This window comes from Pseudomonas koreensis (assembly GCF_025447595.1).
GTDB lineage: Bacteria > Pseudomonadota > Gammaproteobacteria > Pseudomonadales > Pseudomonadaceae > Aquipseudomonas > Aquipseudomonas koreensis_H.
Window position 1 is genome coordinate 1 of the sequence record NZ_JAOEJU010000009.1, and the last position, 111046, is coordinate 111046.

At 61.1% G+C, this 111046-nt stretch carries 110 protein-coding genes, 2 tRNA genes, 1 pseudogene and 1 riboswitch (1 of these 114 cut by a window edge); of the genes and pseudogenes, 63 read left to right on the plus strand and 50 right to left on the minus strand.

Features of this window, described 5'->3' with window-relative positions; translation table 11 throughout:
* Nucleotides 1-236 precede the first annotated feature (236 nt).
* Entirely contained in the window at nt 237-1712 is a 1476-nt protein-coding gene (locus tag N8H71_RS13170) for an inorganic phosphate transporter (protein ID WP_007957824.1), read from the minus strand.
* Between the two features lie 375 nt (nt 1713-2087).
* Nucleotides 2088-2288 (minus strand): hypothetical protein, encoded by a 201-nt coding sequence (locus N8H71_RS13175; RefSeq protein ID WP_007957826.1) that lies wholly within the window; start codon nt 2286-2288, stop codon nt 2088-2090.
* A gap of 642 nt (nt 2289-2930) precedes the next feature.
* On the opposite strand from N8H71_RS13175, the gene pcaR reads away from it, so the two are divergent.
* The 11 genes from pcaR (at nt 2931) to pcaC (ending at nt 13861) form a co-directional block, all read left to right on the plus strand.
* Nucleotides 2931-3773, plus strand: a complete 843-nt coding sequence (gene pcaR, locus N8H71_RS13180; protein WP_007917109.1) for a pca regulon transcriptional regulator PcaR — start codon at nt 2931-2933, stop codon at nt 3771-3773.
* Nucleotides 3774-4066: 293 nt separating this feature from the next.
* Nucleotides 4067-5413, plus strand: a complete 1347-nt coding sequence (locus N8H71_RS13185; RefSeq protein WP_007957828.1) for an MFS transporter — start codon at nt 4067-4069, stop codon at nt 5411-5413.
* A gap of 194 nt (nt 5414-5607) precedes the next feature.
* Nucleotides 5608-6465 (plus strand): CoA transferase subunit A, encoded by an 858-nt coding sequence (locus tag N8H71_RS13190; protein ID WP_003222404.1) that lies wholly within the window; start codon nt 5608-5610, stop codon nt 6463-6465.
* Nucleotides 6465-7244, plus strand: coding sequence for a CoA-transferase subunit beta (locus N8H71_RS13195; RefSeq protein WP_262194324.1), 780 nt, complete (start codon nt 6465-6467; stop codon nt 7242-7244). The genes N8H71_RS13190 and N8H71_RS13195 overlap by 1 nt, the downstream gene beginning before the upstream one ends.
* A complete protein-coding gene (gene pcaF / locus N8H71_RS13200; RefSeq protein WP_262194325.1) occupies nt 7241-8446 on the plus strand; it encodes a 3-oxoadipyl-CoA thiolase in 1206 nt (401 codons plus the stop codon). Before N8H71_RS13195 ends, pcaF begins: the two co-directional genes overlap by 4 nt.
* A gap of 36 nt (nt 8447-8482) precedes the next feature.
* A complete protein-coding gene (gene pcaH / locus N8H71_RS13205; RefSeq protein ID WP_007957831.1) occupies nt 8483-9187 on the plus strand; it encodes a protocatechuate 3,4-dioxygenase subunit beta in 705 nt (234 codons plus the stop codon).
* Nucleotide 9188: 1 nt separating this feature from the next.
* Nucleotides 9189-9755 (plus strand): protocatechuate 3,4-dioxygenase subunit alpha, encoded by a 567-nt coding sequence (pcaG, locus tag N8H71_RS13210; protein ID WP_007957832.1) that lies wholly within the window; start codon nt 9189-9191, stop codon nt 9753-9755.
* Nucleotides 9756-9947: 192 nt separating this feature from the next.
* Nucleotides 9948-11243: an MFS family transporter gene (locus N8H71_RS13215; RefSeq protein ID WP_085683260.1), complete on the plus strand. Its 1296-nt coding sequence runs from the start codon at nt 9948-9950 to the stop codon at nt 11241-11243.
* Nucleotides 11244-11289: 46 nt separating this feature from the next.
* Complete coding sequence (locus N8H71_RS13220) at nt 11290-12654, plus strand: 3-carboxy-cis,cis-muconate cycloisomerase (RefSeq protein WP_262194326.1); 1365 nt, start codon at nt 11290-11292, stop codon at nt 12652-12654.
* 12 nt (nt 12655-12666) lie between these two features.
* On the plus strand, nt 12667-13458 hold the full coding sequence (gene pcaD, locus N8H71_RS13225) for a 3-oxoadipate enol-lactonase (RefSeq protein WP_085605411.1): 792 nt from the start codon (nt 12667-12669) through the stop codon (nt 13456-13458).
* 10 nt (nt 13459-13468) lie between these two features.
* Nucleotides 13469-13861 carry a 4-carboxymuconolactone decarboxylase gene (gene pcaC / locus N8H71_RS13230; RefSeq protein ID WP_064593983.1) on the plus strand — a complete coding sequence of 131 codons (393 nt, stop codon included), beginning with the start codon at nt 13469-13471 and terminating at the stop codon, nt 13859-13861.
* A gap of 104 nt (nt 13862-13965) precedes the next feature.
* Here pcaC and N8H71_RS13235 read toward each other — a convergent pair whose 3' ends face one another.
* From N8H71_RS13235 to emhA, 5 genes are all read right to left on the minus strand, one after another.
* Nucleotides 13966-14781, minus strand: coding sequence for a methyltransferase domain-containing protein (locus N8H71_RS13235; RefSeq protein ID WP_262194327.1), 816 nt, complete (start codon nt 14779-14781; stop codon nt 13966-13968).
* A 175-nt stretch (nt 14782-14956) separates the two neighbouring features.
* The gene (locus N8H71_RS13240) at nt 14957-16216 is read right to left on the minus strand and encodes an OprD family porin (protein WP_262194328.1); all 1260 of its coding nucleotides are present in this window, start codon (nt 16214-16216) and stop codon (nt 14957-14959) included.
* Between the two features lie 288 nt (nt 16217-16504).
* Entirely contained in the window at nt 16505-17965 is a 1461-nt protein-coding gene (gene emhC / locus N8H71_RS13245) for an efflux RND transporter outer membrane subunit EmhC (protein ID WP_262194329.1), read from the minus strand.
* Complete coding sequence (gene emhB / locus N8H71_RS13250) at nt 17962-21111, minus strand: efflux RND transporter permease subunit EmhB (RefSeq protein WP_262194330.1); 3150 nt, start codon at nt 21109-21111, stop codon at nt 17962-17964. The genes emhC and emhB overlap by 4 nt, the downstream gene beginning before the upstream one ends.
* A gap of 3 nt (nt 21112-21114) precedes the next feature.
* Nucleotides 21115-22269, minus strand: a complete 1155-nt coding sequence (gene emhA, locus N8H71_RS13255) for an efflux RND transporter periplasmic adaptor subunit EmhA (protein WP_115076833.1) — start codon at nt 22267-22269, stop codon at nt 21115-21117.
* A 266-nt stretch (nt 22270-22535) separates the two neighbouring features.
* Here emhA and emhR point away from each other — a divergent pair, with 266 nt between their 5' ends.
* Nucleotides 22536-23168: an efflux system transcriptional repressor EmhR gene (emhR, locus tag N8H71_RS13260; protein ID WP_085683251.1), complete on the plus strand. Its 633-nt coding sequence runs from the start codon at nt 22536-22538 to the stop codon at nt 23166-23168.
* A 248-nt stretch (nt 23169-23416) separates the two neighbouring features.
* On the opposite strand, the gene N8H71_RS13265 is transcribed toward emhR, so the two are convergent.
* The 3 genes from N8H71_RS13265 to N8H71_RS13275 are packed head-to-tail and all read right to left on the minus strand — an operon-like array spanning nt 23417 to nt 25998.
* A complete protein-coding gene (locus tag N8H71_RS13265) occupies nt 23417-24466 on the minus strand; it encodes an alkene reductase (protein WP_007957862.1) in 1050 nt (349 codons plus the stop codon).
* Between the two features lie 32 nt (nt 24467-24498).
* Nucleotides 24499-25662 carry an MFS transporter gene (locus N8H71_RS13270; RefSeq protein ID WP_007957864.1) on the minus strand — a complete coding sequence of 388 codons (1164 nt, stop codon included), beginning with the start codon at nt 25660-25662 and terminating at the stop codon, nt 24499-24501.
* Nucleotides 25663-25695: 33 nt separating this feature from the next.
* Nucleotides 25696-25998, minus strand: a complete 303-nt coding sequence (locus tag N8H71_RS13275; RefSeq protein WP_065257584.1) for an ArsR/SmtB family transcription factor — start codon at nt 25996-25998, stop codon at nt 25696-25698.
* A gap of 171 nt (nt 25999-26169) precedes the next feature.
* Here N8H71_RS13275 and N8H71_RS13280 point away from each other — a divergent pair, with 171 nt between their 5' ends.
* A complete protein-coding gene (locus N8H71_RS13280) occupies nt 26170-26742 on the plus strand; it encodes an ACP phosphodiesterase (protein WP_085683249.1) in 573 nt (190 codons plus the stop codon).
* A gap of 14 nt (nt 26743-26756) precedes the next feature.
* On the opposite strand, the gene N8H71_RS13285 is transcribed toward N8H71_RS13280, so the two are convergent.
* Together N8H71_RS13285 and olsB are read right to left on the minus strand one after the other, a co-directional pair.
* Nucleotides 26757-27551, minus strand: coding sequence for a lysophospholipid acyltransferase family protein (locus N8H71_RS13285; RefSeq protein ID WP_011332835.1), 795 nt, complete (start codon nt 27549-27551; stop codon nt 26757-26759).
* Nucleotides 27551-28306, minus strand: a complete 756-nt coding sequence (olsB, locus tag N8H71_RS13290; protein WP_007957877.1) for an L-ornithine N(alpha)-acyltransferase — start codon at nt 28304-28306, stop codon at nt 27551-27553. The genes N8H71_RS13285 and olsB overlap by 1 nt, the downstream gene beginning before the upstream one ends.
* A gap of 153 nt (nt 28307-28459) precedes the next feature.
* On the opposite strand from olsB, the gene N8H71_RS13295 reads away from it, so the two are divergent.
* From N8H71_RS13295 to N8H71_RS13335, 9 genes are all read left to right on the plus strand, one after another.
* Nucleotides 28460-29338 carry an acyl-CoA dehydrogenase family protein gene (locus tag N8H71_RS13295; RefSeq protein ID WP_262194331.1) on the plus strand — a complete coding sequence of 293 codons (879 nt, stop codon included), beginning with the start codon at nt 28460-28462 and terminating at the stop codon, nt 29336-29338.
* A 180-nt stretch (nt 29339-29518) separates the two neighbouring features.
* Nucleotides 29519-30598: a serine hydrolase domain-containing protein gene (locus N8H71_RS13300; protein ID WP_262194332.1), complete on the plus strand. Its 1080-nt coding sequence runs from the start codon at nt 29519-29521 to the stop codon at nt 30596-30598.
* Nucleotides 30595-30897, plus strand: coding sequence for an amidase (locus N8H71_RS13305; RefSeq protein WP_262194333.1), 303 nt, complete (start codon nt 30595-30597; stop codon nt 30895-30897). Before N8H71_RS13300 ends, N8H71_RS13305 begins: the two co-directional genes overlap by 4 nt.
* A gap of 143 nt (nt 30898-31040) precedes the next feature.
* Complete coding sequence (locus N8H71_RS13310; RefSeq protein ID WP_262194334.1) at nt 31041-32216, plus strand: M20 aminoacylase family protein; 1176 nt, start codon at nt 31041-31043, stop codon at nt 32214-32216.
* A gap of 79 nt (nt 32217-32295) precedes the next feature.
* A complete protein-coding gene (locus N8H71_RS13315) occupies nt 32296-33606 on the plus strand; it encodes a citrate-proton symporter (RefSeq protein ID WP_262194335.1) in 1311 nt (436 codons plus the stop codon).
* Nucleotides 33603-35060, plus strand: a complete 1458-nt coding sequence (locus tag N8H71_RS13320; protein WP_262194336.1) for an amidase — start codon at nt 33603-33605, stop codon at nt 35058-35060. Before N8H71_RS13315 ends, N8H71_RS13320 begins: the two co-directional genes overlap by 4 nt.
* Nucleotides 35061-35119: 59 nt before the next feature.
* Nucleotides 35120-35890 (plus strand): IclR family transcriptional regulator, encoded by a 771-nt coding sequence (locus tag N8H71_RS13325; protein WP_085683240.1) that lies wholly within the window; start codon nt 35120-35122, stop codon nt 35888-35890.
* 81 nt (nt 35891-35971) lie between these two features.
* Nucleotides 35972-36562 (plus strand): YceI family protein, encoded by a 591-nt coding sequence (locus N8H71_RS13330; protein ID WP_085605441.1) that lies wholly within the window; start codon nt 35972-35974, stop codon nt 36560-36562.
* Nucleotide 36563: 1 nt separating this feature from the next.
* Entirely contained in the window at nt 36564-37721 is a 1158-nt protein-coding gene (locus tag N8H71_RS13335; RefSeq protein ID WP_262194337.1) for a phospholipase D-like domain-containing protein, read from the plus strand.
* Between the two features lie 130 nt (nt 37722-37851).
* Here N8H71_RS13335 and bglX read toward each other — a convergent pair whose 3' ends face one another.
* Nucleotides 37852-40143 carry a beta-glucosidase BglX gene (gene bglX, locus N8H71_RS13340; RefSeq protein WP_262194338.1) on the minus strand — a complete coding sequence of 764 codons (2292 nt, stop codon included), beginning with the start codon at nt 40141-40143 and terminating at the stop codon, nt 37852-37854.
* 260 nt (nt 40144-40403) lie between these two features.
* Here bglX and N8H71_RS13345 point away from each other — a divergent pair, with 260 nt between their 5' ends.
* The 4 genes from N8H71_RS13345 (at nt 40404) to N8H71_RS13360 (ending at nt 43738) form a co-directional block, all read left to right on the plus strand.
* Nucleotides 40404-41012, plus strand: a complete 609-nt coding sequence (locus N8H71_RS13345; protein ID WP_262194339.1) for a LemA family protein — start codon at nt 40404-40406, stop codon at nt 41010-41012.
* Between the two features lie 13 nt (nt 41013-41025).
* Nucleotides 41026-41778 carry a TPM domain-containing protein gene (locus tag N8H71_RS13350; RefSeq protein ID WP_262194340.1) on the plus strand — a complete coding sequence of 251 codons (753 nt, stop codon included), beginning with the start codon at nt 41026-41028 and terminating at the stop codon, nt 41776-41778.
* Between the two features lie 28 nt (nt 41779-41806).
* Entirely contained in the window at nt 41807-42424 is a 618-nt protein-coding gene (locus N8H71_RS13355) for a TPM domain-containing protein (RefSeq protein ID WP_262194341.1), read from the plus strand.
* A gap of 90 nt (nt 42425-42514) precedes the next feature.
* On the plus strand, nt 42515-43738 hold the full coding sequence (locus tag N8H71_RS13360) for a class I SAM-dependent methyltransferase (protein WP_262194342.1): 1224 nt from the start codon (nt 42515-42517) through the stop codon (nt 43736-43738).
* A gap of 79 nt (nt 43739-43817) precedes the next feature.
* Here the strand turns inward: N8H71_RS13360 and N8H71_RS13365 are convergent, their stop codons facing one another.
* Entirely contained in the window at nt 43818-44723 is a 906-nt protein-coding gene (locus tag N8H71_RS13365; RefSeq protein ID WP_262194343.1) for a DMT family transporter, read from the minus strand.
* 169 nt (nt 44724-44892) lie between these two features.
* Here N8H71_RS13365 and N8H71_RS13370 point away from each other — a divergent pair, with 169 nt between their 5' ends.
* Together N8H71_RS13370 and N8H71_RS13375 are read left to right on the plus strand one after the other, a co-directional pair.
* On the plus strand, nt 44893-45474 hold the full coding sequence (locus N8H71_RS13370; RefSeq protein WP_262194344.1) for a DJ-1/PfpI family protein: 582 nt from the start codon (nt 44893-44895) through the stop codon (nt 45472-45474).
* 22 nt (nt 45475-45496) lie between these two features.
* Nucleotides 45497-45841, plus strand: coding sequence for a YegP family protein (locus N8H71_RS13375; protein WP_262194345.1), 345 nt, complete (start codon nt 45497-45499; stop codon nt 45839-45841).
* 127 nt (nt 45842-45968) lie between these two features.
* Here the strand turns inward: N8H71_RS13375 and N8H71_RS13380 are convergent, their stop codons facing one another.
* A complete protein-coding gene (locus N8H71_RS13380) occupies nt 45969-46850 on the minus strand; it encodes a dihydrodipicolinate synthase family protein (protein ID WP_262194346.1) in 882 nt (293 codons plus the stop codon).
* Nucleotides 46851-46876: 26 nt separating this feature from the next.
* Nucleotides 46877-47659 carry an aldolase gene (locus tag N8H71_RS13385; protein WP_007957912.1) on the minus strand — a complete coding sequence of 261 codons (783 nt, stop codon included), beginning with the start codon at nt 47657-47659 and terminating at the stop codon, nt 46877-46879.
* A gap of 108 nt (nt 47660-47767) precedes the next feature.
* Here N8H71_RS13385 and N8H71_RS13390 point away from each other — a divergent pair, with 108 nt between their 5' ends.
* A complete protein-coding gene (locus N8H71_RS13390) occupies nt 47768-48310 on the plus strand; it encodes a helix-turn-helix domain-containing protein (RefSeq protein ID WP_007957913.1) in 543 nt (180 codons plus the stop codon).
* A gap of 102 nt (nt 48311-48412) precedes the next feature.
* On the opposite strand, the gene N8H71_RS13395 is transcribed toward N8H71_RS13390, so the two are convergent.
* Nucleotides 48413-49432 carry a DUF4917 family protein gene (locus N8H71_RS13395; protein WP_262194347.1) on the minus strand — a complete coding sequence of 340 codons (1020 nt, stop codon included), beginning with the start codon at nt 49430-49432 and terminating at the stop codon, nt 48413-48415.
* 154 nt (nt 49433-49586) lie between these two features.
* Here N8H71_RS13395 and yiaY point away from each other — a divergent pair, with 154 nt between their 5' ends.
* Entirely contained in the window at nt 49587-50735 is a 1149-nt protein-coding gene (yiaY, locus tag N8H71_RS13400; protein WP_262194348.1) for an L-threonine dehydrogenase, read from the plus strand.
* Nucleotides 50736-50915: 180 nt separating this feature from the next.
* Here the strand turns inward: yiaY and N8H71_RS13405 are convergent, their stop codons facing one another.
* Entirely contained in the window at nt 50916-51404 is a 489-nt protein-coding gene (locus N8H71_RS13405) for a DMT family transporter (RefSeq protein ID WP_262194349.1), read from the minus strand.
* A gap of 87 nt (nt 51405-51491) precedes the next feature.
* Here N8H71_RS13405 and N8H71_RS13410 point away from each other — a divergent pair, with 87 nt between their 5' ends.
* The 7 genes from N8H71_RS13410 (at nt 51492) to N8H71_RS13440 (ending at nt 56666) form a co-directional block, all read left to right on the plus strand.
* Entirely contained in the window at nt 51492-52394 is a 903-nt protein-coding gene (locus tag N8H71_RS13410) for a LysR family transcriptional regulator (protein WP_262194350.1), read from the plus strand.
* Between the two features lie 153 nt (nt 52395-52547).
* The gene (locus N8H71_RS13415; protein ID WP_262194351.1) at nt 52548-53267 is read left to right on the plus strand and encodes a hypothetical protein; all 720 of its coding nucleotides are present in this window, start codon (nt 52548-52550) and stop codon (nt 53265-53267) included.
* Nucleotides 53268-53270: 3 nt separating this feature from the next.
* Nucleotides 53271-53687, plus strand: a complete 417-nt coding sequence (gene fos / locus N8H71_RS13420; protein WP_262194352.1) for a fosfomycin resistance glutathione transferase — start codon at nt 53271-53273, stop codon at nt 53685-53687.
* A 60-nt stretch (nt 53688-53747) separates the two neighbouring features.
* On the plus strand, nt 53748-54386 hold the full coding sequence (locus tag N8H71_RS13425; protein WP_262194353.1) for a LysE family translocator: 639 nt from the start codon (nt 53748-53750) through the stop codon (nt 54384-54386).
* Nucleotides 54387-54466: 80 nt separating this feature from the next.
* Nucleotides 54467-55816 carry a sensor domain-containing protein gene (locus N8H71_RS13430; protein WP_262194354.1) on the plus strand — a complete coding sequence of 450 codons (1350 nt, stop codon included), beginning with the start codon at nt 54467-54469 and terminating at the stop codon, nt 55814-55816.
* 118 nt (nt 55817-55934) lie between these two features.
* Nucleotides 55935-56090 (plus strand): KGG domain-containing protein, encoded by a 156-nt coding sequence (locus N8H71_RS13435; protein ID WP_077045875.1) that lies wholly within the window; start codon nt 55935-55937, stop codon nt 56088-56090.
* Between the two features lie 75 nt (nt 56091-56165).
* Nucleotides 56166-56666 carry a DUF4142 domain-containing protein gene (locus N8H71_RS13440; RefSeq protein ID WP_262194355.1) on the plus strand — a complete coding sequence of 167 codons (501 nt, stop codon included), beginning with the start codon at nt 56166-56168 and terminating at the stop codon, nt 56664-56666.
* Nucleotides 56667-56710: 44 nt separating this feature from the next.
* Here N8H71_RS13440 and N8H71_RS13445 read toward each other — a convergent pair whose 3' ends face one another.
* On the minus strand, nt 56711-57121 hold the full coding sequence (locus N8H71_RS13445) for a low affinity iron permease family protein (RefSeq protein ID WP_039772727.1): 411 nt from the start codon (nt 57119-57121) through the stop codon (nt 56711-56713).
* Nucleotides 57122-57334: 213 nt separating this feature from the next.
* On the opposite strand from N8H71_RS13445, the gene tam reads away from it, so the two are divergent.
* Entirely contained in the window at nt 57335-58105 is a 771-nt protein-coding gene (gene tam, locus N8H71_RS13450) for a trans-aconitate 2-methyltransferase (RefSeq protein ID WP_262194358.1), read from the plus strand.
* A gap of 40 nt (nt 58106-58145) precedes the next feature.
* Here tam and N8H71_RS13455 read toward each other — a convergent pair.
* Nucleotides 58146-58874: pseudogene (locus N8H71_RS13455) on the minus strand (class I SAM-dependent methyltransferase).
* A gap of 523 nt (nt 58875-59397) precedes the next feature.
* Here N8H71_RS13455 and N8H71_RS13460 point away from each other — a divergent pair.
* Complete coding sequence (locus N8H71_RS13460; RefSeq protein ID WP_262194359.1) at nt 59398-59766, plus strand: DUF6124 family protein; 369 nt, start codon at nt 59398-59400, stop codon at nt 59764-59766.
* Between the two features lie 221 nt (nt 59767-59987).
* Here the strand turns inward: N8H71_RS13460 and N8H71_RS13465 are convergent, their stop codons facing one another.
* The 16 genes from N8H71_RS13465 to N8H71_RS13540 all read right to left on the minus strand — a co-directional run bounded on the left by N8H71_RS13465 (nt 59988) and on the right by N8H71_RS13540 (nt 76177).
* A complete protein-coding gene (locus N8H71_RS13465) occupies nt 59988-60395 on the minus strand; it encodes a type II toxin-antitoxin system HicB family antitoxin (protein ID WP_007957951.1) in 408 nt (135 codons plus the stop codon).
* Between the two features lie 34 nt (nt 60396-60429).
* Complete coding sequence (locus tag N8H71_RS13470) at nt 60430-60609, minus strand: type II toxin-antitoxin system HicA family toxin (RefSeq protein WP_007957952.1); 180 nt, start codon at nt 60607-60609, stop codon at nt 60430-60432.
* Nucleotides 60610-61129: 520 nt separating this feature from the next.
* Nucleotides 61130-61297, minus strand: coding sequence for a hypothetical protein (locus tag N8H71_RS13475; protein WP_167443763.1), 168 nt, complete (start codon nt 61295-61297; stop codon nt 61130-61132).
* On the minus strand, nt 61285-62019 hold the full coding sequence (locus tag N8H71_RS13480) for a zeta toxin family protein (protein WP_262194362.1): 735 nt from the start codon (nt 62017-62019) through the stop codon (nt 61285-61287). The genes N8H71_RS13475 and N8H71_RS13480 overlap by 13 nt, the downstream gene beginning before the upstream one ends.
* A gap of 348 nt (nt 62020-62367) precedes the next feature.
* Nucleotides 62368-62441, minus strand: a tRNA-Gly gene (locus N8H71_RS13485).
* Between the two features lie 169 nt (nt 62442-62610).
* Complete coding sequence (locus N8H71_RS13490) at nt 62611-63495, minus strand: alpha/beta fold hydrolase (RefSeq protein ID WP_085605494.1); 885 nt, start codon at nt 63493-63495, stop codon at nt 62611-62613.
* A 317-nt stretch (nt 63496-63812) separates the two neighbouring features.
* Nucleotides 63813-64505, minus strand: a complete 693-nt coding sequence (locus N8H71_RS13495; protein ID WP_262194364.1) for a pseudouridine synthase — start codon at nt 64503-64505, stop codon at nt 63813-63815.
* A gap of 33 nt (nt 64506-64538) precedes the next feature.
* The gene (locus tag N8H71_RS13500) at nt 64539-64757 is read right to left on the minus strand and encodes a cysteine-rich CWC family protein (RefSeq protein ID WP_007957955.1); all 219 of its coding nucleotides are present in this window, start codon (nt 64755-64757) and stop codon (nt 64539-64541) included.
* A gap of 5 nt (nt 64758-64762) precedes the next feature.
* Nucleotides 64763-66250, minus strand: a complete 1488-nt coding sequence (locus N8H71_RS13505; RefSeq protein WP_262194365.1) for a sensor domain-containing diguanylate cyclase — start codon at nt 66248-66250, stop codon at nt 64763-64765.
* Nucleotides 66251-66407: 157 nt separating this feature from the next.
* Nucleotides 66408-68180, minus strand: coding sequence for an allophanate hydrolase (atzF, locus tag N8H71_RS13510; protein WP_262194367.1), 1773 nt, complete (start codon nt 68178-68180; stop codon nt 66408-66410).
* 24 nt (nt 68181-68204) lie between these two features.
* On the minus strand, nt 68205-71819 hold the full coding sequence (gene uca / locus N8H71_RS13515; RefSeq protein ID WP_262194368.1) for an urea carboxylase: 3615 nt from the start codon (nt 71817-71819) through the stop codon (nt 68205-68207).
* Nucleotides 71820-72099: 280 nt separating this feature from the next.
* A complete protein-coding gene (locus N8H71_RS13520) occupies nt 72100-72741 on the minus strand; it encodes an urea amidolyase associated protein UAAP2 (protein WP_085729988.1) in 642 nt (213 codons plus the stop codon).
* 11 nt (nt 72742-72752) lie between these two features.
* Nucleotides 72753-73478, minus strand: coding sequence for an urea amidolyase associated protein UAAP1 (locus tag N8H71_RS13525; protein ID WP_262194370.1), 726 nt, complete (start codon nt 73476-73478; stop codon nt 72753-72755).
* Between the two features lie 12 nt (nt 73479-73490).
* The gene (locus N8H71_RS13530; RefSeq protein WP_262194371.1) at nt 73491-74279 is read right to left on the minus strand and encodes an ABC transporter ATP-binding protein; all 789 of its coding nucleotides are present in this window, start codon (nt 74277-74279) and stop codon (nt 73491-73493) included.
* Entirely contained in the window at nt 74276-75091 is an 816-nt protein-coding gene (locus N8H71_RS13535; protein WP_262194372.1) for an ABC transporter permease, read from the minus strand. Before N8H71_RS13535 ends, N8H71_RS13530 begins: the two co-directional genes overlap by 4 nt.
* A gap of 18 nt (nt 75092-75109) precedes the next feature.
* Entirely contained in the window at nt 75110-76177 is a 1068-nt protein-coding gene (locus tag N8H71_RS13540; protein ID WP_262194373.1) for a putative urea ABC transporter substrate-binding protein, read from the minus strand.
* Between the two features lie 63 nt (nt 76178-76240).
* Nucleotides 76241-76341: riboswitch (guanidine-I (ykkC/yxkD leader) on the minus strand.
* 283 nt (nt 76342-76624) lie between these two features.
* Here N8H71_RS13540 and N8H71_RS13545 point away from each other — a divergent pair.
* Complete coding sequence (locus tag N8H71_RS13545) at nt 76625-76903, plus strand: hypothetical protein (RefSeq protein ID WP_262194374.1); 279 nt, start codon at nt 76625-76627, stop codon at nt 76901-76903.
* A 178-nt stretch (nt 76904-77081) separates the two neighbouring features.
* Nucleotides 77082-77483, plus strand: a complete 402-nt coding sequence (locus N8H71_RS13550) for a hypothetical protein (RefSeq protein WP_262194376.1) — start codon at nt 77082-77084, stop codon at nt 77481-77483.
* 52 nt (nt 77484-77535) lie between these two features.
* Here the strand turns inward: N8H71_RS13550 and N8H71_RS13555 are convergent, their stop codons facing one another.
* Entirely contained in the window at nt 77536-78648 is a 1113-nt protein-coding gene (locus N8H71_RS13555; protein ID WP_262194377.1) for an enoyl-CoA hydratase/isomerase family protein, read from the minus strand.
* A 132-nt stretch (nt 78649-78780) separates the two neighbouring features.
* On the opposite strand from N8H71_RS13555, the gene ung reads away from it, so the two are divergent.
* Nucleotides 78781-79476, plus strand: a complete 696-nt coding sequence (gene ung / locus N8H71_RS13560; RefSeq protein WP_085605867.1) for a uracil-DNA glycosylase — start codon at nt 78781-78783, stop codon at nt 79474-79476.
* 3 nt (nt 79477-79479) lie between these two features.
* Here ung and N8H71_RS13565 read toward each other — a convergent pair whose 3' ends face one another.
* From N8H71_RS13565 to N8H71_RS13580, 4 genes are read right to left on the minus strand one after another with little or no spacing between them, the layout of a single operon-like run.
* A complete protein-coding gene (locus N8H71_RS13565; RefSeq protein WP_115076880.1) occupies nt 79480-80511 on the minus strand; it encodes an AbrB family transcriptional regulator in 1032 nt (343 codons plus the stop codon).
* Entirely contained in the window at nt 80504-82018 is a 1515-nt protein-coding gene (locus N8H71_RS13570) for a tripartite tricarboxylate transporter permease (RefSeq protein ID WP_262194378.1), read from the minus strand. The genes N8H71_RS13565 and N8H71_RS13570 overlap by 8 nt, the downstream gene beginning before the upstream one ends.
* Nucleotide 82019: 1 nt before the next feature.
* Nucleotides 82020-82478 (minus strand): tripartite tricarboxylate transporter TctB family protein, encoded by a 459-nt coding sequence (locus N8H71_RS13575; RefSeq protein WP_262194380.1) that lies wholly within the window; start codon nt 82476-82478, stop codon nt 82020-82022.
* 58 nt (nt 82479-82536) lie between these two features.
* On the minus strand, nt 82537-83514 hold the full coding sequence (locus N8H71_RS13580) for a Bug family tripartite tricarboxylate transporter substrate binding protein (protein ID WP_262194381.1): 978 nt from the start codon (nt 83512-83514) through the stop codon (nt 82537-82539).
* A 449-nt stretch (nt 83515-83963) separates the two neighbouring features.
* Between N8H71_RS13580 and N8H71_RS13585 the strand changes: the two genes are divergently transcribed.
* Both N8H71_RS13585 and N8H71_RS13590 read left to right on the plus strand, forming a co-directional pair.
* Nucleotides 83964-84635: a response regulator gene (locus N8H71_RS13585; RefSeq protein WP_007957980.1), complete on the plus strand. Its 672-nt coding sequence runs from the start codon at nt 83964-83966 to the stop codon at nt 84633-84635.
* A complete protein-coding gene (locus N8H71_RS13590) occupies nt 84628-86013 on the plus strand; it encodes a sensor histidine kinase (protein WP_011332897.1) in 1386 nt (461 codons plus the stop codon). The genes N8H71_RS13585 and N8H71_RS13590 overlap by 8 nt, the downstream gene beginning before the upstream one ends.
* Here the strand turns inward: N8H71_RS13590 and N8H71_RS13595 are convergent, their stop codons facing one another.
* Both N8H71_RS13595 and N8H71_RS13600 read right to left on the minus strand, forming a co-directional pair.
* Nucleotides 86014-86835: an HDOD domain-containing protein gene (locus N8H71_RS13595; RefSeq protein ID WP_262194382.1), complete on the minus strand. Its 822-nt coding sequence runs from the start codon at nt 86833-86835 to the stop codon at nt 86014-86016. It lies immediately after the preceding gene.
* 35 nt (nt 86836-86870) lie between these two features.
* A complete protein-coding gene (locus tag N8H71_RS13600; RefSeq protein WP_262194383.1) occupies nt 86871-87812 on the minus strand; it encodes a YgfZ/GcvT domain-containing protein in 942 nt (313 codons plus the stop codon).
* A 149-nt stretch (nt 87813-87961) separates the two neighbouring features.
* On the opposite strand from N8H71_RS13600, the gene N8H71_RS13605 reads away from it, so the two are divergent.
* Nucleotides 87962-88216, plus strand: a complete 255-nt coding sequence (locus N8H71_RS13605; protein WP_065257636.1) for a succinate dehydrogenase assembly factor 2 — start codon at nt 87962-87964, stop codon at nt 88214-88216.
* A complete protein-coding gene (locus N8H71_RS13610) occupies nt 88200-88652 on the plus strand; it encodes a protein YgfX (protein WP_262194384.1) in 453 nt (150 codons plus the stop codon). Before N8H71_RS13605 ends, N8H71_RS13610 begins: the two co-directional genes overlap by 17 nt.
* On the opposite strand, the gene nadB is transcribed toward N8H71_RS13610, so the two are convergent.
* On the minus strand, nt 88621-90237 hold the full coding sequence (gene nadB, locus N8H71_RS13615) for an L-aspartate oxidase (RefSeq protein WP_262194385.1): 1617 nt from the start codon (nt 90235-90237) through the stop codon (nt 88621-88623). The two genes, N8H71_RS13610 and nadB, sit on opposite strands and share 32 nt — an antisense overlap.
* Before the next feature lie 558 nt (nt 90238-90795).
* Between nadB and rpoE the strand changes: the two genes are divergently transcribed.
* From rpoE to N8H71_RS13635, 4 genes are all read left to right on the plus strand, one after another.
* Entirely contained in the window at nt 90796-91377 is a 582-nt protein-coding gene (gene rpoE, locus N8H71_RS13620; protein ID WP_003172477.1) for an RNA polymerase sigma factor RpoE, read from the plus strand.
* Between the two features lie 31 nt (nt 91378-91408).
* Nucleotides 91409-91996: a sigma-E factor negative regulatory protein gene (locus tag N8H71_RS13625; RefSeq protein ID WP_011332903.1), complete on the plus strand. Its 588-nt coding sequence runs from the start codon at nt 91409-91411 to the stop codon at nt 91994-91996.
* A gap of 8 nt (nt 91997-92004) precedes the next feature.
* Entirely contained in the window at nt 92005-92967 is a 963-nt protein-coding gene (locus N8H71_RS13630) for a MucB/RseB C-terminal domain-containing protein (protein ID WP_262194386.1), read from the plus strand.
* A gap of 206 nt (nt 92968-93173) precedes the next feature.
* Nucleotides 93174-94622 (plus strand): DegQ family serine endoprotease, encoded by a 1449-nt coding sequence (locus N8H71_RS13635; RefSeq protein WP_262194387.1) that lies wholly within the window; start codon nt 93174-93176, stop codon nt 94620-94622.
* A 79-nt stretch (nt 94623-94701) separates the two neighbouring features.
* Here N8H71_RS13635 and N8H71_RS13640 read toward each other — a convergent pair whose 3' ends face one another.
* Nucleotides 94702-96135 (minus strand): M48 family metalloprotease, encoded by a 1434-nt coding sequence (locus N8H71_RS13640; protein WP_262194388.1) that lies wholly within the window; start codon nt 96133-96135, stop codon nt 94702-94704.
* A gap of 97 nt (nt 96136-96232) precedes the next feature.
* On the opposite strand from N8H71_RS13640, the gene N8H71_RS13645 reads away from it, so the two are divergent.
* Nucleotides 96233-96472, plus strand: coding sequence for a sulfurtransferase TusA family protein (locus N8H71_RS13645; RefSeq protein ID WP_007958011.1), 240 nt, complete (start codon nt 96233-96235; stop codon nt 96470-96472).
* A gap of 32 nt (nt 96473-96504) precedes the next feature.
* On the plus strand, nt 96505-97575 hold the full coding sequence (locus tag N8H71_RS13650; RefSeq protein ID WP_007958012.1) for an AI-2E family transporter: 1071 nt from the start codon (nt 96505-96507) through the stop codon (nt 97573-97575).
* A gap of 34 nt (nt 97576-97609) precedes the next feature.
* Here the strand turns inward: N8H71_RS13650 and N8H71_RS13655 are convergent, their stop codons facing one another.
* Both N8H71_RS13655 and N8H71_RS13660 read right to left on the minus strand, forming a co-directional pair.
* Nucleotides 97610-98083: a peroxiredoxin gene (locus tag N8H71_RS13655; RefSeq protein ID WP_064594118.1), complete on the minus strand. Its 474-nt coding sequence runs from the start codon at nt 98081-98083 to the stop codon at nt 97610-97612.
* A gap of 10 nt (nt 98084-98093) precedes the next feature.
* Entirely contained in the window at nt 98094-98654 is a 561-nt protein-coding gene (locus N8H71_RS13660; protein WP_007958014.1) for a glycine cleavage system protein R, read from the minus strand.
* Nucleotides 98655-98966: 312 nt separating this feature from the next.
* Between N8H71_RS13660 and dapA the strand changes: the two genes are divergently transcribed.
* The 5 genes from dapA (at nt 98967) to N8H71_RS13685 (ending at nt 102656) form a co-directional block, all read left to right on the plus strand.
* On the plus strand, nt 98967-99845 hold the full coding sequence (gene dapA, locus N8H71_RS13665; protein WP_007958015.1) for a 4-hydroxy-tetrahydrodipicolinate synthase: 879 nt from the start codon (nt 98967-98969) through the stop codon (nt 99843-99845).
* 17 nt (nt 99846-99862) lie between these two features.
* Nucleotides 99863-100978 (plus strand): outer membrane protein assembly factor BamC, encoded by a 1116-nt coding sequence (gene bamC / locus N8H71_RS13670; protein ID WP_085683176.1) that lies wholly within the window; start codon nt 99863-99865, stop codon nt 100976-100978.
* A gap of 4 nt (nt 100979-100982) precedes the next feature.
* Nucleotides 100983-101741: an MBL fold metallo-hydrolase gene (locus N8H71_RS13675; protein ID WP_007958017.1), complete on the plus strand. Its 759-nt coding sequence runs from the start codon at nt 100983-100985 to the stop codon at nt 101739-101741.
* A gap of 28 nt (nt 101742-101769) precedes the next feature.
* Nucleotides 101770-102483: a phosphoribosylaminoimidazolesuccinocarboxamide synthase gene (purC, locus tag N8H71_RS13680; RefSeq protein WP_007958019.1), complete on the plus strand. Its 714-nt coding sequence runs from the start codon at nt 101770-101772 to the stop codon at nt 102481-102483.
* An 83-nt stretch (nt 102484-102566) separates the two neighbouring features.
* Nucleotides 102567-102656, plus strand: a tRNA-Ser gene (locus N8H71_RS13685).
* Nucleotides 102657-102731: 75 nt separating this feature from the next.
* Here N8H71_RS13685 and N8H71_RS13690 read toward each other — a convergent pair.
* On the minus strand, nt 102732-103628 hold the full coding sequence (locus tag N8H71_RS13690) for a DUF2950 domain-containing protein (RefSeq protein ID WP_262194390.1): 897 nt from the start codon (nt 103626-103628) through the stop codon (nt 102732-102734).
* Entirely contained in the window at nt 103625-105115 is a 1491-nt protein-coding gene (locus N8H71_RS13695) for a DUF3300 domain-containing protein (RefSeq protein WP_262194392.1), read from the minus strand. Before N8H71_RS13695 ends, N8H71_RS13690 begins: the two co-directional genes overlap by 4 nt.
* Nucleotides 105116-105372: 257 nt before the next feature.
* Here N8H71_RS13695 and ppk2 point away from each other — a divergent pair, with 257 nt between their 5' ends.
* Nucleotides 105373-106197, plus strand: a complete 825-nt coding sequence (ppk2, locus tag N8H71_RS13700) for a polyphosphate kinase 2 (RefSeq protein WP_262194393.1) — start codon at nt 105373-105375, stop codon at nt 106195-106197.
* 73 nt (nt 106198-106270) lie between these two features.
* Here the strand turns inward: ppk2 and N8H71_RS13705 are convergent, their stop codons facing one another.
* On the minus strand, nt 106271-106462 hold the full coding sequence (locus N8H71_RS13705; protein ID WP_007958030.1) for a YegP family protein: 192 nt from the start codon (nt 106460-106462) through the stop codon (nt 106271-106273).
* Nucleotides 106463-106742: 280 nt separating this feature from the next.
* On the opposite strand from N8H71_RS13705, the gene N8H71_RS13710 reads away from it, so the two are divergent.
* The 5 genes from N8H71_RS13710 to N8H71_RS13730 form a co-directional block, all read left to right on the plus strand.
* Entirely contained in the window at nt 106743-107711 is a 969-nt protein-coding gene (locus N8H71_RS13710; RefSeq protein WP_262194394.1) for a glycosyltransferase family 2 protein, read from the plus strand.
* 3 nt (nt 107712-107714) lie between these two features.
* Entirely contained in the window at nt 107715-108425 is a 711-nt protein-coding gene (locus N8H71_RS13715; RefSeq protein WP_262194395.1) for a class I SAM-dependent methyltransferase, read from the plus strand.
* Complete coding sequence (locus N8H71_RS13720) at nt 108422-108808, plus strand: GtrA family protein (protein WP_347710520.1); 387 nt, start codon at nt 108422-108424, stop codon at nt 108806-108808. Before N8H71_RS13715 ends, N8H71_RS13720 begins: the two co-directional genes overlap by 4 nt.
* Nucleotides 108805-110901 carry a DUF6311 domain-containing protein gene (locus N8H71_RS13725; RefSeq protein ID WP_262194397.1) on the plus strand — a complete coding sequence of 699 codons (2097 nt, stop codon included), beginning with the start codon at nt 108805-108807 and terminating at the stop codon, nt 110899-110901. Before N8H71_RS13720 ends, N8H71_RS13725 begins: the two co-directional genes overlap by 4 nt.
* 72 nt (nt 110902-110973) lie before the next feature.
* On the plus strand, nt 110974-111046 hold the 5' portion of the coding sequence (locus tag N8H71_RS13730) for a LysR substrate-binding domain-containing protein (protein WP_085683118.1). Its footprint extends 854 nt past the window's final position; the window shows 73 of its 927 coding nt (coding positions 1-73); its start codon is at nt 110974-110976; its stop codon lies beyond the right edge, outside the window.

The window sequence follows — 111046 nt, forward strand, 5'->3', positions numbered from 1 at the left end:
CCCACGGATCTGTACTGCGTCAACAGTCAGAAACCAGCCTAGTCCCTCCTCCTCCCTTCAAGTACCAGCATACAAGCCAGCCTGTTGGCGATGGCGGCCTGATAGCCGACCAATTGCTTTGATCGTTCCCACGCTCCGCGTGGGAATGCAGCCTGGGACGCTCTGCGTTCCATTTCTGGAAGCAACAAAAAAGGCGTGATTCTTGCGAATCACGCCTTTTTCATTACAGCGATCTATCAGCTACCCAGCGCCTTCGACGCCAGCCAGAACAGGCCGGCCGACAGGGCCACGGTGGCTGGCAGGGTCAGGACCCAGGCCAGCAGGATGGTTTTCACCGTGCCGCCTTGCAGGCCGCTTTTGTTGGCGACCATGGTGCCGGCCACGCCCGAGGAGAGGACGTGGGTGGTGGACACCGGCAGGCTGAAGATGTTGGCCATGCCGATCAGGCTGGCGGTGGTGATCTGGGCCGACATGCCTTGCGAGTAGGTCATGCCTTGCTTGCCGATTTTCTCGCCGATGGTCAGTACCACGCGTTTCCAGCCGACCATGGTGCCCAGGCCCAGGGCCAGGGCGACCGCCAGAATTACCCAGAACGGGGCGTATTCAGTGGTGGTGGTCAGGTCTTTGCGCAGCTTGTCCAGGTCAGCCTTCTCACGAGGTGCCAGGCCTGGCAGTTTGCTGACTTTCTTCGCGGTGTCGTCCAGGCAGAGCAGGTAGCGACGCACTTCGATGCGGCTTTCCGAGGACAGCGAGTGGTAGTCCGCTACACCTTTGAGGGTGTCGAGCAGGGCGGCGATGGTCGGTTCGGTCTGTTGCGGGTTGCAACGGAATTTCTCCGGCAGGTCGCCTTCCACGCTTTTGCCCAGGGCCAGGAACTCGCCCAGGGTGTCGGCGTTGCGCTTGTAGAACTGGCTCAGGTGCAGGGTCGCGTCGCGGGTACGTTCGATCTGGTAGGTGGTGCTGTTCAGGTCGAGTACGAACTGCGCAGGCACGATACCGATCAGTACCAGCATGATCAGGCCAATACCTTTCTGGCCGTCGTTGGAACCGTGCACGAAGCTTACGGCCATGGCCGAGATCACCAGGACCAGGCGGTTCCAGAACGGCGGGTGCTTCTTGTCGTCGATCTTGCGGCGCTGTTCCGGCGTCTTGTGCATCTTCGACAGCGGGCGCCACCATTTCAGGCCGATCAGCACCAGCGCGGCGATCAGGAAACCGGCCATCGGCGAGAACACCAGCGAGGCGCCGATATCGATCGCTTTCTGCCAGTTGACGCCGTCGGCCAGTGGAATCTCGTTGATCAGGGCGTTGGCCAGGCCGACACCGAGGATCGAACCGATCAGCGTGTGGGAACTGGAGGCCGGGATACCGAAGTACCAGGTGCCCAGGTTCCAGGCGATCGCGGCGGCGAGCAGCGAGAACACCATTGCCAGACCATGGCCGGTGTTCACGTTGATCAACAGTTCTACCGGCAGCAGGTGCACGATGGCATACGCCACGCCAACGCCGCCCAGCAGCACGCCGAGGAAGTTGAACACGCCCGAGAAGAACACCGCCAGGTGAGGCGGCATCGCTTTGGTGTAGATAACAGTGGCTACCGCGTTAGCGGTGTCATGAAATCCATTGATGAACTCGAAGGCGAGGACAAATGTCAGGGCGAGCAGGAGGCTCACAAGCACCCAGGCATCCAGTCCGCTGAATAAATCGATCATGAAGGTTTTCTGACCCGGTCATAAGGGGGCGCGATTATGCCAGAAAAGACTGGAAATCGATCCCCTACCTGCTCATCGGTAACCGACTTCGCCAAATTAATTTGTATCAAGGTGCATTACCCAAGCTTTTTGCAGGGTTTTGCAAGGCGTTGATTCAATTGAAAAAAATGCGAGACGCCGGCGGATTGGCCGGTTGTCGGGAGGGGGCTGAAACTTGTATGAAATATCTGAGAAACGCGTCTGACATGCTCCAGACCTGTGCAATACAGGGGAGTTGGCCGCTGCCCGCGGGTAGCGGGCGCGCAAGGCATCGTCAGTCCACCGTGCTTGTAACCCGGTGAGTACGCTTACCCTCGAAAGTCTCAAAGGAAGGCATCAAGGCTCTTCGGCTTTGAGTTCCTCTTCCATTTTTTTCAGTTCTTGCTGAAAGACCTGATCCTGAACGGTAGGGCGTTTACGCCAGGCTTTGCGTTCTGGTTCGGGTTGGGCGGCGTAGGTGGTGACTTCCCCGCCGTAAACTTCCTTGTAACGTTGTTCCTGGCGCTCAAGTTCCGCGCGCAGTTCGTCTTTCGTCACAGTGCTACCTGTATGAGTTGAGATAAATGTCTGGTGAACGCACTGCAACGAATCATTTAACCGGTTCACCAACAAGCGCTCGCCCGGACAGGCAGCGGTGTTGTCGGGAAGACGGTCAGGACTTCCATGTTGCAGGCGGCTACGGCACCAGATTAAAACTGACGCAGCATCAGTTTCCTGTTTCAGCGAGCGCGCTGGCGGTGCATGAGTAATGAGCATCAGGCGCTGGCCGGGGCCGGCGGCGATGGACATCGCGCCAGCGGGTGGCACCGTCGGCAAATAAAAGCGCGGTGTCACTGAGGTGCATTATAGCGGCCGAATCGGGATTGACTATCTTTGCCAAGTTAAAAACGGTTCCGGATGTGTGATTGTTTTGTGACGTGCAACTTCCAGCAATAGTTGCATCGTTGTTGCACAGTGTTTGGTTTCTGGCGCCATTTAGTCGAACAACTAAGGCGCTTAAACCGCACCGGCGTTCCAAGTTCAAATCCGCTCTGCACAGCCCGGCCGAGGAGGCCTGGGCGATTGCGATTATCGGTCGACGGTTCGATAATCGCCCGGTGTTGGCGGACTGTCGCTTGTGTATCCGCCGGCGAGCCGCTTGTATAGCCGTTGATCCGAACAAGAAAAAAAGGACCCGACATGAACGATCAAATGCGCAATTCCTTCACCTCGGTAGCGCCGCCGATCGTCGCTTCGCCGGCCAAGCGTATCCAGGCCCTGACCGGTGATCCGGATTTCATGACCTCCCTGGCCCGTGGCCTGGCGGTGGTGCAGGCGTTTCAGGAGCGCAAGCGTCACCTGACCATCGCCCAGATCAGCCACCGCACGGAAATTCCCCGCGCCGCCGTGCGCCGTTGTCTGCATACGCTGATCAAGCTCGGCTACGCCACCACCGACGGGCGAACGTATTCGCTGCTGCCCAAAGTGCTGACCCTCGGACACGCCTATCTGTCTTCGACGCCCCTGGCGGTCTCGGCCCAGCCGTACCTCGACCGCATGAGCGAGCAACTGCACGAGGCCTGCAACATGGCCACGCTGGAAGGCGACGACATTCTCTACATCGCCCGCTCGGCCACTACCCAGCGTCTGATTTCGGTAGACCTGTCGGTGGGCGGGCGTTTGCCGGCGTATTGCACGTCCATGGGGCGGATTCTGCTGGCGGCGCTGGACGACACCTCGCTGCGCGAATACCTCGACCACGCCGAACTGGTCGCCAAGACCAGCCGCACGATTCATACCCCTGACGCCTTGCTCGAATGTTTGCAGGAAGTGCGGCAGCAGGGCTGGTGCATCGTCGATCAGGAACTGGAACAGGGTCTGCGCTCGATTGCCGTGCCGGTCTACGATGCTTCCGGCCAGGTGGTGGCCGCGCTCAACGTCAGTACCCACGCCGGTCGCGTCAGTCGTACCGAGCTGGAACAGCGCTTTCTGCCAGGCCTGTTAAGCGCCAGCCGCGATCTCAGTGCGCAATTGTTCGCCTGATGAAGCTGTTCGATAAACGCACAGAGTTGCGTTTATCGAATTGACGCTAAAACCCCCGGATCATTAATGTCGCGGCAGCGTCATCCGGCGCGAATTGAATGAGCCCGCCGGATTGTCGACTCCCATAATAATGACAAGAGGCAACTTCCCATGCGCACGTTCCCCGACTGTCGCCGCTCCCGTTCCTGTTGCCGGTATTAGCGCAACGCCTGATTCCTTCCTTATATAGTTGTGACCGTGCCGCTCGTTGGCCGGCCGCCGTTCGACTGCGTTTTTTGCGTGGAATAAAAATAATGAACCAGCCTCAGTCCGCTGTAGGTCACTGCCTCGACGTGCAGTCCTTTATCAACGCTCAACCGATCTCGCGCTATCAGTGGCGCGTCGTGATCCTGTGTTTCCTGATTGTGTTCCTCGATGGCCTCGACACCGCGGCCATGGGTTTTATCGCGCCGGCCCTGTCCCAGGACTGGGGCATCGACCGCGCCAGCCTCGGCCCGGTGATGAGTGCCGCGCTGATCGGCATGGTCTTCGGCGCACTGGGCTCCGGGCCGTTGGCTGACCGCTTCGGGCGAAAAGTCGTACTGGTCGGCGCGGTTTTTCTGTTCGGTGCTTTCAGTTTGGCTTCGGCCTACGCCACCAACGTCGATCAACTGCTGGTGCTGCGTTTCCTCACGGGTCTGGGGCTGGGCGCCGGCATGCCGAACGCCACCACGCTGCTGTCGGAATACACCCCGGAGCGCAAGAAGTCGTTGCTGGTGACCAGCATGTTCTGCGGCTTCAACCTCGGCATGGCCGGCGGTGGATTCATCTCGGCCAAGCTGATTCCGGCATTCGGCTGGCACAGCCTGTTACTGATCGGCGGGATCCTGCCGCTGATCCTCACCGTGGTGTTGCTGCTCTGGCTGCCGGAATCGGCGCGTTATCTGGTGGTGCGCAATCGCGGCACCGACAAAGTGCGCAAGACTCTCGCGCCCATTGATCCTGCCACCGTCGCTCAGGCCGCGAGTTTCAGCGTACCGGAACAGAAAACCGTCAAAGCGCGCAATGTATTCGCGGTGATTTTCTCCGGCACCTACAGCGTCGGCACGTTGCTGCTGTGGCTGACCTACTTCATGGGTCTGGTGATCGTTTACCTGCTGACCAGCTGGCTGCCGACCCTGATGCGCGACAGCGGCGCGAGCATGGAGCAGGCAGCGTTCATCGGCGCGTTGTTCCAGTTCGGCGGGGTGTTGAGCGCGGTCGGCGTAGGCTGGGCGATGGATCGCTTCAATCCGCACAAGGTGATCGGCATTTTCTACCTGCTGGCCGGGGTGTTTGCCTACGCGGTGGGGCAGAGCCTGGGCAACATCACGCTGCTGGCGACGCTGGTGCTGGTGGCGGGCATGTGCGTCAACGGCGCGCAATCGGCAATGCCGTCGCTGGCTGCGCGGTTTTATCCGACTCAGGGCCGGGCGACCGGTGTGTCGTGGATGCTCGGGATCGGCCGGTTCGGCGCGATTCTCGGGGCGTGGATGGGCGCGACCCTGTTGGGCCTGGGCTGGAATTTCGAACAGGTGCTGACAGCGTTGGTGATCCCGGCGGGCCTGGCCACGGCAGCGGTGGTGATCAAGGGTCTGGTCAGTCACGCGGACGCGACCTGATATCCACGTCCATCACTCCCGCACGCGGTGCGGGAGTGATCATTAGGCAGATAACAATCTGTTCGATAAACGAACACTCCGTCGATTATCGGATTGTTTGGCGAAAATCAGCGGCTTAATCTTCAGTGACTCCGGCGCAGAACCTCGCGCCTTTTTATTACTGGCGATTCATTACAAAAACAGGAGCCCGCTCCATGGCTGAGATCCTTTCGCTGCACGACGCGGTGAAGCAATTCGTCAACGACGGCGACACCGTCGCGCTCGAAGGCTTCACTCACCTGATCCCTACGGCGGCGGGTCATGAAATCATTCGTCAGGGCAAGAAAGATCTGACCCTGGTGCGGATGACGCCTGACCTGATCTACGACCAACTGATCGGCGCCGGCTGTGCACGCAAGCTGATCTTCTCCTGGGGCGGCAACCCTGGCGTGGGTTCGCTGCACCGTCTGCGCGACGCGGTCGAGAAGCAATGGCCGCATGCGCTGGAAATCGAAGAACACAGCCACGCCGACCTGGCCAATGCCTACGTCGCCGGCGCCTCCGGCCTACCTTTCGCGGTACTGCGAGCCTACGCCGGTTCCGACCTGCCGAAGGTCAACCCACTGATCAAGTCCGTGACTTGCCCGTTCACTGGTGAAGTGCTGGCGGCGGTGCCGTCGGTGCGTCCGGACGTGACCGTGATTCACGCCCAGAAAGCCGACCGTCAGGGCAACGTGCTGCTGTGGGGCATTCTCGGTGTGCAAAAGGAAGCCGCACTGGCCGCCAAGCGTTGCATCGTCACCGTCGAAGAAATCGTCGACAACCTCAACGCCCCGATGAACGCCTGCGTGCTGCCGACCTGGGCCCTGAGCGCGGTCTGCCATGTGCCCGGTGGCGCGCATCCGTCCTACGCCCACGGTTACACCGAGCGTGACAATCGCTTCTATCAGGCGTGGGATCCGATCGCCCGCGACCGTGAGACGTTTACCGCGTGGATCAACGAATACATCCATGGCTGCGCTGACTTCAGCGAGTTCCAGGCCAAGTTGGCCGCTGCTTCGGAGGCCAAGTAATGACTTACACCACCAATGAAATGATGACCGTCGCCGCGGCCCGTCGCCTGAAGAACGGCTCGGTGTGCTTCGTCGGCATCGGCCTGCCGTCGAAAGCCGCCAACCTGGCGCGCCTGACCTCGTCGCCGGACGTGGTGTTGATCTACGAGTCGGGCCCTATCGGCGCCAAACCCAGCGTGTTGCCACTGTCCATCGGTGACGGCGAACTGGCGGAAACCGCTGACACTGTCGTGCCGACCGGTGAGATTTTTCGCTACTGGCTGCAGGGCGGGCGCATCGACGTCGGTTTCCTCGGCGCAGCGCAGGTCGACCGTTTCGGCAACATCAATACCACCGTGGTCGGCGACTATCACCAGCCGAAAGTGCGTCTGCCGGGTGCCGGTGGCGCGCCGGAGATCGCCGGTTCCGCGAAAAGCGTGCTGATCATCCTCAAGCAGTCGGCGCGTTCGTTTGTCGACAAACTCGATTTCATCACCTCGGTGGGCCATGGCGAGGGCGGCGATTCGCGCAAACGTCTGGGCCTGCCGGGCGCCGGTCCGGTCGGGATCATCACCGACCTGTGCATCATGGAACCGGAAGAGGGCACCCACGAATTCGTGGTCACCGCACTGCACCCGGGCGTGACCCGCGAGCAAGTGGTTGCCGCCACCGGTTGGGCGATCCGTTTTGCCGACAGCGTGGCCACCACTGCCGAACCGACCGACGTCGAGCTGACCGCCCTGCGCGATCTCGAAGCCCGCACCGCAGCGGCCCACGGCCAGGCACCGGGAGAAGCATGATGCGCGACGTTTATATCTGCGATGCGATCCGTACCCCCATCGGTCGTTTCGGTGGCGGTCTGGCGGCAGTTCGAGCCGATGATCTGGCCGCCGTGCCGATCAAGGCCCTGATGGAACGCAACCCCTCGGTGGACTGGAGCGCAATCGACGAAGTATTCCTCGGCTGCGCCAACCAGGCCGGCGAAGACAACCGCAACGTGGCGCGCATGGCGCTGTTGTTGGCCGGTCTGCCGGACAGCGTTCCGGGCGTCACCCTCAATCGCCTCTGCGCGTCGGGCATGGACGCCATCGGCACGGCGTTCCGCGCTATAGCCAGCGGCGAAATGGAGCTGGCGATTGCCGGCGGCGTCGAGTCGATGTCCCGCGCGCCGTTTGTGATGGGCAAGGCTGATGCGGCGTTCTCGCGCAACATGAAGCTGGAAGACACCACCATCGGCTGGCGTTTCATCAACCCGTTGATGAAGGCGCAGTACGGCGTCGACGCGATGCCGCAGACCGCCGACAACGTCGCCGACGATTACGAAATTTCCCGCGAGGATCAGGACGCTTTCGCCCTGCGCAGTCAGCAACGTACTGCTGCTGCCCAGGCGGCCGGCTACTTCGCCGAGGAAATCGTCGAAGTGCGGATCGCCCACAAGAAGGGCGAAACCGTGGTCAGCCAGGACGAACACCCTCGCGCCGAAACCACGCTTGAAGCCCTGACCAAATTGAAACCGGTCAACGGCCCGGACAAGACCGTCACCGCCGGCAACGCGTCGGGCGTGAATGACGGTGCCGCCGCGCTGATTCTGGCCTCGGCCGAAACGGTGAAAAAACACGGTCTGACCGCCCGGGCCAGAGTGCTGGGCATGGCCAGCGCCGGGGTCGCGCCACGGGTGATGGGCATCGGCCCGGTGCCGGCGGTGCGCAAACTCACCGAGCGCCTTGGCGTGGCAGTCAGCGATTTCGATGTGATCGAACTCAACGAAGCGTTTGCCAGCCAGGGTCTGGCGGTGCTGCGTGAGCTGGGGCTGGCGGACGACGCGGCCCAGGTCAACCCGAACGGCGGCGCGATTGCCTTGGGTCACCCGTTGGGCATGAGCGGTGCGCGTCTTGTGCTGACCGCGCTGCATCAACTGGAAAAGACCGGTGGCAAGAAAGGTCTGGCGACCATGTGCGTCGGTGTCGGCCAGGGTCTGGCCCTGGCGATCGAACGCGTCTGACGCAAGCCGTGACGAACAAGAACAGAGGAAAGCGAAATGACTGACAAGCCTGGTTACCGCCGCCCGCAGGAAGGCACCCAGCCGCCGTATCTGCACCCGAATTATCAATCCACCAATCTGCGCTCGCCGTCCAAGCCGTTGGTGTTTCTGCCTCACTCGCTGTCGGAAATCACCGGCCCGACCATCGGCGCCGAGCGTGTGGCCGACACCGATAACGATCTGACTGCCCAGCATCAGGGCGAACCACTCGGCGAGCGAATCATCATTCACGGGCGTGTGCTCGATGAAGACGGTCTGCCGGTGCCGGGGATTCTGGTGGAGATCTGGCAGGCCAACGCCGCCGGTCGCTACAACCACGCTCGCGATCTGCATGACGCACCGCTGGACCCGAACTTCACCGGCACTGGCCGCACCGTGACCGACGCTGACGGCTGGTATCAGTTCCAGACCATCAAGCCCGGCGCCTATCCGTGGGGCAACCACCACAACGCCTGGCGTCCTGCGCACGTGCATTTCTCGCTGTTCGGGCCGAGCATCCTGACGCGCCTGGTCACGCAGATGTATTTCCCGGGCGACCCGTTGCTGCCCTACGACCCGATCTACAACTGCGTGCCGGACACCTCGGCCAAGGAACGCCTGATCGCCGCTTTCGATCTGGAAAAAACCATTCCGTCCTACGCCCTCGCTTATCGCTGGGACATCGTGCTGCGCGGCCGCGAAGCCACGCCGATGGAGAAATGAGATGACCCTGACTGCGACCACGTCCCACACCGTCGGGCCGTATTACCACATCGGCCTGACCTGGCTGAACCGCGAAAACCTCGCCAACGAACTGACCCTCGGCCAGCGCGTGGCGATCAGCGGGCAAGTGGTGGATGGCAACGGCGATGTCGTCAACGACGCCATGCTCGAAGTCTGGCAGGCCAACGCCGCCGGCAAATACGACCATCCGGAAGACGAGCAGGCCAAACCGCTCGACCCGAATTTCGAAGGCTTCGGCCGGGTGCCTGTGGACGCCGAAGGGCGCTTCCGTTTCACCACCATCAAGCCGGGCACGGTCGAAGGCCTGAAGGGCTCGACCCAGGCGCCGCACTTGGTAGTGCTAGTGTTCGCGCGCGGTCTGGTGAAGCACTTGCTGACGCGGATTTATTTCGAAGGCGATCCGGCGAACGTCAATGATCCGCTGCTCGAATGCGTACCGGCGGAGCGCCGCACCACGCTGCTGGCGAAGCCGGATGCGGCGGGTGTTTATCAGTGGAATGTGATTCTGCAGGGCACTGATGCGGAAACCGTGTTCTTCGATTACTGAAGATCACCACACATCCCTTGTGGGAGCGGGCTTGCTCGCGAAGAGGGTGTGTCAGTCGCCATTGAGTTGGCTGACCCACCGCTTTCGCGGGCAAGCCCGCTCCCACAGGGATTTGCAGCGCTTGAGTATCTGTGGAACGGGACTGTTGCAAAGTGTGTCTAGACTCTCACTGTCCCTATCGAGTGAAAAACAATGACAACCCTCACCTCCCATTACACCGGTGAAGAGCGCAGCAAGCGCATCTTTGCCATTGTCGGCGCGTCGTCCGGCAACCTCGTCGAATGGTTCGACTTCTACGTCTACGCCTTCTGCGCGATCTATTTCGCCCCGGCGTTTTTCCCCTCCGACAATCCCACGGTGCAGCTGGTCAACACGGCAGGCGTCTTCGCCGCCGGGTTCCTGATGCGACCGATCGGCGGCTGGATTTTCGGTCGGGTCGCGGACAAGCACGGGCGCAAGAACTCGATGCTGATTTCGATCCTGATGATGTGCTTCGGCTCGTTGCTGATCGCCTGCCTGCCGACCTACAACGACATCGGCGTCTGGGCGCCGTTGTTGCTGTTGTTCGCGCGTCTGCTGCAGGGCCTGTCGGTGGGCGGTGAGTACGGCACCACCGCGACCTACATGAGCGAAGTCGCGCTCAAGGGCCAGCGCGGGTTCTTCGCCTCGTTCCAGTATGTGACGCTGATCGGCGGGCAACTGCTGGCGGTGCTGGTGGTGGTAATCCTGCAGCAGTTTCTTTCTGAAGAAGAACTGCGTGCCTACGGCTGGCGGATTCCGTTCGTGGTCGGCGCGGTGGCGGCGCTGATTTCGCTGTTCCTGCGTCGCACCCTGAAAGAAACCACTAACAAGGAAACACGTGAACACAAGGACGCCGGCAGCATCAGTGCGCTGTTCCGCGACCACAAGGCCGCGTTTATCACCGTACTCGGCTACACCGCTGGCGGCTCGCTGATTTTCTACACCTTCACCACGTATATGCAGAAGTACCTGGTGAACACCGCCGGCATGCACGCCAAGACTGCCAGCTACATCATGACCGGCGCGCTCTTCCTGTATATGTGCATGCAACCGCTGTTCGGCATGCTCGCGGACAAGATCGGCCGGCGTAACTCGATGCTCTGGTTCGGTGCCCTCGGCACGCTGTTTACCGTGCCGATCCTGCTGAGCCTGAAAAGCGTCAGCAGTCCGTTCCTGGCCTTTGTCCTGATCACGTTGGCGCTGGCGATCGTCAGTTTCTACACCTCGATCAGCGGTCTGGTGAAAGCCGAGATGTTCCCGCCGGAAGTCCGCGCCCTCGGCGTCGGTCTGGCGTATGCGGTGGCCAACGCGATCTTCGGCGGTTCGGCCGAATACGTCGCCCTGAGCCTGAAGGCCGGCGGCATGGAAAACGCGTTCTACTGGTATGTCACCATCATGATGGCCGTGGCGTTCCTGTTCAGCCTGCGCCTGCCCAAAGAAGCGAAGTATTTGCACCACGACCTTTAAACCGATGCGCGCGGGCCACAACGGCCCGCGCCGGCAAGGACTGTTTATGACTCAGCGACCGGGCAATCAATTGTTCGATGCCTACTTTACTGCCCGCGATATGCGCCAAGTGTTCTGCGATCAGGGCCGGGTGCAGGCGATGCTCGACTTCGAAGCGGCGCTGGCCCGGGCCGAAGCGCGGGTCGGATTGATTCCGGCAAATGCTGTCGCGTCGATCGAAAACGCCTGTCGCGCGGAGCTGTTTGATTTCGCCGCATTGGGCGAGGCGATTGCCACGGCCGGCAACTCGGCGATTCCGCTGGTCAAGGCGTTGGGCAAACAGATCGCCGCGACCGATGCCGAAGCCGAGCGCTACGTGCATCTGGGCGCCACCAGCCAGGACGTGATGGACTCCGGGCTGGTGCTGCAATTGCGTCAGGCGCTGGAATTAATTGAAGGGGAGCTGGCGCAACTGGCCGACTCCCTCGCCATTCAGGCGCAGCGCCACTCCACGACGCCACTGGCCGGGCGCACCTGGCTGCAACACGCGACGCCGGTGACCCTTGGGATGAAGATCGCCGGTTGGCTCGGTGCCGTGACTCGCAGTCGTCAACGCCTGCGCGAGCTCAAGCCGCGATTGCTGGTGCTGCAATTCGGCGGCGCGTCCGGCACCCTCGCGGCGCTCGGCGAAAAGGCATTGCCGATTGCCCAGGCGCTGGCCGAAGAACTGCAACTGACGCTGCCGGAACAACCGTGGCACACCCAGCGTGATCGCATCGTCGAGTTCGGTGCGGTGCTTGGGCTGATCGCCGGCAGCCTCGGCAAACTCGGCCGCGACATTAGCCTGTTGATGCAGACCGAGGCGGCGGAAGTGTTCGAACCCTCGGCGCCGGGCAAGGGCGGTTCCTCGACCATGCCGCACAAACGCAATCCGGTGGGCGCAGCGGTGCTGATCGGTGCGGCGACCCGCGTGCCAGGTCTGGTCTCGACACTGTTCAGCGCCATGCCCCAGGAACACGAACGCAGCCTTGGTTTGTGGCACGCCGAATGGGAAACCCTGCCGGAGATCTGCTGCCTGGTGTCGGGTGCGCTGCAACAGGCGCGGCTGCTGGCTGACGGTCTGGAAGTCGATGCCGCGCGCATGGCCCGCAACCTGGAATTGACTCAAGGTCTGGTGCTGGCCGAAGCGGTTAGCATCGTGCTCGCGCAACGGGTCGGCCGCGACACCGCGCATCACCTGCTCGAACAGTGCTGCAAACGAGCGGTGGCCGAACAGCGCCATCTGCGTGCGGTACTCGGTGACGAGCCGCAGGTGACCGCCGAACTCAGCGCAACCGAACTGGATCATCTGCTCGATCCCGCCCATTACCTGGGGCAGGCGCAAGTCTGGGTCGAGCGGGCCGTGGCCGAACACAACGCATTGTCTGACTGAAAGGAGAGGGCTGTGGCTTTCGTTCAACTCGCCGATGGCGAACTGCATTACACATTGGAAGGCCCGGTCGACGCGCCGGTGCTGGTGCTGTCGAACTCGCTGGGCACTGACCTGCACATGTGGGACGTGCAGATGCCGGCCTTCACCGAACATTTTCGCGTGCTGCGTTTTGATACGCGCGGGCACGGCCAGTCGCTGGTGACGCCGGGTCCTTACAGCATCGAGCAACTGGGCCGCGACGTGCTGGCGCTGCTGGATGCGCTGCACATCGAACGTGCGCATTTCTGCGGTTTGTCGATGGGCGGCCTGATCGGCCAGTGGCTGGGGATCAACGCCGGCCAGCGTCTGAACAAACTCATCGTCTGCAACACGGCGGCGAAAATCGGCGATCCGTCGGTGTGGAACCCGCGCATCGAAACCGTGCTGCGCGACGGCCCGGCGGCGATGGTTGCGTTGCGTGATGCATCGATTGCCCGCTGGTTTACCCCGGACTTCTCGGCGGCCAATCCAGCGGCGGCCAAGCAGATCACCGACATGCTGGCCGCGACCAATCCTGAAGGTTACGCCGCCAACTGCGGGGCGGTGCGCGATGCGGATTTCCGTGAGCAGTTGTCGTCGATCAAGGCGCCGCTGCTGGTGATCGCCGGTACCGAAGATGCGGTGACGCCACCGTCCGGCGGGCATTTCATTCAGGAACATGTGCGCGGCGCCGAGTACGCCGAGTTCTATGCGGCGCACCTTTCCAACGTTCAGGCCGGCGACGCATTCAGCGACCGCGTGCTGACCTTTTTGCTGGCCGATTGAGGGGATTTCCGTGGACGAGAAACAACGTTACGACGACGGCATGCAAGTGCGCCGCGCGGTGCTCGGCGACGCTCACGTCGATCGCAGCCTGACCACGCTGACCGAGTTCAATTCGGAATTCCAGGAGATGATCACCCGTCACGCCTGGGGCGATATCTGGACCCGCCCGGGCCTGCCACGCCACACCCGCAGCCTGATCACCATCGCCATGCTGATCGGCATGAACCGCGAAGGCGAACTCAAGTTGCATCTGCGGGCGGCGGCCAACAATGGCGTGAGCCGTGGCGAGATCAAGGAAGTCATCATGCAGAGCGCGATCTACTGCGGGATTCCGGCGGCGAATGCGACGTTTCATCTGGCCGAATCGGTGTGGGATGAGCTGGGTACCGAATCGCGGGATTGACGGCGACTGAGCGGACGCCATCGCTAGCAGGCTAGCTCCCACAATGGACCGCATTTCACTGTGGGAGCTAGCCTGCTGGCGATGGCGGTATTTGCCGCGTCGATTCAAACCTTGGCGACAATGAAAATCCGCTTGAAGGGAAACAACGTGTGCCCGTTTTTCTCCTGCGGATAATGCGCATGCACCCGCATCAGGTAGTGATAAATGAAGCGCGCCTGTTCTTCTGATGTCAGTCCCTGCATCACCGGCCTCAGCGCCGACACTTTCACCCAGTCATAAATCGGTGAGCTTCCGCGCACTACCTGCAACTGCTCGGTTTCCCAGATATCCAGTGATTGGGTCAGCGGCGCGAGCAAACGGTAGTAATCCTCCAGCGACAACAACGGCCGCGCCGCCATGCGCTGGCGCAATTTCGCAGTGCCAATGGGTCGGCCGCAGGGCCCGGCATCGTCGAGGGTATCGAGCATCAGCTGATACCACAGCGCGTCGCGCCAGTCCGGCATGTGCGCGGCCAGGCAGCCGCCGGGGTTGAGGTGGTGAAGCAAGCCTGGCAACAGCGTCTGATGGTCATCGATGAAATGCAGCACGGCCGCAGCGAACAACAGATCGGCCGGTTTGCGGGGTTTCCAGTGTTGCAGCTCGGCGTGTTGCCAGCGCGCCTTGATCGGCAGGCAACGGGCGACCTGGAGCATGTCTTTCGAGCTGTCGATGCCTTTGAGATTTGCCAGCGGCCAGCGATCGGCCAGAACCTTCGTGGCAATCCCGGTGCCGCAACCGAGGTCATAAATGCGTTGAGGATTGTCCAGGTCGACACGACCGAGCAATTCATCGACCGGTTGTTGCCTGAGGCGGGAAAACTGCTGGTACGCCCGGGCGTCCCAGTCTTTGTCGACGGGAGCCGGGTTGAGTCGGGTGATCATGAGGTGGTCCTCCGGTGATCAGCAGGGTCTTCCGATGACAACCTGGCCAAGTCTTGGGGACCGACATCAACAGATAACGGAAGTGAAGAGGGTGGAGCACCTGAGTCCTTCAGGTGGATCCACTCTACGCGTCGGCGGGCGCCTCGCCATTAATCCTGACGGATGGTGCAGAGTTCTAGAGCAGGCTGATCGGGTAGCTGACGATCAGACGGTTCTCGTCGAACTCGTTGTTGCTGAAGTCTCGGCGCATGGTCGAGTTGCGCCACCTGACGTTCAGGTCCTTGAGTGCGCCGCTTTGCACGGTGTAGCCCAGTTCCGATTCGCGGCCCCGTTCCTTGCCGTCGGTGATGGTCCCGGTGTGCACGTTGTCGCCGCTGATGTAGCGGTTCATCAGGGTCAGGCCGGGCACGCCGAGGGCGGCGAAGTTGTAGTCGTGGCGCAGTTGCCAGGAACGTTCCTGCGCGTTGTCGTAGCTTGAGTTGTAGCTGTCGTTGGCGAGCGTTCCGCCGCTGGTGCCGTTGACCCGCATCCAGGCGCTGTCGCCGGTGAGTTTTTGCAGGCCGACGTAGAAGGTGTTGCCGCCGTATCGCGCGGAGAACATGCCCGACCAGGTCTTGTTGTCGAGGTCGCCGGCGCGGGCACTGCCGTCGTCCTTGCCGTAGAAGAAACCGAGGTTGGCGCCGAGGGTCCAGTCGCCGATTGGCTGGCTGTGGATCAGGTTGACGTATTGCTGGCTGTAGATGTCCTTGAGCTCGGCGTTCCACAGGCCGATCTGGGTGCGCTTGTCGTTGAACACGTATTCGCCGCCCTGGAAGTTGAAGCGGTCCGAGGTGAACGCCGCTTTGCCGAACATCGACATGTCGCTCATGCTGCTGTCGTCACGGGGACTGTTGGCGCGGAACTGGCCGCCGTACAGGGTCAACCCATCGATTTCCTTCGAGGTGATCTGCCCGCCGCGAAAGGTCTGCGGCAGCGAGCGGCCGTCATCCGAACGCAAAATCGGCAACACCGGCATCCACTCGCCGACCTTCACCTCGGTCTGCGACAGTTTGGCCTTGAACGCCACGTTAGTGCGGCCGAAGGTGTCCGCCGGGCGCCCGTCATGATCCAGCGGCAACGCCTGCGTGCCGCCGGTGCCTTTGCCGCCATCGAGCTTCACCGAGTACAACCCCAGCACATCCATGCCGAACCCGACGGTGCCCTGGGTGAAACCGGACTTGGCGTCGAGGATGAAGTTCTGCGTCCACTCTTCAGCCTTGCCCTGAGCCTTGGTCGGGTTGGTGAAGTTGCGGTTGATGTAGAAGTTGCGCAGGTTCAGGTTGACCTTGGCCCCTTCGATGAAACCGGCTTCTTCAGCCGCAGCGGGCAGCGCGACGCCGGCCAGGGCGAGGGCGATCAGGCCGGGAAGTGCGTAGGGCACAGGGGACATTGTCATGGGCTCGGGTCTCTCTTGTTTTTTTGGGCGTGCGGGGGCGCTGCGGCCGTTTCTGAGGCGCAGGAATTCAATGGAATCAGGGGGCGAAGCGGCGGCGATCAGCCGGATGGAGCAGGGCGCGGGAGCATGGTGTCGAACCTGTTGTTATTGGTTTTGTGGCTCGAATGGTGCGGGGCGCGGGCGAGGCGATTCAATCGGCGAAAGTGGAATTCGGGCGATTATCGAACGCAAGATTGGCAGGCAACAAAAAGCCCGCCAATCGGCGGGCTTCTTGTGTTCACCGGATGATCAGAACAGCTTCATCTTCGGCGCTTCTTCTTTGAGCGGCTCGTTCTGCGCGGTCTGCGCATTCCAGCCACCGCCCAGGGCCTTGTACAGGTTGACCGCACTGGTCAGCTGCGCGAGGCGGTCGGTGATCAACGATTGTTGCGCGCTGAACAGCTGACGCTGGGCATCAAGGAACGTCAGGTTGCTGTCGACGCCAATGCGATAGCGACGCTCGGCCAGGCGGTAGTAATCCTGGTTCGCCGTCACGAAATCACGCTGGGCCTGCAACTGCTCGGTATAGGTCTGGCGGGCGGCCAGGCCGTCGGCGACTTCCTGGAAGGCCGTTTGAATGGACTTCTCGTAGTTCGCCACGCCAATGTCCTTCTGGATCTTGGCGTAGTCGAGGCTGGCGCGCAGGCTGCCGGCGTTGAAGATCGGCAGGTTGATCTGCGGCTGGAACAGCCACGTGCCCGAACCGCCCTTGAACAGGCCGGACAGGTCCGGGCTCAGGCTGCCCGCGTTGGCGGTCAGGCTGATGCTCGGGAAGAACGCTGCACGGGCCGCGCCGATGTTGGCGTTGGCCGCCTTCAGGTTGTACTCGGCCTGAAGGATGTCCGGACGGCGTTGCAGCAGATCCGACGGCAGGCCGGCCGGCACGTCGGCCAGCAGGTCATCCGACAGCGGTTTGGCCGCTTGCAGGTTGGCCGGCACGCCGGTGCCGAGCAGCAGGGTCAGGCTGTTTTCGTCCTGAGCGACCTGGCGGGTGTAACGCGCCAGTTGTGCCCGGGCGTTTTCAACCGAAGTGCGCGACTGCGCCAGGTCCAGCGCCGAAGCCACACCGACTTCGTTACTGCGGCTGGTCAGCTTGTAGCTTTCCTCGAAGGCACCGAGGGTGTCCTGCGTCAGCTTCAGCAGTTCCTTGTCGGCCTGCCAGGTCAGATAGGCGTTGGCCACGCTGGCCACCAGGCTGATCTGGGTGCTGCGACGCGCTTCTTCGGTGGCGAAGTATTGTTGCAGCGCTTGTTCGCTCAGGCTGCGAACCCGACCGAACAGGTCGAGTTCGTAGGCACTGATGCCGACGGTGGCGGAGTAGGAGCTGGTAATCGTCGAATCACCGGTCTGCGACGCACGGGCCGGAACCCGCTGACGGCTGCCGCTGGCATTGGCCGACACGGCCGGGAACAGATCGGCACGCTGGATGCGGTATTGAGCCGCGTAGGCGTCGATGTTCAGCGCCGCGACACGCAGGTCGCGGTTGTTTTCCAGGGCGACCTGGATCAGTTGCTGCAGGGCCGGGTCATGGAAAAACTGCTTCCAGCCCTGTTCGGCAGCGGCCTGCGCCGGTGCCTCGGCCGGCGAGTACGCCGGGCCCTGCGGGAATTGCGCGGCCACCGGTGCTTCAGGCTGCTGATAATCCGGTATCAGCGAGCAACCGCTCAGCACGAAGGCGGCGACTGCGATGGAGAGTAGCGACTTGCTCATTGGCCAGCCTCTTTAGGAGTTTCTATGGCGTCATCCTTGCCGGCGTTTTTGCGCTGACCCATGGACGACACAGTGACGAAGAACAGTGGAACCCAGAAAATCGCCAGGATCGTTGCGGTGAGCATACCGCCAATTACGCCGGTACCGATCGCGTGTTGACTGCCCGAGCCTGCGCCGGTGGAGATAGCCAACGGTACAACACCGAGGACGAAGGCCAGCGACGTCATGATGATCGGTCGCAGACGCATGCGGCAGGCTTCGATGGCCGCATCGCGCAGACTGCGTCCCTGCTCGTGCAATTCCTTGGCGAACTCGACGATCAGAATGGCGTTTTTAGCCGCCAGACCAATGGTCGTCAACAGACCCACCTGGAAGTACACGTCGTTCGACAGGCCGCGCAGGCTGGTGGCCATCAGCGCACCGATGATCCCCAGTGGCACCACGAGCATGACCGCGATCGGAATCGACCAGCTTTCATACAGCGCCGCCAGACACAGGAACACCATCAGCAGCGACAGGGCGTACAGCGCCGGAGCCTGCGAGCCGGACAGTCGTTCCTCGTACGACAGACCAGTCCACGAGATACCCACACCGGCCGGCAGCTTCTTGGCAATCGCCTCGACTTCGGCCATCGCTTCACCGGTGGAGTAACCCGGCGCCGGAGAACCGAGGATCTCCATCGCTTCTACACCGTTGTAACGCGCCAGTTTCGGCGAACCGTAGATCCACTCGCCCTTGGCGAACGCGGAGAACGGAACCATGGTGCCGGCGCTGTTGCGCACGTACCACTTCTTCAGGTCTTCAGGGCTCATGCGAGCGCCGGCCTGACCTTGCACGTAAACCTTCTTCACACGGCCGCGGTCGATGAAGTCGTTGACGTAGCTACTACCGAAGGAGATCGACAGGGTGCTGTTGATGTCGGACAGGCTCAAGCCCAGGGCACGGGCCTTCTCGTCGTCGATTTCCAGGTGGTATTGCGGCTCGTCGTTCAGACCGTTCGGACGCACCTGGTAGAGCACCTTGCTCTGCGCCGCCATGCCGAGGAACTGGTTACGGGCTTCCATCAACTTGTCGTGACCGATACCGGCGCGGTCCTGCAGGAACACGTCGAAACCGGTGGCGTTACCCAACTCCAGTACGGCCGGCGGGGCGAAGGCGAATACCATCGCATCGCGGAAGCTGAAGAAGTGCTGCTGCGCACGCTGCGCCAGGGCAAATACGCTATTGCTTGCGTCCCGCTCGTGCCATGGCTTGAGCATGATGAACGCCAGACCCGAGCTCTGGCCGCGACCGGCGAAGTTGAAGCCGTTCACGGTGAACACCGAGGCTACCGAGCTGGATTCTTTGTCCAGCAGGTAAGAGCGCATTTCATCGATCACCACCTGTGTGCGCTCGGCACTGGAACCGGCTGGGGTCTGCACCTGGGCGAACAGTACGCCCTGGTCTTCTTCCGGCAGGAACGCGGTCGGAATGCGGGTGAACAGCCAGATCATGCCGACCACGATCAGCAGGTAAGCCAGCAGGTATGGCGCCTTGCGCTGCAGGATGTTGCCGACACCGCGCTCGTAGCTGCGAACGCTGCGGTCGAAGTTGCGGTTGAACCAGCCGAAGAAGCCGCGTTTCGGTGTGCCGTGCTCGCCTTTCGGAATCGCCTTGAGCATGGTGGCGCAGAGCGCCGGGGTAAAGATCAGCGCGACCAGAACCGACAGGCCCATGGCCGACACGATAGTGATCGAGAACTGACGGTAGATCACACCGGTGGAGCCGCTGAAGAATGCCATCGGCAGCAATACCGCCGACAGTACGAGCGCGATACCGACCAGTGCGCCCTGGATCTGGCCCATGGACTTCTTGGTCGCTTCCTTCGGTGACAGGCCTTCTTCGGCCATCACCCGCTCGACGTTTTCCACCACGACGATGGCGTCGTCCACCAGCAAGCCGATGGCCAACACCATACCGAACATGGTCAGGGTGTTGATGCTGAAACCGGCGGCCGCGAGGATGCCGAACGTACCAAGCAATACCACCGGCACGGTCATCGTGGTGATGACGGTGGCGCGGAAGTTCTGCAGGAACAGGAACATCACCAGGAACACCAGCACGATCGCTTCGACCAGGGTTTCAACCACGCCCTTGATCGACTCGGTCACCACCGGGGTAGTGTCGTACGGGAACACCACTTCCATGCCTTGCGGGAAGAACGGCTTGAGGTCGTCAATCGTCTTGCGCAGGGCTTTTGCGGTATCGAGGGCGTTGGCGCCGTTGGCCAGTTTCACTGCCAGACCGGAGGCCGGTTTGCCGTTGAACTGCGCCGCGATACTGGAGTTTTCACCGCCCAGACCGACATCGGCGACGTCACCGATACGGACTTGCGAGCCATCCTGGTTGACCTTCAGCAGAATCGCCTTGAACTGCTCGGCCGTCTGCAGGCGGGTCTTGCCGATGATCGTAGCGTTCAGTTGCTGGCCTGGCAGCGCCGGCAGACCGCCGAGCTGACCGGAGGAGATCTGAACGTTCTGTGCCGAGATCGCGGCGCTGACATCGGCCGGGGTCAGGTTGTACTTGTTCAGTTTGGCCGGGTCGAGCCAGATGCGCATCGCGTACTGGGCACCGAAGACCTGGAAGTCACCGACACCGGCGGTCCGCGAGATCGGGTCCTGCATGTTCGACACGATGTAGTTGGACAGGTCGTCCTTGGTCATGCTGCCGTCACGCGACACCACACCGATCACCAGCAGGAAGTTCTTCACTGCCTTGGTCACGCGGATACCCTGTTGCTGCACTTCCTGCGGCAACAGCGGGGTGGCCAGGTTCAGCTTGTTCTGGACCTGAACCTGCGCGGTGTCGGAGTTGGTGCCTTGCTCGAAGGTCGCGGTGATGGTCATGCTGCCGTCGGAGTTACTTTCCGAGGACACATAACGCAGGTTGTCGATACCGTTGAGCTGTTGCTCGATCACCTGTACCACGGTGTCCTGAACCGTCTGTGCCGAAGCACCCGGGTAGGTCACGGAAATCGCAATGGCCGGTGGCGCAATGCTCGGGTACTGGTTGATCGGCAACTTGAGGATCGATAGAGCCCCGACCAGCATGATCACCAGGGCAATTACCCAGGCGAAAATCGGACGGTCGATAAAGAATTTCGACATGAGTTACTCCCCTTTGCCGCCGTAGGCTTTGTCAGCTGCCTTGGCGGGTGCCGGGTTCTTGGCTACGTTGGTCGCTTCGGTCGGGTTGACCTGGACACCCGGACGCACGAATTGCAGCCCTTCGGTGATCAGGCGATCGCCGGCTTTCAGGCCGTCTTCGATCAGCCACTGGCTGCCCACGGTACGGCTGGCCTTGAGCTGACGCAGTTCGACCTTGTTGTCCGCACCGACGACCAGCGCGGTCGGCGTGCCCTTGAGGTCACGGGTCACGCCTTGTTGCGGCGCCAGGATGGCGGCGGCGTTGACACCGGCCTGCAACTGGGCGCGAACGAACATGCCTGGCAACAGGGTGTGATCCGGGTTCGGGAACACGGCGCGCAGGGTCACGGAGCCGGTGGTCGGGTCGACCGACACTTCGGAGAATTCCAGCTTACCGTCGAGCTTGTACTGGCTGCCGTCTTCCAGTGTCAGCTTGACCGCGGCGGCATTGTCGCCGGCCTTCTGCAGGCGGCCACTTTCCAGTTCGCGACGCAGCTCCAGCAATTCCACCGAAGACTGGGTGACGTCGACGTAGATCGGGTCCAGTTGCTGGATGGTTGCCATCGCGTCGGTCTGGCCGCTGCTGACCAGCGCGCCTTCGGTCACCGAAGAGCGGCCGATACGACCGGAGATCGGTGCGTAGACCTTGGTGTAACGCACATTGATCTGCGCGCTCTGCAGCGATGCTTCCGATTGCAGGCGGTTGGCCACGGCGGTGTCGTATTCCTGACGGCTGACGGCCTGCTCGTCGACCAGTTGCTTGTAGCGGTCGGAGATCGACTTGGTCGAACGCAGGTTGGCTTCGGCGCTTTTCAGGGTCGCTTCATAGACCGACGGATCGATCTGATACAGCTGCTGGCCGGCTTTGACATCGCCGCCTTCCTTGAACAGACGCTTGAGAATGATGCCGTTGACCTGCGGACGAACTTCGGCGACGCGGAACGAGCTGGTGCGGCCCGGCAGTTCGGAAGTCAGGGTGAAGGCTTGTGGTTGCAGGGTGACGACGCCGACCTGAGGAGGTGGTGCGGCGGGAGCCGCCTCTTCCTTTTTACATCCGCTGAGCAGCGATGCCAGGGCGACGGCAGTGACCAGAGCGGTAACAGCTGGCTTGAATTGCATGAAGATCCTCGGGTCAGGCGCGCGAAAAGCGCACAAGAAGTGTGGAAGGGTAAAAAAAGGTTACCGGGTGGATAAGTAGCTTGCTAAGGAATATACTTACGTTCATGGTTGTTTGTAAATACCTTCGCCGCGTACCGACCCCGATACAAAAGTCGTCGCAAGGTCCGAAATTGTAGGCCGGGGAGCCGATCCGCGAGAGATCAACCCCTTTTTATTCAGCGGATATTCAGCCATCCCTGAAACATCCTGTTTGAGGTTTTACTGCCATGGTCCGTCGTACCAAAGAGGAAGCTCAGGAAACGCGCAGCCAGATTCTCGAAGCGGCCGAGAAAGCCTTCTATGAGCGGGGCGTGGCCCGCACGACCCTGTCGGACATTGCGAGCCTGGCTGGGGTGACGCGCGGTGCTATCTACTGGCACTTCAGCAACAAGGCCGATCTGCTGCAAGCCATGCTCGATACCCTGCATGAGCCGCTGGACGAACTGGCCAAGGCCAGCGAAAGCGAGGACGAACCCGATCCGCTGGGCTGCATGCGCAAATTGCTGATTCATTTGTTTCATCAAGTCGCGCTGGACCCGAAGACCCGGCGTATCAACGAAATTCTGTTTCATAAGTGCGAGTTCACCGATGAAATGTGCGATCTGCGCCAGCAGCGCAGGACTGCCAGCCTCGATTGCAATGTGCGGATCGCGCTGACATTGAGTAATGCGGTCAATCGTGGGCAGTTGCCGGCAGACCTCGACACAGCCCGGGCAGCCATCAGCATTCACGCCTATATTGATGGCCTCCTGTACGGATGGCTATTGGCGCCGGACAGCTTCGAACTGTACGCCGAGGCCGAGCGCTGGGTCGATACCGGGCTGGACATGCTGCGCCTGAGCCCCAGTCTGCGCAAATGAAACAAAATTCGTCATTGGATCAGTTTGTGTCAATGACGGAGGAGGGTGAAGATCCCTGTTCACTCGGCCGCTGCAATGGGATGCTTTTATATACCTCTGCAGCGCGGGTTGATATGTAGCGAGCTTCGTATTTTGTAGGGATTTTGTGTCGAGCCTGTGAACGAATGTGAGCGGCTCGCCCACCCAGCGACCAATAAAAAGCCCCCGACTCTCACGAGTCAGGGGCTTTTGCGTTTCTGCGGTGTGGCTTACAGCGTCGGGTAGTCGAGGTAGCCGACTGCACCTTTGCCGTAGAAGGTTTCCGGGTGCGGTTCGTTCAGCGGCGCGTCGGCCTTCAAGCGTGCCGGCAGGTCCGGGTTGGCAATGAACGGGATGCCGAACGCCACGGCGTCAGCCTTGCCCTCGGCCAGCCACGCGTTGGCGCTGTCCTTGGTGAAGCGTTCGTTGGCGATGTAAGCACCGCCAAAGGCTTCTTTCAGTTGCGGGCCGAGGCTGTCGGCGCCTTCTTTCTCACGGGAGCAGATGAAGGCGATGCCACGCTTGCCCAGTTCGCGGGCCACGTAGGTGAAAGTTTCGGCGAGGTTGTCGTCGCCCATGTCATGGGAGTCGGCGCGTGGTGCCAGGTGTACGCCTACACGGCCGGCGCCCCAGACTTCGATGGCGGCGTCGGTCACTTCCAGCAGCAGACGGGCACGGTTTTCCAGGGAGCCGCCGTAGATGTCGGTGCGCTGGTTGGTGCTGCTTTGCAGGAACTGGTCGAGCAGGTAGCCGTTGGCGCCGTGGATTTCCACGCCGTCGAAACCGGCTGCCTTGGCGTTTTCCGCGCCAACGCGGTAGGCGTCGACGATGTCGGCGATCTCAGCGGTTTCCAGTGCACGAGGGGTTGGATAGTCGGCCAGTGGGCGAACCAGGCTGACGTGGCCTTTAGGCTGGATGGCGCTCGGTGCAACCGGCGCTTCACCGTTCAGGTACGACGGGTGGGAAACCCGGCCGACGTGCCACAGTTGCAGGACGATCTTGCCGCCGGCAGCGTGAACGGCTTTGGTCACGTTGGTCCAGCCGCGCACCTGGTCGTTGGACCAGATGCCCGGGGTGTCCGGGTAGCCGACGCCCATCGGGGTGACCGACGTGGCTTCGCTGAGGATCAGGCCGGCCGAGGCGCGTTGTACGTAGTACTCGGCCATCAGCGCGTTCGGTACGCGGCCTTCGTCGGCGCGGCAGCGGGTCAGCGGCGCCATGATGATGCGGTTGGACAGCTCGAGGTCGCCCAGTTTGATCGGATCGAAAATTGTTGCCATGAGATACAACCCTCGTGAGGTAAGTGAGTGAATCAGTTAGCGGTAGCCAGCTCGGGATTGCCGTTCTGGCGGAATGTGATCAGGGTCACCAGCAGCGCGAGGACCGCCAGCGCCGCAGCGGCGAGAGGAACGCTGGTCAGGCCGTAGCCGTGGGCGATGACGCTGCCGCCGACCCAAGCGCCGAGGGCGTTGCCGACGTTGAAGGCGCCGATGTTCAGGGTCGAGACCAGGTTCGGTGCGGCCTGGCCGTAGGTCACGACGTTCACTTGCAGGGCCGGCACGGCGGCGAAACACGCGGTAGCCCAGAGGAACAGGGTGATTTCGGTCGGGATCAGCGCGATGCTGGTCCAGGTCAGGACGGTGGAGGTCACGGCCATCGCGATGAACACGCCGATCAGCGTCGCGGCCAGGCCTTTGTCGGCCAGTTTGCCGCCGATGATGTTGCCGACGGTCAGGCCCAGGCCGATCAACATCAGGGTCCAGGTCACGCCACGGGGCGAGACACCGGTGACATCGCCCAGCAGCGGTGCGACGTAAGTGAACAGGGTGAACACCGAGGCGGCGAACAGCGCAGTCATGCTCAGGGACAGCCAGATGCCGGCGCCTTTGAGCGCGGCCAGTTCGGCGCGCATGTCGAGTTTTTCTTCGTCACGCTTGGCCGGCAGGAAGCGGATCAGGCCGATCAGCGCGATCACACCGATCACGGTCACTGCCCAGAAGGTCGAGCGCCAGCCGGCTTCCTGACCGAGCGCGGTGCCCAGCGGCACGCCCAGCACGTTGGCCAGGGTCAGGCCGGTGAACATCAGGGCCACCGCCGAAGCGCGTTTGTTCGGTGCCACCAGGTTGGCCGCGACCACCGAACCGATGCCGAAGAACGCACCGTGGCAGAGGGCGGTGACCACTCGGGCGAACATCAGCACCTCGTAGTCAGTGGCGATAGCGCAGAGCAGGTTGCCGATAATAAAGATGCCCATCAGCGTTACCAGTGCAGCCTTGCGCGGCAGTTTTGCAGTGGCCATTGCCATGAACGGTGCACCAATCGCCACGCCCAGGGCGTAGCCGGTCACCAGCCAGCCGGCGCCGGGGATCGACACACCGAGGTCGGCCGCCACATTGGGCAGCAGGCCCATGATGACGAACTCGGTGGTGCCGATGGCGAAGGCGCTCAAGGCGAGTATGAGTAGCGAGAGGGGCATCGTTGGGTCCTTTTGGCTGGCTGACGTTAAGGGTCAGAGCTCTTTGCTGAGGGTGCTGAGGAACGCCTGAATCACGTCCTCGTTGCGTTTGAAAAAGTGCCACTGGCCGGCTTTCTGGCTGCTGATCAGTCCTGCCCGTTGCAGGGTGGCCAGGTGGGCGGAGACGGTCGACTGCGACAGGCCGCAGCGTTGATCGATCTGCCCGGCGCAGATGCCGTACTCGTGGTTGTGGATCTGTTCCGGAAACTCGGCTTTCGGGTCTTTCAGCCAGTTGAGGATGTCTCGCCGTACTGGGTGTGCCAGGGCTTTTATTATTTCGTCGAGGTCAATGTTCATGGCTGGGTGCTCGTGATGTGTGTAGCGCTATATCGCGATGAGGCGAACTTTAAATCGGTACTTCGCGATATACCAATATGAATTTGATCTGATGACCGCATAAATCGGTATATCGGGTTATAACGATATGTGAGGTGTAAACAAACGCGGGCGCGGTGCTAAGCTGCGCCGATGAACTATCTCGCACATTTACACCTCGGTGGCCAGCGTCCCGGTCAACTGCTCGGCAGTCTGTATGGCGATTTCGTCAAAGGGCGGCTGCAAGGGCAGTTCGCCCCGGAGATCGAAGCGGCGATTGCCCTGCATCGTCAGATCGACGTGTTCACCGACCGTCATCCGTTGGTCGACGCCTCGCTGGCAAGGTTCTCCACGACTCGTCGCCGTTACGCGGGCATCGTCCTCGACGTGTTTTTCGACCATTGCCTGGCGCGGGACTGGACGCTGTACGCCGACCGGCCGCTGGGCCAATTCACCACCGACGTTTACCGCGTGCTGTCCAGCGAGCGGCAATTGCCCGAGCGTCTGGCGAAGATCGCCCCGCACATGGTCGCCAATGACTGGTTGGGTTCGTATCAGGAATTCGAAGTGCTGGAGCAGGTGTTGCGCGGGATCTCCCGGCGCCTGACCCGGCCTGAAGAACTGGCGGGGGCGATGGAGGAATTGCGTCGGTTGTACGAACCGTTGAGCGAGGACTTTCGCTTGTTCTACCCACAGCTGCAGGACTTTGCAGGCCGGCAACTGTAGGCAGACGTCGCCGATCAGGCCGCGATCAGATCGCGGGCGTGTTGCGCTTCGACCGGTTTGAGCACATCGCCGAACAAGGCTTTCTGCACCGCTTGTTGCGCCTCGAACGCCAGTGCCGCGCGTTCCCGGCCCTGACAGGCAATCGGCTTGAGCAGATGAATCTCGACATCACCGCAGTCGTTGCTGAACAGGCGCATCAGGTGCGACAGCAGATCATCGTCACCAATGAACGGCGCCAGCGAATCGATCTTGCCCTCGCGCAGATAACGGATCGCCACCGGTTGCAGCTTCACCTCGGAATCAATCGCCGCCGACAGCAGTCGACCATGAAAGGTACGCAGCGAGCGACCGTCGGTGGTGGTGCCTTCCGGGAACATCAGCAGCGGATGATCGGTTTGCAGGTGACGGGTCATCTGCTTGCGGATCAACTGGCTATCGCCGGAACCGCGACGGATGAACAGGCTGCCGGCCTTCGCTGCCAGCCAGCCGGCTACCGGCCAGGTGCGCACTTCGGCCTTGGACAGAAACGACAGCGGCGTGAGCATGCCGAGCAGCGGAATGTCGGTCCACGACACATGGTTGCTGACCCACAGCATCGGCTGCTTCGGCAGCTCACCGTGAACGGTCACGCGAAAGGGCAGGGCATTGCTCAAGCGCGCCATGAAAAACCGCGACCAGCGCTGCCGGCGCTCCATCGAATGGGCCAGACCCAGACGCTCGAAAACCCCGAAGACACTCGCCATGCTCAGGCCCAGTGTCACCACCAGCAGCACTCGCGCAATTCGCGCGTACACCCGCAACCGGCTCATCACACAGCCGCCTTGAAGTGCTTGGCGTAGCGCGGGCAGAGTTCGTCGCGCTTGAGCAGGATGAACACGTCGGCGACCTGGAAGTCTTCGTCCCAGCACGGCTCGCCGCAGATCTTCGCGCCCAGGCGCATGTAGGCCTTGAGCAGCGGCGGCATTTCGGCGATCACGTTCGATGGAATGTCGAGGCTCGGCAGCGGGTTCTTCGGCTCGGCGCGCAGGTGTTCGGTGCACAGATAACGTTCGCGCAGGCGCTGCATGATCGCGTGGGCCTGCACGCCGCCGTCCTGCATCGGGATGCTCGCGCAGCCCATCAGATAGCTGTAGCCACCCTGATTGAGGACTTCGGCCAGTTCGCCCCAGAGCACGGCGATGGTGCCGCCGTTGCGGTAGGCCGGGTCGACGCAGGTGCGGCCGATTTCCAGGATCGGGCCTTGCAGACCGGCGAGGCCGTGCAGGCTGAATTCTTCTTCGCTGTAGAACTTGCCCAGGCTGCTGGCGGCGGTGTGATCGAGCAAACGGGTGGTCGCTACCAGACGGCCGGTGTTCAGGTCACGCACGCCGATGTGGCTGCAGTGAACATCATAGTCATCCATGTCCAGACCCAGCTCCGCGCCGTTCAGCTTGGCGTTGAACTCGCCGCTGAACACGTTGAAGCGCAAGGCCTGGGCTTGCTGCAAGGCCTCGGCGCCGATCAGGCGTTCGGCTTGCAGGCGGCGTTCATTGCCGGTGTCGCTGATGCGGGCGATCTGAGTCATGTGAATCTCCGTACGGGCCTTGAACCCGTCATGGGTTGCAGCCGATCGACTTTCTTTATGCAGCCGTGTTGTGCAAAGTCAGGCTATGTAGCCCCGGTGTCATCGCCATGAATGTTTGGTGATGCTTATATGACAGCCCACGAGGAGCCTCTGATGACCTGGTCGACCCTGCTTGAATGCCGCGAACGCCTGCCTGCTGTTGCCGATCTGGCGGAGGGCTTCGCCACGTTGCTGCATCAACTGGGCAGCGTGACGCCGTTCGAACTGGCGGTGGCGGGAGGGCGGCGGATGGCGACGCCGGGGCTGGCGTTTCTGGTGGGCTATCAGGCGGCGCTGCGCATGCTTTGGCCGAGCGCGCCGCCGAGCCTCGGCGCGTTGTGTGCGACCGAGCAGCGCAGCCTGCGCCCGGCGGACATGCAGACCCGGCTCACGGATCTGCGCCTCACCGGGCAAAAGGATTTCGTCACCGCCGGCGATGCGGCGGACTGGCTGCTGATCGCCGCGCGCAACGAACAACCCGGCGAATCACCGCGCCTGAGCCTGGCGGTGGTGTATCCCGGCGAGCCCGGTGTGCGGGTGGAAAAACTCCCGGCGCTGCCGTTGATGCCGGACATCAGCCATGGCCGGTTGCATCTCGACGATGCGTTGTGTGAATTACTCGCGGGGGATGGATGGGATGCCTACGTCAAACCGTTCCGCACCCTTGAAGACGTTTACGTGTTGAGTGCAATGACCGCGTGGTTGTACGGCGTCGGTCAGGACAGCGGCTGGCCGCAGCCGCTGCAATTGCGTTTGCTGGCGCTGTTGGCCGGATGTGCGGAAGTCAGTCGCCAGCCGCCGAACAATCCGGCCGGGCATGTGTTGCTCGGCGGCTTGTTTGCGCAGTTCGACGGGCTTAAAGCGGAAGTTGATCAGGCGTTGCCTGACGGCAATCCTGAGTGGGCAGCGATGTGGCAGCGCGATCAATCGGTCATGCAACTGGCGGCTGGTCCGCGGGCCAAGCGTCTGGCCAAGGCTTTAGCGGTGAATTGACCGGCCTCATCGCGAGCAGGCTCGCTCCCACATGCGACCGCATTCCGACTGGAGGAACTCAATCAAATGGGGGAGCGAGCCTGCTCCGGGCGGCGATCCGACGATAGCGCCCTCAAAAACACCACACATCTGTCATCAACGCCGGCTAGTCTTCTCAGGTTCATCTCCAGAGCCCTCACCATGTTCAAAGGACTGTCCCTGTTTCTGCTGCTGATCAGCTTCACGGTTCAGGCCGAACAATGGCCGGGCGAGCAGTGGCCGAGCGGTCCGAAACTCATCGGTCCGGCCGTTGATATGTTGGAGGCGTACGCCTTCGCGCCCCGCGATGAAACTACACGCCAAGGCATCCGCACCGACGCCTTGCTGGTGATCCGCGACGGTCAGGTCATCTACGAACGCTACGCCGCTGCGACCACCGCCGACACCCCGCACCTGACCTGGTCGATCAGCAAAAGCCTGATGGCCACGGTGCTCGGCGTGGCCTATGGCGAAGGTCTGTTCAAGCTCGATGACCCGGCCGCGCAATATTACCCGGCGCTGGAAAAACACCCGGTCATCACGATCAAGGATCTGCTGCACTGGGCCTCGGGCATCGACTGGCAGGAAGACTACGAATACGCCCCGCTGAAATCCTCGGTGGTGGCGATGCTCTACACCCGTGGCCACCGCGACATGGCCGCCTTCACCGCCGATCACGACAGCTACGCGCCACCGGGTCAGGCGTTCCGTTATTCCAGCGGCGACAGCAATCTGTTGGCCGCCGCATTGAAAACCATCGTCGGCCCGCAACGTTATCCGGACTATCCGTGGACAGCACTTTTCGATCCCTTGGGCATCCGCCATGCCACGTGGGAAACCGATGCCACGGGCACTTTCGTCGCCTCTTCCTACGCCTATATGAAGGCCCGGGATCTCGCGCGAATCGGCCTGCTGATGGAACGGGACGGACGCTGGAATGACCGGCAGTTGTTGCCCAAGGATTGGGTCGCCTTCAACCGCCAGCCCTTCGCCGGCTACAAGGCTCATCAGGACGAAGCCGTGCCCGGCGGCCAGTGGTGGCTCAATCGCCCGGCGGATGGTGCGCCGTCGCCATGGCCCGATGCACCGCCCGACACCTTCGCCGCCCTCGGCCATTGGGGCCAGGCGCTGTATGTGATCCCGAGCGAAAAACTGGTGATCGTGCGCTACGCCGATGACCGCGACGGCAGCTATCGCCACAACGAATTGCTCAAGCGCGTGCTCGGGGCGGTGCGGCCATGAAACTGTTCAGACGCATCCTGCTGGTGCTGTTGGTCATGCTGCTGGGCTGGGGCTGGCACGAGCGCGAAAACCTTTGGGCCTTCCCGGACATCATCAGCGCCTACACCGCCAAGGAATATTGTTCGTGCCGCTACGTGATGAACAACGACGCCGAGTATTGCCGGGGCTACGTGAAGCAATGGCTGCCCAGCGAACTGACCGATGACCGCACGCAAAAAATCGTCACCGCCAGCGGCCTGGGACGCAGCAACAGCGCCCAGTGGCAAGGCGAACGCCAGGGCTGTCGCCTGCAACCCTGATCCGGTTCCACCCTGTGGAACCACATTCGATTGTCCTCTCGCGTGTCTCGCGGTTATCTGGCGGTGAGCACGACCTGCCGTTCACGTGTCGTGAAACAACACCGAACAACAAGACCGGGAACACCCGCGCGAGGAGAACCGTCATGCCCCGACATCAGCACATTCTGGCCTGGCTCAACGATGTGGCCAGCGACCTGCACGCCACCCGCCAGGACATTCACGCCCACCCTGAACTCGGTTTCGAAGAAAGCCGCACCTCGGCACTGGTCGCCAGGTCGCTCGAAGAGTGGGGCTATGAAGTCCACACCGGCATCGGTAAGACCGGCGTGGTCGGTGTGCTGCGCAACGGCAGCAGCACACGCAAGCTCGGGCTGCGGGCCGACATGGATGCGCTGCCGATCATCGAGAACACCGGCGTCGCCTACAGCAGCCGCCATCAAGGCTGCATGCACGCCTGCGGCCACGACGGGCACACCGCGATGCTGCTCGGTGCGGCGCGTTATCTGGCGGCGACCCGTCAGTTCGACGGCACCCTGACGCTGATTTTCCAGCCCGCCGAAGAGGGCCAGGGCGGGGCGGAAGCGATGCTTGCCGATGGCCTGCTCGAACGCTTCCCGTGCGACGCGCTGTTCGGCATGCACAACATGCCGGGCCTGCCGGCGGGGCATCTTGGGTTTCGCGAAGGGCCGATGATGGCTTCGCAGGATCTGCTTACGGTGACCATCGAAGGCGTCGGCGGCCACGGTTCGATGCCGCATCTGGCGGTGGATCCGCTGGTCGCTGCGGCCAGTGTGGTGATGGCTTTGCAAACCGTGGTCGCGCGCAACATCGATGCCCAGGAGGCCGCGGTGGTGACGGTCGGCGCGTTGCAGGCCGGCGAGGCGGCGAACGTGATTCCGCAACAGGCGATCCTGCGCCTGAGCCTGCGTGCGCTGAATGCCGAAGTCCGCGTTCAGACACTGGACCGCGTGCGCTCGATCATCGAAGCCCAGGCCGAAAGCTTCGGCTGCACCTCGACCATCGAACACCGCCCGGCCTACCCGGTGCTGGTCAACCACGCCGCCGAAACCGAGTTCGCCCGGCAGGTCGGCGTCGAGCTGGTCGGCGCCGACGCCGTCGATGGCAACACACCCAAACTGATGGGCAGCGAAGACTTCGCCTGGATGCTCCAGCGTTGCCCCGGCGCCTACCTGTTCATCGGCAACGGCGTGGCCCGGCCGATGGTGCATAACCCGGCCTACGACTTCAACGACGACATTCTGCTGACCGGCGCGGCGTATTGGGGCGCGCTTACCGAGAGCTGGCTCAAGCCGGCCTGATTTCTTCACTTTTTGCTGCCGCTGGAACGCAGGTGCGCACGTGCCTGCGTGGTCAACCAACAGCTTCTGGAGAATCCCCATGCAGACTTCGAACGCAGGCGTTTCGCGCACCCGGCAAGTGGTCGCCGCCGTTATCGGCAATGCCCTGGAATGGTACGACTTCATCGTTTACGGCTTTCTGGCGAGCATCATCGCCCGGCAGTTTTTCCCGTCCGACGACGACTACGCTTCGCTGCTGATGGCGCTGGCGACTTTCGGTGTCGGCTTTTTCATGCGCCCGGTGGGCGGCATCCTGCTCGGCATCTACTCCGACCGCAAAGGTCGCAAGGCCGCGATGCAGATGATCATCCGCCTGATGACCGTTTCCATCGCCCTGATCGCATTCGCGCCGAACTACGCCGCCATCGGCATGGGTGCGCCGTTGCTGATCGTAGTAGCGCGGATGCTTCAGGGTTTTGCCACGGGCGGTGAATACGCCAGCGCCACGGCGTTTCTGGTGGAGAGCGCGCCGGCCCATCGCAAGGGCTTGTACGGTTCGTGGCAACTGGTCGGGCAATGCCTGGCGGTGTTCAGCGGCGCGGCGATGGTGGCGCTGGTCACGCACCTGCTTTCCCCCGAGGCGCTGGACAGTTGGGGCTGGCGGATTCCGTTCGTGCTCGGTCTGCTGATCGGCCCGGTGGGTTTGTGGATTCGCAAGCACATGGAGGAACCGGAAGAGTTTCTCGAAGCGCGCAAGAAGGCCAAAGGCGCAGCCCCCGGCCTGTGGCAAGTGCTGCGTGAGCATCGTCGCAGCCTGTTGGTGTCGATGGGCCTGGCGTGCGGCGCGACGGTGTCGTTCTACGTGGTGCTGGTGAACATGCCGACCTTCGCCCACAAGAACCTCGGCCTGCCGCTGGATCAGGTGTTGCTGGTGCAGATGCTCGCGGTGGGGTTGATGACCGTGGTGATTCCGTTCTCCGGCGCACTGTCGGATCGCCTCGGTCGGCGGCCGGTGCTGATGGCCTTCACTCTGGCGTTTTTCGTCATGGTCTATCCGCTGTATGTGTGGGTCGCGGCGGCGCCGTCGATCGAGCGTTTGCTGGTGATGCAACTGCTGCTGTGCACGGCGATTGGCGGGTTCTTCGGTCCGGCTCCGACGGCGCTGGCCGAGCAGTTCCCGATTGAAGTGCGCTCCACCGGCGTGTCGGTGGCCTACAACGTGGCGGTGATGGTGTTCGGTGGTTTCGCGCCGCTGATCGTCACCTGGCTGAGTAAAGTTCTGAACACCCCGGTGGCGCCGTCGTTCTATGTCTTGTTCGCTTGCCTGCTGACCCTGCTCGGTACTTACTGTTTGCAGGAGGCACCACGCGCAAAGAAATCCGTTGCGCTCAACCTGGGAGTGAAACCGTGAGTCCGTTAGCCATTGATCCGATTGTCGCCCTCGACGCCGATGCGTTGTCCCGGGCGATCCATGCCCGCAAGGTGTCGTGCCGCGAGGTGATGCAGGCGTACCTGACGCACATTGATCGCTTCAATCCGGCGGTCAACGCGCTGGTCTCGTTGCGCCCGCAGGACGTGCTGTTGCGCGAGGCCGATGAATGCGACCGGCAACTGGATCGCGGCGAGTCCCGAGGCTGGATGCACGGCATGCCCCAGGCGATCAAGGATCTGGCGGCCACCGCCGGATTGCGCACGACCCTCGGCTCACCGCTGTTCGCCGAGCAAGTGCCGCAGCACGATGCGATCAGCGTGGCGCGGGTGCGCGACTGCGGCGCGATCATCATCGGCAAGAGCAACGTCCCGGAATTCGGCCTCGGCTCGCAGACCTACAACAGCGTGTTCGGCACCACCACCAACGCCTACGATCCGGGCTTGATCGCCGGCGGCAGCAGCGGCGGGGCGGCGGTGGCGCTGGCCCTGCGCCTGCTGCCGGTGGCCGACGGCAGCGACATGATGGGCTCGCTGCGCAACCCGGCGGCGTTCAACAACGTGTTCGGCTTCCGCCCATCCCAAGGCCGCGTGCCTCACGGCCCGATGCCGGAAGTGTTCGTCCAGCAACTGGCCACCGAAGGACCGATGGGGCGCACGGTCACCGACGTCGCGCGATTGCTCTCGACCCAGGCCGGCTACGATCCGCGCGTGCCGCTGTCGCTGGCCGATGAACCACGGGACTTCGGGCTGGATCTGCAACAGGACTGCAGCGGCCTGCGCCTCGGCTGGCTCGGCGATTACAACGGCTATCTGCCGATGGACGATGGCGTGTTGAGCCTGTGCGAATCGGCGCTGGCGGATTTCAGTGCGCTGGGCTGTCAGGTCGAGGCCTGTCAGCCGGACTTCTCCATGGAGCGCCTGTGGCAGACCTGGCTCACCCACCGGCATTTTCTGGTGCAGGGCAGCCTCGGCGCGGCCTATGCCGATCCGCAAAAACGGGCGCTGCTCAAACCCGAAGCGCAATGGGAAATCGAGGGCGGTCTGCGTCTGACCGCTGCCGAGGTTTATCAGGCGTCGGTGGCGCGGAGCGAGTGGTATCGCGCGTTGAGCGAGTTGTTCGAGCGTTACGATTTCCTGCTGTTGCCCACCGCCCAGGTGTTCCCTTTTGATGCACAGCAACCGTGGCCGCGAGTCGTCGGCGGGCAGACCATGGACACCTATCACCGCTGGATGGAAGTGGTGATCGGCCCGACCCTGGCGGGGCTGCCGAGTATCAGCGTGCCGGTCGGTTTCAACACGGCCGGGCTGCCGATGGGCCTGCAAATCATCGGCCCGGCCCAGGCGGATCGAGCGGTGCTGCAACTGGCCTACGCCCATGAACAGCTGACCCGCTGGGTCGAACGGCGACCGCCGGCATGCCTGCAATCGGCCTGAGCGGCCCGCATCTTGCTGCATGAAGTGATCTTTCATCCACATCCATGGAGGTCGAACACATGGGCAGCAAGGCAGACACCGGCAGCGTGCGCTCGGTCGAACGGGCGCTGGCCATCGTCGAGTTGCTCGGCGAGCATCAGGCGTTGGGACTGGAGGAATTGCACTACCTGACCACTCTGCCCAAGGCCACGGTGTCGCGGATGCTCGCGACCTTGCAGGAGCAGGGCTGGATTTATCGCGGCCTCAGCGACCGCCGCTACCGGTTGTGCGCCAAGCGCTTGTTCGGTGATCGCCAGCAACGCTTCAAGCGCCATCTGGTGGAAAGCGCCGCGCCGATGCTGCTGGAACTCAGCGAACGCACCGGGCTGGTGGCGGATCTGTCGTGCTTCGACGGCGAGCGGGTAGAGGTGATGGAAAGCGCGATCCCGCAAGTGCTGCGCAAACGCTATCCAACCAACTGCCAGATCGTCGGCCATCACGCGAGCCTGTTCCATTCGGCGATGGGGCGCGCCTGTCTTGGCGAACTCGACAGCCAGGACGTGAAACGTCTGGCCGAACGCGAACAGTTGGCGGATGACGGTGTATTGCAGGCCACCGAGCAAGCCTTGCATCAGGGCTTCGGCCAGCGCACCGAAGGTTATTGGGAATACCCGGTGCGCCTGCCGTTCCTGATTCGCGCGGTGGCCTTGCCGATCCGAGCGCAAGGGCGGCTGGTCGGCAGCATGGCGCTGCACTGGCCGATGGATCAGGCGCCGGTGGAGCGGGTGCTGAGCCTGCACCTCAACAGCCTCGCGTCGACCATCGGCGAGGTGCAGCAGGCGTTGGCCTGAGCGTTTGCAGAGACTGACAGTTTGCAATAACGCCACGGCCAGTTAAGGTTCGTGCAGGTTTATCGGCCCCACGAGTCTTCAATGTTCAACCGTTCTCTGTGCAACGCCTTCGCCGGCCTGCTGCTCGGCGCCGCTGCGCTGCCGGCCCAGGCCAACTGGTATCTGGACGGCGAGTCGTCGCGGCTGTCGTTCGTCAGCACGAAAAACGCCAACGTATCCGAAGTGCAGCGCTTTCTGGTGCTGCACGGCAAAGTCGATCCCGATGGCCGCGCCGTGGTCGAAGTCGAGCTGGACTCGATCAACAGCGGCATCCCGCTGCGCGACGAGCGCATGCGCAAGGAACTGTTCCAGATCGAGCAATTCCCCGAAGCGACCATCACCACGCAAATCGACCTGCGCCCGATCAACGATCTGGCGCCCGGCGCGCAGCTTGAATTGCGCCTGCCGCTGACCGTCAACCTGCACGGCAAACAGCATGAATACCCCGCCGAATTGCTCGCCACGCGCCTCGATGACCGACGCTTTCAAGTGGTGACGCTGGAGCCGCTGGTGATCAGCGCCGAGGATTTCGATCTGCTGCCGGGCCTGGAAAGCCTGCGCAACATGGCTGGACTGTCGGCCATCAGTCTGTCGGTGCCGGTGGGTGCGGTGCTGATCTTCACGGCGCGCTGACATGCGCGGCGCGGTGTTTCCGTGGCGTGATGGCAACCGCTTCGAGCTGTTGATCGACGGCCCGCAATTCTTCCCGCGCATGCTTGACGAGATCGCCCGCGCCCGCGAGCAGATCGAACTGGAGCTGTATCTGGTGGAAGCCGGCGCCTGTGCCGAAACCATCGTGCAGGCGCTGGTGCTGGCGGCGGAGCGGGGCGTGCGGGTGCGTTGCCTGTTCGATGATTATGGCAGCCTCGCGTTCACCCTCACGCTGCGCCGGCGGCTGACCGGTGCCGGAGTCGAGCTGCGTTTTTATAATCGGCTGAACTGGCGGCGCTGGGTCGGCAATTTTTATCGCGATCACCGCAAGCTGTTGCTGGTCGACCAGCGTCTGGCGGTGGTCGGCGGCACCGGGGTCACCGATGAATTCTGGACACCGGGCCACGACACCAGCGAATGGCACGAGGTCATGGTGCAAATCACCGGCCCGCTGGTGCTCGACTGGCAATTGTTGTTCGACCGCCAATGGATCGCCAATCGCCATCGCCGGGCCTGGCGGCCCAACGCGCATTTTGGCCTTCCGCGACTGCCCCGCGTGCCGGACACGGGCGAGGGCATGGGGCGTGTGGCTTATGCCGACGCCCGCCAGCACCGGGACATTCTGCAATCGCTGTTTCGCGCACTGAACAGCGGCCAGCAGCGGATCTGGCTGGCGACGCCGTACTTCCTGCCGACCTGGAAAATCCGCCGCTCCCTGCGCAAGGCCGCCACCCGTGGCCTTGACGTGCGCCTGCTGCTGACCGGGCCGCGCACCGATCACCCGTCGGTACGCTACGCGGGGCACCGTTACTACCCACGTCTGCTCAAGGCCGGAGTAAAAATCTACGAATACCAGCCGTGTTTCCTGCACCTGAAAATGGTGCTGGTGGACGACTGGGTGAGCATCGGCTCCTGCAATTTCGATCACTGGAATCTACGCTTCAATCTTGAAGCGAATCTGGAAGCGCTGGACCCGTCACTGACGGCAGCGGTGGCGGCGAGTTTCGAGAAGGACTTCGACCTGAGTCAGCAGGTGAGTCTGGAGGAGTGGCAGCGCCGGCCGTTGTGGCGGCGGGTGAAGCAGCGGATCTGGGGCTGGGTGGATCGGGTGGTGGTCAATCTGCTGGATAGACGAGGCTAGTCGCTGTCCCAAAACAACTGTGGGAGCGAGCTTGCTCGCGAATGCGGCCTGACAGTCAACATCAATGTTGAATGTGATGGCCTCTTCGCGAGCAAGCTCGCTCCCACAGGTTTTTGCAGTGTGACTACTGTTACAGCAGTTCAAAGCTCTGCTGCGTCACGTCCTGGGAATCCAGGCCGATCTGCACGTTGAACTTGCCAGGCTCGGCCGCGTACTTGAGCTGGGCGTTGTAGAACTTCAGGTCATCTTCGGTGATGGTGAAGTGCACCACTTTCTGCTCGCCGGCCTTGAGCATGATTTTCTGGAAGTTCTTCAGCTCCTTGACCGGACGGATCATCGACCCGGTCACGTCCTGGATGTACAGCTGCACCACGGTTTCGCCGTCACGCTTGCCGGTGTTCTTGACCATGACACTGGCGTCGAGCTTGCCGGTGGCGTTCAGCGTGGTCGAGGACAGCGCCATGTCGCTCAGGCTGAAATCGGTGTAGCTCAGGCCGAAACCGAACGGGAACAGGGGGCCTGTCGTGTCATCGAAATACTGCGAGGTGTAGTTGCCCGGTTTGCCCGGCGTGAACGGCCGGCCAATGCTCAGGTGGTTGTAGTAGGTCGGGATCTGGCCCACGGAGCGCGGGAAGGTCACCGGCAGTTTGCCCGACGGGTTGTAGTCGCCGAACAGCACGTCGGCGATGGCGTTCCCGCCCTCGGTGCCGCTGAACCAGGTTTCCAGAATCGCGTCGGCCTGTTCCTTCTCTTCCAGAATCGTCAGCGGACGGCCGTTCATCAGCACCAGCACCAACGGCTTGCCGGTGGCTTTCAAGGCACGGATCAGCTCACGCTGGTTTTCCGGGATGTTCAGGTCGGTGCGGCTCGACGATTCGTGGGACATGCCACGGGATTCGCCCACGGCTGCAACCACAATGTCGGCGTCCTTGGCGGCTTTCACCGCTTCGTCGATCAACACATTGGCCGGACGCGGGTCATCGACCACTTCCGGCGCATCGAAGTTGAGGAAGTTCAGGTAGTCGAGAACCTTCTTGTCGCTGGTGATGTTGGCGCCACGGGCGTAGATCAGGTTCGCCTTGTCGCCGATGACATTGCTCATGCCGTCGAACAGGGTCACCGATTGTGCCGGACGACCGGCGGCGGCCCAACTGCCCATCATGTCGATAGGAGCCTTGGCCAGCGGGCCGACCAGTGCAACTTTGGCTGTCTTCTTCAGCGGCAGGGTTTCGTTCTGGTTCTTCAGCAGTACCAGACTGCGACGGGCGACCTCGCGGGCGTCGGCGCGGTGCAGACGGCTGTCGGCGTAGGTGTCGGCCGGATCGTCTTCAGCCTTGCCGATGCGCAGGTACGGGTCCTTGAACAGGCCCATGTCGTACTTGGCGGCGAGGACTTCACGCACCGCGTTGTCGATGTCTTTCTGTTCGATCTCGCCGGACTTGAGCAGCCCCGGCAGCTCTTTGCCGTACAGGGTGTCGTTCATGCTCATGTCGATGCCGGCCTTGATCGCCAGCTTCGCCGCTTCACGACCGTCGCGGGCCACGCCGTGCTTGATCAGTTCGAAGATCGCGCCGTGGTCGCTGACCGCCAGGCCCTTGAAGCCCCAGTCCTTGCGCAGCAGATCGTTCATCAGCCAGGTGTTGGCGGTGGCCGGGATACCGTTGATCGAGTTCAACGCCACCATCACGCCACCGGCGCCGGCGTCGATGGCCGCGCGGTACGGTGGCAGGTAGTCCTGGTACATCTTCACCGGGCTCATGTCGACGGTGTTGTAGTCGCGACCGCCTTCAACAGCGCCGTACAGGGCGAAGTGCTTGACGCTGGCCATGATGCTGTCGGCCGCGCTCGGGGTTTCACCCTGATAGGCCTTGACCATGACTTTGGCGATGCGCGAGGTCAGGTAGGTGTCTTCACCGAAACCTTCGGAGCTGCGGCCCCAGCGCGGGTCGCGGGAGATGTCGACCATCGGCGCGAAGGTGATGTCGAGGCTGTCGGCGGCAGCTTCCTTGGCAGCGACGCGACCGGACTGGCCGATGGCGTCCATGTCCCAACTCGATGCCAGGGCCAGCGGAATCGGGAAAATCGTACGGTGACCGTGGATCACGTCGTACGCGAAAAACATCGGGATCTTCAGTCGGCTGCGCATGGCAGCGTCCTGCATCGGACGGTTTTCCGGGCGGGTGATCGAGTTGAACGTGCCACCGATGTTGCCGGCAGCGATCTCTTTGCGGATCAGCTCGCGGGGCATTTCCGGGCCGATGCTGATCAGGCGCAACTGGCCGATCTTCTCGTCGAGGGTCATTTGCTTCATCAGGTTGCTGATGAAAGCGTCCTTGTTTTCCAGGGGTACCGGGGTCGTGGCGGCCAGTACTTGATGACTGGCCAGGCTGACGAACAGGCCCAGCAAACACAGCTTCTTCATGAATAGTTTTCTCAAGGGCCTAAACGGCGTTGCAACGCCGGCCAGCCAAAATTTAGGGAGCGACTATTGTTGTTCGGGTGCTGATTCAGAAAACGACAGCCGAATGTACGTCGAACGTTTCGGCGACGTGATCGAGCAGGGCCTCTTTTTAGCCCATCGGCCCGCTGCAATCCAGTGGCGCGGGCGATTATGCCCCAACCGCCGGCTGAGAATGTTTCGCGATTCATTATTCATGAAATGTGCAAGGGAGCACCCGTCCGATGAATGTCAGTCCTGTCTACCGCTCGCGTTTGCAGGTCGCCACCTTGCTGGTGCTGGCCACGTTGTTGACCGCTTGCGGCATCAACAACATTCCGACCCTTGACGAGCAGGCCAAGGCCGCCTGGGGCCAGGTGCAGAACCAGTACCAGCGGCGCGCCGACCTGATCCCCAATCTGGTGGAAACCGTGAAGGGCTATGCGAAACACGAGGAAGAAACTCTGACTGCCGTCATCGAGGCGCGGGCCAAGGCGACGTCGATCCAGGTTGATGCCAGCACCCTCGACAACCCGGAAAGGCTCAAGCAGTTCCAGCAGGCCCAGGACCAGTTGACCGGTGCCTTGAGCCGCTTGATGGTGGTGTCCGAACGCTATCCGGACCTGAAGGCCAACCAGAACTTCCTCGCCCTGCAATCGCAACTTGAGGGCACGGAAAACCGCATCGCCGTGGCCCGTCGGGATTTCATTCTGGCGGTGCAGAAATACAACACCGAGATCCGCACCTTTCCCGGTCGCCTGTGGCACAGCGTGATGTACAGCAACCTGCCGATCCGTGAGACCTTCGAAGCCACCAGCCCCGGCGCGGACAAGGCCCCGGAAGTGAAGTTCTGAGCCGGGGATGCCCATGCGTGTGTTGAAGATGGGCCTGGTGCTGATGCTGTTGCTGTTCGCCGTCAGCGCCCGGGCCGAGTTGACCTTCCCGGCACTGACCGGGCGGGTGGTGGACGACGCGCAGATGATCGAGCCGTCGGTGCGCGCGCAACTGAGCCAGCAGTTGCAGGCCCACGAACAGGCGACCGGCGAGCAACTGGTGGTCGTGACGCTGCCGAACCTGCAAGGCGCCACCATCGAGGACTACGGCGTCGAACTGGGCCGGCACTGGGGCATCGGCCAGAAGGACAAGAACAACGGCGCCCTGTTGATCGTCGCCCGGGACGAGCGCAAATTGCGCATCGAAGTCGGCTACGGGCTGGAGGATCGTCTGACCGATGCGCAGAGTTCTGTGATCATCCATCAGGTGATCACGCCATCGTTCAAGGCCGGCAACTTCAGCAAAGGCATCAGTGACGGTGTGGCGGCGATGCTGGTGGTGCTGGGCGGCAATCCATTGGACGAGCCTTCCACGGTGTACGAATCGGCCGGTGATCCTGCCGATGATTTTGTCTCGCGGCACCCGGCGTTGTTCGTATTTCTGGTGATGTTGTTCATCCTGACTGTTTTTGTCTGCCAGATGCTCGGTATCCTTCCCGCCGGCCGGGGTGGCTCCGGAGGAGGGGGCGGCTTCGGTGGCGGAGGTTTTGGCGGCGGCGGTGGAGGCGGGGGCTTCAGCGGCGGCGGTGGCAGTTTCGGCGGGGGCGGGTCCTCCGGCGGCTGGTGATAACAATAATGAGCAGGCACTTCACGACATGGCATTACTGACTGAACACGAACAACGCAAGGTCGCCGAGGCTATCGCCCGGGTCGAGCGCGACACCGACGCCGAACTGGTGACGGTGCTCGCGGCCCGCGCCGACGACTATGCGTACATCCCGCTGCTGTGGGCCAGCCTGCTGGCGCTGGTGGTGCCGGGGATCGTGCATTACCTGACCGGCTGGCTGACGATGCGCAGCCTGTTGCTGGTGCAGTGGGGCATTTTCATCGTGCTGTGCCTGTTGTTTCGCTTGCCGAAAATCACCACACATCTGGTGCCACGTCGTGTCCGGCACTGGCGCGCGTCAAACCTGGCGCGGCGGCAGTTTCTCGAACAGAACCTGCATCACACGGTGGGCAGCACCGGCATGCTGATTTTTGTCTGCGAGGCGGAGCGGTACGTGGAGATTCTGGTGGATGAGGGGATTTCCAAGAAGCTGGATAACAAGAGCTGGGATTCGATTGTCGCGGCGTTTACCGAGCAGGTGCGGCAGGGGCAGACGTTGCAGGGCTTTGTCACGTGTATCGAGGCGTGTGGGGAGTTGCTCAAGGTGCATGTGCCGGTGACGCAGGTCAGGAATGAGTTGCCGAATCGGTTGGTGGTGTTGGGATAAGCCGTTCGGGAAATTAGCCGTGCCCTCGAACGCCATCCCCCCTAAACTAGCGCCCATTCCCGATTTGCCCGTCCGAGGCCGCTTTTTCCCATGTCCGTTACCGCTCCCTCCGCATCTGCCAAACCGGCGCCCGATCACCACGCCCGGTTCATCGAGCTGCTGCAAACCAGCCTCGAACAGAACGGCTTCATCAAACTGGTGCTGGCCAAATACGTCGGCGAAGAAGCGGACCTGCAGCGGATCATCATCAAACCGGTGACGGTCAAGGCGCAGCCGTGCCTGTCGTTCGTTTACCGCTACAAGACCCGCGACATCACCAAGAACCTGCCGCTGGATGAAGCGGTAGCGACGATTGCCGGGCTGCTGCCGGCAGCGTTCAAAAATGCGCATTTGCTGGCGCTGACTGACGAAGCCCAGCTCGAATACAGCAAAAAGGGCAAGAGCTCGCTGTTCATGAGCAAACCCCAGCAATTGCGTGAAGTGCCGTCCGCCGAGCACAACCGCGAGAAAAACCGCTTCCTCGAGTTGAGCCGCCCGTTCCTCAAGGACCTGGGCGTAACCAATGCGCAACACGAGCTGATCCCGGCGATGTCGCGCAAGTGGAAGCAGATCAACAAGTTCATCGAAGTGTTCAGCCACGCGCTGACCTCGTCGCCGCTGGCCCTGGACAAACCGGTGCGGGTGGCGGATTTCGGTTCGGGCAAGGGTTACCTGACGTTCGCCATCCATGACTATCTGCGCAACACGCTGAAGGCCGAGGGCGAAGTCACCGGCGTCGAATTGCGCGAAGAAATGGTCAACCTGTGCAACACCGCCGCCGCGAAGCTGGAACACCCGGGGCTGGTGTTCAAATGCGGCGATGTGCGCAGCGTGGCGCCGAGCGAGCTGGACGTGATGATCGCCCTGCATGCCTGCGACCTCGCCACCGACTATGCGATCCACACCGGCATCCGTTCCGGCGCCTCAATCATCATGTGCTCGCCGTGCTGCCACAAACAGATTCGTTTGCAGATCCAGAGCCCGGCGCTGCTCAAGCCGATGCTGCAATACGGTTTGCACCTGGGCCAGCAGGCGGAAATGGTCACCGACAGTCTGCGTGCGCTGTTCCTCGAAGCCTGCGGTTACGAGACCAAAGTGTTCGAGTTCATCTCCCTGGACCACACCAACAAGAACAAGATGATTCTGGCGGTGAAGCGCGCCGAGCCGGTGGACCCGACTCAGCTGCTGGTGAAGATTCAGGAATTGAAGGCGTTCTACCAGATCAGCGAGCACTGCCTCGAAACCCTGCTGCTCGCCGATGGCCTGTTGGCTTGACCTCGACCCTGTGGGAACGAGCTTGCTCCGGGCGGCGATCCGACGAAGGGGCCATAACCGGCGACATCACCGTTGACTGTCAGTCCGTCTTCGCGAGCAAGCTCGCTCCCACATGGGGTTTGATGGCAGTTTTGCGCCCGAGCATCACCGTCGCGATCACCCCGCAGGCGAATAGCCAGGTGATCGGCTCCACGTGTTCGCCGAAGAACAGCGCGGAAAACGCGATGGTGAAGAAGATCTGCAACAGCTGGATCTGACTGACCCGGGCAATGCCACCCATGGCCAGCCCGGCGTACCAGGCGAAGAAGCCCAGGAACTGCGAAAACAGCGCGACATAACCGAAGGCCCACCAGGTTTTCGCCGATACCGCACCCTGATGCTGCAACGCCAGATACAGCACCGGGCCGATCAGCAACGGCGTCGACAGCACCAGCGCCCAGCAGATCACCTGCCAACCGCCCATTTCCCGTGCCAGGCGTCCGCCCTCGGCATAACCCAGACCACCCACCGCAATCGCACCCAGCATCAGCAAATCACCGGCCTGAATGCTGCCGGCGCCGGTGTACAACGCATAACCCAGCACCAGCGCACTGCCCAACGCGGCGCAGGCCCAGAAGGCTTTCGACGGACGCTCGTGGGACAGCCACGCGGCGTACAGCGCCACGCACAGCGGCTGCAAGCCGTTGACCAGCGCACCGTGGGACGCCGGCAAGGTCTGCATGGCCCACGCCGACAGCACCGGGAAACCGAGAATCACCCCGGCGATCACCAGACTCAGGCCTTTGACTTGCTTCCAGGTCGGCCACTTTTCCCGACGCCACAACAACAGCGCCGCTGCCGGAATCGCCGCGAACAACGCGCGGCCCAGGCCGTTGAGCAGCGGGTGCAGTTCCTGCACCACGATGCGGGTGAAGGGCAGGGTAAGGCTGAAAATCACCACGCCGAGCAGGCCGAGGGCCATGCCGGTGTTTTCGCGCGAAGACATGAGGGCAACCAGATTCGAAGGTGACAGGAAGGTGTCTTCATCTAGCCACAAACCACGGCAATGGGGCTGTTACAGCTGAGCGCAGAGTTATCCATACAGTTTGCGAACGCCATCGCGGTCCTTGGACTACTGTGAATATTCCTGTGCATTCACCAGAGGAGACCTGCCCATGGCCGCGAAAAAAATTCTGATGCTGGTCGGCGATTACGTCGAAGACTACGAAGTGATGGTGCCGTTCCAGGCCCTGCAAATGGTTGGTCACACCGTCCACGCCGTGTGCCCGGACAAGGCCGCCGGCAAGACCGTGCGAACCGCGATTCACGACTTTGAAGGCGACCAGACCTACAGCGAGAAACCCGGTCACCAGTTCGCCCTGAACTTCGATTTCGCCAAGGTCGACGCCAAGGATTACGACGCCTTGCTGGTGCCCGGTGGTCGCGCGCCGGAGTACCTGCGGCTGAATGAAAAAGTCCTGGAACTGGTGCGAGCCTTCGACAAGGCCGGCAAGCCGATCGCCGCCGTCTGTCACGGCGCGCAACTGCTGGCGGCGGCGGGAGTTCTCGAAGGCCGTGAGTGCAGCGCCTACCCGGCCTGCGCCCCGGAAGTGCGGCTGGCCGGCGGCACTTACATTGACATCCCGGTCACGGACGGCCATGTCCAGGGCAACCTGGCCACCGCGCCCGCCTGGCCGGCGCACCCGAAATGGCTGGCGGGTTTCCTGGGGTTGCTTGGAACCAAAATCACCCTGTGACACATCGATAAGGAGAAACACCATGTCCGGATGGTATGAGTTGAGCAAAAGCAGCAACGGCCAGTTCAGGTTCGTGCTGAAAGCGGCGAATGCCGAAACCATTCTGACCAGTGAGCTGTACACCACCCGCACGGCTGCCGAAAACGGCATCGCCTCGGTGCAGACCAACAGCCCGCTGGACGAACGCTACGAGAAAAAAACGACGAAAGACGGCCATCCCTACTTCAACCTCAAGGCGGCCAATCACCAGATCATCGGCAGCAGCGAATCCTATTCATCGGACGCGGCGTGTGCCAAAGGCATTGCCAGCGTCAAGGCGAACGGGCCGTCCAAGGTGATCAAGGACAAAACCCTGCCGGTGCTTTGAATCCAGCACAAAAACCTGTGGGAGCGAGCTTGCTCGCGATGACGGTTCATCAGTCGACATCGTTGTCGGATCTGATGGCCTCATCGCGAGCAAGCTCGCTCCCACAGGGTTGGTGTGTACCTTGAAATCAGCTCAGGCTTTTGAGAATGGCCTGCAACTGGTTACGCCCGGCTTCGCTCAGCGGGAACACCGGCAAACGCGGATCACCGACTTCCATATCGGTCAGTCGCAGACCGGCCTTGATCGTCGCAGGCAAGCCACCCTTGAGGATGAAATCCAGCAGCGGCAACTGGCGGTAGAACAGTTCCCGCGCCTTGCCCAGATCCCCCGCCAGTGTGGCTTCGTACAAGTCCAGGTTGAGCTGCGGGATCAGGTTCGGCGCCGCCGTGCACCAGCCCTTGGCCCCGGCAGCGAAGGCTTCCAGCGCCAGCGGATTGCAACCGTTGTAGAACGGCACCCGGCCTTCGCCGAGCAGTTGCAGCTTGTGCATGCGCTGGATATCGCCGGTGCTCTCCTTGACCATGGTCACGTTTTCCACGCCGTTGACGATGCGCAGGATCAGTTCCACCGACATGTCGGTGCCGCTGGTGGCCGGGTTGTTGTAGAGCATGATCGGCACGCCGATGCTGTCGCCGATCGCGCGGTAGTGGGCGAGGATTTCCGCTTCGGTCAGCTTCCAGTAAGAGGCGGGCAGCACCATCACCACGTCGGCGCCATGGGCCTCGGCGAAACGCGCGCGACGTGCCGCTTTGGCGGTGGTCAGGTCGGACACGCTGACCACGGTCGGCACCCGTTTGGCCACGTGCTTGATGCTGAATTCGGCGACCTGGTCCCACTCCGCATCGCTCAGGTAGGCGCCTTCGCCGGTGCTGCCCAGAGGCGCGATGGCGTGGACGCCACCGGCGATCAGACGGTCGATCGAGCGGCCGAGGGCCGGCAGGTCAACGCCTTCGCCATTGGCGCCGAACGGGGTGATGGTGTAGCCGATGATGCCGTGAATATTGGACATGAGAGTGCTCCGCAAGGATGAAGTGATCAGTTCAGGCAATCGGCGTGCTGACGCAGGTTCTGCCGGGCGTAGTAGTTGAAAGCTGCGGCGTGGCGCTTGGGTTTGGAGACCCAGTCATGCGCCTCGCGACCCAGCTCGGGAATGATCGGCTTGATCGTCCCGGCGGCCATCGCCAGCAATTGCAGCTTGGCGGCGCGCTCGATCAGTTGAGCGATGACACAGGCTTCCTCGATGGTCGTGCCGGTGGACAGCTGACCGTGATGGGAAAGCAGGATCGCCCGTTTATCGCCCAGCGCCCCGGCAATCAGTTCGCCTTCTTCGTTGCCCACCGGCACACCCGGCCAGCCTTCAAGGAACGCGCAATCGTCGTACAGCGGACACAGGTCCATGTGGGAAATCTGCAGCGGCACCTCCAGCATCGACAGCGCGGCAATGTGCGTCGGGTGGGTGTGGATGATGCAGTTCACGTCCGGCCGAGCGCGGTACACCCAGCTATGGAAACGGTTGGCCGGGTTGGCCATGCCGTGGCCTTCGAGCACTTCCAGGTCTTCGTTGACCAGCAGCAGATTGCTCGCGGTGATTTCATCGAAACCCAGGCCCAGTTGCTGAGTGTAGTAAGTGCCCGGCTGCGGGCCACGGGCGGTGATCTGTCCGGCGAGGCCCGAATCGTGGCCGTTCTCGAACAGGATCCGGCAGGTCAGAGCCAGCTTTTGCCGGTCTGTCCACGTATTATCCGCCAGGCTTTTTTGCATCTGGGTCAGCGCTTGCTTGACCAGTTCGTCTTTGGGTAGTGCTAATGTCTTCGCCATATCCGTGTCCTGTGGTGGTTGCCATGGATGACACTTAAGAGTCTATATGACACTTTGTGTCATTGGCAAGGACAAATCGTCTTTCCTTTGCTGGATTAATCGCTCCGCATGTCTATCCGTTTGAAATTATTGAGAAAAAAACTTGGCGTAACCCTTGAGGCGCTGGCCGAGAAATCCGGTATGACCAAGAGTTACCTGTCGAAGGTCGAGCGCGGGTTGAACACGCCGTCGATTGCCGCCGCGCTGAAACTGGCCAAGGCGCTGAACGTGAAAGTCGAGGAGCTGTTCTCCGAAGACAACGTCAGCCTCGACAGCTACAGCCTGGTGCGCAGCCACGAACGCCAGTCGCTGGCGGCCAACGACCACAGCCCCGGTTATGCGGTACTGGCCCATCAGGTCAGCGAACGCAGCCTGCTGCCGTTCATCATTTATCCGCCGAGCGAATTCACCGACAAAACCTTCAAGGAACATTTGGGCGAGGAATTTCTGTTCGTCCACGAAGGCCAGGTCGAAGTGGACTTCGTGAACGAGCGGGTGCTGCTGGAGCGGGGCGATGCGCTGCACTTCAATGCACAGAAACCCCATCGCATCCGCTCGGTGGGCGAGGTGCAGGCGCAGTTGCTGGTGGTGGTGCACAGCAGCGAGGAGTGAGCTGACTGGATGGACGCCATCGCTAGCAGGCTAGCTCCCACAGTTGGAATGCACTTCCTTGTGGGAGCTAGCCTGCTAGCGAAGACGCCAAAAGTGTCGCCACTAAACCTCGACCGGCACCGACAGCTTCGGATTGCCCAGCGCATGGCTCTTGGAGTCAAAGAAGCGCAACTCGACACCTGTGCCCTCGAACAGCTTCGCGTAGTGGCGCTTCTGGTGCTGGATGAACGCCGCGCTGCGCGGGTAGATCGAAATCGCCACGGTCTTCGGCTTCGCCAGACGCAGGGCGCGCACGAGGTGGCTGTCCTGCTCGCCGAGGGCATGACCGAAGATGCACAGGTTGTCGCCGTGACCGAGTAACTGGTCGTAGCAGAACGACAGGTAATCCGAGCTGCGGATGGTCTTGAGCTTGTCGGCACTCGGCCCTTCGTTGACGAACAGCGGCACGTCGTCGAGCGTCTTGATCGTGTTGTTGATCGCGAAACTGCCGAGCAGCGTGCCCTCGGTGGCGGTCAGTTTGCGGGCGGTGCCGTCCTGATTGCGCACCAGATGCAGACCACCGTGCAAGTACAGCAGACGCGGTTTTTCAGTGCTGCTTTCGCACAGATCGAAACTCGCGTCGGGGCCGTTGAACAGGTCGTCGATCGCCTCGCCCTGATGTTGCAGCGCCCAGTAATTGAGCAGGTCGTAATTGGTGGTGAACACCGTGCGATAGCTCGCCAGTTCGCTGTTCAGGGTCGCCAGAGTCGAGGCTTCGATCAGCCGCCACGGGATGTGCACCGCGTGGACGGTATTGATCAGCGCTTCCTTGATCGCGTAGTAGCGGTTGCGCGGCGCGGCCGAGCTGACGGCCAGCGCCTTGTTGACCCGGCTGGTGGTTTTCAGCGCGCCGAGCACCTGCTCGAAGCTGCGCGTCTGCATTGCGTCGAACACGCTCAGTTCCGAAGGGCTCAACGGTTTTTCTTCCACCGTGCGAGCGTTTTCGAACAGCGAGTCGTAGCCGAAATCGTCCCACACTGCACGACTGGCGCCGTTGCCCAGCAGCAGACCGCTGAAGTCGGTGGCGGCGCGCAACGCGTTCCAGTCTTCGAGTGTGGCGTCGACATCCAGAAAATCGGTCATTGCAGGGCACGTCTCAAAACAAAGGGCAGATGAGCGGCGACTTTATCACGAGCGGGCATTGAGCCAGATCAACATCCGCCGTGACTGATCGGTCGATCCTGTGTGTATCCGCCGGATCGCAGGAGTCGATTCGGCCCCAGTCAGGAGACGCGCCATGAGCAGCACCTTTTTCATTCCCGCCGTAAACATCATGGGCAGCGGCTGCCTCGACGACGCCATGAACGCGATCCGCAACTACGGTTTTCGCAAGGCGCTGATCGTCACCGACGCCGGTCTGGCTAAGGCTGGCGTGGCGACGATGATTGCTGAAAAACTGGCGATGCAGGACATCGATTCGGTGATCTTCGACGGCGCCAAGCCCAACCCGAGCATCGCCAACGTCGAGGCCGGGCTGGCGCTGCTCAAGGACAGTCACTGCGATTTCGTGGTGTCCCTCGGCGGCGGCTCGCCCCACGACTGCGCCAAGGGCATCGCTTTGTGCGCGACCAACGGCGGGCAGATCCGCGACTACGAAGGCGTGGATCAATCGAGCAAGCCGCAACTGCCGCTGATCGCCATCAACACCACCGCCGGTACGGCCAGCGAGATGACCCGTTTCTGCATCATCACTGACGAAACCCGCCACGTGAAAATGGCCATCGTCGACCGCAACGTCACGCCGCTGCTGTCGGTCAACGACCCGGCGCTGATGGTCGCCATGCCAAAAGGCCTGACCGCCGCCACCGGCATGGACGCGCTGACCCATGCGATCGAAGCCTACGTTTCCACGGCCGCCAACCCGATCACCGACGCCTGCGCACTCAAGGCCATGACCCTGATCAGCAACAACCTGCGTCTGGCCGTGCGCGACGGCAGCGATCTGGCCGCGCGGGAAAACATGGCATATGCGCAGTTCCTCGCGGGCATGGCGTTCAACAATGCGTCCCTCGGTTACGTGCATGCGATGGCGCACCAGTTGGGCGGTTTCTACGATCTACCTCACGGCGTGTGCAACGCGGTGTTGCTGCCGCATGTGCAGACGTTCAACGCGCTGGTCTGCGCCGATCGCCTGACTGATGTGGCCCACGCCATGGGCGCCGACATTCGCGGTTTCAGTCCGGAGGAGGGCGCGCAAGCCGCGATTGCCGCGATCCGTTGCCTGGCCAGGGACGTGGAGATTCCCGGTGGCTTGCGTGATCTGGGCGCCAAGTGCACCGACATCCCGGTGCTCGCCGCCAACGCCCTGAAAGACGCCTGCGGCTTCACCAATCCGCGGGCGGCGGATCAACGGCAGATCGAGGAGATTTTCCGCAGCGCCTTTTGAGGTCGGATCGCGAAACAGCGGTGCCTGATCTGCCCTCATCGCGAGCAAGCTCGCTCCCACATTGGAATGCAACTTCCTGTGGGGGCAAGCTCGCTTCTACATTGGAATGCGACTTCCTGTGGGAGCGAGCTTGCTCGCGATGAGGGAACTACGGTTATCGACGATTTACGAGTGATTGCCTCAGCCCGCCGGTGCCAATGACCTGGCAGCCGAGTCCCCAAACTGAATCAGCACCACTCCCGCCATCAACAACACCGCGCCGAACAGGCGCGGCAATGTCAGATGTTTCTCCACCAGCCCGAACAGGCCGAAATGATCCAGCACGATTGACGTGATCATTTGTCCGGCCAAAGCCAGCGCCAGAAATCCCGAGGCCCCCAGCTTCGGCAGCAACACCACCGCCAATGCCACGAAGCACACCCCGAACGCGCCGCCGGTCCACATCCACAACGGCAGCTTGCTGGCGAGGGCCAGCGACGGCAACGGCAGGCGCAGGGCGACAAGCACCGGCAACAACACCAGCACGCTCACCACCAGCGAGGTGAGTGTTGCCCACAGCGGATGCCCTAATCCCCGCGCCAGATTGATGTTGATCGCACTCTGAAACGGCACAACCGCCCCGGCGAATACCGCTAACAGCAGCAATCCGACCCACTGCATCGTTCCCATGATCGTTCTCCTGCAAGGTTTTGCTGGACTCTAGGGTATTCGTCGCGCAGATTTAAATTCTGTTTTGGTATCCGGAACATGCATTGAATGAATGATCTGCGCCGCATTGACCTCAACCTGCTGGTGATCCTTGACGCCTTGCTAAGCGAGCAGCACGTGACCCGCGCCGCCGAGCGCCTGCACCTGAGTCAACCGGCGGTCAGCCACGCATTGGCGCGTCTGCGTGACTTGCTCGGTGATCCATTGCTGGTGCGTGCCGGTTCGGGGCTGGTGCCTACCGCGCGGGCGCTGGAGCTGGCGGCGCCGCTGGCCGAAACCCTGGCCCAGGTGCAATCGCTGCTGGCGCCGAACACCTTCGACCCGGCCAGCGCCCGTCGGACCTTTCGCCTCGCGATGTCGGACTACGGCGCGGCGATCATCCTGCCCGGGCTGATTCGCACGTTGCGCGCGGAAGCGCCGGGCATCGATCTGCAAATCAGCCATGCCAGCCGCGAAGGCATGGTCGAAGGCCTGCTCAACGGCGACATCGACCTCGCCGCCGGCGTACTCCCCGAGTTGCCCGGCGAACTGCGCAGCACGTCGTTGTTCGAAGAACGCTATGTGTGTTTGCTCGATCGCCAGAGCCTGCCGGCTGACGGCCAGCTCGACCTGCCGACCTACCTGTCACGCCCGCACGTGCTGCTGGAAATGCGCGGCAGCGGCACCCCGGAAATCGAACGCACCCTGACCGCTTTGCGCGAACGCCGCCGCGTCGCCATCAGCCTGCCGCACTGGAGCGTTGCGCCACACTTCATCAGCGGCACGGATCTGATCCTGACCGTGGCTTCGCGGGCGTTGAATGAGGTGGATGACGAAGCACTGATCGTCGTGCCGCCACCGTTTGAAATTGCGCCGTTCACGTTTGTCTCGGCGTGGCACAAGCGGCGGGGTGGGGATCAGGCGTTGAACTGGTTGAATCAACGGATTGAGCAGGGGATAGTGCGCGGCTGAAAAACATCAAGGAGCGGGGCGTGACAGTGAAGTCTGGGGGCGTGGGATGGTGCTGACACCCCTTCGCTACGACGGAAAATCATACGTCTTGCCTAAAGGTTTCAAAGCCATCGAGTGATACAGAGCCAACGCGACTTATTTCAAGGAAGAACAATGCTTAGCCCAACCCGACTTTTCATCGCCCTCGGCTTTCTGGCCATCACCACTCAGGCCCACGCTGCCTGTCAGGTAAAGAAATTTGACGGTCACTCCCTGTCACGCTGCAAAGTGTGGCCGGCCTTCCCGGACAAGGCGATCTCGGCAAAATCCACATTCGTGTCCGACTCCGAAGGTGATCACGACGGCGTGTTCGATCTGGAGCTGTCGCTCCTCAACGCCGCGAACGCCAAGCCTTTAGCGACTTACGTCAAGCCTGGAGCCTACAACTCCGACGCGATTAGCTTCGATGACTTGAAGATCGATACGGCTCGATACCGTCTGGCGTCGGACGTTCGCGCCTTTGGCCTGCGTTCTGATTTTGCCGACCATCTCTCAAGAGCCAACCCCTACGCAAGAACCGATCTGGCGCTGTATGTGCGCGAAGGCAGCAAGTTGCGCCCGGTGCTGGAAGGTCTGGTTATTCGGAAGGAGTTTGGCGAGGGTACCGGTGAGTGCGAAACCAAGGACACGAAAATCCTCAGGACTTTGGAAATCGGCCCATCCAGCCATAATGGCTTTGCTGACCTGATCGTTTCCTCAAGTGGTGTGGTGTACACCTCGACCCAGTCAGGCAAAGAGTGCGTTTCCAAAACCACCGACCTGACCAAAACCCAAATCACCCTGACCTACGACGGCAAGCAATACACCCTCCCCGAAGACCTCAGAGGTTACTGACCGATGCTCACCGGCCTCAATCACCTGACCCTCGCCGTCACCGACCTGAACCGCAGCCTCGCGTTCTACCGCGACATCCTGAAGCTGCAAGTCGAGACCACCTGGGACGCCGGTGCCTATCTGTCGCTCCCGGGCCTCTGGTTGTGCCTGTCCCTTGACCCGAAGCGCAGTCCCGAGCCCGCCGCCGACTACACCCACTACGCCTTCAGCCTCGGCGCAGCGGATTTCCCGCTGTTCGTGCAACAGCTTCGGGCCGCCAACGTGCAGGAATGGCGCGACAACCGCAGCGAAGGCGCGTCGTTCTACTTCCTCGACCCGGACGGGCACAAGCTCGAAGCCCACGTCGGCGATCTGGCCTCGCGACTGGCCGCGTGTCGGCAAAAGCCCTACGCGGGCATGCGTTTTTTCGACGAGCCATGAACATTCGCCAGACGCTGAGATAGACTGGCGGCCACGTTTTCCGGGACTTGCAGGTTTTCCATGACTCCATCGTTGCTAATGGCCGTGCTGGCCTCGGGTTTCATTTACGGCATCACGCCGGGGCCGGGTGTGCTGGCGGTATTCGGCATCGGCGCCGCACGTGGGCGGCGGGCCGGGGCGGGATTCCTGTGCGGGCATCTGCTGGGCGATGTGGTTTGGTGCAGCACTGCACTGATCGCGATTGTCGGTGCTCGGGAAATCGGCAGCACCGCGTTCGATGTGCTCGGTGTGCTCAGCGGCCTGTACCTGTTCTGGCTCGGCTGGCGCGCGGTGCGGGCCAAACGCAGCAACGGCGATCAGCCCCAGGGCGCGGCGCGTCAGCCGTTCTGGCACGGCATCCTGTTCGGCCTGACCAACCCCAAGGCCTACCCGGTGGCGGTGGCGACCTTCACCGCGCTGCTGTCGAGCCGCGCCGAACTGCTCAACTGGTCAATGTTGCCGATGCTGATCGCCTTGAGTTTCCTTGGTGGATTGCTGGCCTACGCTATCCTCATTGGCATCGTCGGGGCGCGTCAGGTACGTACGCTGTACCAGCGCCATGAACTGGCGATTACCCGGTTGTGCGGGATCATGTTCATCGGTTTTGCCATCAACGCGCTGGTGCATGCGCTGCCGGGGCTGATGCCGAACAAGGCTTGAAATCATCGGACGCAGGATGCGAAGTTGCCAGGTCAGGGACGGTTGATCAGTGCTGCATTGCCGGACAGACACGCTGAACCATGGAAAACCGAAATTCTGCGCCCCTGGCGAGTTACATCGACCTGTTGCTGGACGCCGTTTGCGCCGTCGACAAGCAAGGCCGTTTCGTCTTTGTCAGCGCAGCCTGCGAGCGGATTCTCGGGTACACGCCTGACGAACTGATCGGCCAGTCGATGATCGATTACGTCTACCCGGCCGACCGTGAGCGCACCCTGGCCGCTGCGAGCGACATCATGGGCGGCGAGCCGAAAAACAACTTCGAAAACCGCTACGTGCGCAAGGACGGCAGCGTCGTGCACATTCTGTGGTCGGCGCGCTGGTCGGAAGTCGATCAACTGCGTATCGCCGTTGCCCGGGACATCACCGAGCGCAAACTGGCCGAATCCCGTCAGGCGGCGTTGTACGCGATCTCCGAAGCGGCCCATGCGGCGGAGGATCTGCTGGCGCTGTTCAAGCGCATCCACTTGATCATCGGCGAGTGGCTGCCGGCGCTGAACTTCTCCGTGGCGCTGTACGACGATCACTGCGCAAAGCTGAATTTTCCCTATCACGTCGACGACGATGAACTGCAGCCCGAGCAACCCGGAACAGTCACCGGCCGTCTGTGTGCCGAAGTGATCCGCAGCGGTCAGCCGATTCTGCTGACCCCTGATTGCCCACATGCGCCATCAGGTTTCGCCGAGCTGGTGACGGGGCAGCAGTCTCCGTGCTGGCTCGGCGTACCGCTGAGCTCGAAAGACCGCACCATCGGCGCGCTGATCGTCAAAAGTCTGCCCGGCGGCGAGCGCTACACCGAGCGCGACAAGGAGTTGCTGCAATACGTCTGCGCCCAGATCGCCACGGCCATCGAACGCCAGCAACTGCATGCCCGTCTGCGGCGCATGGCGCAATATGATCAATTGACCCAACTGCCCAACCGGGATTTGCTGCGTGAACGCTTCAAAACAGCGCTGGCCGGTGCGCGGGAGCAATCCGGGTTCATGGCATTGCTGTACGTCGATCTGGATCGTTTCAAACAGGTCAACGATACCTTTGGTCACGCTGTCGGTGACATGCTTTTGCAGGCAGTGGCCAATCGACTTAAGGGCTGCGTGCGCGAGACTGACACGGTGGCGCGCATCGGCGGCGATGAATTCGTGGTGCTGTTGCACAGCATTCACGCCGCGAACGATGCTGACAGCGTGGCGGAAAAAATCCGACAGGTACTGGTGCAACCCATGCGGCTGGACGGGCACAACCTGCACATCGAACCGAGCATCGGCGTCGCCCGTTATCCCGAGCATGGCGATGAGGAACAGCAGCTGTTTCGCCATGCCGACCAGGCCATGTACGCCGCCAAACGCCTGAATCATCGAGCACCGGATAACTGATCGAGGGCCCGCCGTTCGTCGCGGGACCGGCAACTTTTCTAAACCTTTGGCGGTCAGGAAATTCTCAATCTAGGCGGGCACCTGCTCGCTTACGATCAATGCCAAGAGGTAGAGAATCATGCCTAACTCAAGAAACTCGAACTCGGGAAACTTCGCCAACGATCGAACGAAGGCGTCTGAAGCCGGTCGCAAAGGTGGGAAAACCACCACCACGACTGTCGACAAAGAGCCAAAAACCGACATGGGCCGCAAGCCTGCTCAAAAGTCGAAATAGTCGGTGAAGGTAGTTTTGATTGAGAGGCGGGGGCGCAAGCTCCCGCTTGAATCTGCAAAGAAGGAGGGCGCGACCATGAGCCGGATGGCCACCCGAGTACGCAACATCAGTTTTGTCAGCCTGCTGGGACTGTTTGCCAGCAGTGCGTTTGCCCAGTCGCCCGCCGACTTCATCAACGAAGCCTCGGCCAAAGGCATGGCCGACATCGAGGCCAGTCGTCTGGCGCACAGCAAGGCCGAGTCCAAAGAGGTCAAGGATTACACCATCGTCGTCATCAACGACCGCACCACCGCCAACCAGCATCTGGCGAAAATCGCCAAGAAACTGGACCTGCCCGTGGCGCCTCGCGAAGAAGTCGCCGACAAGGCCAAGGCGTTGATGCCGGAAGTCAAAGAAGGCGCGAGCTTCGATCAGGCCTACGCCGCCAGTCAGGTCAAAGCCACGGAAGAAGCCATCGAACAGATCGAGCAGGAAGCTCAGACCACCGACGTGCCGGAGATCAAGGCGTTTGCCGACGAGACGTTGCCGAAATTGCAGAGTCATCTGGAAATGGCCAAGGCCCTGGCCAGTCGCTGAATTCCGTTACTTAAAAAACGGCGCTTAAGGCGCCGTTTTTGTTTTCAGCATTCGTTCAGATCCTGTTTCGGCTTGCTCTTGTCCCCCAGTCCTTCCAGATCAAACACCTCATTCTCGCCCATCGCCCGATAATGCCGACGCAACGCTTCCAGCTGCTTGAGATCCAGCGACTCCAGCCCGAGCATCGCATTCTGCGCCTCCTTGTTTACCCGCAGCAGTTCATCGAGTTTCAAATGCAGGATGTCGGTGTCGCGGTTCTGGGTGTTCTGGATCAGGAACACCATCAGGAACGTGATGATCGTGGTCGAGGTATTGATGATCAGTTGCCAGGTATCGTTGTAATCGAAAATCGGCCCGCTCAAACCCCAGAGCCCGATCAGAATCAACGCCCCCATAAACGTCTTGGGGCTACCGGCCCAGAGGGCTAGCTTCTGGGAGATCTTTGCGAATTTCATGGCCGTGTTCCTTGTTGGGGGAGCTTGAAATTCAGACATCGGGGGTGGTGTGAAAATTCTACTTACAGTTTTCTGAGCTCTGAAGGTTCACCGAAGACTGTGATCCCGGCGATATCGGACGTACGTAGGGGAAGGCAGATAAACACGATCGCTGTATCGTGACGGCAGCCGCTTTTCCACGTTTCGCCAGAACGCCCCAGACAGGAGAACGCAATGACCTGGTCCGCCAAGCAATACGTCACTTTCGAAGATGAACGCACCCGCCCGGCCCGCGACCTGCTGGCGGCGATTCACACGCCCGAGGCGCGTTTCGTGGTCGATATCGGGTGTGGTCCCGGCAACTCGACCGAGTTGTTGGTGAAGCGTTTTCCGGGGGCGAAAGTGCAGGGACTCGACAGTTCGTCGGACATGATCGATGCCGCGCGCAAGCGTCTGCCGCAGTTACAGTTCGAGGTGGCGGACATCGATAAATGGGCGGATGCGGGGCCATTCGATGTGATCTTCGCCAACGCCGTTTTGCAGTGGGTGCCGGATCACGCGACCTTGTTGCCGGCGCTGGCGGGCAAGTTGGCGCAGGGTGGCAGTCTGGCGATCCAGATGCCGGACAACCTCAACGAGCCGTCCCATCGGTTGATGCGCGAAGTCGCCGCCAATGGGCCGTGGGCCAGCAAACTGGCGGGCGCGGCGGGGCAGCGGACCGAGATGGCGGATGCCAGTGCCTATTTCTCGATGTTGCGGCCGCACTGCGCGCGGGTCGATGTGTGGCGCACCACGTATCACCACCAGTTGGCGGGCGGGGCCTCGGGTGTTGTCGAGTGGTTCAAGGGCAGTGGTTTGATTCCGTTCCTCAGTCCGCTGACGGAAACCGAGCGGGAGGAGTATCTGGCGCAATATCTGGCGGAGGTCGCGAAGGCCTATCCGGCGCTGGCGGATGGTTCGGTGCTGTTGCCGTTTCCACGGTTGTTTATTGTCGCCACGCGTTGAAATGAAAAAGGGCCGATTTGATCGGCCCTTTCTTTTGCGGTCAGCGCTGTACGGCGACCAGCATCATCATCGGTCGCTCACGCTCTTCAGCGAGGGCCGGTTGCGCAACTACCTAGGCATCGCTCGGGCCCCATTCATTGACGTGTTGAATCGTGAAACCTGCGTTGATCAACGCGTTGAGTAGCGTGCCGACCGTACGATGCTGCTTGATCACTCCGTCCGCCAGCCAGTTCGTAACCCGCTCGCCTTCCCTCTGATAACTGTCCAGCGGCCAGCGCTTGTTGCCTTCGCTGTCGATCAGCCAGCCCGGATTGCGCGGCGCCATGAAAATCGGGTGCTCAATGGAAAACACAAAATGCGCTCCGGGTTTAAGCGCCGCGTGCAGCTTGGCAAACAGGTTTGAGAGATCCTTGATGTAATGCAGGGCCAGTGAGCTGTAGGCCAGATCGTAAGTGCACGCAGGCAGATCGAGGTGTTCCAGGTCGGCACGTTCGTAGCGGATGTTTGCAGCCGAGGTGGTTTCCTTCGCCCGTTCGAGCATTTTCTCCGAGACATCCAGCCCCAGCACCTCGGTTGCGCCCTGTTCGCTGGCCCAGCGGCAGAACCAGCCATAGCCGCAGCCCAGATCCACTACCTGCAAACCGTGCAGGGAGGGCAACAAGGCTTTCAGCGCCGGCCATTCCGGCGCGGCATCGAGGCCGCCGATGGAGCGGTTCATCTGGCTGTAGCCCTGGAAAAATTCGGGATCGTCGTAGATGTTCTGGGTCATGGGTTTGCTGCTCTTTTGAATTTGATTCGGGTGGCTCGGAGGCCACGGTTTTGAATCCCTCGAAACGTGATGGCGCGTATTCGTCGATGGCCGCGCAGGGGGAGGGTGGTGGGCGATGGGGAAATGCTAGCGGGTCGTGGCGAGTGTGAGAACCGGGCGAGTGTTGGGGATCTGTAAGCGTGGTTTTTCGATTCGGGATGTTTAAAGAGTTGGGCCTGTTTACTGAACCTTCCCACAAGGTTTTCAGGTTGTCCGTCGGAAGTGCGGACTCTAGCCTTTGAGGGTCGCTGATGAATCGGCGATCGGGATTGGAACCCCGGCGACTTCACTGAATGCAAAGCGTCGTTCATGACGTATGCTTGCGCACCTTGATGGTGTGCACTCTGTTATGGCGGCTGTGCGCGGGAGACTTCGAGTCTGTCGGGTTTTGCTTGGTGGCCCGGGTTCCAACCTGCGTACAGCTGCCACCCCTTCGCGTGGAACCGAATGGGGCAGCTCTAACCATCACACCGAGTATCAAATCATGTTCAAGCCAACACCGAATCCCCCAGAAGTCGAAACCGACCCGACGTCCCCGTACGTCTCGATCGATTGCAGAAAACTCAACGACGCCGCCAACCGCGCCCTCGATCACTACCTCTGCCCCGGCGCCCATGTCATGGGCACGACCAACCAGCCCGACCCGATGTACTTCGCCAACCCGGCCTACGACACCGAATCCCTGCTGGCCAACGCCAGCGAATCACTGGGTTCGGCATCCGAGATGCTCAACAACTTCGCCGCCACCCTCGACCCCACCCACCGCAGAACCGCGATAGGCATTGCGCAACTGGTGATGCTGGGGGAATTGGCGGTGAATCAGGCGCTGGATCATGTTGAGGTGAAAGGCTGATGCTTTGTTTTGGTGAAAAGGCTGAGCCGGATAAGAGCAAAATATAGTGAAACCTAACGGTATATAGGGAGACCCGTTATACGTCGGTAGATTTATGTAGAAACAAGCAATTGTGAGGCTGTCTTAAATCACGGCGTCGCTGAATCGAACAGTAACTACGCCGATGCGACGTTTCAGCGGGCAAGAAAAAAACCGGTCTTCAAGACCGGTTTTTATCCGCTTCAACGTTGCTGCAAAACCTTGAGTGCCGCCGAGGCCAGAAATCCGGAGCGGCTTTTCTCTTCCGGATGGTGCAACACGTATTCATCGATACGGTTGAGCAAATAGCCGGGCAATGTGATGTTGAGTTTCTGAGCTTTGCCCAGGTATTTGGTCACATCGATATCCACCACCGCCCACGTGCAGCCAGCGTATTTTGGATTGGCGGCATGCAGTGTGACCTTGTTGGCCGGCGGGATGGGCGAGCCGTCTTCGGCCAGTATCTCGAAATGGCCTTCGATGGCTTCGCGGGCCATCGCCATCGCATCGTCCAGATCATCACCGGCGGAAAAACAGCCCGGAATATCCGGCACCTCCACTCCCCAGGCATGTCCTTCATCACCCACTGAAATCGCGATCGGGTAAAGCATGTGTCGTCCTCCACGGCGCAATTGACCTGATAAGTCAAAGCAGCGCCTGCTGCAAAATACTGATGGCCGTTTTCTTGAGCAGATCCTTCTTCGGGTGAGGCACTGTGACCAGACCAGGTTTGGTCGGATGCTTGAAGTGATGATGACTGCCCCTTACCCGCACCAGATACCAACCGTCTGCGACGAGCTGGCCAATTAGAAAACGGCTATTCACAACACCTCCCTGTGGTGTGCTTGGTGGGTACTATACCCACGATTTATTATCGATCAACACTATAACCACCGAGCGGTCATCGTCCTTTGATGGGGGCGGCGGTCACGAAGAAGTCTAGGCGGGGATACTTCAGCAGAATGGGGACTGTATTGCAGGCCGTTTCCATGAAATCCAATGGGTTGGCGTTGAGGCTCAACAGGTGTGGGTTCCTGGCCAAAGTAGGTTTCTGAGGCGACCTCCAATTCCAATATTTTGGGGCTTATCTCGATTTTGGCGTGATAACCCACAATTAAAGGGAGTTAAGCGCAGCTGAGATAAGGTCTGCTCCCTGAGTGGGGCTGGGCTCTTATTCTCTCCAAATCACAAACATAAAAAATCGGCCATCAAGACCGTTTTTTTAGAGACCGCACTCCTGCTGCTATCGTCCAAAAGCTTGCACGCCGGAGCACGTAAAACACGTCAACGGCAGAATGAAAAAGCCCGGCACTTGGCCGGGCAGTTTTGGAATCCGCTAACGTAATCAGGCTTGCTTTTCACGTGCAGCCAGCATTACTTCATTCTGTTTTTTGGTGGCTTCGGTCAGCACTTCACTGTAAACGCGCTTTTTTTCTTCCGATTTCGCATTACGAATGAAGTCTGCGAATGGACTCGTGGACTCCTTTGGGGATCCGAGTTTCATGGAAAACATGGGGTTACTCCGTTATTCATCCCAAGCATGACCATCAGGTCGTGTTTCGTATGCTTCTCCGGGATATGGTAGTCGATCTTGTCAACACCCGCCTTGTAGAGACGGCCAGAATTATCAATGTGCTTCACAAGCAGATCGACATGAAGATCCTTGCCAAACTCTAGCTTAAGCGTGTTAACCACGTCACGTGCTGCAAAATATTGGTCGACGAAATGCTCCGGTCGAATCCTCCGTCCTTCGGCTTCCTCACGAGCCGTGACAAATGACCAAGCAAGCCTGGGGTCTTGATAGACATAGAGAATTTGAACGAATCTCCCCTTGTCCAGGCAACGCCGCACATTGTTCCTTGCGATCTCTATATTTGAAAGCGTCCCATCGAGCAGGAAAGATTGTTTTCGATCCAGGGCAAGATCAATCAGCTTTCCTATCAGAATTGAAACGGCGCCTTGGAAAAGCCAGGCATTGCCACCTTGATAGGCTTCAAATTCGTTTCTGAGGTCGTCTGGATCGATTCGCAGGATCGGCGTATCAGAGAAAAGGTTCAGCAGGGCTAATGATGCCTCTGTCTTGCCAGCCCCCGGCGACCCAGCCATGAAAACTGAAACAGGCTCTTTTTCGGGCGGATACCGGGTCTGATCCGTGAGTCGCTTGCCAATAGCTTTCTTGTTTGATCGTGCGAACCTGATCGCATCGTCCCAGATGGCCTGTTCTTCATCCGTCATTCCAAGTCTTTTGTCTTCCTGCACTGGATGTGAACGCTCTTCGATTGAAAGGCCATTTACGGTTTGCGCTCTGGATTTACCGCAGTGTAGTGGTTTCCAATCGGTCGAAATCTTGATGGGAAACCGTACTCATGGATCATTCCTTTGAGCAAACTGTGTTTCTTGTGGCTGGAGAGAATGAAGAGTAGAGAGGGATACCGTATCTGCAATCAACGGTGTATTGCTGAATTGTTCTTTGCCGGACGAGCAGCAGACCTCAAAACGCAGACACAAAAAAACCGGCCATCAAGGCCGGTTTTTCTGTTTGCGCATCCCCCGTCAAACCACGACGCAGGACATAAATTCGATTGGAGCGGGTGAAGGGAATCGAACCCTCGTTATCAGCTTGGGAAGCTGGAGTAATGCCATTATACGACACCCGCTCAGAGCGGCTGACTTTGTACCAGACTCGGCCACGGATTTGAAGTTTTCTTTGCGTGTGGCGAGTGGAAAAGCCTGAATCAGAGCCGGATCGGTCAATCGCGGGCAAGCACTACGGGCTGGAGGACGGCTGAATCTCAGCCTCGCAGGCTTGCTCGCGACGACACTGTTTCAAATGGCCAATGCATGGTGATCCTGGACGAGCTGGTAACGCGTTCGGCTGGCCTGTTGCGCCGGTTTCAGGAAACCGAGCAGGGCGTTCTGGCTGTCCCGGCAGGCGGATTTGTGTTCCATGTCGAGGAAGTGCCCGGTGGCCTGCAGGGTGGTGAAGGTGCTCTGCGCGACATGGCTGCCGAACAGGCGCGCATCTTCGGCGGCGGTGTATTCGTCCCATTCGCCGTTCATGAACAGCACCGGTACGTTGATTTTTTTCGCCGCGTTCAGATAGCACTGACGGTCGCTGTGCAGCACGTCGTTGATGTGGAAATGCATCTGCCCGTATTCGTGCTCGGCCAGGCTGCTGACGTGGCGGTAGTTGAAGCGCTTGAACAGCGACGGCAGGTGTTTGCCGATAGTGTTGTTGACGAGGTGGCCGACCCGGTCGCCATCGCGTTGGCCGAGGCATTCGACGCCGCGTTCGAGGTAATCGAGCATGTGCGCGTTGATCACCGGGGAGAACGAACTGATCACGGCTTTTTCGATGCGCCGAGGCTGATGCGCGAGGGCGACCATGGTCGCGGCGCCACCCCAGGAGAACGACAGCACGTGTTCGGCCGCGAAGTGATCGATCAGCTCCAGCAGGATCAGACCTTCGACTTCTTTCGTCAGATGTTTCTCGTGGCGGTTGTGGACTTTCGACTTGCCCGCGTAGGGCTGGTCGTAGCAGACCACGTTGAATTGCGGGTGCAGATTTTTCACGGTTTGTGCAAACGACGCAGTCGTGGCCATCGAGCCGTTGACCAGGATGATGGTCTTTTCTGCGGCGTCTGCGCGATAGAACTCCGTGTAAACCCGATACTGACCCTGTATATCCAGCACAGCGATTTCTGGCCTCATGTCATAAGACTCCTGGCAAGCAAGCGGGTATGCGCGCAAATAGAGATTGCACGAGCTTTGTGACAGGTAGGCATACGCCTGGAATTTTGGAGCCCATGTCGATCCGGAACGGCAGGTCGACGGGTATTGTTATTGGCGGGCAATCTGCCGGCTGAGGCGCAGCCCTTGAGGGCTGTCTACCGGCAAAAAGTTTCTTAGAAGTTATGTGTGACTCATCGGTCACAATTTGGCCGACGTCCTGATTCAAGCAGGGGGATCCGGATCGCGCAAGTGCCGTTGGTAAATTGTTCGACAACTTCTGCTGAGCGGTCGGCGGCTTAGAACAAATGAATCTCTTCGGTGCGCAAGGCGCGGTACTCGCCCGGTTTTAGCGCGTGATCCAGCGGCAGAGGGCCCATGGATTCGCGGTGCAGGCGCAGCACTTTGTTGTTGAAGTGACCGAACATGCGCTTCACCTGGTGGTAACGACCCTCGACGATGCTCAACCGCGCCGTTCGCGCGCCGAGCACTTCCAGCTGCGCCGGTTGGGTGGTCAGGTCTTCGAAGGCGAAGTAAATCCCCTCGGCGAACTTGATCGCATATTCCGGGCCGATCTCCTGTTCGGTCTCGACGTAATAGACCTTCGGCAGTTTGGTCTGCGGCTGGGTCAGGCGCCGTGACCAGCTGCCGTCGTTGGTGATCAGCATCAGCCCGGTGGTGTTGAAGTCCAGACGCCCGGCGATGTGCAGGTCGTCCTTGTCCGGCTCGTGGATCAGGTCGAGCACGGTCGGATGTTCGGGATCGCGGGTGGCGCTGACGCAGCCTTGCGGTTTGTACAGCATGAAATAGCGCGCCGGTTTACCGCTTTGCAGCACTTCGTCGTCGACTTCGACGCGGCTGAATTCCAGGACTTCGCTGTGAGGGTCGCTGACGACTTTTCCGTCAATGCGCACGCGCTTTTCTACCAGCAACAGGCGAACCTGTTTGCGGTTGTAGCGGGGCAGGTTACTGAGGAAACGGTCGACACGCATGATCAGGAATCGGCAAGAAGCGAGGCGCGCATCTTACGGGATCGACGGCTTGGCCGCTTGCAGTTGCGCCTCGACCTGGGCGCAACGCGGGCACAGGCAGGACTTGTCGCGCAGCTCCGCCGGCAAGGCTTCGAGCACTGCCGGGTCAATCGAAACGCCGTAGCACCAGCAGGCGCGGTCGGCGGTGCGCGGGTCGGCCAGGGTGCAGTCGTTGCGGGCGCCACAGGCCGGGCAGAGGTCAGGTTTGTTCATGAGTGTCAGGCATAGGTCGAGTGAGGCATTTCCATGCAGGTGCGGTTACGGCCGGTCTGTTTCGCCCGGTACATCGCATGATCGGCCCGGGACAGCAGGCTGTGCAAGGTGTCATCCCGTTGCAGGGTGGTGGCGCCGATGCTGACCGTCAGATTCAGGGTATGACCGTTGTAGGCATATTCATGCTGTTCGACGTGCTGGCGGATCTTCTCGGCAATCTTCTGACCGGTTTCGCCGTCAGTGTCCTTCAGCAAAACGATAAATTCCTCACCGCCCCAACGGCAGACGATGTCGGAATGTCGCAGGCAACTTTGCAGGTCACGGGCGAACCCGATCAGCACCTGATCGCCGGCCATGTGTCCGTAGGTGTCGTTCAAGACCTTGAAGTGATCCAGATCCAGCAGCAGTGCGGTCAGCGGTTTCGGCTCGCGATGGGCTTCGTGCAGCGCTTGCGCCGCGAGCAGGTCGAAGCCGCGGCGGTTGGGCAGTTCGGTGAGACTGTCGAGGGTGGCCTGGGCGTGGATCTTTTCCTGATAGCGGCGGATCAAGCGGTTGACCAATGCCAGCACAATCAGCGTCACCAGCAGGCAGATCAGCAGATTGAGGTACAGCGACTGGCGGATTTCGCTTAGCGCGCCGTCTTCGCGTTTATCGACGAACAGGTACCAGTTCAACTCAGGAATAAACCGCACGTTGAGGAAATGTCCCTGACCGTGGGCGGAATATTCGTAGCTGCCGCTGTGAGGTTTGGGCAACTGGCTGACCAGGCTTTTCATGCTGTCGAGGTCGTTCAGGCTTTTCCCGACTGGCGCCCCTTCCGGCCCGCCCTCAGCACCGGTCAAGACCAGTCGGCCGAAGGTGTCGACGAAGTAAACGCTGCGTTGATAGCGCTGCTGGTACTTGTCGATCAGCTTGATCACCGCATCCACCGTCAGCCCTACGCCGGCGGCGCCGATGAAGCGATCGTTGTAGTCATAGACCTTGTAGTTGATGAAGAAGGTCATGTTGTCTTTGTTGGCCAGGTCCGGGTCGACGTTAATCTCGTACGGATCCTTCATGTCGCGCACGCGGAAGTACCAGGCGTCGCGTGGTTCGTCGATTTTCACCTGCTTGAGCACGCCCTTGGCGTGATAGTAGGTGTGGGTGCTGTTGGAAATGAAGAACGCGGTATAGGCGCCGTAGTGGGTCATGACCTCGTCGAGGTAGCGGGTCATCTGGTCGCTGTCTTTTTCGCCGTTTACCACCCAGTCGCGCATGAAGGTGTCGCGGGACATCATCGAGGAAATCAGGATCGGTCTGACAAGGTCTTTCTGGATTTCCGAGTAGACCGTGTCGGAGGTCAGCGGCAGTTCGGTGTTGACAATGTTGTCGCGGATCGACGCGCGCGAGGCGTAGTAGCTGAGCAGCGAGGTGGCGAGGAAACCTGCGCCGAGGAGGGCGACCAGAGTCAGTACCAGCGAACGTTGGGAGTAAAACGCAGATCTGAGCGGCATTGGCAGTTCCGTCGACGGTGGCCCGATGGCAGCATTCTAGTGAGATGGCCGGGAAAAAACTGCGGGATTTGTGCCTGAAATGACGGGTAATCAGACGCCGCTCTCTCACCGACCCTCTCCAGCAGGGAGAGGGCCGGCGATTTGCCAGATTTTCGGGTCAGTCGCGGCTGGCGAGGTAGGCGCGCCAGCCACCCAGATGGCTGATGTCGTCCGCACCGTCCAGGCCATAGGGCTCACAGATGAATCCGCTTTCCCAACGGCCATCCGCCAGTTGCACCTTGCCTAGGCCCAGCGGTGCCGGGATGCCGGTCAGGAACGAGCCCAGTTCACTGCTCGGCAACTCCCAGACCTCCACCGCGATAGCCACACCACCTTCCGCCACACGCAGCATCCCCGGGCGCAGGGGCGGGCCGCCGGCCAGCGCGTAGAGTTTGTAGTCCTTCGAGCTGTGGGTGGCTTCGATCAGGCGTGCGCCGCGTTGCTGCAACTGCCAGTTCAGGGCCAGTCCATCGAGGTGCGCGCCGCAGACCACCAGCCGCGCCCGGTCATTGCGCGCCGGATTCGCCGGTGTCGGCAGCGCCGGATTCTGTTGGCGCTGCAAGGTGTCCGCCAGGCCCAGCAGATACTGGTCGGTGAACGCCCGGCCAAACAGCGTCACGCCCCACGGCAAACCGTTGTCCATGACCGCGCTGGGCACGGCGACGGCCGCGTAATCCAGCAGGTTCATGAAATTGGTGTAGTAACCCAGTTCGGCGTTGCGCAGCACCGGCTCGGCGTCCAGTTCGGCCAGGGTCACCGGGCGGCCGATGGTGGGCGTGAGCACGCAGTCGAGTCCGTCGAGAGCCTGATCGCAAACGGCTTTGAGCGCCTGCAGTCGATACTGCGCACGGAACGCTTGCACGCCCGTCACCGCCGGGGCTTTGGCCAGCACCGCGCGGATCACCGGCAGCACGGCTTCGGGACGCTGTTCCATCAGCTCGCCGGCAACGCTGTAACGCTCGGCAACCCATGGCCCTTCGTACAGCAACCGCGCGGCTTCGAGGAACGGTGACAAGTCCAGTTCGACCGCTTCGCCGCCCAGAGCCTTCAGACGGTCGACGGCATCGCCGAACAGCAACGGGCCTTCGGGGCAACCGAAAAACTCAAGATCCTGTGCACGCGGAACGCCAAACCGGAAGGGTTTGGGAGCACCGAATGCCGAGCTGTCATTCCACGCCGGATTGCGGCGGCTGTATTCATCCCGAGGGTCGAAACGGGCGGTCAGTGCCAGCAACTGGCTGGCCTCGCGTGCGGTCGCGGTGAAGGTCGTGACGCAGTCCAGCGTGCGGCAGGCCGGCACCACGCCTGCGGTAGAGATCAGGCCTTTGGTGGCTTTGAGTCCCACCAGATTGTTCAGCGCTGCCGGCACCCGTCCCGAGCCTGCGGTGTCGGTGCCCAGGGCAAAACTGGCGACGCCGAGCGCCACCGCCAGCGACGAGCCGGCGCTGGAACCACCGGAGGGATATTCCGGCAACACGCTGTTCGGGCAGACGCCGTAGGGTGAGCGGCTGCCATTGAGGCCGGTGGCGAACTGGTCGAGGTTGGTCTTGCCCAGCGGAATTGCGCCCAGCGCCAGCAACTGTTCGACGATGGTTGCCGAACGCTCGGGAAGGTAGGCGAATGCGGGGCACGCGGCCGTGGTAGGGACACCGGCCAGGTCGATGTTGTCCTTGATCGCGAACGGCACACCATACAGCGGCAAGCTCTCTGGATCGCGGCCGTCGAGGCTGGCGAGGTACGGTTCCAGTTCCTCGGCGCTGAGCAGATGAATAAACAGGTGATAGTCGGGATTGAGCGCAGCGGCTTTTTCCCGCAGCGCCAACAGCAATTTGCGCGGTGTGATCTGGCCGTCGCGGTAGGCCTGGCGCAGGGCATCGAGTTGCAGATTCATGAGGTCATCCTTTGCAAAATGGGTTCAGTCGAGTTCCAGCACCACGACCCGTTGACCGGCGCGTACCGCCGAACCGGGTTGCACGCGAATCTCCCGGACCACGCCGGGCAGCGGCGCGAGCACGGGGATTTCCATCTTCATCGACTCCAGAATTACCAGCGCATCACCGGCCGCGACGCGACTCCCGACTTCGACCTGGACCTGCCAGAGGTTGCCGGCGATGTGGCTGTCGACACTCTGCTGACCGCTGGCCAGCGGCGTTTCGTCGTGGCTTTGCGGCACGGCTTCTTCGCTGTCGAAGTGCGCCTGGCCGCTGGCGATCCAGCGTTCACGCTCGGCGTTGAACGCGGTTTTTTGCTGCTGGCGAAAGGCGTGGATGCTCTCGGCTTCGCGGTTGAGAAACCCTTGATAATCGCCGAGGTTGAGCTGGCTCTGTTCGATATTCAAGTCGAAACGCCCGAGGGGAAAATCCCGGCGGATGCGCAGCAGTTCATCAGCGCTGACCGGGTAGAAGCGGATCTGGTCGAAGAAGCGCAGCAGCCACGGTTTGCCTTCGAACGCGGCGACTTCGCGATAGCGGTTCCACATCTGCAAGGTACGCCCGACGAACTGATATCCACCCGGGCCTTCCATGCCGTAGACGCACATGTAGGCGCCGCCGATGCCCACCGAGTTCTCGGCGGTCCAGGTGCGCGCCGGGTTGTATTTGGTGGTCACCAGCCGATGGCGCGGGTCGAGCGGCGTGGCGACCGGCGCACCCAGGTAGACGTCGCCGAGGCCCATCACCAGATAGCTCGCATCGAACACCGTGCGTTGCACCTCGTCGAGGTTCGGCAGGTCATTGATGCGGCGGATGAACTCCAGATTGCTCGGGCACCACGGTGCGTCCTTGCGCACGGTGGTCATGTATTTCTCGATTGCCAACTGGCAGGCCGGATCGTCCCAAGACAGCGGCAAGTGGACGATGCGCGACGGCACTTGCAGGTCAGTGGCGCTGCACACGGCATCCCACTCGCCGGCGACAATGCCGATCAGATCAGCCAGCGGCAGTTGCTCGGGCTGGTAGTGCACTTGCAGCGAGCGGATTCCCGGTGTCAGGTCGATCACGCCGTGCAGGGCCTTGGCCTCCAGAGCCTGCATCAGTGCGTGGGCGCGAAAGCGCAGGACCAGATCCAGTTCCGGCGCGCCGATTTCCAGCAGCACATGCGTATCGCCGGACAGTCGGGCGACGAGTCGCGTGTCCCCCTGACCCACATCCAGCACCACAGGTGAAACAAGACCTTGTAGGCGCTGGCCTGCCAGCGATGAAGTGGGTGCGGTGTCTGCTTGAGCCCCATCGCTGGTATCCCATTTCAGGGCGAGATCGCGTGCGGTCTTGAGATTGACCGGCTCAAACTGCACCTTGTCCCCGGCCTTGAGCTGGCCCAGTTGCCAGAGATCCGCCTCGATCACCGTCACCGGGCAGACAAACCCGCCAAGGCTCGGTCCATCCGGGCCGAGAATGACTGGCATGTCACCGGTAAAGTCCACCGCACCGATGGCGTAAGGATTGTCGTGAATGTTCGACGGATGCAGCCCGGCCTCGCCGCCGTCGGCGCGCACCCACTCTGGTTTCGGCCCGATCAGGCGCACGCCGGTGCGGCTGGAGTTGAAATGCACTTCCCATTGCGTGGTGAAAAAGGTGCCGATGTAGTTTTCAGTGAAGTATTCAGGCGCGCCATGAGGGCCGTAGATGGCGCGGATCCGGCGCACGGCAGGTAATTCGCTGACGTGATGGGGCGCCAATGTCTGCCCGGCGCTGCGCTCACTCGGGGCAGCCAGATGCAGCACGTCACCGGCGCGCAAGGCACGTCCGCCATGGCCACCGAACTGACCGAGGGTGAAGGTGCTTTTGCTGCCCAGATAATCCGGCACTTGCACGCCGCCGCGCAGGCACAGGTAGCTGCGTGCCCCGGCCCCCACCAGATTGCCCAGATGCAATTGACTGCCCGCCGGGATCAGCAGGGCGGTGTTCATCGCCTGCGGCTGGCCGTCGAGTGTCAGGGCAATCGGTGCGCCGGTCACGGCCACCACTGCATCGCAATTGAAGCGCAGCAACGGCCCGCTCATGGTGATTTCCAGCGCCGCCAGGCCTTCATCGTTGCCCAGTAAACGATTGCCCAGACGCAACGCGCGGCTGTCCATCGGCCCCGAGGGTGGCACGCCGACCGCCCAGTAGCCGAGGCGACCGGGGTAGTCCTGGACGCTGGTCTGGGTGCCGGCGCTCAGTACTTCAAACGTGTTGGCCCGGTACACCAGGCCTTCCAGGCAACGGGTCCAGGGCTGGCCGCTGGCGAACGGCGTATCGAGCAGAATCTGCCGCAAGTAGTCGCGGTTGGTTTCCACGCCGTACAGCAGGCTGTCGCCGAGGGCTTGATGCAGATCGGCGCGGGCCTGTTCGCGGGTCGGCGCCCAGCTGATGACTTTTGCGATCATCGGATCGAAGTAGGGCGGGATCTCACAACCGGCCTCAACCCAGGTGTCGATGCGCAGATGCCGGCCATCGGCGACGGGGAAATCGACCGCTGTCAGCAAGCCGGGGCTGGGCTGGAAATCGCGCCCCGGATCCTCGGCATACAGCCGTGCCTGAATCGCATGCCCCTGCGGTTGCAGGCCTGCGAACAGCTCGGCCAGCGGCGGCAAGTCACCGGCCGCCAGCTCGACCATCCAGCGCACCAGATCGACGCCCCACACCTGTTCGGTAACGCCGTGCTCAACCTGCAACCGGGTGTTCACTTCCAGAAAGTAGAAGCGCTGCGCATCGCTGTCGAAAACGAATTCGACGGTGCCGGCGCTGCGGTAATTCACCGCTTTGGCCAGTTTGATCGCCGCCGCGCACAGCTCATCCGCCATGCCTTCGGGCAGGTTCGGTGCCGGGGTTTCCTCGAGGACTTTCTGATTGCGCCGCTGCACCGAGCAGTCGCGCACGCCGAGGGCGATCACTGCGCCGTGGCCGTCGCCGAACACCTGGACTTCCAGATGCCGCGCACGCTGGATGTACTTCTCGATGAACACCCCGGCGTCGCTGAAGTTGTTCTGCCCGAGGCGCTTCACCGCGTCGAACGACTCGCTCAGTTCGCTGGCGTTGCGGCACACGCGCATGCCGATGCCACCGCCACCGGCGGTGCTTTTGAGCATCACCGGATACCCGACCGTTTCGCCGGCAGTCAGTGCGGCGTCGAGGCTGTCGAGCAATTCGGTGCCTTCGAGCATCGGCACGCCGTGCTGTTTGGCCAGGGCCCGTGCGGTGTGCTTGAGGCCGAACACCCGCAGTTGCTCCGGTGTCGGGCCGATGAAGGCAATGCCATGGTTTGCGCAGGCTTCGGCGAACGCGGCGTTTTCCGAGAGGAAGCCGTAGCCGGGGTGGATCGCGGTGGCGCCAGTGGCTTTGGCGATGGCGAGAATCTTGTCCACGGCCAGATAGGTGCCGGCCGCTGCGCCTTCGCCAAGGCTGTGGGCTTCTTCAGCTTGCAGGATGTGCAGGCTGGCGGCATCGGCTTCGGAGTACACCGCGACGCCTTCGACGTGCAGTTCACGCAAGGTGCGCAGAATGCGGCAGGCAATCGCGCCACGGTTGGCAATCAGGACTTTTTTGAACATGGCAAAACCCCTGAAGGGGATGCGGGCCGTCCCGCAGTTTTTCGATGAGCGCCGGGGTCGTCCCCGACGGCAAAATCACAATTTCGAAAGTCACCATTGACCTTGTGGGAGCGGGCTTGCCCGCGATGGCGGTGTGTCAGTCATCATCAATGTTGGCTGTGCCGACGCCATCGCTGGCAAGCCAGCTCCCACAGGGTTTAGGGGTGTTTTGGGGATTTCAGGCACTGGCCTGAGCGTGCCTGGCACAGGGCAAACAACCAGCGGCGCAGACGGACGAATTTCAGTTCCATACCAGTAGCTCCGCAGGTGTCGGGTTGTAGGCGTTGCACGGGTTGTTCAGTTGCGGGCAGTTGGAGATCAGCACGATCACGTCCATCTCCGCGCGCAGGTCGACGTATTTGCCGGGGGCCGAGATCCCGTCTTCGAAGGTCAGGCCGCCCTCGGCAGTGACGGGCACGTTCATGAAGAAATTGATGTTCGGCCCGATGTCACCTTTGCCCAGGCGCCCGTCGTGGGCGCAGGCGCGCAGGTAGTTGTCGCGGCAGCTGTGCATGTAGCGTTTTTCCAGGGCGTAGCGCACGGTGTTGCTCTCTTGCGCGCAGGCGCCGCCGAGGGTGTCGTGACGGCCGCAGGTGTCGGCGATGATCGTCAGCATCGGCTTGCCGAGGTTGGAATACAAAACGCTGCCGGTGCTCAGGTAGACGTTGTTTTGCCGGCGCAGTGTGCGTTGCACGTCGTAGCGCTCACGGGGATTGGCAGCGCTATAAAACAAGGTGTCGACCGCCTGATTACCTTCCAGATCGAGGATGCGCAGGGTCTGGCCGGCCTTGACCTCCATCAGCCAGGGTTCGCCGGCGGGAATGGTGGCGCGGTACACCGCAGCGTCGGGTTGTTTTTGCGAAGTGGCGATAGCAACTGACATGGCGATGATCCTCAGGCGAACAAACGATCGGTGTTGATAAAGCCGCGCTCGTTCTCCGGGCGCGAGGTGCGGCAGTGCTCGGCGACGCTCCGGTCAGCGTTCATCCAGCTCAGCTTCAGCGGTTTGGGGGCGTAGTCGGGCGATGGATCCATCGGATGTTGCAGGGCGGTGAGGACGACCAGGGTGTCCATCGGCGCGTACAACTCGATGTAGTCGCCGGCTTTGGAATTGCCCTCGACGAAGTGGAAGTGCCCGGCCTCATCGACATTCACACGGCTGAACAGGTTGAGGGTCATCAGCAGGTCGGACAGGCCCAGCCCCCACTTGCCGAGCTCCACCAGCAGGTTGTCGGTGCCGTTGCGAAAGAAGCCGTTGCGCAGTTCCTGATAGCGGCCCTGACCGTATTTTTCCGCGACTTCCTCGGCGCACAGCACACCGCCGAGGCTGTCGCTCCAGCCGCAGGTATCCGCCGTGATTGCCGCCAGCACGCGGCCCATGTCCGAGTACAGGCAATGGCCGGTGGTCAGCTTGGCGGTGTGTTGGCATTTGAGGCTGTCGGGCAGGTTCAGGCGTTCGGTTTTTTCGTTGGCGTTGAGCAAGGTCAGGCTGACGTTGGCCCCTCCGCGCAGGTCGGTCAGGCGCAGCAGTTGCCCGCGCTTCAAGACGAAGGAGCGGTGGCCGCCGCCGGGCAGGGTTTCTTCGGCGAAGGGTGGAAAAATTCGGGTTGAATCAGTCATGGGAAATTCCTCTCAAGCGGTTCGAAGGGCGCTCGCCAGTTGCACCGGCAGGGCGTCGACGGCGGCGCGTTGGGCGCGGCGGTCGCTGTTCAAAGGGATGTCGTAGGTGATGCGGGCGCCATAGGCGCCGGGGGCGTGCGGGTCGAGGCGGACCTTGTCGAACACCAGCAGACGGGTGCCGAGGCTGAAACCTTCGGACAGGTCGTGGGTGACCATGAACACGGTCAGTTGCGTCTCGCGCCACAGCTCCAGCAGCAGCGCGTGCATGTCCTTGCGAATGCCCGGATCGAGCGCGCCGAACGGTTCGTCGAGCAGCAACACGCGCGGTTTCATGATCAACGCCTGGGCGATCGCCAGCCGCTGTTGCATGCCGCCGGACAGTTGTGCCGGGTACTTGTCCAGCGCATGGCCGAGGCCGACCTTTTGCAGCAGCGCCGAGGCCTGTTCGCGGGCGTCCCGTTTGGCGCTGCCGAACAGACGCCCGAGCAGTGGCGCCCGGGGCAGTTCGAGGCCGAGGGCGACGTTGTCCAGCACGCTCAGATGCGGGAACACCGAGTAGCGCTGGAACACCACGCCACGGCTGGCATCCGGTTCGCGGGCCAGTGGCTGGCCGTCGAGCAGAATCTCGCCGCGACTGGCGGTTTCCTGACCCAGCAGCAAGCGCAGGAAGGTCGACTTGCCGCAACCCGAAGCACCGACCAGCGTGCAGAACTCGCCCTCGTTGACGTTGAGGTTCAAGCCTTCGAGCACCACTTGGTCGGCGTATTGCTGCCAGACGTTTTTCACCGTAATGAAGCTCATTTGGCCGCCCCCTCATACCAGGGGAATGCACGCCTTGTCAGGCGCTTGAGGCCCCAATCCATCAGCCAGGCGAGCAGGGTGATCCACACCACGTAAGGCAGGATCACATCCATCGCCAGGTAACGGCGCACGAGGAAAATCCGGTAGCCCAGACCGTCGGTGGACGCGATCGCTTCGGCAGCAATCAGGAACAACCATGCCGAACCGAGCATCAGGCGCAACGAGATCAGCAGACGCGGCAACAGTTGCGGCAGCACCACTCGTAGCATCAAGGTCCAGGTCGAGGCGCCGAGAGTCTGCGCCTTGATCAGCAGCTCGACCGGAATGTCCCGCGCGCGCTGTTCCAGGTCACGGGCGAGTGCCGGGGTGATTCCGATCACGATCAGCATCACTTTCGACAATTCGCCCAGGCCGAAGACGATGAACAGAATCGGCAGGATCGCCAGCGGCGGCACCATCGATAACACCGTCAACAGCGGCGACAACGGTGCGCCGAACAGCGGCAGGGTGCCGGCCGCCATGCCCAGGCACAACCCCGCCAGCGCCGCGATGCCGAGGCCGATGGCCAGGCGTCCGAGGCTCGACGCGGTGTCCTGCCAGAGCAGGTATTCGCCGGTGCGACTGTCGGCATTGAAGGCCAGGCGTTTCACCGCATCGGTCATCTGCACGGCACTGGGCAGAAGTTTGTCGTTGGGGTTGTCCGCCAGACGTTCGGCCGAGCCCATGAAATAGGCGAACAGCACCAAGGCGAACGGCAGGATTACCAGCAGCAGGCGACTCGGACGATCCGGGTGGCGATTGATCAGGCGCATGGCCAAATCCTCCGTGGCTTACAGCTTGGCGTCGGCGGCCATCTGCATGTAGGTCGGATCGAAACGCAGCTTGAGATTGCCGGTATCGCCGCTGGTCACGCCGTTGGCGAACGCCATGCCGACCGCGCTGGTGTCCTTGGCGCCTTCGCCGAGCAAGCCGTGCTGGAACGAAAACTCGGCGACCCTGCGCATGGTTTCCGGCAGTTGCTTGCTGGTGGCGAACGCCAGGGCTTCTTTGGGGGTGGCGAACAGTTTGGTGGTGTCAAGTTGCGCCTGAAATCCGCCCAGATCGGTGCCCGAGGCCTTGGCCATGTGCTCAAGCGCGGCTTTGCTCGCAGCGTTTTTTGCGTTCATCAGTTCGACCACTTCGAACCACGCGCCGGTCAGCGCCTTGCCCAGCGCCGGGTTGTCTTTGAGGGTGGCGCTGTTGACCACCATCATGTCCATGATTTCGCCGGGGATCTGGCTGGAGTTGAAGACTTCGGTCACGCCGGGTTTGGCCTTGATGTCCGAGAGTATCGGGTTCCAGGTGGTGACGGCATTGACCTGCTCGGTGTTGAAGGCGGCGGAAATGTCGGCGTCGGAGGTGTTGACCACTTTCAGGTCTTTCTCGGTCAGGTCGACCGAGTCCAGCGCGCGGGCAAGCAGGTAATGCGAGACCGACAGTTCGACCAGGTTGACGTCCATGCCCTTCAAGTCGGTGACTTTCTTGCCGTCACCCTTGAGGACGATGCCGTCGTTGCCGTTGGAGAAATCGCTGACAATCAGCGCAGTGCTGTCGACGCCGCCGGCGGCTGGAATGGTCAGCGCATCCATGTTGGTCATGGTGCAGCCATCGAACTGACCAGCGGTGTATTGATTGATCGATTCGACGTAGTCGTTGAGCTGGACCACGTCGATCTTGATCCCGTATTTCTTCGCCCATTTATCGACGATGCCCTGGCTGCCGGCGTATTCCCATGGCATCCATCCGGCGTAGATCGTCCAGCAGACACTAAAGTGGTCTTTCTGCGCGGCGGGGGATTGGGTGCTGACGAGCGCGGCGAACGCGGCGGCGAGCAGGGCGGGGAAACGTAGTCGTGACATGGCGGATTCTCCAGTTGATCGAGGGCGGACAGGAAGGCAACGCGGCACCGCGAACGGTGGCTTGTCTCCCGGGCTTTTGTCCCGCCGTGTAACCTCAACTGGAGGTCGCCAACTCTCGGACCAGCCACTCGCAGATGCGAGCCGGAACCCTAGTCAGCCATTGCAAATTGTGGTGCCGCGAACCTGTGATGACTCCTGCACGGGTTGGCTAAAGCGAGAGGCGTGCCAAGTCGTGCCGGGCCTTGTGATCCGGGACTTTGCATCGCAACGGGTCTTGAAAACGGCATGGCCGGCGCATTGTGTTGGTGCGTCGTTGCACCGCGATGCAGCGTGTTGGCCGCTGATCCGATGCCTGGACGGGGCTGGCACTCGTGATGGATTTGCCAGTCAAATCTGTTGTCAGCCGGCCTGTGCCGACTGCTGTCACAGGTCTTCCAGGAGGCCGCCATGCGTGTTTCACAATTGCTGCGTCGAGTGCTGCTGGGAGCGGTGCTCGGTCTTGGGCTGTCCGGTTGTTATTACTATGACGGTGGATACGACGCTTACTCCACGCCTTACTACTCTCCCGGTTATTACTCACCCTATTACTACGGGGGCTATTACGGCCCGCGTTACTATGGGCCACGTTATTACGGTGGGGCCCGTTATTACTACGGCGACCACGGTTATCGCGGCGGTTACGGACGGGGTTATCACGGCGGCGGATACCACGGCGGGCACCATTAATCAGCGGCTGAATGACGGCGTTTTTGCATGAACAAGGTTTCATGAGCCACTTGTTTCAAGTTGTTGCAGAAACGCACCAGATTCCGAAAACGCTGTCAGATGTTTCGTCAGTCGCTGAATGAAAGACTGACGCCTGCCAGCGTCGCTGGTGTGGCTACCCGCGGTCCAGGAGGCCGCCATGTATCGCCGAATTCTTCTGTTTACCGTGATGCTTTTTTCCCTTGGCGGATGCGTCCCTTATTCCTACGGAGATGGCTACTACAGCTCAGAGGTCTACACATCGCAGGCACCTTCGTATTACAGCGGCGGCACTTATTACACGGGCGGTGGCTCGTATTACTCGGCCCCGCGTTACTACCAGCCAGCGCCACGCTATTACCAACCGGCTCCACGCTACTACTCGGCGCCCCGTTACTACCAACCGGCCCCGCGCTACTACGAGAACCGTCGCTGGCACGGCCATGATCGCGGGCGCTGGGATGACCACCGTCGCGGTGGCTGGGATGATCGCCGGGGTCGTGGCAACTACGACCGGCACAGTGGACGCGGCGATTACAACCGGCACGGCAACCGCTGGTAACCCCCCCGCAAAAAAGCGGCGCATTGAGCGCCGCTTTTTTTGTGCCCGGATTTCAGTAACTGGAGAGATCCGCCAGCGGATGCCGCCCCTCCCACACCTTGTGAAAGTGCGCCTCGACCACCGCGTCCGGCACCCGGGCGATGTCCGGCCAGTGCCAGTGCGGTTTGTGATCCTTGTCGATCAAACGCGCCCGAACCCCTTCGCTGAACTCTGGATGCCGGCAGCAATTGAGGCTCAGGGTGTATTCCATCTGAAAGACTTCGGCCAGCGACAAGTGGCGGGCACGAAGGATCTGTTCCCAGACCAGATGCGCCGTCAGTGGCGAGCCTTCACTCATGGTTTTCGCGGCACGGGCAATCAACAGGTCGTTGCTGTCCCGATGCAGGCTGATGGCTTTCCAGGCGCAGGTCACGTCGCTGACATCCAGCCATTCATCGATCCGCTGCCGACGCGGCAGCCATTGCGCCTCGGGCATCTGCGCCACGGCTTCCTGCTGCAACGCCTTGAGCAGGCTGTTGAGCTGCATGGCAGTCTGTTCCTGCCAGTTCAACTGCAACAAGCCGTCGATCAGTTCCTGCTGCTGTTCGTCGAGCAGGAAGCGGTCGGCCAGGTCCAGATCGATCGCATCACGACCGTTCATGTGCGCGCCGGTCAACCCAAGGAACAGACCGAGCTTGCCCGGCAGTCGTGACAGGAACCAACTGGCGCCGACATCCGGGTACAGGCCGATGCTGATTTCCGGCATCGCCAGACGACTGCTCGGCGTGACGATCCGGATGCTCGCGCCTTGCAGAAGGCCCATGCCGCCGCCGAGCACATAGCCATGGCCCCAGCAGATCAATGGTTTCGGGTAGGTGTGCAGGCTGTAGTCCAGACGGTATTCAGCGTTGAAAAACTGTGCGGCCAGCGGCGGCACTTCGCCGGGATGGGCTCGGCAGGCTTCCACCAGGCTGCGCACTTCGCCGCCGGCGCAGAAGGCCTTGGCGCCATTGCCGCGCAGCAGCACGCAGACGATTTGCGGATCCTTGGCCCAGGCGTTCAGTTTGTCGCTCAGGGCGTGGATCATTGGCAGGGACAGCGCATTGAGCGACTTTTCGGCATCCAGCGTAGCCACGCCGATGCGCGCGCCGTCGGTGCCGGTGAGTTCTTCGAAGTGCAGATTCATCGTGACCTCGATCGGGAATTTGAACGATCAGTATGATCGCTGTGTGGGAAAGTGCCGGATCTGCGTCAGATCAATTGACAAGCGTGGTCGGCTTTCCTAGGGTTCGCCCCATTGTTTTTGCCGGGTATGACCATGACTGCTGACGACCGTATCAAACTCGAACCGAGCTGGAAGGAGGCACTGCGTGCCGAATTCGACCAGCCCTACATGGCAGAGTTGCGCACTTTTCTGCAGCAGGAGCGGGCGGCCGGCAAGGAAATCTATCCGCCGGGCCCGATGATCTTCAATGCGCTGAACTCGACGCCGCTGGACAAGGTGAAAGTGGTCATCCTCGGCCAGGACCCGTACCACGGCCCGGGCCAGGCCCACGGCTTGTGCTTCTCGGTGCAACCGGGCGTGCCGGCGCCGCCGTCGCTGGTCAACATCTATAAAGAGCTGAAGCGCGACCTGAACATCGACATCCCCAACCACGGCTATCTGCAGAGCTGGGCCGATCAGGGCGTGTTGATGCTCAACACCACCATGACCGTCGAACGCGCCAACGCCAATGCGCACAAGGACAAGGGCTGGCAGTTCTTCACGGATCGAATCATCGAAGTGGTCAGCCAGCAGCAACCGCATCTGGTCTTCATGCTCTGGGGCGCACATGCGCAGAGCAAACAGAAGCTGATCGACGCCACCAAACATCTCGTGCTGACGTCGGTGCATCCGTCGCCGCTGTCGGCCTATCGTGGCTTTCTCGGTTGCGGGCACTTCAGCCGCACCAACAAATTCCTGGAGCAGAACGGCGAAGCGCCGATCGAATGGCGCCTGCCGTCGGTGGTCTGATACTCAGGGCTGGCGGTTCCAGTATTTGAACAACGGTTCCGCCAGAAACAGCACGAACAACAACCGCATCACCTGCATCGCCGTCACCAGCGGCACCGACAGTTGCAGGGTTTCCGCCGTCAGGCTCATCTCGGCGATTCCGCCGGGCATCATACCCAGGGTCAGTGATCGCAGATCCAGATGAGTCAGTGCACTCAGCCCCAATGCCGCCAGGGTCGCGATCAACATGGTCAGCGCCGTGCCGATCAATGTGCGTCCCATGAACGATGGCGCGCGGCGGAAGAACTGCCGGTTGAAGTGACAGCCCAGACCGCTGCCGATCAGCCACTGGCCGATCTGACTGCCACCGTTGGGCAAACCGATGTGCAGATCCCAGCCGATGCTCACCGCCGCGCTGACCAGCAGCGGGCCGAACAGCCATGGGTTGGGTTGACGCAGACGTTGCCAAAGCCAGGCGAGCAGACCGCCCGCCGGAAAAAGAATCGCCAGCCAGCGCCAGTCGACGCTGCCGGCGTGTGAAATCGGGGTGCCATCACCCAGCAGATATTTGAACGCCGCCGGAACACACAACACCACTACCAACACCCGCAGACTCTGCCCGGCCGCGACATGGCTGAGCATCGCGCCGTTGCGGGCGCCGAGGTTGACCATCTCGCCGGAGCCGCCGGGCATGCTGGAGAAAAACGCCGTGGCGCGATCCTCGCCGGTGCGGCGCATCAGCCACACGCCGACCACCGCCGACAGGCTGGTGACCAGCGCGCCGAAGAAGATCAGGCCGAAGTGGCTGAGCACCTGCTCCATCACCAGCGGGGTGAAGTGCAAACCGATGCCGATCCCGACGATCCACTGGCCGCACTTGCGGCCGCCAGGGATTTCAGCCAATTGCCACGGGGTCAGGCAGCGCACCAGGATGATCGCCAGCAACGAGCCGACCATCCACGGCAGCGGCCAGCCGATCTGGCTGGCGATGTAACCGCCAAGCAGACCGACCAGCGGGGTTCCCCACCACTGTTTCAACGAAGAGCGATCAAACATCGGCAATCGCGTTCCGGGCAGCGGAGCGACGGCGCCAGATGCGCACCAGCGGGAACGCCAGCATCAGCGCGGTCAGCACCCAGACACCGAAGGTGATCGGGCTCGACCAGAGGATGTCCAGCGCACCGTTGGAAATCGACAGCGCCCGGCGCAGGTTCTGCTCCATCAGACCGCCGAGGATGAAGCCCAGCAGGACTGGCGACAGCGGGAAATCCAGTTTGCGCAGGATGTAGCCGAAGATGCCGATGCCGACCATCAGGAACAGGTCGAACGTGGTCGCGTGCACGGCGTAGACGCCGATCCCGGTAATGATCGCGATCACCGGCACCAGTGCCCAGTTCGGCACGGCGAGGATGCGGGTGAAGATGCGGATCATCGGGATGTTCAGGATCACCAGCATGATGTTGGCGATGAACAGCGAGGCGATCAGGCCCCAGACGATGTCCGGCTGTTGCTGGAACAGCAGCGGGCCCGGAGTGATGTTGTACAGCGACAGAGCGCCGATCATCACCGCCGTGGTGCCCGAACCCGGAACGCCGAGGGTCAGCATCGGCACCAGCGCGCCGCAAGCGGAAGCACCGATGGCGGTTTCCGGTGCAGCGAGGCCGCGGGCGTCGCCCTGGCCAAACTTGCCGCTGGCACCGGCGATGCGTTTCTCGGTCATGTAGGCCACGGCGCTGGCGAGGGTCGCACCGGCACCCGGCAACACACCCATGATGAAACCGAGCAGGCCGCAACGGATGTTCACCACGAACACCGACGCCGCTTCCTTGAAGTTGAACATCATCCGCCCGGTGGCTTTCACCGCTTCCTGGCCGCGATGGGTTTTCTCCAGTAGCAGAAGAATTTCGCTGATCGAGAACAGGCCCAGCACCAGCACCACGAACTGAATGCCGTCAGTCAGGTGAATGTTGTCGCCGGTGAAGCGATAAACACCGCTGTTGGCGTCGATGCCCACGCTGGACAGGAATAGACCGATCAACGCCGCGATGAAGGTTTTCAACGGTCGGTCACCGGCCATGCCGCCCAGGCAGACAATCGCGAACACCATCAACACGAAGTATTCCGCCGGCCCGAAGGCAATCGCCCATTTCGCCAGCAGCGGTGCGAACAGCACCATGCCGCAGGTGGCGATGAAGGCGCCGATGAACGAGCTCCATGCCGACAACGACAGCGCCACACCAGCCAGGCCTTTGCGGGCCATCGGGTAACCGTCGAGGGTGGTCATCACGGTGGAGGCTTCGCCCGGAATGTTCAGCAGGATCGAGCTGATCCGGCCGCCGTATTCGCAACCCAGGTAAACCGCCGCCAACAGGATCAGTGCCGATTCCGGCGGCAGCCCGAGGGCGAATGCAATCGGGATCAGCAACGCCACGCCGTTGATCGGGCCCAGGCCCGGCAACAACCCGACCACGGTGCCGATCAGCGTGCCGGTCAGGGCCGTGACCAGGTTGTACGGACTCAGCGCGACGCCGAAGCCCTGACCCAAATAACCGAGAGTATCCATATCAGTTCTCCAGAACGTCGAGCAGGCCGAGAGGCAGCGGTACGTCCATCACGCGGTCGAACAGCACGTACAAACCGATCGCCATCAGCGTCGTGACGACGACGCTCGGTAACCAGCGCCCGCCATACAGTCGCGCCATCGGGATGCCGATCAGAATGCTGCTGAGGATGAAGCCCAGCGGTTCGAACAAGCCGGCGAACACCAGCAGCAGGGCGACGCAGATCGAGATCTTGGTCAGGGTTTCGCGATCCAGCGGCGGTTCGTCCTCACTGTGTTTGATCGGCGCCGGGCGAAACACCATGTACAGCAGCGCCAGGCCCATCAGGCCCAGCATCAACAGAGGGAATGCCCGAGGGCCGACCGGTTCGTAGGAAAAAGCCGCCTGATACGGCCAGGCCATCAGTGCCAGGCTGGCGCAGACCAGCAACAGCACCGAGGCAAAAATGCGTTGAATAAGCATGGGGAACTCCTGGGCCACGACCCTGCCAGGCAGGGCCGTGAGCGCTAGACAGAGACGATCACTGAATCAGGCCGAACTCTTTGGCCAGCACCTTGTAGTCCGCCACTTGTTTCTTGACGTAGGTGTCCAGCTCGGGGCCGGTCATGGCGAACGGGAAGAGTTCACGCTGATCGCGCAGCTTGGCGAAATCGTCCGAAGCCAGCAGTTTGTCGAAGGAGTCTTTCCACCAGGCGTAGTCTTCATCGCTGACTTTCGGCCCGAGGTAGAAACCGCGAACCACCGGCCAGACGATGTCATAGCCTTGCTCGCGGGCAGTCGGGATGTCTTTCATTTCCGGCTCGTCCAGGCGCTTCTCGGCAAACACGGCCAGCAGGCGCATGTCGCCGCTCTGGATGTGCGGCATGGAGTCGGAGATGTCGGTACTGCCGACCTGGATGTGGCCGCCGAGCAGGGCGGTGGCGATCTCGCCGCCGCCTTCGAGGGCAACGTAACGCAGGTCGCGCGGGTTGATGCCGGCTGCCTTGGCGATCAGCGCGGTTTGCATCCAGTCCTGGCTGCCGACGGTGCCGCCGGAACCGATCACCACAGCGCTCGGATCTTTCTTCAGCGCCTGCACGAGATCGTCGAGCGTTTTGTAGGGCGAATCGTTTTTCACCGCGATGGCGCCGTAGCTGGTGCCGACCGCTGCCAACCAGCGCACGTTGGTTTCATCGAACCGACCGAACTTGCCTTGCGCCAGGTTCAACAGCGAACCACTGGACCACGCCACCAGCGTGCCGGCATCGGCCGGACGCTGCGCCACGACGGCGTTGTAGGCCACGGCGCCGACGCCGCCGGGCATGTAGGTCACGCGCATCGGTTTGGTCAGCAGTTTTTCGTTGACCAGCGCGCTTTGCACCAGTTTGCAGGTCAGGTCGAAACCGCCGCCGGGGGAGGCGGGGGCAATGCATTCGGGACGTTTCGGTTCGGCCATCAATTGGCCGGCGAACAGCACGCAACCGGCGGCGAGAGCGAAACGGCGCAGGGATCGGTTCATGAGTGTCTCCACGGGAGTTGTTGTTTTTGGGGATATTTCAGGTGCGGCAGTTTCGCGCGCGCAGGCTAACAGGCTCAGACCCTGACGGGTTGAACGCCGCGCAGCCGACGATGGCGCTGACAAGCGAAAACGGGGAAATTCGAGAGGAAGAATGAAACGGGTCAACCTGAAGCTGTGTGGACAGCATGGTGCAGTACCTCGTTATTGTTCTTATTGGCGAAAACGCATCGAGGCGTTTTTCGGGAGCTACGTTTTGAAGCTACGGTGTAAGGACAAGCAAAAGGCGAAGATCGGCAGTCGGGACCCTCGGTGAAGCGACTCTAACGGCCCAACCTTTCGCTAACCTTTCAGTATTCTTTCGCGTGTTTTCGGGCTTCACAGCGGCGGTTGCGGCTGTAAACTCCGCCGCAAAGAATGGCGTCGGCCATCCCTGAATGAGGTAGAGATCCATGCGTGTCCTGCTCGTCGAAGACCATTTGCCGCTGGCCGAAAGTGTTGCCCAGGCGCTCAAGAGCACCGGTCTGACCGTGGATGTGTTGCACGATGGTGTGGCTGCCGACCTGGCCCTGGGCAGCGAGGAATACGCGGTGGCGATCCTCGATGTCGGCCTGCCGCGCATGGACGGTTTTGAAGTGCTGGCGCGCCTGCGGGCCCGGGGCAAGAACCTTCCAGTGCTGATGCTGACCGCTCGCAGCGACGTCAAGGATCGGGTTCATGGGCTCAATCTCGGCGCCGACGATTACCTGGCCAAGCCGTTCGAACTCACCGAGTTGGAGGCGCGGGTCAAGGCCCTGTTGCGCCGCAGTGTTTTGGGCGGCGAACGCCAGCAGCGTTGCGGTGTGCTGGCCTATGATCTCGACACCCGGCGCTTCACCCTCGGCGATGAATTGCTGACGCTGACCTCCCGCGAGCAGGCCGTGCTCGAGGCGCTGATTGCCCGTCCGGGGCGGGTGATGAGCAAGGAACAACTGGCTGCGCAGGTGTTCGGTCTCGACGAAGAGGCAAGCCCCGACGCCATCGAAATCTATGTGCATCGCCTGCGCAAGAAACTCGACGGCCATTCGGTGGCCATCGTGACTTTCCGGGGCCTGGGTTATCTGCTGGAAAGCCGCGATGCATAAGCCCAGCAGCCTGCGCTGGCGGTTGCTGTGGAACCTCGCGCTGCTGCTGGTGGTGTTGATGCTCGCCAGTGGATTGAGCGCCTACTGGAACGGTCGCGAGGCCGCCGACACCGCTTACGACCGCACGCTGCTGGCGTCGGCGCGGACCATTGCTGCTGGTCTGTCGCAGCGTGATGGCAGCCTCAGTGCCGACGTGCCTTATGTGGCGCTCGATACCTTCGCTTACGACAGCGCCGGGCGCATCTATTACCAGGTCAACGACATCAACCAGAAGCTGATTTCCGGCTACGAAAACCTGCCGGGCCCGCCGCCGGGCACGCCGAGAACCGACAGTTACCCCGCCCTCGCGCGCTTTTACGACGCGAAATATCAGGGGCAAAACGTGCGTGTGGTGAGTCTGCTCAAGGCGGTCAGCGAGCCGAACATGAACGGCATGGCGGAAATCCGCGTTGCCGAAACCGACGAAGCACGCGTCAGCATGGCCCGAAGTCTGGCGGCCGATACTTTGCTGCGATTGGGCATGCTGGCGATTGGCGCGTTGTTGTTGGTGTGGTTTGCAGTGAGTGCTGCGCTGCGGCCGATCGAGCGTTTGCGCACGGCAGTGGAAGAGCGTCAGCCCGATGACCTGCGGCCGTTGCCGCTGGTCGAGGTCCAACACGAGTTGTGGCCGCTGGTGCGGGCACTCAATCACTTTACCGAACGCCTGCGCGGGCAATTCGAGCGGCAGGCGCAATTCATCGCCGATGCGGCCCATGAACTGCGCACGCCACTGGCGGCGCTCAAGGCGCGGCTTGAACTGGGCTTGCGCTCGAACGAGCCGCAGACCTGGCGCGACACGTTGGAATCTTCGGCGCAAAGCACGGATCGCCTGACCCATCTGGCCAACCAGTTGTTGTCGCTGGCCCGGGTGGAAAACGGCGCCCGGGCAATTGCCGAAGGCGGTGCGCAGTTGCTCGATCTGAGCCAGTTGGCGCGCGAGCTCGGCATGGCCATGGCGCCATTGGCTCACGCTCGAGGTGTTGCGCTGGCGCTGGAAGCGGACGAGCCGGTCTGGCTGCGTGGCGAGCCGACATTGCTCAACGAGTTGCTGAGCAATCTGGTGGATAACGCGCTGGCGCACACGCCGCCGGGCGGCAACGTGATTCTGCGGGTCACAGCACCGGCGGTGCTGGAGGTTGAAGACGATGGGCCGGGCATTCCGCTGGAAGAGCGGGATCGGGTGTTCGAACGCTTTTACCGGCGCAATCAGCAGGTGGCCGGGTCCGGGTTGGGGTTGGCGATTGTCGGGGAAATCTGCCGCGCGCATCTGGCGCAGATCAGTCTGCACGATGGCGAGCAGGCGGGTTTGAAAGTGCGGGTGAGTTTTGTCGCCGGTTGATCAGTAGAACATCGACCGCGATTCTTCCAGATCGGCACACAGCGCCTTGTTTTCCGGGTCGATGCCAAGCTTGCGGAATGCCGGCACGCTGAACGGATCGATGCGGGCCATCGGGTGATCGGTGTCCTTGTGGCAATACAGACTGGCCACTTGCACGATGTCGACGTAATCGATCTGCTGCGATTCGCGTTTGAGGTCTTGATACAACCCCGGCAGCTCCACCAATCGCTCGGGAAACTCCCAGACACGCAGCAGTTTGTCGCCAAGCAGCGGATGGATCTGATCGATCACATGATTCAGGCTGACCGGATCGGACAGCAATTCGTAGTGGTCTTCGGCATAGGTCAGGATCGGCAGCACTCCGATCTGATGAACCAGTCCTCCGAGCGCGGCCTGATCGGGCTTGAGCTGGGTATAGCGGCGGCACAGGGCGTAACTGACACCGGCGATTTCCAGGCTCTTGCGCCAGACTTCGCGCATCTTCTGTTCGACCACGTCGGAGCGGGCGTGGAAGATCTGCTCCATCACCAGCCCGATCGCCAGGTTGCTGCTGTAGTTGACGCCGAGCCGGGTGATGGCGGTGTGCAGATCGGTGACTTCCTGAGTGGCGCGCAGCAGCGGACTGTTGACCACTTTGATCAGGCGCGCCGACAGCGCCGTGTCGCGGCCGATCACTTTGCTCAGGTCGCTGACGCTGATGTCCGGATCTTCAGCGGCCTTGCGAATCTGCAGGGCCACTTCCGGTAACGTTGGCAGAACCAGGTCATCGTTATCGATGGCCTCAACCAAATCCTGTTGGACCTTATCCGCCAGCTCACTCATGTCGTTTCTCTAGGGTGTTGCAACAAATGCTGCGATCAACGCTGGATTTCGCGGTCGCGATCCAGTTCGTAAGGCAGGTCGAGCAAGTGCAGCGCCGGACCTTCGGCCGTGCCCAGATGCAAATCGCCTGCTTCGGCAGCTTCGGCCTGCAACACCGCCAGCAGTTCAATATTTTTCTCGGCGCGGGCGGCCAGTACCACTTCGCCGATGGAACTGCCATGGCTCGGGGCGAACAGCGGGGTGCCCGGCTCCGGCAATTCACTGGCGTCCAGTTGTACGCGGTACAGGCGGCGCTTGAGTTTGCCCAGATACTGCATGCGCGCGACGATTTCCTGGCCGGTGTAGCAGCCTTTTTTGAAGCTTACCCCGCCGACGGCTTGCAAATTGAGCATCTGCGGGATGAACAGCTCGCGGGTGCTCGGCATGACCTGGCCGATACCGGCGCGGATCTGGCCAAGCAGCCACTGATTGAGTTCGCCTTCGTTCAACTGCGCGGACAGCTTGCCTTTGACGGTATCGGCCTGATCGACAGGTACCCAGAGCTCGGCACGGTTCGGGGAGACGCGAATCGCGATCAGCCCTTCATGGCGGGCCACACTGTCGGTTTCTGCCGGCAGTTCCAGGCTCAGGCCAGTCAGGGCTGCGTCGCCATGATCCAGACCGAAGCGCACCCACGAGGCGCTTTCGTCGGTCAGTTTCGATTTGGAGAACACCGCGTACTTTTTCAGATCCGCCAGTTGCGGTTCCAGCAGATCGCCGGCCATTGCCAGCAGCACGCCGTCGCCTTCAAGCACGATGCGGAAACTCGACTGCATCCGGCCTTTCTGCGTGCAACGGGCACCGAGGCTGGCCTGGGTTTCACTCAGGTAATTGATGTTGCAGGTCAACTGGCCTTGCAGGAATTTGCCGGCATCCGCGCCGCGAACCGCGAGAACGCCTTCATGAGACAGGGTGCAGAAAAAAGCAGAATCGGCCATGGGTCATCGCAGGGTAAATAGACTGGGGCACATCATAAGGGGGCGGTGTTGAAATGGGTAGTTGATAAAGGATCGGTGGTGCCCGACCAAAGCCGACTGTTCGGCCCGCTTCGGGCCTGTATACTTGCGGCCTATTTGAGGAGGGCTCCATGGTCGAACAAGTTGAACTGAATCGCCTCTTTTGGCACAGCCGTCGCGGCATGCTGGAACTCGACGTGTTGCTGGTGCCGTTCGTGAAAGAGGTCTATTCGAATCTGAACGAGGTGGATCGCGCGCTGTATGTCCGCCTGCTGGAGTGTGAAGATCAGGACATGTTCGGCTGGTTCATGGAGCGTAGCGAATCGGAAGATCCCGAGTTGCAACGCATGGTTCGCATGATTCTGGATCGTGTCCAGCCCAAGTAATACGTTCGAATGCCGCTGGCATGCCTCACGGCAGTTGCTGGCGGCGTATCTGCTGGCCCAGGCATTCGCGCTGGGTTCTCTGTTTCTATTGTCGATTCCTTTTTGGGCCGGTCTGTTCGGGGCCTTCGCGTGCCTGAGCCACGCCGCCTGGGTGTTGCCACGGCAGATTCTGTTGACTCATCCCACGTCTTTTAGCGGATTTCGGCGAGACGCCGATGGTTGGCAGGTGTGGAACCGGGCCCATGGCTGGCAAACGGTGCAATTGCGCCCGGACAGTCTGGCGCTGCCGCTGATCGTGGTGCTGCGCTTTCGGTTGCGTGGTGAGCGGCGGGTCAGGTCGATCTGTGTGCCCCGAGATTCGCAGGCGACGGATTTGCACCGACGCCTGCGCGTACGCCTCAAGTTCAGCCGACGTAGGTGGGCGGCACCAGAATAGTGTCGAGCGCCTCGGGCAGCAGGTCCGGGTAGTCGAGGGTGTAATGCAGGCCCCGACTTTCCTTTCGCTCCATTGCCGAGCGGATCATCAGTTCCGCTACCTGCGCCAGGTTGCGCAACTCGATCAGGTCGCGACTGACTTTATAGTTGCTGTAGAACTCGTCGATTTCATCCAGCAGCAGGCGCACGCGATGCTGGGCCCGTTGCAGGCGCTTGTTGGTGCGTACGATGCCCACGTAGTCCCACATGAAGCGCCGCAGTTCGTCCCAGTTGTGGGCGATGATCACGTCTTCATCGGAGTCGGTCACCTGGCTGGCGTCCCAGGCGGGCAGGGCGCGCGGAATGGCGACGTCGGGCAGTTGCTCAAGAATGTCCGCCGCTGCCGAGCGGGCGTAGACGAAGCATTCGAGCAGCGAGTTGCTGGCCATGCGGTTGGCGCCGTGCAGACCGGTGAAGCTGGTTTCGCCGATGGCGTACAGGCCGGGCACGTCGGTGCGGCCCTGTTGATCGACCATCACGCCGCCGCAGGTATAGTGTGCCGCCGGTACGACCGGGATCGGTTGTTTGGTGATGTCGATGCCGAATCCGAGGCAACGCTCATAAACGGTAGGGAAGTGCGATTTGATGAAGGCTTCGGGTTTGTGGCTGATGTCGAGGTAGACGCAATCGACACCCAGACGCTTCATTTCGTGGTCGATGGCGCGAGCGACGATGTCCCGTGGCGCCAGTTCTGCACGTGAGTCAAAGCGCTGCATGAAGCGTTCGCCGTTCGGCAGCTTCAAATGAGCGCCTTCGCCGCGCAGGGCTTCAGTTACAAGGAAACTCTTGGCTTGCGGGTGATACAGGCAGGTGGGGTGAAACTGGTTGAACTCCAGGTTCGCCACCCGGCAGCCCGAACGCCAGGCCATGGCGATGCCATCACCACAGGCACCGTCAGGGTTGCTTGTATAGAGATAGACTTTGGCGGCTCCGCCGGACGCCAGAATCACGAAGCGTGCGCCGAAGGTATCGACTTCCCCGGTTTTGCGGTTGAGCACGTAGGCGCCCAGGCAACGTTCGCCTTCCAGCCCCAGCCGACGTTCTGTGATCAGGTCGACCGCTACCCGCTGTTCTAGCAGTTCGATGTTCGGGCGCTCTTTGGCCTGGGTCAGCAGGGTCGTGAAGATCGCGGCACCGGTGGCATCGGCTGCGTGGATGATCCGTCGGTGACTGTGGCCGCCTTCGCGGGTGAGGTGGAATTCAAAGCCGCCATCCTCTGTGCCGGATTGTTCGTCACGGGTAAACGGCACGCCTTGGTCGATCAGCCACTGTATCGCCTCTTTGCTGTGCTCCACGGTGAAACGCACCGCGTCTTCATGGCACAGGCCACCGCCGGCATTCAAGGTGTCATCGACATGGGATTCGACGGTGTCGGTGTCATCCAGTACGGCCGCAACGCCCCCCTGGGCCCAATAAGTCGAGCCATTGGCGAGATCGCCTTTGCTCAAAACGGCAATGCGCAAGTGACCCGGCAGGGTCAGCGCGAGACTCAAACCGGCAGCGCCGCTACCAATTACCAGAACATCGTGTTGAAACTGTTGGCTCATTTCAGGATTCCGCTCAAAGCGACCCGGGTCGGGGTTGGCGCAGGACAGGCGCAGGGGCGAGTCGAGACAGCCACACAGCCCACTAGTATATAGAGGGGTGGGGCGGCACAATAGCCGGAGCGATATGGCATTGTGAGACTACCGTGACGGAAAAATACGGACGCTTTGTCGGAAGTTTTTTTCGCCGGTTTTCGGAAAAGGCGACTGTATCGCAGATGAAACATGCTTTTTCCGCTCACGGTTGCACAATGTAGGTTGGGCCCGTCTATAAATATTTGGAACTTTTGCCAGAGGCTCAAGATCAATAGACAGTTGCCCGAAACAAGGGACAGTGTCGGCTTCAATGCGGAACCTGTGGTTGGGTTCTTGCCGGCGAGCCGATGACAAGATTATTCGCGCAGCCGGTTCATCCCGCGCTGCGTTTTTCGTGCGTGCCAGATCAGAGCCCGCAGGAAACTTGCTTGGAGGGGGAGAACTTTTGCGAAAAGCCCGAGTCTATGTTTGCAAGTCCGGTTGTTTGGTCGTGCAAGCCTCCTCCGAGTTTATCGAGGAGTGTTCATGCTAACCCAGGAAGAGGATCAGCAGCTGGTCGAACGCGTTCAGCGTGGCGACAAGCGAGCTTTCGATCTGTTGGTGCTGAAGTATCAGCACAAGATTCTCGGGTTGATCGTGCGATTCGTGCACGACACCCATGAAGCCCAGGACGTCGCACAAGAAGCCTTTATCAAGGCGTATCGAGCGCTTGGAAATTTCCGCGGCGACAGTGCGTTTTATACGTGGCTGTACCGTATCGCCATCAACACGGCGAAGAACTATCTGGTTTCACGCGGCCGTCGGCCGCCGGATAGCGATGTAAGTTCCGAGGATGCAGAGTTCTATGACGGCGATCATGGCCTGAAAGATCTCGAGTCTCCTGAGCGTGCATTGCTGCGGGATGAGATCGAAGGCACCGTCCATCGAACCATTCAGCAACTGCCAGAGGATTTGCGCACTGCGTTAACTTTGCGCGAATTCGATGGTCTGAGTTACGAGGACATCGCGAGCGTCATGCAATGTCCGGTTGGTACCGTGCGCTCCCGGATTTTCCGCGCCCGGGAGGCCATCGATAAAGCCCTGCAGCCGTTGTTGCAGGAAAACTAAAGACAGCGGCGATAGCCAAGAGAGGAACGCCATGAGTCGTGAAGCCCTGCAGGAATCGCTGTCCGCAGTGATGGATAACGAAGCGGACGAACTGGAATTGCGTCGAGTGCTCAATGCACTGGACGATGTTGAAACCCGTGAAACCTGGGCTCGTTACCAGATCGCTCGGGCAGCCATGCACAAGGATCTGTTGCTTCCACGTCTGGACCTCGCTGCAGCCGTTTCCGCTGCGCTGGAAGACGAAGCGACCCCTGCCAAAGTATCTCGCGGCCCATGGCGCAGCCTCGGTCGTCTGGCCGTAGCCGCTTCGGTGACCGTTGCCGTTCTCGCAGGTGTTCGTCTTTACAACCAGGACGAAATCGCCGGCGTCGAACTCGCTCAGCAATCCAACCAGCCAGTGTTGGCCACTCCTCAGGTCAAAGGCCCGGCGGTATTGGCAGGCTATAATGAGAGTTCGGAAGCTACTGGCCCAATGGCCAATGGCGTACTGCAAGGTCAGCCAGGCTGGCACGATCAGCGTCTGCCAGGTTACCTGCGTCAACACGCTCAACAGGCTGCCTTGAAAGGCACCGAGAGCGCGCTGCCATATGCACGTGCAGCAAGCCTGGAAAACCGTTAAGGGGGATCATGCGCGCCATACCTCTACTTTCGCTTCTGCTCAGCGGCTGGTTCATTGTTCCAGCCCATGCCGACGAGGCTCAGGACTGGTTGACCCGCCTGGGCCAGGCCGAGCAGCAGCAAAGCTTTCACGGCACATTCGTTTACGAGCGTAACGGTAGCTTTTCTACCCACAACATCTGGCATCGCGTCCAGAATGGCCAGGTCCGCGAGCGTTTGCTTCAGCTCGACGGTTCGGCTCAGGAAGTCGTGCGCATTGATGGACATACTCAATGCGTCAGCGGCACCTTGATTGCGGGGCTTGGGGATTCTCCCAATTCCGCCGCTCGTCCTCTCGATCCCCAAAAGCTGAAGAACTGGTATGAGCTTGCCGTCATTGGCAAGTCGCGTGTGGCCGGGCGTGAAGCGGTGATTGTATCGCTGACGCCGCGTGATCAGCACCGCTACGGTTTCGAACTGCATCTGGACAAGGAAACGGGTCTGCCGCTCAAGTCGTTGCTGTTGAACGACAAGGGGCGGTTGCTCGAGAGGTTCCAGTTCACCCGGCTGGATACCTCTGAAGTTCCCTCCGACAAAGACCTGCAAGCCAACTCCGATTGCAAGACGGTCACACTCGACAGCGACAAGGCTTCTGCGGTCAAGACTGCACAGGTCTGGCGTTCTGACTGGCTGCCGCCTGGCTTCGAACTCACCAGCAGTTCCTCGCACAAGGATCCGGAAACCAAGACCCAGGTCAACAGCCTGCTGTATGACGATGGTCTTGCCCGTTTCTCCGTGTTTCTCGAACCGCTGAACGGCGCAACCGTCACCGATACCCGGACTCAACTGGGCCCGACCGTTGCCGTATCCCGCCGTCTGACAACGCCTCAGGGCGAAATGATGGTCACGGTGGTCGGCGAGATTCCGATCGGGACCGCCGAACGGATTGCCCTGTCGATGCGCAATGATGGCGCTGCAACCAGCAAGCAGTGAGCTGATTCCAGCTATCTCCACTTCGTCGTCGAGACGTGAAATGTTTGCTGAGCATTTTCATTTGCAAAACACCGGAAAATTTTTTATAGGTCAGAGCCTCTCGGCTCTGGCCTTGTTTGTTGTTCCCGGAACAAAAATGCCGGCCTGTGGTTTCCGGTGTTCCTTGCTCCATATCGCTTAACCCTGCTCGTCGTAACGGGAGCTGTATGTCGATACCAAGCTTGAAGTCTTATCTCTCCATTTTCGCCACTGTGCTGGTGCTCGGCCAGGCTGTTCCTGCAGTCCAGGCGGCTGAGGCGGCCGGCCCGGCCAATCTGCCGGATTTCACCCAACTGGTCGAACAGGCCTCGCCTGCGGTGGTGAACATCAGTACTACGCAAAAGCTGCCGGATCGCAAAGTGAACCAGCAGATGCCTGACCTGGAAGGCTTGCCGCCGATGTTGCGCGAGTTCTTCGAACGCGGCATGCCGCCGCAACAGCGCTCTCCGCGGGGTGATCGTCAACGTGAAGCGCAGTCGCTGGGTTCGGGCTTCATCATTTCGCCGGATGGCTACATCCTGACCAACAACCACGTGATCGCCGATGCCGATGAAATTCTGGTTCGTCTGGCTGATCGCAGTGAAATGAAAGCCAAACTGATCGGCACCGACCCACGTTCCGACGTGGCGCTGCTGAAAATCGAAGGCAAGGATCTGCCAGTACTGAAACTTGGCAAATCCCAGGATCTGAAAGCCGGTCAGTGGGTTGTGGCAATCGGTTCGCCATTCGGCTTTGACCACACCGTGACCCAAGGCATCGTCAGTGCCGTCGGCCGCAGCCTGCCGAACGAAAACTACGTGCCATTCATCCAGACCGACGTGCCGATCAACCCGGGTAACTCCGGTGGGCCGCTGTTCAACCTGAACGGTGAAGTGGTCGGGATCAACTCGCAGATCTATACCCGCTCCGGCGGTTTCATGGGCGTGTCGTTCGCCATTCCGATCGACGTGGCGATGGACGTTTCCAACCAGCTGAAAAGCGGCGGCAAAGTCAGCCGTGGCTGGTTGGGTGTAGTCATCCAGGAAGTGAACAAGGATCTGGCCGAATCGTTCGGTCTGGACAAGCCGGCCGGTGCGCTGGTTGCACAGATTCAGGATGACGGTCCGGCTGCCAAGGGCGGCCTGCAGGTAGGTGACGTGATTCTGAGCATGAACGGTCAACCGATCGTCATGTCTGCTGACTTGCCACATCTGGTTGGCGCGTTGAAGGCTGGCGCCAAAGCCAATCTCGAGGTCATTCGTGACGGCAAGCGCAAGAATGTCGAGCTGACAGTCGGCGCTATTCCTGATGAAGACAAAGAGCTGGACGCCCTGCCGAAATCCGGTGCCGAGACCAACAGCAATCGTCTGGGTGTTTCGGTTGCAGAGCTGAGCGCCGAGCAGAAGAAAACCTACGACCTCAAAGGTGGTGTGGTGATCAAGGAAGTGCAGGACGGTCCTGCGGCCCTGATCGGTCTGCAACCGGGCGACATCATCACGCACCTGAACAATCAGGCCATTGGCTCTTCCAAGGAGTTTGCCGAGATCGCCAAGGCGCTGCCGAAGAACCGTTCGGTGTCGATGCGCGTTCTGCGTCAGGGTCGTGCCAGCTTCATCACCTTCAAACTGGCTGAATGATCCAGCTGTCTAAGAAGTAAAAAAAACCGCCTCGAAAGAGGCGGTTTTTTTTATGTCCGGAATTTGTCTCGGCGCGGGCTTAACCCATCATGTCCTTGACCATGCGCTCCTGCTCCATCAGCTCGCGTTGGCGGGCATCGATACGCGACGACAGCGGGAAGTTGCTGCCGGCCTTGCGCTTGGCAAAGTCCAGTTGCTGGATCGCCTGACGGTAATCGCCGACCAAGGCGAAATACTCGGCACGGGCCTGATGCAGGCCAATGATGTTGCCGGACAATCCGCGTGTTTCTGCAACCTGATACCAGACGTCCGGATCGTCCGGTCGCGATTTCAACAAACCTTCCAGAGCTTTTTCCGCGTCGGCGGTACGGTTCTGTTTCAGCAACAGATCGACGCGCACCTGATTCAGCGGGTAATTGCCAGGATACTGACTGAGCATTCGGTCAACCCGGGACTGGGCATCGGCAAGCTTGTTGTTGGTGATGTCCAGATCGACCTGTGCGAGGTTGTAGATGATCTCGTTCGGCGATTTCTCCAGCAGTTGCTTGAGGTTCTCTCGCGCCTCATTCAGTTGGCCGCCCTTGATCTGAGCGATCGCCAGACCGTAGCGGGCCACGTCATTTTTCGGGTTTTCATCCAGCTGTGCGCGGAAGCGTTTGGCGCCGAGACCTGGTGTTTCCTCGTAGATCAACTGCACCCGCGCCCGGATCAGTTGATAGCGCTTGCTGTCTTCGATACCTCCGGGCCTGGCCTGTTCGGCGCGGTTGCGGGTGTCGGCGATCCGCGATTCGGTGACCGGGTGAGTCAGCAGGAACTCTGGCGGTTTGGCGTCGTAGCGGTATTGACGCATCAAGCGCTCGAACATGGTCGGCATGGACCGTGGGTCGTAACCGGCTTTTTCCAGATTGAGGATGCCGATCCGATCGGCTTCCTGTTCGTTCTGGCGCGAGAAGGTCCGTTGCGATTGAATCGCTGCCGCCTGGGTGCCGGCAATGGTGGCGATCCCGGCATCGCCGCCACCGGCGGCCGCGATGACGATCCCGGCCAGTAGCGCCGCCATCATCGGCACCTGCATCCGCTGCGAAGCCTCGACGCCACGGGCGAAGTGGCGTTGGGACAAGTGCGCCAGTTCGTGAGCCAGTACCGAGGCATATTCGCCCTCGGTCTGGGCATTGAGGAACAGGCCGCCGTTGACCCCGACAATCCCGCCCGGCGCCGCGAAGGCGTTGAGCTGCGGACTGTTGATCAGGATGAATTCCAAGCGTCGGTCATTGACCTGGCTGGTTTCCACCAGCTTATAGACGCTGGACTCGACGTAGTCCTTGAGCTGTGGATCGTTGAGTTGCGAAACCTGACTGCGCAGCAATGCCAGCCAGGCGCGACCCAGTTGATATTCCTGTTGTGGCGAGACGATGGCAGAGCTGGCGTCACCGAGTGACGGCAGGTCGTCGGCGAAGCCCGGTGAGGCGAGCAGGCAAGCGAGCGTCAGCAGGGTAGGGCGCAGAAATGTCATGCACAAAGCCTTAGTCGACAAAGACCTTACTGTAGCCGGACACCGGGCCTGCGACCAGATATTCTAGGCAGCCTGACCACCTGATCCGGAGTGACGCATGACCGACGCTGTAGCCCATGACTGTGAACTGGACGCCAGTGGCCTGAATTGCCCGTTGCCGTTACTCAAGGCAAAAATGGAGCTGAACAAGCTACCCAGTGGCGCGGTACTCAAGGTGATTGCCACGGATGCCGGCTCGCAACGCGACTTTCGCACCTTTGCCAAATTGGCCGGTCATACGCTGCTGCGTGAAGAAGACGAGGCGGGTGTCTACCGTTACTGGCTGAAAAAAGCCTGAAACCGACCGCGTAAATGACCTAAGGAAAATTGATGTTCAAAGTGTTGCGCGACTGGATTCAGCGCTACTTCTCCGATGAGGAAGCGGTGGTGCTGGCGGTTTTGCTGTTTCTCGCCTTCACCGCGGTGCTGACGCTGGGCGGAATGCTCGCGCCGGTGCTGGCCGGGATGGTGCTGGCGTACCTGATGCAGGGGCTGGTGGTCACGCTCGAACGTCTGCGCGTGCCCGGTGGGGCGGCGGTCGGTCTGGTGTTTGCGCTGTTCATGGGCGTGCTGATGGTGTTCATCGTCGTGGTGCTACCGCTGCTCTGGCATCAGTTGATCACCCTGTTCAACGAGCTGCCGGGGATGCTCGCCAAGTGGCAATCGCTGCTGCTGTTGCTGCCGGAGCGCTATCCGCATCTGGTCTCCGACGAGCAGGTGCTGCAAGCGATCGAAGCGGCGCGGGGCGAGATCGGCAAGTTCGGCCAGTGGGCGCTAACGTTCTCGTTGTCCAGCCTGCCGCTGTTGGTGAACATCATGATCTACCTGGTGCTGGTGCCGATCCTGGTGTTCTTCTTCCTCAAGGATCGGGCAATGATCGGCGAGTGGGTGCGTGGCTATTTGCCGCGTGAGCGGGCGCTGATCACCCGGGTTGCCGAAGAAATGAACCGGCAGATCGCCAACTACATTCGCGGCAAGGTCATCGAGATCGTGATTTGTGGTGGCGTGACTTACATCGCATTCGTTGCGCTGGGTCTCAACTACGCGGCGCTGCTGGCCCTGTTGGTCGGAGTGTCGGTGGTGGTGCCGTATGTCGGGGCTGTGGTGGTGACCGTGCCGGTACTGCTGATTGCGCTGTTCCAGTGGGGCTGGAGCGATCAGTTCATCTATCTGATGGCGGTTTACGGGATCATTCAGACGCTGGACGGGAACGTGCTGGTACCGTTGCTGTTTTCCGAAGCGGTCAACCTGCACCCGGTGGCGATCATCTGCGCGGTGCTGTTGTTCGGCGGGCTGTGGGGGTTCTGGGGAGTGTTCTTCGCGATTCCGCTGGCAACGCTGTTCAAGGCTGTGCTGGATGCGTGGCCACGCAAGGAGCCGGTGGTAGCGCCGTTGCTTTGAGAAAGAATCGGCGCCCGCAAGGGCGCCGACAGCATCAGGCCTTGTTCAGCGCCTGAGCAGCAGCCAGCACTGCATCGACATGTCCTGGCACTTTCACACCACGCCATTCCTGACGCAGTACACCGTTCTTGTCGATCAGGAACGTGCTGCGATCAACGCCCAGGTATTCCTTGCCGTAGAGCTTTTTCAGCTTGATCACGTCGAACAGCTGGCAGACGGCTTCGTCCTTGTCGCTGATCAGTTCGAACGGAAACTCCTGCTTGCACTTGAAGTTCTCGTGGGACTTCAGGCTGTCGCGGGAAATCCCGAAGATTTCCGTGTTGGCAGCCTTGAACGCTGCGTATTGATCGCGAAAGCCCTGGCCTTCGGTCGTGCAGCCCGGGGTGCTGTCCTTCGGATAGAAGTAGATCACCACTTGCTTGCCCTTGAGGGCCGACAGGCTGACAGTCTGCCCGCTGGTGGCAGGTGCTTCGAAATCCGTAACCGGTTGGTCGATGACAACGGCCATGAAAGCTTCCTTACATTGGGTTCTGTGGGCGCCACGGTTCGATCAGTGCATCCAGGTTCATGGCGTCGGCGAAATCCAGGAACTGGTCGCGCAGCCAACTGATCTGGGTGCCGGCGGGCAGGGTCACGGTGAACGTCGCGTTGAGCATGGTGCCGCCGGTCTGCGGTGCCTGATAGGTATCGCACGTCAGGTTTTCCAGCTCGACGTTGTGATCCATGAAGAACTGGCACAGCTCGTTGATGATGTCCGGGCGGTACGCCGAAGACACGTAAGCCACGTACGGCAGGGCTTGCGGGCGGTTTTCCAGAGCGGCACTGCGCACCACGTTGACGGTGAACGCATGACGCTTGGCCAGCACCGGCAGGCTGCCTTCAAGGCGGGCCAGGGCGTCCCAGCTGCCGGAGACTTCGAGCACCAGCGCGCTGCACTCGCCGTGGCGGGTCAGGCGCGAGGTGACGACCGCGCAGCGGTTTTCATGGCTGGCGCGGCACAGGACGTTGGTCAGCTCCATGGGATTGGCGCCGAGGGCACTGATGACAAGGAATTGTTCGCGAACTGTGGGGGTGGACATGCAGCATTCCTAAAGCGATGAGCGGTCGGTAGGGAGAGGGCGTTGATTGCCGGGGCAATGACTGTCCGGAAGGCCCGATTCGTGTGGCGCTACGGCTCCATTAAAAGGAAGCGTACGGCAACGACACTGGAACGGGGCCCGGGAGGCCGAAACGGGAGACTGGAACCCGGCGTACAAGCTGATCAGTACCGATCAAAGTCTGAAGGGTAGCGAAAAGCGGCGCCAAGGGGAATGGCGGCACAGTACTTCGCTTGTGCAAGCATCTTGGCGCCAGTACCATTACCGCTCTCTTTTTCCGGCAGGAGCGGTTTCATGATTGCGGGCAGTATGGTGGCACTGGTCACACCCATGGATGCACAAGGGCGTCTTGACTGGGACAGCCTCAGCAAACTCGTGGACTTCCATCTCAAGAACGGCACCCATGCCATTGTCGCGGTCGGCACCACCGGCGAGTCGGCAACACTTGATGTAGAAGAACACATCGCCGTCATCAAAGCCGTGGTCAAACAGGTTGCCGGTCGCATTCCGGTGATCGCCGGTACCGGCGCCAACTCGACCCGTGAAGCGGTCGAGCTGACCCGCAATGCCAAGGAAGCCGGCGCCGATGCCTGCCTGCTGGTCGTTCCGTACTACAACAAGCCGACCCAGGAAGGCCTGTACCAGCACTTCAAGCACATCGCCGAAGCGGTCGACATCCCACAGATTCTCTACAACGTTCCTGGCCGCACCTCCTGCGACATGCAGGCCGAGACCGTGATTCGCCTGTCCACCGTGCCAAACATCATCGGCATCAAGGAAGCGACCGGCGACCTGAAACGCGCCAAGGCGATCATCGACGGCGTGAGCAAGGACTTCATCGTGCTGTCCGGCGATGATCCGACCGCAGTCGAGCTGATCCTGCTGGGCGGCAAGGGCAACATCTCCGTCACCGCCAACGTCGCTCCGCGCGAAATGGCCGACCTGTGCGAGGCTGCGCTCAAGGGCGACGCCGAGACCGCACGGGCCATCAACGAAAAACTGATGCCGCTGCACAAGGACCTGTTCATCGAAGCCAACCCGATTCCGGTGAAGTGGGCTTTGGTCGAAATGGGCCTGATGCACCAAGGCATCCGCCTGCCGCTGACCTGGCTGAGCGCTCCTTGTCATGAAACGCTGCGCTCGGCCCTGCGCCAGTGCAACGTCCTGGTTTAATTGAGGAAGTACAACGCATGAAGCGAATGGCCGGACTTTCCGCACTTGCCTTGATTATCTCCAGCACCAGTGGCTGCGGATGGATCTGGGGCCCGGAAGGTTATTTCCGTGACCGTGGTAGCGATTACCTGGAAGCGCAACAGACTGCACCGATGCAACTGCCACCGGACGTCAGCACCTCCAAGCGCCTGGATCCGCTGCTGCCGATCCCGCGCAACGTGGCCGACGACACCGCCAAGGGTGAATACATCGTTCCGCGTCCTCAACCGCTGTCGGCCGTTGCCGACGCCAGCGACTACTCGCTGCAGAAGAGCGGTGATTCGCGTTGGGTCATGGCCCAGCATCCACCGGCCGAAGTCTGGCCAGTGGCGGTGCAGTACTTCCAGGACAACGGTTTCCGTCTGGATGAACAGCGCCCGCAAACCGGCGAATTCACCACCACCTGGCAGCATTCCGACGAACTGTCCGCTGCCATGGCCAAGCGCCTGAGCGCCGCCGGCGTCAGCACCGACAGCGAAACCCGCGTGCGGGTGCGTATCGAGCCGGGCGTGCAGCGCAACACCAGTGAAGTCTACGTGGTCAGCGCCGAGCGTCCTGCCGGCAGCACCGCCGACGTGGCCTTCACCAACCGTTCGGTCAACACAGGCCTCGACGCCGCGCTGGTCGACGACATGCTCGCGAGCATGAGCCGTACCTCCGAGAAGGGTGGTTCGGTGTCGATGCTGGCTTCGCGTGATTTCGATACCCCGAGCCGTGTCAGCCTGAGCGAAGACGGCAGCGGCAACCCGGTACTGAACGTCGGTACGGACCTGGATCGTGCCTGGTCGAGCGTCGGTCGTGCGCTGGAGCAGGGCGAATGGCGCGTTGAAGACATCAACCGCAGCCTGGGTCTCTACTACATCAACTTGTCCGAGAAGGCCGAGAAGAAAGACGAGAAGCCTGGTTTCTTCAGCAGCCTGTTCGGCAGCGCGCCGACCAAGGAAGAAGTTGAAGCCCGTGCCGAGCGTTATCAGGTTCGCCTGAGCAAGGTCGGCGAGAACGTTCAGGTGACCGTCGAGAAAAACATCAACACCGTTGCGCCGGCCGATGTGGCCCGCAAAGTGTTGAGCGTGATTCAGGACAACCTGGGCTGATCCAATGCGTTTTGCCGTTCTCGGCAGCGGTAGCCAAGGGAACGGCACGCTGATCGCCAGTGCTGATACGTATGTGCTGGTGGATTGTGGTTTTTCCCTGCGGGAAACCGAAAAACGCCTGTTGCGCCTGGGTGTGAACCCGGCGCAACTGAGCGCGATACTCGTAACCCACGAACATGCCGACCACGTGCATGGCGTGGGTTTGCTGTCTCGGCGCTACAATCTGCCTGTCTACCTCAGTCGCGGCACACTGCGCGGGATGCGCAAACCGATTGAACCTGCCGGTTTCGTGACCGGTGGCGAGCAACTGCAGATCGGTGCTCTGAACATCGGGGTCATTGCCGTGGCCCATGATGCGCAGGAACCGACCCAGTACGTATTCAGTGACGGTGAGCGGCGCTTCGGCCTGCTGACTGACCTGGGCTCTTACTGCGAGCGGGTGCTGGATGGCTATCGGGACCTCGATGCGTTGATGATCGAGTCCAATCATTGCCGAGACATGCTGGCCCGTGGTCATTACCCGTACTTTCTCAAGCAGCGGGTGGGCGGCGAGCTGGGACATTTGAACAACCATCAGGCGGCATTCCTGGTGGCCGAGTTGGGCTGGCAAGGCCTGCAACACCTGGTCCTGGCCCATCTGAGCAGCAAGAACAACCTGCCGCAGCTGGCCCGGCAATGTTTTGTCGACACCCTCGGGTGCGACCCGGACTGGCTGCAACTGGCCGATCAAGATTCAGGGCTCGACTGGCGTCACATCGCCTAGCCCATCTACTTAGCAAGCGGAGCCCATCATGGAAAAACGTGAAGAACTCTACCGCGGCAAAGCCAAATCGGTTTACAAGACCGACGACGCTGACCGCTTGATCCTGCTGTTTCGCAACGACACTTCGGCGTTCGACGGCAAGCGCATCGAGCAGCTCGACCGCAAAGGCATGGTGAACAACAAGTTCAACGCCTTCATCATGCAGAAACTCGAAGCGGCCGGTATTCCGACCCAGTTCGACAAGCTGCTGGCCGACAACGAAGTGCTGGTGAAAAAACTCGACATGATCCCGGTCGAGTGCGTCGTGCGTAACTACGCCGCCGGCAGCCTGGTCAAGCGTCTGGGCGTCGAGGAGGGCATGAAGCTCAACCCGTACACCTTCGAACTGTTCCTGAAGGACGACGCCAAGGGCGACCCGTTCATCAACGAATCCCACGTCGTGGCATTCGGCTGGGGCACCGCCGAGCAACTGGCGCGCATGAAAGAACTGTCGCTCAAGGTCAACGAAGTCCTGAGCAAACTGTTCGACGACGCAGGCCTCTTGTTGGTGGACTTCAAGCTTGAGTTCGGCGTGTTCAGCGACGGCTCCATCGTCCTGGGCGACGAGTTCAGCCCGGACGGCTGCCGTCTGTGGGACAAGGACACCAAGAAGAAGATGGATAAGGACCGCTTCCGCCAGGGCCTCGGTGACGTCATCGAAGCCTACGAAGAAGTCGCCAACCGTCTGGGCGTACCGCTTTAATCGACGCAAGCATCTGATAGCACGGAGAAATTTTCGAAAGAGGGTTTGCTTTCGATAAAAGTGTTGTTATGATGCGCGCCGTTGGAGAGATGCCAGAGTGGCCGAATGGGACGGATTCGAAATCCGTTGTACCTTCACCGGTACCTAGGGTTCGAATCCCTATCTCTCCGCCATACATAGAAAAAGCCCCGTAGCTGAGAAGCTACGGGGCTTTTTCGTTTCTGATCTTTCGTAGCTCGAAACACTAGCTACTTCTGCTCCGGATTCACTTCCTTCCAGCTGTCATCCGGATCAAAGCGCTTCATCGCCTTCGCAACCTTCTCCGAGTCAGGCCCCAGGTCCTTTTCGAACACCTGCCCTTCGTGGCTGATCATGAAACTCATCACTCCGGTATCGGCATATTTCGCCGGCCATGCGATCAGCGCAAATCCCCGACTCATCTTGTCGCCGATAAGGTAGCTGTAGGCGCCGCCGGGTGCGGAGGGGCCTTGGGCGTCGAGGATGCGGAAGTGGTAGCCGTGCCAGTCTTCGTCGTTGATGGCCTGGCCGAATGCCGGGCCGAGAGGGCTGATCTGATCGGTGCCGTCGTCCGGCCAGTAGAGTCCGTCATGTTTGCCGGGTGAGCTGATTATTTTCTGGGCGTATTCGAGTGCGCCGTCGCCGTCGCGATCCTCCGAGGCATAGTCCATTTGTGCATCGTGATAGGTCCGTACCGCTTGCACGGCATCCAGTTCGTTGCGGCCGATTTGTCGGGTGCGAATTTCGGTTCGGGCAGACTTCATATCGAAGTGCCAGCCTGATGCACCTTTGACGAGAGGAATGGGTAGCGTCCAGTGATCGGGTCCTACGGAAAGCACGGCTTTACTGTCGCCGGATTTTTCCAGAGTGTGCTGCTCGCGGTATTGCTGCAAAAAGGCATCGACATCACTGCGTTGCACGCCTTCCCGGGGAATGAAGCTGTGCCATTCCTCGCCCAGCAGTTCAGTCAGACGCTTTTGGTCGGCGTGTTCTGTTCCGAGGGCTTCGACGAAGGCCTCGACGGCTTTTTCCGGGGTTGGAAATGTCTGCTGGGCCATGGCAAAGCTTGACCACGCGAGGCCAAGTGCGATGGTCAGACAGCCCTTAACAAGAGAATGGATGCTCATCGACGGCCACCTCCTCTCTGACGCATGCCCCCGCCGGATGGCCGGTTGATCTGATGTCCGGCGGCACGCGAGGTATTGGGGCGTTGCGCGGACATCTGGCTGGCCCGGCCTCGGTCAGCCTGTAGTCGGGTTTGCGATGGCGAGCGGGCGCCGGCGAAGGCGTTGTTGCGCGCACTGCCTGCGGCAGGCCGGGTTTGCGGCGTCTGGCGTGCTTGAGGCGTGCGCGCTTCACGCTGATTGGCGCCGGGTTGCCGGGCCTCCCGCGTGTTGTTTGCGTTCTGCCGGGCATCGCGAGCGTTGCCTTGAGCGCGGTCGACCGTCCTGGGTCTGTCTGCGCCTCCTTGCATCCGGTTGCCGGCATTGGCGGATTGCGCTTCGCGAACCTGATTGCGGGCTTGCTGATTGCTGGTGGCGGGGCGTTCGAAACCGGCCCGGTCCATCGAACTGCGAGCTCTCTCCCGGGCCTGCGCACGTTGCGCGTTGTCCCCGCGATAGGCTTCGCGCTGAGCTGCACCGTCCAGTTGCCGTCCGTACTGGGTGCGGCTGCGGTTGTCTCGATAAGGCACGCCATCTCGATGCACGGTGTTGTGCTGCCATTTGTTCTGGTTATTGGTGATCCGGTTGTTGGCGTTGATGTTGTTGTAACGGTTCACATCAATGTCGATGTCGTTGTTGCCCCAGTCACAATTCCCCCACAACGACGCGACGATGGCCACGCCAGTCCCGAAGGCCAATCCGGCAACCAATGCCTGACCAGGGTAATAAGCGGGTGGTGGAGGGTAGTAAACCGGTGGCGAGGCCGGATACGGCCAGGTGCCGTAAGTGGTGGTCGGGTTATAAGTCGGGACGTACACGACCTGCGGATCGGCCGGTTGAATGATGATGGTGGAGGGGCTGGCGGCGGAGTTGGAGGGTGTTGAAGTCGAGGCAGCAGGTGCAGGTGCAGGTGCCGTGACGTTCTGTACCGTCACATTCTGATATTGATTGCTTTGCAGGTTGCCCGCCGCCTGGGCTTGATGCCGCAAGCGCTGGACGCCCGCCATCAGATCGTCAGGCTGCGCCAAAAAGGCATCCCCCAGACGTTGTACCCAGACCGGGTCCTGCCCCAGTGTCACCAATACCTGTGGAAACGCCACCAGCGCCTGCACGCTCGGATCCCATGTCTGGGTCGCTACTTGCTTGACGGCATCATCACCCTTGGCGTCCGGATGGGCTTTGGACCAGGTGACAGCCTCGGCGACTTCTCCGGGATAAGTGGTGGCCATCAGCACCTGGGCGAGCAACGGATCCGGGTACAACGCAATCGGCGCCAGCATCTGATCCAGCTGTTCCTGGGTAAACACGGCATCTTTGGCCGGGGCGGCGGCAGGATTGGTGGCCGCTGCCTGAGTGGCGGGCGCCGGGGGTGGATCCGCAGCCTGCGCCAACCCGGGCGCAACGCTCAGGGTGAGCATGACTGACACGGCATAAAACAGCGAAGTGTGCATTACCTCTTCCCCACATCGAGTGGCAGGTGTGAAACAGTCGAGGTGTCAACGGCGAGCATTGGATGCTGCACCGTGATGGAGAATGGTTCGCTAATGGCGTTCCGTCAAAATCCGGCACAGTCTTTTTTGCAATAAGTACGTTGCCCGCGCAATCCCGCCGTTTACTTGCGTTTTGCGATAAATGGCTAAACTTTCCGTTTCCAGGTCATGCGATGCCAGGGGGCCCTGGCAGCCACTTTCAATCTAGAGGTCTGGTCATGGCAAAGGGAAAGAAGAAAGACTCGCCCCGAGAAAAGCCTGACGAACATACAAAACTGTCGAACAAGGACTACCTGGCCGAGCTGCGCCGCCTGCATATCGAACTGGTGAAAATGCAGGAATGGGTGAAGGCCGAAGGCATCAAGATCTGCATCATCTTCGAAGGCCGTGACGGTGCGGGCAAGGGCGGCACCATCAAGGCGCTGACCGAGCGGGTCAGCCCGCGAGTTTTTCGTGTCATCGCGTTACCGGCCCCGACCGATCGCGAGAAGAGCCAGATGTACATGCAGCGCTACTTGCCACATTTGCCGGCGGCCGGTGAGGTAGTGATCTTCGATCGCAGTTGGTACAACCGCGCCGGCGTCGAGCGGGTGATGGGCTTTTGCACGGATAAACAGGTCGACAAATTCCTCAAGAGCGTGCCGCTGGTGGAACGAGCGGTTGTCGGTTCGGGGGTGATTCTGCTCAAGTACTGGCTGAACGTCAGTCAGGAAGAACAAACCCGTCGGCTGGAGGCGCGAATCAACGACGGTCGCAAAATCTGGAAGCTCTCGCCCATGGATCTCAAGTCTTACAGTCGCTGGTATGACTACTCCAGGGCGCGGGACGAGATGATTGAAGCGACCGACACCGAATACGCGCCATGGCTGGTGGCCAATTCGAACGACAAGCGTCGGGCGCGGCTCAATATCATTTCCGATCTGCTTGGTCGTATCCCTTACAAAGAGGTGGCACGAGAAAAAGTCGTCTTGCCCAAGCGTCAGAAGCCGAGCGGATATCAGGAATCCAATTACCCGTTCAAGCACATACCCGAAAGGTTTTGAAAGACAGCATCTCAAACATCTTGAGGCGCCAGGCTGACCTTGCTCGCAGGCAGCCCGGCGTCTTGAAGTGTTCCTAGATCTCCTTGACCGGCGTCTCCCCCTGCACACCCTTGATCAACTCGATCACATGCAGACAATCCGCCTTGTTCACATACGATTCGCCACTGGCGACCGTCTCGTGATTCCCCGCCCTTAATCTCCAGCGCCATTGGCCCTTGCCGGTGCTTGGGGTGCCTTTGGATTGCCTGTAAATCTCGAAATACATTCGGTTCGCTCCATGCGATGTGTTTGTGCGACAACCGGTGTGTCGCATCGACGCAAGCCTAGCGGAGCCCGGCTTTTTGGCTATCGGGGATTTGTTTCCAATCGTTCGTGAATGTTTCTGAAAGGCGCGGGCCAGAGCGCAGGAATCGGCCTTTGGATTGGCCGGAACGCCGTTGTTTCGCCCTTGCATGACATTCCGGGGTACTGCTTAATATGGTGCGGCTCATGGCGTCGAACAGCGTTCGGCGACCGACAAAAACACTATAAAAACGAGCAGTCCATTGACTCATCCGTATGGAACGCAACACGCGGGCCCGGTGAAGTTGTCGCTGGTGGTTCCCGTGTTCAATGAAGAGGACAGCCTCGACGGCTTTCTCTTGCGCATTCGACAGGTGTTCGAGCGCGAGGCGCTGATCGACCTGGAACTGGTGTTCGTCAACGACGGGAGCGGTGATGCGACGCTTGCCCGGTTGCTGCAATGCCAGGAAAGCGATGCGCGCATCCGTGTCGTCGATCTGAGCCGCAACTTTGGCAAAGAGGCGGCGTTGTCCGCCGGCCTGCAGATCTCCACCGGGCAGATCGTGGTGCCGATCGACGTTGATCTGCAGGATCCGCCCGAGATCATTTTGCAGATGATCGAGCGCTGGCGGGAGGGCTTCGAAGTTGTACTGGGTCACCGCATCAGCCGGCGAAACGACACCTGGGCCAAGCAGACCTCGGCCAATTGGTACTATCGCCTGCACAACCGGATTGCCGATCAGCCGCTACCTGATAACGTCGGTGATTTTCGGCTGATGGACCGTTGTGTGGTCGATGCGTTGCTGACCTTGCCCGAATCCCGGCGCTTCATGAAAGGCCTGTTCGCCTGGGTCGGCTTCCGCACAACGCAAGTCGAATACGAGCGCCCGGAGCGGGTGACGGGGCGGAGCAAGTTCAATGGTTGGCGGCTGTGGAATTTTGCGCTGGAAGGCATCACCAGTTTCAGCACGGAGCCGCTGCGGATCTGGACCTATCTGGGGGCGCTGGTGTCGCTGGTGTCGTTCGCCTTTGCGATGTTCATCGTGGTGCGCACGTTGCTGTACGGTGTCGATCTGCCGGGTTATGCGTCGCTGATGGTCGCGGTGACATTCCTCGGTGGTCTGCAATTGATTGGTATCGGCGTGCTCGGCGAATATCTGGGCCGCACCTACATTGAAGCGAAGCGCCGGCCGGTTTTCCTGGTGCGCCGCATCTACGACCCCAAGGACTGACCGATGGACCTCAAGGAGACCGACATCCTCGGCGACAGCATCGGCGAGCATTGGTATTACTGCTCCAAAGTGGCCGCCACTCGCCGCTTGCTGGGTGACGCGCCAATCAAACGAATACTCGATGTCGGTGCCGGTTCAGGCTTCTTTTCCCACCATTTGTTGACCCACACGGCGGCGCGCGAAGCGTGGTGCGTGGACATCAGCTATCCGGCCGACTCCAGCGCGACCACCGCCGGCAAACCGGTGCATTACCGTCGCTCGATCGACAGCGTGGACGCTGATCTGGTGTTGTTGATGGATGTGCTGGAGCACGTCGATGACGACCTTGCTCTGCTCAGGTCCTACGTCGACAAAGTGCCGTCCGGCAGTCGCTTCCTCATGACCGTGCCGGCGTTCCAGTTCATGTGGAGCGGGCACGATGATTTCCTCGAACACAAGCGTCGCTACACTTTGGCGCAATTCGAAACGCTCACCCGAAAGGCCGGATTGACGGTGGAGCGGGGCGTCTATTACTTCGGCGCGGTCTTCCCGATTGCGCTGGCGTCGCGCCTGATACCCGGCGGCGCTCGGGGTTCGGCACCGCGTTCGCAACTGAGAAAACATCATCCGCTGGTCAATACGCTGCTGAAAACCCTGTGCAATCTTGAGTTGCCGTTGATGGGCATGAATCGCCTGGCCGGTTTGAGTGTGTTCGTGCTGGCGCGCAAACCGTGACGGTCACCGAAAGATCTGCCTTGATTCAGCGCGGTCTGCGTTTCGCCGTGACCGGTCTGTTCGTCACCGCGCTGCATGCGTTGGTGGCTGTGCTGTTCATCAACTTCGTCAGCCACCAGCCACCCCTGGCCAACGGCGTGGCCTTTATCGTGGCGACGGTGGTGTCCTATGTGATCAACACCACCTGGAGCTTTTCGGCCCGACTGCACGGTAAAACCCTGCTGCGTTTCATGCTGGTTTCGGCCGGCGGTTTTCTGTTGGCGATGTTCGTGGCCTGGGCGGCGCAGATGGCCGGGCTGCATTATCTCGCCGGAATCGTTGCCGTGGCGCTGACGATTCCGGCATTCACCTTTGTACTGCACAACTTCTGGACTTATCGATGAAGGATTCACGGGAGCACCCGGCACTTTCCCTGCTGCCATTGTTCCTGGGTGTCTTGGTGTTTTTTCTGGTGGTCGGGCCGCAAGCGCTGAACCCGCAGAACATCGCCTGGCTGGAGCAGGGCGATCCGGCCACGCATTATCTGGGCTGGGCGTTTTTCCGGCATGGGCCCTGGACATTCCCGCTCGGGCTCAATCCGTCTTACGGCCTGGAACTGGGCAGCGCGATCATTTTTTCCGACTCCAATCCACTGCTCGCGCTGTTGTTCAAGCCGTTCAGTGCCTGGTTACCCGACACCTTCCAGTATTTCGGTTTGTGGCTGCTGGCCTGTTGTGTCCTGCAAGCCTGGTTTGGCTGGAAACTGCTGGCGTTGATGACGCCGCATCCCGTCATTCGCCTGCTGGGGGCCGGGCTGCTGGCGTTTTCCCCGGTGATGTTTTTCCGCCTGGTGGGGCACCTTTCCCTGGCAGGCCATTTCCTGATTCTGGCGGCGCTGTACCTCGCGTTGCTGCCTGATCTGCAACGTCGTCGCCTGGCGTGGGGCACGTTGCTCGCGGTGACGGCCGGGGTGCATGCCTACCTGCTGGCCATGGTTGCGCTGATCTGGCTGGCGGACCTGTTGGGCAAGACATTCAGTCGGTCATTGGCCCGGGGTCAGGGGCTGATCGAAGGCGGCGTGCTTTTCGCCCTGGTGAGCGTGTGTTGCTGGCAGGTCGGTTACTTCAGCATTGCCGATGGCGCGGCAGCCAGTGGCTTTGGTCTGTACCGGATGAACCTGCTGTCGCCCGCCGACCCGGCAGGCTGGTCCCAAATCCTTCCCGGTCTGCCGAAAGAAGAGGGGGACTACGAAGGCTTCAACTATTTTGGCCCGGGTGTTCTGTTGCTCGTGCCGCTGGCTTTTTTTGCCGGGTTGCGAAACCGGCAGCTTTTGAAGGATGAAGTACGTGCTCGTCCATGGCTGCTGATGGCCATGCTCGGTTTATGGCTGTTTGCGCTGTCGAACCGAATAGGCATTGGCACGTTGACGTTCGAGTATCCGCTGCCGGATAGAATCGTTGCACTGGCCAGTATTTTTCGCGCTTCGGGGCGGATGTTCTGGCCCGTGTTGTATGCCGGCGTCCTGACCCTGACTTTTCTGGTGGTACGCGGTTACCGGCCACGCATTGCCATCGGTCTGCTCGCGGTCGCGCTGTTGATCCAGATTGTCGACACCCGTAGCGGCTGGATGGCCATTCGGCAGGGAAAAACGCTGGCGCCGTCATCAATCTGGAGCAGCCCGATGACTGATCCTTTCTGGGCCAGTGCTGCTGCGCGATACGCCAATGTGCGCAGCCTGATGCCGCAGAACCAGAGCGATCGCTGGCAGATGATCGCCGGTTTCGCAGCCACCCACGGGATGAAAACCGATGCGGTGTATCTGGGGCGCATGAGCACGTCGGCACTGGCGCTGGCACAGCAGAATGCACGGCGAATGCTCGACTCGGGGCAGTACGACGCCGACTCGTTGTACCTGCTGGACGACGATGCACTGGTCGAAGCCGCGCGGAGCATCAACAGTGAAACCGATCTGTTGACGCGCGTGGACGGGGTGGCGGTGCTGGCGCCGGGCTGGAAACGCTGCGTCGAATGCCTGCGGGTGCCTGATGAAGGGCAGCAGATTTTGCTCACGCCCCTCACTCGTCCCGGGCAAACACTGACCTTCAATTATCGCAATCGACAACTGGCCAGCGGCTGGTCGACGCCGGAAAGCTGGGGGACATGGACGGAAGGGCATCAGGCGAAAATCCAATTGCGGGTGCAGCCGCCGGCGCGTTCGATCGTGATCGACGTGTTGGCTTTCATATCGCCCACGCACCCCGGCCAGCGAGTGATCGTCAGTCTGAATGGCCAACAGGTACTGGATACCCGTTTGACGCAGTTTCAAGACAATCGCCTGGAAATCCCGATCAGCGCCGCGCTCAACCAACGCCTCGGGAACGATGACGGACTCGATATCGAATTGCAGTTGCCGGACGCCGTCAGCCCTCGGCAGCTGGGTATCAACGACGATTCGCGGATCATGGGCCTGGGGCTGAAGACTTTGACGGTGCAATGACGCACCGTTTCGATGGACGCCGCCCCCACGGCCTTTCTACACTGCCGCCATCTGGGGAACGGGGGGCAATGGATGAACCGCAATGAACTACGCAAGGCCGACATCAACCTGATGGTGGTGTTCGAGACCTTGATGCTCGAACGCA

What these genes read in the sequence shown, in the direction of transcription:
- N8H71_RS13170 (WP_007957824.1), bottom strand. Translation starts at nt 1,712, where the DNA reads ATGATCGATTTATTCAGCGGACTGGATGCCTGGGTGCTTGTGAGCCTC.
- pcaR (WP_007917109.1), top strand. Translation starts at nt 2,931, where the DNA reads ATGAACGATCAAATGCGCAATTCCTTCACCTCGGTAGCGCCGCCGATC.
- N8H71_RS13185 (WP_007957828.1), top strand. Translation starts at nt 4,067, where the DNA reads ATGAACCAGCCTCAGTCCGCTGTAGGTCACTGCCTCGACGTGCAGTCC.
- N8H71_RS13190 (WP_003222404.1), top strand. Translation starts at nt 5,608, where the DNA reads ATGGCTGAGATCCTTTCGCTGCACGACGCGGTGAAGCAATTCGTCAAC.
- N8H71_RS13195 (WP_262194324.1), top strand. Translation starts at nt 6,465, where the DNA reads ATGACTTACACCACCAATGAAATGATGACCGTCGCCGCGGCCCGTCGC.
- pcaF (WP_262194325.1), top strand. Translation starts at nt 7,241, where the DNA reads ATGATGCGCGACGTTTATATCTGCGATGCGATCCGTACCCCCATCGGT.
- pcaH (WP_007957831.1), top strand. Translation starts at nt 8,483, where the DNA reads ATGACTGACAAGCCTGGTTACCGCCGCCCGCAGGAAGGCACCCAGCCG.
- pcaG (WP_007957832.1), top strand. Translation starts at nt 9,189, where the DNA reads ATGACCCTGACTGCGACCACGTCCCACACCGTCGGGCCGTATTACCAC.
- N8H71_RS13215 (WP_085683260.1), top strand. Translation starts at nt 9,948, where the DNA reads ATGACAACCCTCACCTCCCATTACACCGGTGAAGAGCGCAGCAAGCGC.
- N8H71_RS13220 (WP_262194326.1), top strand. Translation starts at nt 11,290, where the DNA reads ATGACTCAGCGACCGGGCAATCAATTGTTCGATGCCTACTTTACTGCC.
- N8H71_RS13235 (WP_262194327.1), bottom strand. Translation starts at nt 14,781, where the DNA reads ATGATCACCCGACTCAACCCGGCTCCCGTCGACAAAGACTGGGACGCC.
- N8H71_RS13240 (WP_262194328.1), bottom strand. Translation starts at nt 16,216, where the DNA reads ATGACAATGTCCCCTGTGCCCTACGCACTTCCCGGCCTGATCGCCCTC.
- emhC (WP_262194329.1), bottom strand. Translation starts at nt 17,965, where the DNA reads ATGAGCAAGTCGCTACTCTCCATCGCAGTCGCCGCCTTCGTGCTGAGC.
- emhB (WP_262194330.1), bottom strand. Translation starts at nt 21,111, where the DNA reads ATGTCGAAATTCTTTATCGACCGTCCGATTTTCGCCTGGGTAATTGCC.
- emhA (WP_115076833.1), bottom strand. Translation starts at nt 22,269, where the DNA reads ATGCAATTCAAGCCAGCTGTTACCGCTCTGGTCACTGCCGTCGCCCTG.
- emhR (WP_085683251.1), top strand. Translation starts at nt 22,536, where the DNA reads ATGGTCCGTCGTACCAAAGAGGAAGCTCAGGAAACGCGCAGCCAGATT.
- N8H71_RS13265 (WP_007957862.1), bottom strand. Translation starts at nt 24,466, where the DNA reads ATGGCAACAATTTTCGATCCGATCAAACTGGGCGACCTCGAGCTGTCC.
- N8H71_RS13270 (WP_007957864.1), bottom strand. Translation starts at nt 25,662, where the DNA reads ATGCCCCTCTCGCTACTCATACTCGCCTTGAGCGCCTTCGCCATCGGC.
- N8H71_RS13275 (WP_065257584.1), bottom strand. Translation starts at nt 25,998, where the DNA reads ATGAACATTGACCTCGACGAAATAATAAAAGCCCTGGCACACCCAGTA.
- N8H71_RS13280 (WP_085683249.1), top strand. Translation starts at nt 26,170, where the DNA reads ATGAACTATCTCGCACATTTACACCTCGGTGGCCAGCGTCCCGGTCAA.
- N8H71_RS13285 (WP_011332835.1), bottom strand. Translation starts at nt 27,551, where the DNA reads ATGAGCCGGTTGCGGGTGTACGCGCGAATTGCGCGAGTGCTGCTGGTG.
- olsB (WP_007957877.1), bottom strand. Translation starts at nt 28,306, where the DNA reads ATGACTCAGATCGCCCGCATCAGCGACACCGGCAATGAACGCCGCCTG.
- N8H71_RS13295 (WP_262194331.1), top strand. Translation starts at nt 28,460, where the DNA reads ATGACCTGGTCGACCCTGCTTGAATGCCGCGAACGCCTGCCTGCTGTT.
- N8H71_RS13300 (WP_262194332.1), top strand. Translation starts at nt 29,519, where the DNA reads ATGTTCAAAGGACTGTCCCTGTTTCTGCTGCTGATCAGCTTCACGGTT.
- N8H71_RS13305 (WP_262194333.1), top strand. Translation starts at nt 30,595, where the DNA reads ATGAAACTGTTCAGACGCATCCTGCTGGTGCTGTTGGTCATGCTGCTG.
- N8H71_RS13310 (WP_262194334.1), top strand. Translation starts at nt 31,041, where the DNA reads ATGCCCCGACATCAGCACATTCTGGCCTGGCTCAACGATGTGGCCAGC.
- N8H71_RS13315 (WP_262194335.1), top strand. Translation starts at nt 32,296, where the DNA reads ATGCAGACTTCGAACGCAGGCGTTTCGCGCACCCGGCAAGTGGTCGCC.
- N8H71_RS13325 (WP_085683240.1), top strand. Translation starts at nt 35,120, where the DNA reads ATGGGCAGCAAGGCAGACACCGGCAGCGTGCGCTCGGTCGAACGGGCG.
- N8H71_RS13330 (WP_085605441.1), top strand. Translation starts at nt 35,972, where the DNA reads ATGTTCAACCGTTCTCTGTGCAACGCCTTCGCCGGCCTGCTGCTCGGC.
- N8H71_RS13335 (WP_262194337.1), top strand. Translation starts at nt 36,564, where the DNA reads ATGCGCGGCGCGGTGTTTCCGTGGCGTGATGGCAACCGCTTCGAGCTG.
- bglX (WP_262194338.1), bottom strand. Translation starts at nt 40,143, where the DNA reads ATGAAGAAGCTGTGTTTGCTGGGCCTGTTCGTCAGCCTGGCCAGTCAT.
- N8H71_RS13345 (WP_262194339.1), top strand. Translation starts at nt 40,404, where the DNA reads ATGAATGTCAGTCCTGTCTACCGCTCGCGTTTGCAGGTCGCCACCTTG.
- N8H71_RS13350 (WP_262194340.1), top strand. Translation starts at nt 41,026, where the DNA reads ATGCGTGTGTTGAAGATGGGCCTGGTGCTGATGCTGTTGCTGTTCGCC.
- N8H71_RS13355 (WP_262194341.1), top strand. Translation starts at nt 41,807, where the DNA reads ATGGCATTACTGACTGAACACGAACAACGCAAGGTCGCCGAGGCTATC.
- N8H71_RS13360 (WP_262194342.1), top strand. Translation starts at nt 42,515, where the DNA reads ATGTCCGTTACCGCTCCCTCCGCATCTGCCAAACCGGCGCCCGATCAC.
- N8H71_RS13365 (WP_262194343.1), bottom strand. Translation starts at nt 44,723, where the DNA reads ATGTCTTCGCGCGAAAACACCGGCATGGCCCTCGGCCTGCTCGGCGTG.
- N8H71_RS13370 (WP_262194344.1), top strand. Translation starts at nt 44,893, where the DNA reads ATGGCCGCGAAAAAAATTCTGATGCTGGTCGGCGATTACGTCGAAGAC.
- N8H71_RS13375 (WP_262194345.1), top strand. Translation starts at nt 45,497, where the DNA reads ATGTCCGGATGGTATGAGTTGAGCAAAAGCAGCAACGGCCAGTTCAGG.
- N8H71_RS13380 (WP_262194346.1), bottom strand. Translation starts at nt 46,850, where the DNA reads ATGTCCAATATTCACGGCATCATCGGCTACACCATCACCCCGTTCGGC.
- N8H71_RS13385 (WP_007957912.1), bottom strand. Translation starts at nt 47,659, where the DNA reads ATGGCGAAGACATTAGCACTACCCAAAGACGAACTGGTCAAGCAAGCG.
- N8H71_RS13390 (WP_007957913.1), top strand. Translation starts at nt 47,768, where the DNA reads ATGTCTATCCGTTTGAAATTATTGAGAAAAAAACTTGGCGTAACCCTT.
- N8H71_RS13395 (WP_262194347.1), bottom strand. Translation starts at nt 49,432, where the DNA reads ATGACCGATTTTCTGGATGTCGACGCCACACTCGAAGACTGGAACGCG.
- yiaY (WP_262194348.1), top strand. Translation starts at nt 49,587, where the DNA reads ATGAGCAGCACCTTTTTCATTCCCGCCGTAAACATCATGGGCAGCGGC.
- N8H71_RS13405 (WP_262194349.1), bottom strand. Translation starts at nt 51,404, where the DNA reads ATGGGAACGATGCAGTGGGTCGGATTGCTGCTGTTAGCGGTATTCGCC.
- N8H71_RS13410 (WP_262194350.1), top strand. Translation starts at nt 51,492, where the DNA reads ATGAATGATCTGCGCCGCATTGACCTCAACCTGCTGGTGATCCTTGAC.
- N8H71_RS13415 (WP_262194351.1), top strand. Translation starts at nt 52,548, where the DNA reads ATGCTTAGCCCAACCCGACTTTTCATCGCCCTCGGCTTTCTGGCCATC.
- fos (WP_262194352.1), top strand. Translation starts at nt 53,271, where the DNA reads ATGCTCACCGGCCTCAATCACCTGACCCTCGCCGTCACCGACCTGAAC.
- N8H71_RS13425 (WP_262194353.1), top strand. Translation starts at nt 53,748, where the DNA reads ATGACTCCATCGTTGCTAATGGCCGTGCTGGCCTCGGGTTTCATTTAC.
- N8H71_RS13430 (WP_262194354.1), top strand. Translation starts at nt 54,467, where the DNA reads ATGGAAAACCGAAATTCTGCGCCCCTGGCGAGTTACATCGACCTGTTG.
- N8H71_RS13435 (WP_077045875.1), top strand. Translation starts at nt 55,935, where the DNA reads ATGCCTAACTCAAGAAACTCGAACTCGGGAAACTTCGCCAACGATCGA.
- N8H71_RS13440 (WP_262194355.1), top strand. Translation starts at nt 56,166, where the DNA reads ATGAGCCGGATGGCCACCCGAGTACGCAACATCAGTTTTGTCAGCCTG.
- N8H71_RS13445 (WP_039772727.1), bottom strand. Translation starts at nt 57,121, where the DNA reads ATGAAATTCGCAAAGATCTCCCAGAAGCTAGCCCTCTGGGCCGGTAGC.
- tam (WP_262194358.1), top strand. Translation starts at nt 57,335, where the DNA reads ATGACCTGGTCCGCCAAGCAATACGTCACTTTCGAAGATGAACGCACC.
- N8H71_RS13460 (WP_262194359.1), top strand. Translation starts at nt 59,398, where the DNA reads ATGTTCAAGCCAACACCGAATCCCCCAGAAGTCGAAACCGACCCGACG.
- N8H71_RS13465 (WP_007957951.1), bottom strand. Translation starts at nt 60,395, where the DNA reads ATGCTTTACCCGATCGCGATTTCAGTGGGTGATGAAGGACATGCCTGG.
- N8H71_RS13475 (WP_167443763.1), bottom strand. Translation starts at nt 61,297, where the DNA reads ATGTTTTCCATGAAACTCGGATCCCCAAAGGAGTCCACGAGTCCATTC.
- N8H71_RS13480 (WP_262194362.1), bottom strand. Translation starts at nt 62,019, where the DNA reads ATGACGGATGAAGAACAGGCCATCTGGGACGATGCGATCAGGTTCGCA.
- N8H71_RS13490 (WP_085605494.1), bottom strand. Translation starts at nt 63,495, where the DNA reads ATGAGGCCAGAAATCGCTGTGCTGGATATACAGGGTCAGTATCGGGTT.
- N8H71_RS13495 (WP_262194364.1), bottom strand. Translation starts at nt 64,505, where the DNA reads ATGCGTGTCGACCGTTTCCTCAGTAACCTGCCCCGCTACAACCGCAAA.
- N8H71_RS13500 (WP_007957955.1), bottom strand. Translation starts at nt 64,757, where the DNA reads ATGAACAAACCTGACCTCTGCCCGGCCTGTGGCGCCCGCAACGACTGC.
- N8H71_RS13505 (WP_262194365.1), bottom strand. Translation starts at nt 66,250, where the DNA reads ATGCCGCTCAGATCTGCGTTTTACTCCCAACGTTCGCTGGTACTGACT.
- atzF (WP_262194367.1), bottom strand. Translation starts at nt 68,180, where the DNA reads ATGAATCTGCAACTCGATGCCCTGCGCCAGGCCTACCGCGACGGCCAG.
- uca (WP_262194368.1), bottom strand. Translation starts at nt 71,819, where the DNA reads ATGTTCAAAAAAGTCCTGATTGCCAACCGTGGCGCGATTGCCTGCCGC.
- N8H71_RS13520 (WP_085729988.1), bottom strand. Translation starts at nt 72,741, where the DNA reads ATGTCAGTTGCTATCGCCACTTCGCAAAAACAACCCGACGCTGCGGTG.
- N8H71_RS13525 (WP_262194370.1), bottom strand. Translation starts at nt 73,478, where the DNA reads ATGACTGATTCAACCCGAATTTTTCCACCCTTCGCCGAAGAAACCCTG.
- N8H71_RS13530 (WP_262194371.1), bottom strand. Translation starts at nt 74,279, where the DNA reads ATGAGCTTCATTACGGTGAAAAACGTCTGGCAGCAATACGCCGACCAA.
- N8H71_RS13535 (WP_262194372.1), bottom strand. Translation starts at nt 75,091, where the DNA reads ATGCGCCTGATCAATCGCCACCCGGATCGTCCGAGTCGCCTGCTGCTG.
- N8H71_RS13540 (WP_262194373.1), bottom strand. Translation starts at nt 76,177, where the DNA reads ATGTCACGACTACGTTTCCCCGCCCTGCTCGCCGCCGCGTTCGCCGCG.
- N8H71_RS13545 (WP_262194374.1), top strand. Translation starts at nt 76,625, where the DNA reads ATGCGTGTTTCACAATTGCTGCGTCGAGTGCTGCTGGGAGCGGTGCTC.
- N8H71_RS13550 (WP_262194376.1), top strand. Translation starts at nt 77,082, where the DNA reads ATGTATCGCCGAATTCTTCTGTTTACCGTGATGCTTTTTTCCCTTGGC.
- N8H71_RS13555 (WP_262194377.1), bottom strand. Translation starts at nt 78,648, where the DNA reads ATGAATCTGCACTTCGAAGAACTCACCGGCACCGACGGCGCGCGCATC.
- ung (WP_085605867.1), top strand. Translation starts at nt 78,781, where the DNA reads ATGACTGCTGACGACCGTATCAAACTCGAACCGAGCTGGAAGGAGGCA.
- N8H71_RS13565 (WP_115076880.1), bottom strand. Translation starts at nt 80,511, where the DNA reads ATGTTTGATCGCTCTTCGTTGAAACAGTGGTGGGGAACCCCGCTGGTC.
- N8H71_RS13570 (WP_262194378.1), bottom strand. Translation starts at nt 82,018, where the DNA reads ATGGATACTCTCGGTTATTTGGGTCAGGGCTTCGGCGTCGCGCTGAGT.
- N8H71_RS13575 (WP_262194380.1), bottom strand. Translation starts at nt 82,478, where the DNA reads ATGCTTATTCAACGCATTTTTGCCTCGGTGCTGTTGCTGGTCTGCGCC.
- N8H71_RS13580 (WP_262194381.1), bottom strand. Translation starts at nt 83,514, where the DNA reads ATGAACCGATCCCTGCGCCGTTTCGCTCTCGCCGCCGGTTGCGTGCTG.
- N8H71_RS13585 (WP_007957980.1), top strand. Translation starts at nt 83,964, where the DNA reads ATGCGTGTCCTGCTCGTCGAAGACCATTTGCCGCTGGCCGAAAGTGTT.
- N8H71_RS13590 (WP_011332897.1), top strand. Translation starts at nt 84,628, where the DNA reads ATGCATAAGCCCAGCAGCCTGCGCTGGCGGTTGCTGTGGAACCTCGCG.
- N8H71_RS13595 (WP_262194382.1), bottom strand. Translation starts at nt 86,835, where the DNA reads ATGAGTGAGCTGGCGGATAAGGTCCAACAGGATTTGGTTGAGGCCATC.
- N8H71_RS13600 (WP_262194383.1), bottom strand. Translation starts at nt 87,812, where the DNA reads ATGGCCGATTCTGCTTTTTTCTGCACCCTGTCTCATGAAGGCGTTCTC.
- N8H71_RS13605 (WP_065257636.1), top strand. Translation starts at nt 87,962, where the DNA reads ATGGTCGAACAAGTTGAACTGAATCGCCTCTTTTGGCACAGCCGTCGC.
- nadB (WP_262194385.1), bottom strand. Translation starts at nt 90,237, where the DNA reads ATGAGCCAACAGTTTCAACACGATGTTCTGGTAATTGGTAGCGGCGCT.
- rpoE (WP_003172477.1), top strand. Translation starts at nt 90,796, where the DNA reads ATGCTAACCCAGGAAGAGGATCAGCAGCTGGTCGAACGCGTTCAGCGT.
- N8H71_RS13625 (WP_011332903.1), top strand. Translation starts at nt 91,409, where the DNA reads ATGAGTCGTGAAGCCCTGCAGGAATCGCTGTCCGCAGTGATGGATAAC.
- N8H71_RS13630 (WP_262194386.1), top strand. Translation starts at nt 92,005, where the DNA reads ATGCGCGCCATACCTCTACTTTCGCTTCTGCTCAGCGGCTGGTTCATT.
- N8H71_RS13635 (WP_262194387.1), top strand. Translation starts at nt 93,174, where the DNA reads ATGTCGATACCAAGCTTGAAGTCTTATCTCTCCATTTTCGCCACTGTG.
- N8H71_RS13640 (WP_262194388.1), bottom strand. Translation starts at nt 96,135, where the DNA reads ATGACATTTCTGCGCCCTACCCTGCTGACGCTCGCTTGCCTGCTCGCC.
- N8H71_RS13645 (WP_007958011.1), top strand. Translation starts at nt 96,233, where the DNA reads ATGACCGACGCTGTAGCCCATGACTGTGAACTGGACGCCAGTGGCCTG.
- N8H71_RS13650 (WP_007958012.1), top strand. Translation starts at nt 96,505, where the DNA reads ATGTTCAAAGTGTTGCGCGACTGGATTCAGCGCTACTTCTCCGATGAG.
- N8H71_RS13655 (WP_064594118.1), bottom strand. Translation starts at nt 98,083, where the DNA reads ATGGCCGTTGTCATCGACCAACCGGTTACGGATTTCGAAGCACCTGCC.
- N8H71_RS13660 (WP_007958014.1), bottom strand. Translation starts at nt 98,654, where the DNA reads ATGTCCACCCCCACAGTTCGCGAACAATTCCTTGTCATCAGTGCCCTC.
- dapA (WP_007958015.1), top strand. Translation starts at nt 98,967, where the DNA reads ATGATTGCGGGCAGTATGGTGGCACTGGTCACACCCATGGATGCACAA.
- bamC (WP_085683176.1), top strand. Translation starts at nt 99,863, where the DNA reads ATGAAGCGAATGGCCGGACTTTCCGCACTTGCCTTGATTATCTCCAGC.
- N8H71_RS13675 (WP_007958017.1), top strand. Translation starts at nt 100,983, where the DNA reads ATGCGTTTTGCCGTTCTCGGCAGCGGTAGCCAAGGGAACGGCACGCTG.
- purC (WP_007958019.1), top strand. Translation starts at nt 101,770, where the DNA reads ATGGAAAAACGTGAAGAACTCTACCGCGGCAAAGCCAAATCGGTTTAC.
- N8H71_RS13690 (WP_262194390.1), bottom strand. Translation starts at nt 103,628, where the DNA reads ATGAGCATCCATTCTCTTGTTAAGGGCTGTCTGACCATCGCACTTGGC.
- N8H71_RS13695 (WP_262194392.1), bottom strand. Translation starts at nt 105,115, where the DNA reads ATGCACACTTCGCTGTTTTATGCCGTGTCAGTCATGCTCACCCTGAGC.
- ppk2 (WP_262194393.1), top strand. Translation starts at nt 105,373, where the DNA reads ATGGCAAAGGGAAAGAAGAAAGACTCGCCCCGAGAAAAGCCTGACGAA.
- N8H71_RS13705 (WP_007958030.1), bottom strand. Translation starts at nt 106,462, where the DNA reads ATGTATTTCGAGATTTACAGGCAATCCAAAGGCACCCCAAGCACCGGC.
- N8H71_RS13715 (WP_262194395.1), top strand. Translation starts at nt 107,715, where the DNA reads ATGGACCTCAAGGAGACCGACATCCTCGGCGACAGCATCGGCGAGCAT.
- N8H71_RS13725 (WP_262194397.1), top strand. Translation starts at nt 108,805, where the DNA reads ATGAAGGATTCACGGGAGCACCCGGCACTTTCCCTGCTGCCATTGTTC.